The 115,343-nt window shown below is 58.8% G+C and carries 79 protein-coding genes, 2 tRNA genes and 1 pseudogene (2 of these 82 running past the window's edge); 33 read left to right on the forward strand and 49 right to left on the reverse strand.

Annotated features, from left to right (window positions below; all coding sequences use genetic code 11):
* The 4 genes from atpE to E4021_RS03425 form a co-directional block, all read right to left on the reverse strand.
* Nucleotides 1–122, reverse strand: partial view of an ATP synthase F0 subunit C gene (atpE, locus tag E4021_RS03410; protein ID WP_099104686.1) — the 5' portion only. Its footprint begins 79 nt before the window's first position; only the first 122 of its 201 coding nucleotides appear in the window; it begins with the start codon at nt 120–122; its stop codon lies beyond the left edge, outside the window.
* A 42-nt stretch (nt 123–164) separates the two neighbouring features.
* On the reverse strand, nt 165–1,514 hold the full coding sequence (gene atpB / locus E4021_RS03415; RefSeq protein WP_136456500.1) for a F0F1 ATP synthase subunit A: 1,350 nt from the start codon (nt 1,512–1,514) through the stop codon (nt 165–167).
* Nucleotides 1,515–1,663: 149 nt separating this feature from the next.
* Nucleotides 1,664–2,869 (reverse strand): saccharopine dehydrogenase family protein, encoded by a 1,206-nt coding sequence (locus E4021_RS03420; protein WP_136456501.1) that lies wholly within the window; start codon nt 2,867–2,869, stop codon nt 1,664–1,666.
* A 58-nt stretch (nt 2,870–2,927) separates the two neighbouring features.
* Entirely contained in the window at nt 2,928–4,370 is a 1,443-nt protein-coding gene (locus E4021_RS03425; protein ID WP_168797451.1) for a PQQ-dependent sugar dehydrogenase, read from the reverse strand.
* Nucleotides 4,371–4,778: 408 nt separating this feature from the next.
* Here E4021_RS03425 and E4021_RS03430 point away from each other — a divergent pair, with 408 nt between their 5' ends.
* Nucleotides 4,779–5,366 (forward strand): hypothetical protein, encoded by a 588-nt coding sequence (locus tag E4021_RS03430; RefSeq protein WP_136456503.1) that lies wholly within the window; start codon nt 4,779–4,781, stop codon nt 5,364–5,366.
* 81 nt (nt 5,367–5,447) lie between these two features.
* Here E4021_RS03430 and miaA read toward each other — a convergent pair whose 3' ends face one another.
* From miaA to E4021_RS03455, 5 genes are all read right to left on the reverse strand, one after another.
* Nucleotides 5,448–6,371, reverse strand: coding sequence for a tRNA (adenosine(37)-N6)-dimethylallyltransferase MiaA (gene miaA / locus E4021_RS03435; protein ID WP_136456504.1), 924 nt, complete (start codon nt 6,369–6,371; stop codon nt 5,448–5,450).
* A gap of 17 nt (nt 6,372–6,388) precedes the next feature.
* Nucleotides 6,389–7,177, reverse strand: a complete 789-nt coding sequence (gene trpA / locus E4021_RS03440) for a tryptophan synthase subunit alpha (RefSeq protein WP_136456505.1) — start codon at nt 7,175–7,177, stop codon at nt 6,389–6,391.
* Nucleotides 7,174–8,370, reverse strand: a complete 1,197-nt coding sequence (gene trpB, locus E4021_RS03445; RefSeq protein WP_136456506.1) for a tryptophan synthase subunit beta — start codon at nt 8,368–8,370, stop codon at nt 7,174–7,176. Before trpB ends, trpA begins: the two co-directional genes overlap by 4 nt.
* Nucleotides 8,371–8,461: 91 nt before the next feature.
* A complete protein-coding gene (locus E4021_RS03450; protein WP_136456507.1) occupies nt 8,462–9,070 on the reverse strand; it encodes an anthranilate synthase component II in 609 nt (202 codons plus the stop codon).
* 35 nt (nt 9,071–9,105) lie between these two features.
* Nucleotides 9,106–10,545 (reverse strand): anthranilate synthase component I family protein, encoded by a 1,440-nt coding sequence (locus E4021_RS03455; RefSeq protein ID WP_136456508.1) that lies wholly within the window; start codon nt 10,543–10,545, stop codon nt 9,106–9,108.
* A 342-nt stretch (nt 10,546–10,887) separates the two neighbouring features.
* Here E4021_RS03455 and E4021_RS03460 point away from each other — a divergent pair, with 342 nt between their 5' ends.
* The 7 genes from E4021_RS03460 (at nt 10,888) to E4021_RS03490 (ending at nt 19,011) form a co-directional block, all read left to right on the forward strand.
* A complete protein-coding gene (locus E4021_RS03460) occupies nt 10,888–11,943 on the forward strand; it encodes a saccharopine dehydrogenase family protein (RefSeq protein WP_136456509.1) in 1,056 nt (351 codons plus the stop codon).
* 102 nt (nt 11,944–12,045) lie between these two features.
* Complete coding sequence (locus E4021_RS03465; protein WP_136456510.1) at nt 12,046–12,780, forward strand: DUF4197 domain-containing protein; 735 nt, start codon at nt 12,046–12,048, stop codon at nt 12,778–12,780.
* Between the two features lie 134 nt (nt 12,781–12,914).
* On the forward strand, nt 12,915–16,187 hold the full coding sequence (locus E4021_RS03470; RefSeq protein ID WP_136456511.1) for a TonB-dependent receptor: 3,273 nt from the start codon (nt 12,915–12,917) through the stop codon (nt 16,185–16,187).
* Nucleotides 16,188–16,326: 139 nt separating this feature from the next.
* Complete coding sequence (locus E4021_RS03475; protein ID WP_136456512.1) at nt 16,327–16,761, forward strand: DUF2382 domain-containing protein; 435 nt, start codon at nt 16,327–16,329, stop codon at nt 16,759–16,761.
* Between the two features lie 96 nt (nt 16,762–16,857).
* Nucleotides 16,858–17,634: a YsnF/AvaK domain-containing protein gene (locus tag E4021_RS03480; RefSeq protein ID WP_168797452.1), complete on the forward strand. Its 777-nt coding sequence runs from the start codon at nt 16,858–16,860 to the stop codon at nt 17,632–17,634.
* A 90-nt stretch (nt 17,635–17,724) separates the two neighbouring features.
* Nucleotides 17,725–18,387, forward strand: coding sequence for a hypothetical protein (locus tag E4021_RS03485; RefSeq protein WP_136456514.1), 663 nt, complete (start codon nt 17,725–17,727; stop codon nt 18,385–18,387).
* Nucleotides 18,388–18,435: 48 nt separating this feature from the next.
* Nucleotides 18,436–19,011: a YlmC/YmxH family sporulation protein gene (locus E4021_RS03490; RefSeq protein ID WP_136456515.1), complete on the forward strand. Its 576-nt coding sequence runs from the start codon at nt 18,436–18,438 to the stop codon at nt 19,009–19,011.
* 62 nt (nt 19,012–19,073) lie between these two features.
* Here E4021_RS03490 and E4021_RS03495 read toward each other — a convergent pair whose 3' ends face one another.
* On the reverse strand, nt 19,074–21,812 hold the full coding sequence (locus E4021_RS03495; RefSeq protein ID WP_136456516.1) for a putative LPS assembly protein LptD: 2,739 nt from the start codon (nt 21,810–21,812) through the stop codon (nt 19,074–19,076).
* Nucleotides 21,813–21,998: 186 nt separating this feature from the next.
* Between E4021_RS03495 and E4021_RS03500 the strand changes: the two genes are divergently transcribed.
* On the forward strand, nt 21,999–23,402 hold the full coding sequence (locus E4021_RS03500; RefSeq protein WP_136456517.1) for a HEPN domain-containing protein: 1,404 nt from the start codon (nt 21,999–22,001) through the stop codon (nt 23,400–23,402).
* A 420-nt stretch (nt 23,403–23,822) separates the two neighbouring features.
* On the opposite strand, the gene E4021_RS03505 is transcribed toward E4021_RS03500, so the two are convergent.
* Nucleotides 23,823–25,805 (reverse strand): OmpA family protein, encoded by a 1,983-nt coding sequence (locus E4021_RS03505; RefSeq protein ID WP_136456518.1) that lies wholly within the window; start codon nt 25,803–25,805, stop codon nt 23,823–23,825.
* A 157-nt stretch (nt 25,806–25,962) separates the two neighbouring features.
* On the opposite strand from E4021_RS03505, the gene miaB reads away from it, so the two are divergent.
* The 4 genes from miaB to E4021_RS03525 all read left to right on the forward strand — a co-directional run bounded on the left by miaB (nt 25,963) and on the right by E4021_RS03525 (nt 31,438).
* Complete coding sequence (gene miaB / locus E4021_RS03510; protein WP_136456519.1) at nt 25,963–27,420, forward strand: tRNA (N6-isopentenyl adenosine(37)-C2)-methylthiotransferase MiaB; 1,458 nt, start codon at nt 25,963–25,965, stop codon at nt 27,418–27,420.
* 82 nt (nt 27,421–27,502) lie between these two features.
* Entirely contained in the window at nt 27,503–28,765 is a 1,263-nt protein-coding gene (locus tag E4021_RS03515; RefSeq protein WP_136456520.1) for a sigma-54 interaction domain-containing protein, read from the forward strand.
* A gap of 102 nt (nt 28,766–28,867) precedes the next feature.
* The gene (locus E4021_RS03520) at nt 28,868–29,905 is read left to right on the forward strand and encodes an MlaD family protein (RefSeq protein WP_136456521.1); all 1,038 of its coding nucleotides are present in this window, start codon (nt 28,868–28,870) and stop codon (nt 29,903–29,905) included.
* 12 nt (nt 29,906–29,917) lie between these two features.
* Nucleotides 29,918–31,438: an NAD(P)H-hydrate dehydratase gene (locus E4021_RS03525; RefSeq protein ID WP_136456522.1), complete on the forward strand. Its 1,521-nt coding sequence runs from the start codon at nt 29,918–29,920 to the stop codon at nt 31,436–31,438.
* Here E4021_RS03525 and E4021_RS03530 read toward each other — a convergent pair.
* Nucleotides 31,435–32,205 (reverse strand): SDR family oxidoreductase, encoded by a 771-nt coding sequence (locus E4021_RS03530; RefSeq protein ID WP_168797453.1) that lies wholly within the window; start codon nt 32,203–32,205, stop codon nt 31,435–31,437. The genes E4021_RS03525 and E4021_RS03530 overlap by 4 nt on opposite strands.
* A 76-nt stretch (nt 32,206–32,281) precedes the next feature.
* Between E4021_RS03530 and lon the strand changes: the two genes are divergently transcribed.
* Nucleotides 32,282–34,699 (forward strand): endopeptidase La, encoded by a 2,418-nt coding sequence (gene lon, locus E4021_RS03535; RefSeq protein ID WP_211096951.1) that lies wholly within the window; start codon nt 32,282–32,284, stop codon nt 34,697–34,699.
* On the opposite strand, the gene E4021_RS03540 is transcribed toward lon, so the two are convergent.
* Nucleotides 34,662–36,065, reverse strand: coding sequence for a hypothetical protein (locus E4021_RS03540; protein ID WP_136456525.1), 1,404 nt, complete (start codon nt 36,063–36,065; stop codon nt 34,662–34,664). The two genes, lon and E4021_RS03540, sit on opposite strands and share 38 nt — an antisense overlap.
* A 377-nt stretch (nt 36,066–36,442) precedes the next feature.
* Between E4021_RS03540 and E4021_RS03545 the strand changes: the two genes are divergently transcribed.
* Together E4021_RS03545 and E4021_RS03550 are read left to right on the forward strand one after the other, a co-directional pair.
* The gene (locus E4021_RS03545) at nt 36,443–37,399 is read left to right on the forward strand and encodes an SPFH domain-containing protein (protein ID WP_136456526.1); all 957 of its coding nucleotides are present in this window, start codon (nt 36,443–36,445) and stop codon (nt 37,397–37,399) included.
* Entirely contained in the window at nt 37,400–37,900 is a 501-nt protein-coding gene (locus E4021_RS03550) for an AAA family ATPase (protein ID WP_136456527.1), read from the forward strand.
* A gap of 4 nt (nt 37,901–37,904) precedes the next feature.
* On the opposite strand, the gene E4021_RS03555 is transcribed toward E4021_RS03550, so the two are convergent.
* On the reverse strand, nt 37,905–39,431 hold the full coding sequence (locus E4021_RS03555) for a GH3 auxin-responsive promoter family protein (protein WP_136456528.1): 1,527 nt from the start codon (nt 39,429–39,431) through the stop codon (nt 37,905–37,907).
* A 49-nt stretch (nt 39,432–39,480) separates the two neighbouring features.
* A complete protein-coding gene (locus tag E4021_RS03560; protein WP_136456529.1) occupies nt 39,481–40,281 on the reverse strand; it encodes a patatin-like phospholipase family protein in 801 nt (266 codons plus the stop codon).
* 74 nt (nt 40,282–40,355) lie between these two features.
* Here E4021_RS03560 and E4021_RS03565 point away from each other — a divergent pair, with 74 nt between their 5' ends.
* On the forward strand, nt 40,356–41,072 hold the full coding sequence (locus E4021_RS03565) for an SDR family oxidoreductase (RefSeq protein WP_136456530.1): 717 nt from the start codon (nt 40,356–40,358) through the stop codon (nt 41,070–41,072).
* A 468-nt stretch (nt 41,073–41,540) separates the two neighbouring features.
* Here E4021_RS03565 and E4021_RS03570 read toward each other — a convergent pair whose 3' ends face one another.
* Complete coding sequence (locus E4021_RS03570; RefSeq protein ID WP_211096952.1) at nt 41,541–42,860, reverse strand: serine hydrolase; 1,320 nt, start codon at nt 42,858–42,860, stop codon at nt 41,541–41,543.
* A 301-nt stretch (nt 42,861–43,161) separates the two neighbouring features.
* Here E4021_RS03570 and ahcY point away from each other — a divergent pair, with 301 nt between their 5' ends.
* Nucleotides 43,162–44,475, forward strand: coding sequence for an adenosylhomocysteinase (gene ahcY, locus E4021_RS03575; RefSeq protein ID WP_136456531.1), 1,314 nt, complete (start codon nt 43,162–43,164; stop codon nt 44,473–44,475).
* 374 nt (nt 44,476–44,849) lie between these two features.
* On the opposite strand, the gene E4021_RS03580 is transcribed toward ahcY, so the two are convergent.
* From E4021_RS03580 to E4021_RS03595, 4 genes are all read right to left on the reverse strand, one after another.
* Nucleotides 44,850–45,179 carry a hypothetical protein gene (locus E4021_RS03580; RefSeq protein ID WP_136456532.1) on the reverse strand — a complete coding sequence of 110 codons (330 nt, stop codon included), beginning with the start codon at nt 45,177–45,179 and terminating at the stop codon, nt 44,850–44,852.
* 140 nt (nt 45,180–45,319) lie between these two features.
* Nucleotides 45,320–47,233 carry a DUF3857 domain-containing protein gene (locus E4021_RS03585; protein WP_136456533.1) on the reverse strand — a complete coding sequence of 638 codons (1,914 nt, stop codon included), beginning with the start codon at nt 47,231–47,233 and terminating at the stop codon, nt 45,320–45,322.
* The gene (locus E4021_RS03590) at nt 47,230–49,224 is read right to left on the reverse strand and encodes a DUF3857 domain-containing protein (RefSeq protein WP_136456534.1); all 1,995 of its coding nucleotides are present in this window, start codon (nt 49,222–49,224) and stop codon (nt 47,230–47,232) included. The genes E4021_RS03585 and E4021_RS03590 overlap by 4 nt, the downstream gene beginning before the upstream one ends.
* A gap of 71 nt (nt 49,225–49,295) precedes the next feature.
* Nucleotides 49,296–51,287, reverse strand: a complete 1,992-nt coding sequence (locus tag E4021_RS03595) for a DUF3857 domain-containing protein (protein ID WP_168797454.1) — start codon at nt 51,285–51,287, stop codon at nt 49,296–49,298.
* Between the two features lie 131 nt (nt 51,288–51,418).
* Here E4021_RS03595 and E4021_RS03600 point away from each other — a divergent pair, with 131 nt between their 5' ends.
* Together E4021_RS03600 and ppk1 are read left to right on the forward strand one after the other, a co-directional pair.
* Nucleotides 51,419–52,327, forward strand: coding sequence for a DUF72 domain-containing protein (locus tag E4021_RS03600; protein WP_136456536.1), 909 nt, complete (start codon nt 51,419–51,421; stop codon nt 52,325–52,327).
* Nucleotides 52,328–52,345: 18 nt separating this feature from the next.
* Nucleotides 52,346–54,421, forward strand: coding sequence for a polyphosphate kinase 1 (gene ppk1, locus E4021_RS03605; protein ID WP_136456537.1), 2,076 nt, complete (start codon nt 52,346–52,348; stop codon nt 54,419–54,421).
* A 9-nt stretch (nt 54,422–54,430) separates the two neighbouring features.
* On the opposite strand, the gene E4021_RS03610 is transcribed toward ppk1, so the two are convergent.
* Genes E4021_RS03610 through E4021_RS03620 form a run of 3 tightly spaced genes read right to left on the reverse strand, consistent with a single transcriptional unit; the run spans nt 54,431 to nt 56,619 of the window.
* Complete coding sequence (locus E4021_RS03610; protein ID WP_136456538.1) at nt 54,431–55,483, reverse strand: XdhC family protein; 1,053 nt, start codon at nt 55,481–55,483, stop codon at nt 54,431–54,433.
* Nucleotides 55,467–56,057, reverse strand: a complete 591-nt coding sequence (locus E4021_RS03615) for a nucleotidyltransferase family protein (protein ID WP_136456539.1) — start codon at nt 56,055–56,057, stop codon at nt 55,467–55,469. Before E4021_RS03615 ends, E4021_RS03610 begins: the two co-directional genes overlap by 17 nt.
* Before the next feature lies 1 nt (nt 56,058).
* Entirely contained in the window at nt 56,059–56,619 is a 561-nt protein-coding gene (locus E4021_RS03620) for a hypothetical protein (RefSeq protein WP_136456540.1), read from the reverse strand.
* Between the two features lie 80 nt (nt 56,620–56,699).
* Here E4021_RS03620 and E4021_RS03625 point away from each other — a divergent pair, with 80 nt between their 5' ends.
* Nucleotides 56,700–57,557, forward strand: coding sequence for a YitT family protein (locus E4021_RS03625; protein WP_136456541.1), 858 nt, complete (start codon nt 56,700–56,702; stop codon nt 57,555–57,557).
* Nucleotides 57,558–57,576: 19 nt separating this feature from the next.
* Here E4021_RS03625 and E4021_RS03630 read toward each other — a convergent pair whose 3' ends face one another.
* The 3 genes from E4021_RS03630 to pgi all read right to left on the reverse strand — a co-directional run bounded on the left by E4021_RS03630 (nt 57,577) and on the right by pgi (nt 62,439).
* Nucleotides 57,577–59,685, reverse strand: a complete 2,109-nt coding sequence (locus tag E4021_RS03630) for an alpha-glucuronidase family glycosyl hydrolase (protein WP_136456542.1) — start codon at nt 59,683–59,685, stop codon at nt 57,577–57,579.
* A gap of 105 nt (nt 59,686–59,790) precedes the next feature.
* Nucleotides 59,791–60,657, reverse strand: coding sequence for a mechanosensitive ion channel family protein (locus E4021_RS03635; RefSeq protein WP_136456543.1), 867 nt, complete (start codon nt 60,655–60,657; stop codon nt 59,791–59,793).
* Nucleotides 60,658–60,786: 129 nt separating this feature from the next.
* Complete coding sequence (pgi, locus tag E4021_RS03640) at nt 60,787–62,439, reverse strand: glucose-6-phosphate isomerase (protein WP_136456544.1); 1,653 nt, start codon at nt 62,437–62,439, stop codon at nt 60,787–60,789.
* Nucleotides 62,440–62,628: 189 nt separating this feature from the next.
* Between pgi and E4021_RS18010 the strand changes: the two genes are divergently transcribed.
* Nucleotides 62,629–63,966 (forward strand): fasciclin domain-containing protein, encoded by a 1,338-nt coding sequence (locus E4021_RS18010; RefSeq protein WP_168797455.1) that lies wholly within the window; start codon nt 62,629–62,631, stop codon nt 63,964–63,966.
* A 357-nt stretch (nt 63,967–64,323) separates the two neighbouring features.
* The gene (locus E4021_RS03650; RefSeq protein WP_136456545.1) at nt 64,324–67,200 is read left to right on the forward strand and encodes a WD40/YVTN/BNR-like repeat-containing protein; all 2,877 of its coding nucleotides are present in this window, start codon (nt 64,324–64,326) and stop codon (nt 67,198–67,200) included.
* 16 nt (nt 67,201–67,216) lie between these two features.
* On the opposite strand, the gene E4021_RS03655 is transcribed toward E4021_RS03650, so the two are convergent.
* The 4 genes from E4021_RS03655 to E4021_RS03670 all read right to left on the reverse strand — a co-directional run bounded on the left by E4021_RS03655 (nt 67,217) and on the right by E4021_RS03670 (nt 77,519).
* Entirely contained in the window at nt 67,217–68,389 is a 1,173-nt protein-coding gene (locus tag E4021_RS03655; protein ID WP_136456546.1) for a zinc-dependent alcohol dehydrogenase, read from the reverse strand.
* A gap of 118 nt (nt 68,390–68,507) precedes the next feature.
* A complete protein-coding gene (locus E4021_RS03660; RefSeq protein ID WP_136456547.1) occupies nt 68,508–70,889 on the reverse strand; it encodes a BamA/TamA family outer membrane protein in 2,382 nt (793 codons plus the stop codon).
* Nucleotides 70,889–76,183, reverse strand: a complete 5,295-nt coding sequence (locus tag E4021_RS03665) for a translocation/assembly module TamB domain-containing protein (protein WP_136456548.1) — start codon at nt 76,181–76,183, stop codon at nt 70,889–70,891. The genes E4021_RS03660 and E4021_RS03665 overlap by 1 nt, the downstream gene beginning before the upstream one ends.
* Before the next feature lie 157 nt (nt 76,184–76,340).
* Nucleotides 76,341–77,519 carry a class I SAM-dependent rRNA methyltransferase gene (locus tag E4021_RS03670; protein ID WP_136456549.1) on the reverse strand — a complete coding sequence of 393 codons (1,179 nt, stop codon included), beginning with the start codon at nt 77,517–77,519 and terminating at the stop codon, nt 76,341–76,343.
* Nucleotides 77,520–77,825: 306 nt separating this feature from the next.
* Here E4021_RS03670 and E4021_RS03675 point away from each other — a divergent pair, with 306 nt between their 5' ends.
* Together E4021_RS03675 and E4021_RS03680 are read left to right on the forward strand one after the other, a co-directional pair.
* Nucleotides 77,826–78,779 (forward strand): DUF4382 domain-containing protein, encoded by a 954-nt coding sequence (locus tag E4021_RS03675; protein ID WP_136456550.1) that lies wholly within the window; start codon nt 77,826–77,828, stop codon nt 78,777–78,779.
* A gap of 95 nt (nt 78,780–78,874) precedes the next feature.
* Entirely contained in the window at nt 78,875–79,906 is a 1,032-nt protein-coding gene (locus tag E4021_RS03680; RefSeq protein WP_262712768.1) for an NAD(P)/FAD-dependent oxidoreductase, read from the forward strand.
* 6 nt (nt 79,907–79,912) lie between these two features.
* On the opposite strand, the gene E4021_RS03685 is transcribed toward E4021_RS03680, so the two are convergent.
* The 12 genes from E4021_RS03685 to E4021_RS18450 form a co-directional block, all read right to left on the reverse strand.
* The gene (locus E4021_RS03685) at nt 79,913–81,322 is read right to left on the reverse strand and encodes a sodium:solute symporter family protein (RefSeq protein ID WP_136456552.1); all 1,410 of its coding nucleotides are present in this window, start codon (nt 81,320–81,322) and stop codon (nt 79,913–79,915) included.
* A 2-nt stretch (nt 81,323–81,324) separates the two neighbouring features.
* Complete coding sequence (locus tag E4021_RS03690; RefSeq protein WP_136456553.1) at nt 81,325–81,600, reverse strand: hypothetical protein; 276 nt, start codon at nt 81,598–81,600, stop codon at nt 81,325–81,327.
* Nucleotides 81,597–82,385, reverse strand: a complete 789-nt coding sequence (locus E4021_RS03695) for a 3-ketoacyl-ACP reductase (protein WP_136456554.1) — start codon at nt 82,383–82,385, stop codon at nt 81,597–81,599. The genes E4021_RS03690 and E4021_RS03695 overlap by 4 nt, the downstream gene beginning before the upstream one ends.
* Entirely contained in the window at nt 82,382–83,506 is a 1,125-nt protein-coding gene (locus E4021_RS03700; RefSeq protein WP_136457253.1) for a Gfo/Idh/MocA family protein, read from the reverse strand. The genes E4021_RS03695 and E4021_RS03700 overlap by 4 nt, the downstream gene beginning before the upstream one ends.
* 97 nt (nt 83,507–83,603) lie before the next feature.
* The gene (locus tag E4021_RS03705) at nt 83,604–84,425 is read right to left on the reverse strand and encodes a sugar phosphate isomerase/epimerase family protein (protein ID WP_136456555.1); all 822 of its coding nucleotides are present in this window, start codon (nt 84,423–84,425) and stop codon (nt 83,604–83,606) included.
* Nucleotides 84,426–84,434: 9 nt separating this feature from the next.
* On the reverse strand, nt 84,435–85,811 hold the full coding sequence (locus tag E4021_RS03710; RefSeq protein WP_136456556.1) for a glycosyl hydrolase: 1,377 nt from the start codon (nt 85,809–85,811) through the stop codon (nt 84,435–84,437).
* A 173-nt stretch (nt 85,812–85,984) separates the two neighbouring features.
* Nucleotides 85,985–87,916, reverse strand: a complete 1,932-nt coding sequence (gene dnaK, locus E4021_RS03715) for a molecular chaperone DnaK (protein WP_136456557.1) — start codon at nt 87,914–87,916, stop codon at nt 85,985–85,987.
* Nucleotides 87,917–88,174: 258 nt separating this feature from the next.
* The gene (locus E4021_RS03720) at nt 88,175–89,986 is read right to left on the reverse strand and encodes an alpha-amylase family glycosyl hydrolase (RefSeq protein WP_136456558.1); all 1,812 of its coding nucleotides are present in this window, start codon (nt 89,984–89,986) and stop codon (nt 88,175–88,177) included.
* A gap of 162 nt (nt 89,987–90,148) precedes the next feature.
* Entirely contained in the window at nt 90,149–93,220 is a 3,072-nt protein-coding gene (locus tag E4021_RS03725; RefSeq protein ID WP_136456559.1) for a CHRD domain-containing protein, read from the reverse strand.
* Between the two features lie 148 nt (nt 93,221–93,368).
* Nucleotides 93,369–94,367: a DUF4249 family protein gene (locus E4021_RS03730; protein WP_136456560.1), complete on the reverse strand. Its 999-nt coding sequence runs from the start codon at nt 94,365–94,367 to the stop codon at nt 93,369–93,371.
* 14 nt (nt 94,368–94,381) lie between these two features.
* Nucleotides 94,382–96,220 (reverse strand): excinuclease ABC subunit UvrC, encoded by a 1,839-nt coding sequence (gene uvrC / locus E4021_RS03735; RefSeq protein ID WP_136456561.1) that lies wholly within the window; start codon nt 96,218–96,220, stop codon nt 94,382–94,384.
* Nucleotides 96,221–96,348: 128 nt separating this feature from the next.
* Nucleotides 96,349–96,477, reverse strand: coding sequence for a hypothetical protein (locus tag E4021_RS18450; RefSeq protein WP_262712767.1), 129 nt, complete (start codon nt 96,475–96,477; stop codon nt 96,349–96,351).
* 382 nt (nt 96,478–96,859) lie between these two features.
* Here E4021_RS18450 and E4021_RS18540 point away from each other — a divergent pair.
* A pseudogene (locus E4021_RS18540) lies at nt 96,860–97,057 on the forward strand (VOC family protein); the annotation flags it as partial.
* Here E4021_RS18540 and E4021_RS03745 read toward each other — a convergent pair.
* Nucleotides 97,020–97,499, reverse strand: a complete 480-nt coding sequence (locus E4021_RS03745; RefSeq protein WP_136456562.1) for an ankyrin repeat domain-containing protein — start codon at nt 97,497–97,499, stop codon at nt 97,020–97,022. The pseudogene E4021_RS18540 and the gene E4021_RS03745 overlap by 38 nt on opposite strands.
* Before the next feature lie 423 nt (nt 97,500–97,922).
* On the opposite strand from E4021_RS03745, the gene E4021_RS03750 reads away from it, so the two are divergent.
* A complete protein-coding gene (locus tag E4021_RS03750) occupies nt 97,923–98,414 on the forward strand; it encodes a hypothetical protein (RefSeq protein WP_136456563.1) in 492 nt (163 codons plus the stop codon).
* A 132-nt stretch (nt 98,415–98,546) separates the two neighbouring features.
* Nucleotides 98,547–99,008 carry a hypothetical protein gene (locus tag E4021_RS03755; RefSeq protein ID WP_136456564.1) on the forward strand — a complete coding sequence of 154 codons (462 nt, stop codon included), beginning with the start codon at nt 98,547–98,549 and terminating at the stop codon, nt 99,006–99,008.
* On the opposite strand, the gene E4021_RS03760 is transcribed toward E4021_RS03755, so the two are convergent.
* From E4021_RS03760 to E4021_RS03775, 4 genes are read right to left on the reverse strand one after another with little or no spacing between them, the layout of a single operon-like run.
* Complete coding sequence (locus E4021_RS03760) at nt 99,005–100,129, reverse strand: class I SAM-dependent methyltransferase (protein ID WP_136456565.1); 1,125 nt, start codon at nt 100,127–100,129, stop codon at nt 99,005–99,007. The genes E4021_RS03755 and E4021_RS03760 overlap by 4 nt on opposite strands.
* Complete coding sequence (locus E4021_RS03765) at nt 100,083–101,159, reverse strand: ion channel (RefSeq protein WP_136456566.1); 1,077 nt, start codon at nt 101,157–101,159, stop codon at nt 100,083–100,085. The genes E4021_RS03760 and E4021_RS03765 overlap by 47 nt, the downstream gene beginning before the upstream one ends.
* Nucleotides 101,160–101,214: 55 nt before the next feature.
* Nucleotides 101,215–101,928, reverse strand: a complete 714-nt coding sequence (locus tag E4021_RS03770) for a LytR/AlgR family response regulator transcription factor (protein ID WP_136456567.1) — start codon at nt 101,926–101,928, stop codon at nt 101,215–101,217.
* Between the two features lie 47 nt (nt 101,929–101,975).
* On the reverse strand, nt 101,976–103,859 hold the full coding sequence (locus E4021_RS03775) for a sensor histidine kinase (RefSeq protein ID WP_136456568.1): 1,884 nt from the start codon (nt 103,857–103,859) through the stop codon (nt 101,976–101,978).
* A 528-nt stretch (nt 103,860–104,387) separates the two neighbouring features.
* Here E4021_RS03775 and E4021_RS03780 point away from each other — a divergent pair.
* The 3 genes from E4021_RS03780 to E4021_RS03790 all read left to right on the forward strand — a co-directional run bounded on the left by E4021_RS03780 (nt 104,388) and on the right by E4021_RS03790 (nt 112,710).
* Nucleotides 104,388–107,333: an aminotransferase class III-fold pyridoxal phosphate-dependent enzyme gene (locus E4021_RS03780; RefSeq protein WP_168797456.1), complete on the forward strand. Its 2,946-nt coding sequence runs from the start codon at nt 104,388–104,390 to the stop codon at nt 107,331–107,333.
* A gap of 276 nt (nt 107,334–107,609) precedes the next feature.
* Nucleotides 107,610–108,923, forward strand: coding sequence for a glycoside hydrolase family 2 TIM barrel-domain containing protein (locus E4021_RS03785; RefSeq protein WP_136456570.1), 1,314 nt, complete (start codon nt 107,610–107,612; stop codon nt 108,921–108,923).
* The gene (locus tag E4021_RS03790) at nt 108,913–112,710 is read left to right on the forward strand and encodes a glycosyltransferase (RefSeq protein WP_136456571.1); all 3,798 of its coding nucleotides are present in this window, start codon (nt 108,913–108,915) and stop codon (nt 112,708–112,710) included. The genes E4021_RS03785 and E4021_RS03790 overlap by 11 nt, the downstream gene beginning before the upstream one ends.
* Nucleotides 112,711–112,760: 50 nt before the next feature.
* On the opposite strand, the gene E4021_RS03795 is transcribed toward E4021_RS03790, so the two are convergent.
* Together E4021_RS03795 and E4021_RS03800 are read right to left on the reverse strand one after the other, a co-directional pair.
* Nucleotides 112,761–112,835: transfer RNA gene (locus tag E4021_RS03795), tRNA-Pro, on the reverse strand.
* Nucleotides 112,836–112,926 (reverse strand) — tRNA-Ser (locus E4021_RS03800). It lies immediately after the preceding tRNA gene.
* 262 nt (nt 112,927–113,188) lie between these two features.
* Here E4021_RS03800 and amaB point away from each other — a divergent pair.
* Nucleotides 113,189–114,712, forward strand: coding sequence for an L-piperidine-6-carboxylate dehydrogenase (gene amaB / locus E4021_RS03805; RefSeq protein WP_136456572.1), 1,524 nt, complete (start codon nt 113,189–113,191; stop codon nt 114,710–114,712).
* A gap of 98 nt (nt 114,713–114,810) precedes the next feature.
* Nucleotides 114,811–115,343 carry the 5' portion of an NAD-dependent epimerase/dehydratase family protein gene (locus tag E4021_RS03810; RefSeq protein WP_136456573.1) on the forward strand. Its footprint extends 496 nt past the window's final position, so 533 of the gene's 1,029 nt are visible here — the first part of the coding sequence; it begins with the start codon at nt 114,811–114,813; its stop codon lies beyond the right edge, outside the window.

Raw genomic sequence — 115,343 nt, forward strand, 5'->3', positions numbered from 1 at the left:
GCACTACGGATATCCGCGGCGGCTTCGGGCTGGCGGGCGATGCTTTCGGTCGACTTGCTGCCGATGAGTCCGATTCCGAGTCCAGCGCCGAGGGCGGCGATACCTGCTCCAAGAGCTCCCATGTTGAATAATTTAAATGGGTAAATAAAATTCTTGATTATCTGTTAGTTCGCCGGGGTGTGCATGCCGGTGACCGCGCCACCCATTACACCGCCTTCCGCGATTTTCTCTTCTCCGTGGTGACCTGCCTCGTCGTGGTGGTGGGCATCTTCTACGGCCGCACCGATGTAGCTGGCCGACAGGATCGCAAAAATGAAGGCCTGCACAAAGGCAACCAGCAGTTCAATGCAGTTCATGAAAAGGGTGAAGGCAGCCCCGACTACGGCACCCGCGCCCGCGCCAATCACATTTTCACCGTTGTTGCCGAAGATGAAGATGAGGCTGATGAGACTCAGGATAATGATGTGGCCCGCCGTAATGTTGGCGAACAAACGCACCATGAGCGAGAATGGCTTGATGACCAATCCGAGGATCTCAACGGGCGTCAGGATGAATATCTTGATGGCGGCCGGTACGCCGGGCATCCACAGGGTGTGCTCCCAGTAGTGGCGGTTGCCGTGGATGTAGGCCACTATGGCCGAGATGACGGCCAGGGCCATGGTCACCGCGATGTTGCCGGTTACGTTGGAGCTGCCGGGGAAAATCGGAATGAGGCCCAGCAGGTTGCAGAACAGAACGAAGAAAAAGATCGTCATGATGAAGGGCTGGAAGCGCTCGTAATGCTTCTCGCCGATCATGGGAATCGAAATTTCATCGCGCAGAAAGACAAAGAAGGGTTCCATCAGGCTCTGGATGCCGGTGGGCGCCTTTCCTTCGTTCTTCTTGTATCCCCGGGCCACGGCCGACCAGAGCAGAATCAGCAACAGCGCCGCCAGCAACATCGTAAAGACGTTCTTGGTGATGCTGAAGTCGTAGAAGCTGGTAATGCCGCCACCCAGAAGTCCGCCGTCGCCCACGCTGGGGGCGTCGAGCAGGTATGACTCGCCGTTGATGCGGGCGGCGTAGATGTCGCGCGTCTTGCCATCCACCATTTCAGTGGTGTGGGCGATACACTCCACCGCGTGCTCACCTTCCATGAGTTCGGCGGGGGCGCCGGACAGGCGATTGATCCGGCCGTGGTTCATCACGTAGCCGTCGACGGCCGTTTCACCGTGGTGGAACATGCTGCTGAGCCCGGTGGTCAGTCCCTCACCCGGAGCATACAGGAAAACCGGCAGTGGAATGGTAAGGTCACCTACGACATGGAATTCATTGGCGTCGGCAATGTGGTGCAGGATCACGCCGGCGGGATCGTAGTCATCACCGTGAGCGTCGCAGCTCTGGTGGACGTCCGTTTCGTCGCCCGCCGTGCCATGGTCGCCGGCAGTCCCGTGATCATTTACCGCCTGGGCCGAAACGAGGGTGAATGCGAGGCTGAAAAGGCAGAAAAATAACGGGCGTGCAATGGACGTCATACGTTGGGGGGTTTAACTGTCCCTCAAATGAGCCGCAAAGGTAACACAACCCGTGGTATTATACTAGGCGCTGCTTCGGTTTTTTGGCATAGGGGATTATGGGGCGCTGACCCGGGTACGCGACCCCGGCCGGCACCCCCTCCCCCGGCCTACAGTTCCAGGTCGGCGCCGATCTCCTCGTGCCACTCCAGGCCGTGCTTTCCCAATACGTCGAGGAAGGGGTCGGGATTGAATTGCTCGACGTTATACACGCCGGCACCCTCCCACTTGCCCTGGATCAGCATCATGGCGCCGGTCATGGCCGGTACGCCGGTGGTGTAGCTCACGCCCTGCGCCCGCGTTTCCCGGTACGCCCGTTCGTGGCTGCAGTTGTTCCAGATGTAATAGGTCTCTTCCTTGCCGTTCTTCAGGCCCCGAATCCGGCATCCGATGCTCGTCTGTCCGCTGTACCCCTCGCCCAGGCCGCCCGGATCGGGAAGCACCGTCTTTAGGAACTCCAGCGGGACGATCTCCACGCCCTGGTGCACCACGGGCTCGATGCTCGCCATGCCGATGTTCTGAATCACGCGCAGGTGGGTCAGGTATTCCTCGCCGAATGTCATCCAGAAGCGCGCGCGCTTGAGGGTCGGGAAGTGTTTTACTAGACTTTCCAGTTCCTCGTGGTAGAGGACGTAGCTGGGTTTCGGACCGATGTCCGGGTAGTTGAGGTCCTTGCGGATGCTGAAGGGCGGAATTTCCACCCACTCGCCATTCTCGTAATATTTGCCCGGCTGAGTGATCTCGCGAATGTTGATTTCCGGGTTGAAGTTGGTGGCGAAGGCTTTGCCGTGATCCCCGGCGTTGGCGTCAACGATGTCGAGGTAATGGATCTCGTCGAAAATGTGCGACGCCGCCCGCGCGGTGAAAATGCTGGTCACGCCCGGGTCGAAGCCGCACCCCAGCACGGCCATCAGCCCGGCAGCCTTGAACTTGTCGTGGTAGGCCCACTGGTGGCTGTACTCGAATTTGGCTTCCTCCTTCGGCTCGTAATTGGCGGTATCGAGATAATGCACCCCGGCGGCCAGACAGGCGTCCATGATCGTCAGGTCCTGGTAGGGCAGCGCCACGTGGATCACCATGAAGGGATTGTAATCCTTGATGAGCTGCGTCAGCGCGGGTACGTCTTCGGCGTCGATGGCCGCGGTGGTAATTTTGTCGTACCCAAGGTCCGCCTTTATGTCGGCGGCAATCTCGTCGCACTTGCGCCTGGTGCGGCTGGCGATCATGAATTCGGTGAACACTTCGGGGTATTCGGCGCACTTGTAGGCCACTACGCGGCCGACTCCGCCCGCGCCAATGATGAGAACTTTAGACATTTGTTGGATTTTCTGACGCTAACGTGAGGCGCGTCCGCAGGTGCAATGGTAAGGCAAATTAATGCAATACCAACCGGCTGCGGTATCGGCGCTGCTCCGTTTCGGCGGTGAGCAGGTACGTTCCGGCCGGCAAATCCTTGACCCCTAACTCCAGCCTACCGCCCGAAACCCGCTGCTCCGACCACTTCCTGATGGTTTGCCCGCTCCCGTTGACCAGCCGGATTATTACCGTGCCAAGTACGGCGTGCGGGAACTCCACGGTCACCCGCTCCCGGGCGGGATTAGGGTAAATGGTCACCATCTCGGCAGCCTCGGGTCCGCCACGCACCGCCGTTCCGGAGTCGGAAGTCACCTCGTACAGTGTTCCATCAAAGTCCGCCAGGTAAAGCGATCCGTCGCTTCCCTCTCCGAAGGTGGAGATATTTGTGGCCGGCAGGTCGGTGTACACGACTTGCAGTTCAGTCTCCCTTACGGGATCGAAGACGAAGAGCCGCTGCAACACGAAATCGCCGAAGACGTACAGGCCCTTGAGGCCCCCATCAGGCCCCCGGTACACGAAGCCACCGGTAATTGAGCGACCGTCGATGCCGTTGTTGCCTTCATGGGGATAATCAAAGAGCGGATCGGTAAACGGCAGCGCGCTCTCCGCGCAGCGGTCCTCGGCGCCCGCGAATGGAATCAGCCCTTCCCGGCAATTCCACCCGAAATTCAGACCGCCGGGGTGGCCCGCGGGCACCATGTTTACTTCTTCGCGCGCTCCCTGACCGACATCCGCGATCCAAAGATCCCCCGTCTCGCGGTCAAAGGAGATACGCCACGGATTGCGCAAACCCAGCGCCCATATCTCATCCAGGGTATCGGCTGCTCCCACAAACGGATTGTCCGCCGGAATCAAATAGTTCTTGCCATCGGACGTGCCGTCCACGTCGATGCGCAGCATCTTGCCGAGCAAACTTTCGGGGTTTTGACCGTTTCTGAACCGGTCGCCCGCCGCGCCGCCGTCACCGGTGGGCACGTAGAGGTAGCCGTCGGGCCCAAAAGCAAGGTCACCTGCATTGTGGTTCACGGCCGGCTGGTCGATGGTAAGCAGTATGCGCTCGCTGAGGTCATCGAAGAGGCCGGTATTGTCGAGGGTGAACCGACTGACGTGCGTTACCATTTCCACATCTTCCTCATCTCCCGGCACGGTGTAGTTCACATAGACGTAGTTGCTGTCCGGATAATCGGGGTGAAAGGCCATACCCAGGGCGCCGCCTTCGCTGCGCGTATCCACGCGGTCGGTGAGGTCCAGCACGACCCCCACGGCCTCTTCCACCAGGTCGTAACGATTGATGAGCCCGCCCTTTTCCACTACGTACAGCAGACTGTCGTGCACCCCGTCGCTGACGATATCCGTTGGCTGGTTGAATCGGTCCTTTAGCGGTTCAAGCACCACCATGCCCTGTCCGTAAAGTAGAGTAAGGGGTAATCCGGCGAAGAGAAAGAGCAACAGTCGGAGCATAGTGGTATAAATTAAGGCTTTACAGAATGGCCGCCCGCAGGTTACCGGCTTTATGTCAGTTAGACTGTTCTTTCGGCTTGTCGGTTCAAACTTTGCGGGGCCTTTAAAGACGGAGCTGAGTCGCCACCGCGGCATACCTTGATAGTAAGTGAGGCAGGCACCCCCTAGTGCTCCCAAACGGATACTGGCATAACCGGGGGCGCGGCCGCAGGTGCAGTGAAAAGTGAATAAAAGCCATACGCCGTGGTTCCGTAGAATGGAACTTAACCGTAAGAAGAGCGCCCTTCAATTCCTCCTCATACCAGGGCATTGCCTTGCCCGCCATCGAACATCACCCCGCCAACACCCTGTTAAATAATGGAACCAGCTATTTATACCAGCAATTACGTACTTAAACCACCAAAGAATATGAGCATTCGATTTTTACCTTTCCTTCTCTTTTTCACCTTTGCGCTCAGCAGTTGCGACGTAGACCAAACCCAGGAGGGCGAGCTGCCCGAAGTAGACGTTGACGTCGATACCGAGCCCGGACAAGCCCCCGCCTACGACGTCGATTGGGTAGACGTGGAAGTCAATACCACCACCCGGATGGTCGAAGTCCCCAACGTGACCGTAGAGATGGTCGAGGAGCCCGTTGAAGTACCCGTCCTTGACGTGGAATGGCCCGACGAATACGGCGACGCTGAGGAAACCACCTTTATGGTCGAAGCCGACGTAGACCAGGAAGCCAGTCTCGAGATCGAAGAAATCTATACCACCGGCAACCGGATGATCGTCCTCGCACGCCTCGACAAGGACGGCCAAAAGCTTAACGATGGACAAATGATGCGCGTCTCCGACCAGGTTGTTGTTAACGCCCCGGATATGGACGTGCGCTACTACATCGTAGGCGACCGCCCCGCAGGAATCACCAATAGCCGCTACCGCTACATCTCCGACCGCAGCGAGATTGCGGACATGATGGCCAACGGCCAATCCATTTACAGCCGCGACTAACATTCAGGCCAGTAAAAAAACCGAAGCCGCTTCCGACGAATGTCGGAAGCGGCTTTTTTCGTTACCCCCACCGTCTAAATATTAGGTCCCGCGTCCTGACCTGGGCCCGTCAACCCCCCCGACCACCTCGTCAACCAGCCTTATCGCCGCCTGTACATTGGCCACGGGGGTATATTCCCGGAACCAGGTGGTCTGCCGCTTCGCGTAGCGCCGGCTGTTTCGCTTGATCAATTCAATGGCGCGCGCCTTCGAATACTCCCCGTCGAAGTAAGGCCACCATTCCTGGTAGCCCACGGTCTGCAAAACGGGCAGGTGACGAAAGGCTTCCAGGCTGCGCACCTCCGCCTCCAGCCCCTCTTTCAGCATACGGTCTACCCGGCTGTCGATCCGGGAATAAAGTACCGGACGCTCTACGGCAGGTTGCAGGTACACGCAGTCAAACGGCCGCGGAGCAGCCCTGCCCAGAAAACTCGAATAAGCCCGCCCGGATGCATAGCACACCCGCAGCGCGCGCTCCAGACGACGGCCGTTTTGCAGGTCGACGGTACGGTAATAGTCTGGGTCCAGGCGGAGTAGTTCTTCCTGCAGACCCACCAGTCCTTGCTCCTCGGACAACCCCTGCACCCGCGCTGCGGCGCCCTCGGTGACTTCGGGGAATTCGTCCAATCCCCGGCACAGCGACCGGATATACAGCCCGCTGCCGCCAACCACCACCGCTACGTGGTGGGTCTGAAACAACGCTTTTAACAGTACCAGGGCCTCTTCTGCATATGTACCCGCGGTGAGCGGCCGGCGCAGCGACCGGTCGGCAATGAAGTGGTGGGGCACGGCTTCCAGTTCCTCCGAAGTAGGTCGGGCATTGCCAATGCGCATCTCGCGGTAAAACTGCCGACTGTCCGCGCTCAGGACCTCAGTGCCGTAGTGCCGCGCCAGTTCAATACCCATGTGGGTCTTGCCCGAAGCGGTAGGGCCTCCGACGACGATCAGGAGCGGCTTGGCCGGCATAAATTGGGTGTAATAGGTCAGGAATAACTGGGCTGTAAAATGCTTTTCACGAAATCCTCGGTGGCCTCCCCTACCCGGTCTTCCTGGTCTTTCAGCGCACGGATGAACGCACTGCCGATGATGGCCCCACTGAAGTACTCGCAGGCGGTGCGAAAAGTGGCGGCGTCGCTGATGCCGAATCCGATCAATTTGGGGTTCGGCAGATCCAGCGCTGCAATGCGGTCGAAATACGCCCGCTGGCGGTCCGTGATCTCGGAGCTGCCCCCGGTGATACTGCTGCTGCTTACGATGTACAGGAAACCGCTACTACTGGCCGCGATTTCCCGGATGCGCTCGTCGGGGGTCTGTGGCGTGATCAGGAAGCTGACCTGCAGGTCGGCCGCCTCGGCCAGCGCGCGAAAATCGCGCTGAAACTCGTAGGCGGGCAGGTCGGGTAATATGAGCCCGTCCACCCCGGCGGCGGCTGCCGCTTGCACGAAGCGCTCCGGTCCGTACTGCATCACCTGGTTATAATAGCCCATCAGCACCAGGGGGATATCGGTGTGGCGGCGAGCCTCGCTCAGTTGCTCGAACAGTACTTTCAGGGTCATGCCGTTCTGCAGGGCGGTCATACTGCTCTGTTGGATGGTCTCCCCGTCGGCCATCGGGTCCGAATAGGGCATTCCTACCTCAATCAGGTCAGCGCCCGCCGCGGCGAGATGGCGAATGACCGGCACCGTGCTGTCCAGGGCCGGATAGCCGGCCGTGAAGTAGACGTTGAGGATGTCGCGGGACTTTTCGGAAAAGAGTCGGCTGAGTCGGTTCATGCTAGCGGTTCGGATTCGAGATAAGCGGAGAATGCGGCGAGGTCCTTGTCGCCACGGCCGCTGAGACAAATGACGATTACATCTTCCGGACCGTATTCCATCTGGTCCAGGGCAGCGAAGGCGTGGGCGGTTTCCAGGGCTGGGATGATGCCTTCCTGCCGGGCCACGAAGAGTGAGGCGGCGAGGGCTTCGTCGTCGGTCACGCTGATGGCCTCGGCGCGCTTGCCGTCAATGAGGAAGGCGTGCAGTGGGCCAATGCCCGGGTAGTCGAGTCCGGCGGAAATGCTGTACGGTTCCACGATCTGTCCGTCCTCGGTCTGCATGAGCAGGGTACGGCTGCCGTGGATGATGCCTTCGGTGCCCAGCTGACTGGTCGCCGCGCTCTCCCCGCTGTTGACGCCCAGTCCGGCGGCCTCGACGGCGATCAGGCGTACGCGCTCGTCGTTGAGATAGTGGTAGTAAGCGCCCGCGGCGTTGCTGCCGCCGCCCACGCAGGCCACGATCGCGTCGGGATAGTCGCGGCCCAGCTTTTCCTGGAGCTGCCATTTGGTTTCCTCGGAAATGACCGACTGGAAGCGGGCCACCATGTCGGGGTACGGATGGGGACCCACGACCGACCCGATGATGTAGTGGGTATCCTCCGGGTTGTTGATCCAGTCGCGGATGGCCTCGTTGGTGGCATCCTTGAGGGTCCGTGAACCGCTACGGGCCGGGCGCACTTCGGCACCCAGCATTCGCATGCGCGCCACGTTCGGGGCCTGGCGCTCGATGTCGACCTCGCCCATGTATACGATGCACTTCAGGCCTTTGAGCGCGCAAACCGTAGCCGTAGCCACGCCGTGCTGCCCCGCTCCGGTTTCGGCGATGATTCGCTTTTTCCCAAGCCGCTCAGCCAGGAGGATCTGCCCGATGGTGTTATTGATCTTGTGGGCACCGGTGTGATTGAGGTCCTCGCGCTTTAGGTAGATGCGCGCCCCGTAGTGCTTGCTCAGCCGGTCAGCGTAGTAGAGCGGACTGGGACGACCCACGTAGTCCTTGAGCAACAGGTCGAACTCCTGCTTGAAGGCGGGATCCTGGAGCATTTGCAGGTAATTCACCCGCAGCTCTTCCACATTCGCCTGCAACATCTCCGGGATGTAGGCACCTCCGAAGCGGCCGTAGTAACCTCGCTCGTCTATTTGAGTATGTATCATATTAATAAGGGCTAAGGGGTAAAGGGGGTCAGTCCTAGGGTAAAATGTCGGACCATGAATCCATTTGCTGACGGGGTGGTCAGCGGATCAGTTAAGGGGCTTGGGGGTCCGCGACCAGGCGGCTGTGTACGAAGTTCAGTAAATTCTTGATCATCAGTCGTCCGTGTTCGGTCATAATGCTCTCGGGGTGGAATTGAACGCCGAAGATGGGATGTTCCCGGTGGCGCATGGCCATGATACCGCCGGCGTCGTCGGTGGCGGTCACTTCCAGTTCCGGGGGCAGGGTCTGGGGGTCGATGACCCAGCTGTGGTACCGGCCGGCCCGGAAGCGTGGGGGTACGTCTTGGAAAAGAACGTCGCCTTCTGGCAGCGTGCGCTGCATATCGGTTTCCACACCGTGGTGTACTTCGGCGAGGTTGTGCAGCGAGGCACCGAATGCCTCACCGATGGCCTGGTGGCCCAGGCAGACGCCAAAGATGACTTTCTCCCCCGCGTACCGCCGGATCAGGTCGGGCATGATGCCGGCGTCGGCGGGCAGACCCGGTCCCGGACTCAGCACCACCAGGTCGTAATTAGCCACGTCATCCAGGGAGACCTGGTCGTTGCGAAACACATCCACGGAATGGTCCAGCTCATCCTCGATGTAGTGTACGAGGTTGTAGGTGAAGGAGTCGTAGTTGTCTAGAATGAGCACTTTCATGATCCTGGTTTTTGGCGTCGGACCGCCGGGGGTAACTAGAAACTGGCGGGCAGGGTTTCGGCCTTCGTCAGGGCTTTGGTGAGGGCGCCGAGCTTGTTATAGACTTCCTGCGTTTCACTTTCCTCGTCGCTTGCGGCTACTACTCCGGCACCGGCCTGGTAGTAGAGCGTGTTGTCCTGACTGAAAAAGGAGCGGATGAGGATGGCCTGGTTCATGCCGCCGTCGAAGTCGATGAAGCCGATGGCCCCGCCGTAAAATCCCCGCTGCCGGTTTTCGTAGCGGTCGATCAACTCAATCGCGCGGTACTTTGGTGCACCGCTCAGCGTGCCGGCCGGGAAGGTATCGCCGAAGACCCGCACGGCCACGTCGTCCCGTTCCAGTCTACCATCCACGGTGCTCACCAGGTGGATGACGTGGCTGTAGTAGTGCACCTGCCGCAGGCTGCGTACCGTCACGTCGCGCGTGTGGCGGCTCAGATCGTTGCGGGCCAGGTCCACCAGCATCACGTGTTCCGCATTTTCTTTCGGATCGGCCAGCAGGCGTTCGGTAGCCTCACGGTCGCGCTCGGAATCGCCCGTCCGCTTGTAGGTGCCGGCAATTGGGTTAAGGCGGGCCACGCCGTCGCGGATGACCATCTGACTTTCCGGGCTCGAACCCATAATGCGGTAGTCTCCGTAATCGAAGTAGAACAGGTAAGGCGATGGATTAATGCTGCGCAGGGCGCGGTATACCTGAAATTCATCGCCCTGGAAGCCCTGCTGAAACTGCCGGCTAAGCACGATCTGAAAAACGTCGCCGATACGGCAGTGATGCTTACCCTTGGCTACCAGCTCCCGAAACTCGTCGTCCGTAAGGTTGCTACTTTCCTCACCCGAGGTCTGAAACGGATGCACCGTTCCCCCCGAACGGATGGCCCGCTCCACTTCATCCAGTCGGCTTTCTTCTCCTTCCGGCAGATTTTCCAGCAGCAACAACTCATCGCGGTAGTGGTGGAACACGAGTAGAAAACGGTACAGGTGATACCGCAGGGCGGGCGCGCGCAGGTGCTGGGGATTGTGGAAGGAAAGCGTATCAAAGTAGGCTACCCCCTCGAAGTTGGTGTGGCCAATCAATCCGTTGAATTGGCGGATGAGCGGCGTGGTATCGCCATAATCGATGGCGAAGGAGCCGAGAAAGGAGTGGAGATCTTCGCTTACGGTTTGGCTGTCGTTACACGGCACTTCAGTAGGTGCCTCCCCTACCCTGCCCCTGCGGATCACGCCCTGATCCACCCGGTAGGCGGCCAGGGTTTCCAGGCCGAGGATACTGAAGTAGTGCTCGTTGTTCCGCGTTTCGTTCGACTCCAGCAAGACCGGATCGGTGAAGCGGTCGCGGACCGCCAGGTAAACGGACACTGGCGTGAGCTGATCGGCGGTAAGGCGCCGCGTCAGCACCTTCAGTCGGGTCGTGGGTTGCGCCGTAGTGGATGTGGTCAAAGCGTTTAACGTTTAGGTCGGCCTCCGAGGAACCAAAAAACAAAGGCCCGCCGGAGCATCCGACGGGCCTGTAGATTTTTGCAAAGGGCTACCGCGTGCTCAGGGAAGAGTACAGGAGAGCCACCACCAATTACGGGTATTGTTTTGCATGGCGCTAAGGTAAATAGTTTTTCTGGTAATCCAGGCGCACAAAAAGGACCACTCTTCATTTTGCGGCTCTGCACCTCCGGCAGCGTGGGACCCGGAGAGCGATGAATCTCACGTATAGCTTACATTGTAAGGATCGCCGGGCCGGGTAAACACCCCGTTACCGCGGCAGTTACCTTAGCAAATTGCAGACCCATGACCGACTTCATTCTATACGGCGCATACGGCTATACCGGTCGATTGATCACGCGAATGGCAGCGGAATATGGACTGCGCCCGATGCTGAGCGGCCGGGATGCGGGCAAACTGAAAGCCATGTCGGATGAATTCGGTTACCCCTACCGGGCGGTCGAACTGGCCGACCGTACCGGGCTGCACGACTTGTTGGATCACGCCGCCGTGGTACTTCACGCCGCCGGCCCCTTTTCCGAGACGGCCCGCCCCATGATGGAAGCCTGTATTAAAACCGGTACGCACTACCTGGACATAACCGGTGAGATCCCCGTATTCGCGTTGGCGGCGCAACGGGGGGCCGAAGCCGCGCGGGCCGGGGTAATGCTGATGTCGGGGGTGGGCTTTGACGTAGTACCTACCGACTGCCTGGCAGCCTATCTCAAGGGAAAGATGCCGGAAGCGACCGAGTTGGTGCTGGCCTTCGCCTGGAAAGGCGGCATGCTCAGCCACGGCACGGCAAAGACCATGATAGGTGGTCTTGGCCTGGGCGGAACCATCCGGGAGCACGGCGAGCTGAAGTCCGTACCGGCAGCTCACGAAATACGGAGTTTCCCCTTTACGCCTGAAGTGCCCCTGCAGGCCGTCACCATCCCGTGGGGGGATGTTTTCACGGCTTACTTTACCACCGGCATCCCGAATATCAAGACCTTCTTCGCACTGCCGCCGGCGCATATCAAAGCCATGCGGCGCAGCAACTGGCTTGGTCCCGTACTGCGCCTACGATTCGTAAAAAACTTCCTGCGCAAGAAAGTAGAGGCAAAGCCGGTGGGCCCGGATGATGCCCAGCGGGCGGCGGCCGAGTCCTATATATACGGTGAGGTAAAGAACGTTGGCGGCAAAACCGTTGCCGCCCGCCTGCGGACGCCCGAGGGCTATACGCTCACGGCCCACAGTGCGCTGCTGATTGTCAATAAGGTGTTGGACGGTGAACTGAAAGTTGGCTACCAGACTCCGGCAGGACTATACGGAGCGGATCTGGTGCTTGAGCTCGAAGGCGTGACACGTGAGGACCTGTGAGCCAACCGGAGTGGAACCGACCTCCGGTTTAGTAAGACGACCTTAACGTACCCCTGGCAATCCGTTGGGCCGCCTGAGGCGTTCTACGTTAAATTCCCTGCTATGTTTCGCGTCCTACTTCTCTTGCTATCCGTGTGTTTCTTTACGGCTCCCGCCACCGCTCAGATCGGCAAACTGGGCAAACTGGCCGACCGGGCGCAAGGCGTGCTCAGTGGAGGTGCCCCCCTCAGCGACGAGGAGGTGGGCTCCGCGCTTAAGCAGGCGCTGGACCAGGGCGTAGGGCAGGCCGTCACCTACCTGTCGGCCGAGAACGGATATTTCGAGAGTCCCTATAAAATCCTCCTCCCCGAAGAAGCACAAGCCATCGTAAGCAAGGTGAGCGCACTCCCGGGTTTTGGCAATGTTGAACAGGACCTTACCCTACGCATCAACCGCGCCGCGGAATTGGCCGCAAAACAGGCCACCCCGATCTTCGTCGGAGCGATCAAGGGGCTTTCGTTCAAGGATGCCATGAATCTGCTGCTAGGAGACAACGATGCGGCTACCCGCTATTTGGAATCGAACACTTCCGGTGCGCTGACCGGCGAATTCCGTCCCGTGATCCGCACGGCCCTGGATGAAGTCAACGCTAACGAGATCTGGACGAAGGTGGTCACGGCCTACAACCAGATCCCCTTCGTCAAAAAAACCGAGCCTGAACTGGACCTGTACGTCACTCAGCGCGCACTGGCAGGAATGTTTGGTCTGATCGAAGTGAAGGAAACGGAATTGCGACAGAACCCCGCGCTACGCAATACTGACCTGTTGCGCAAGGTGTTTGCCCGGCAGGATAAGTAGTTTTGCCACCTCCTCTTTTGAGGAAAGTAAGAAAGGTTAACATTAGGTTAACGTGAACGTCGCAAAAGGATTAGACCTTTGCGGCAAATTACGCCGGTACAGGCCGGAACCTAATCAACCAAATCTTTCTTAGCATGAGGTTTTTTACCGCATTATTCACCTTACTCACGGTGACGCTGCTATCGTTTAGCGCGGCCGCCCAGGGGGTGACCACTTCTTCGATTTACGGCCAGTTGACGGACGCCGGCACGGGCGAACCGCTCATTGGTGCCACCGTTCAGGCCCTTCACACCCCTTCGGGTACGACCTACGGCAACGTTACCGACGAGAAAGGTTTCTTCCGCCTCCCCGGTCTGCGCGTCGGTGGTCCCTACACCATCTCCGCTACCTACATCGGCTACGACCCCGTGGTGCAGGATCAGGTTTTCCTCCAGCTGGGTCAGGCCTTCCAGTTCAGTGTTGAACTCGGAGCGGGCAGCGTCAATCTTGGTGAAGTAACCGTAGTATCCAGCCGTTCCGACGTATTCGACGGAAACCGTACCGGTCAGGAGACTACCATCAGCGAAGAACAGATCGACGCCCTTCCGACCGTTAACCGTAACATCGCCGACTACGCGCGCCTTAACCCGCTCGCGAAGATCGAAGAAGGTGACGGTTTCGCCATTCAGATCGCCGGCCAGAACAACCGCTTCAACAGCATCTACATCGACGGTGCCGTCAACAACGACGCTTTCGGTCTTTCCGGATCGGGCACCAACGGCGGTCAGACCGGCGTGTCGCCGATCTCCATTGACGCCGTCGAGCAGTTCACCGTAGCGGTTGCCCCCTTCGACGTCCGCCAGAGTGGCTTCGCCGGTGGCTCCATCAGTGCCGTTACCCGGTCGGGAACCAACAACCTCGAGGGCTCGGCCTACTACTTCTTCCGTAATGATGGACTTACCCGCGACGCCGGCTTCACCAATGAGGAAGGGTTCGAATTTGACCCCATCGCCGAGTTTTCGGCCAAGACCTACGGTGCCCGCCTCGGTGGACCCATCGTGAAAGACAAGGTATTCTTCTTCGTCAACGCCGAACTGCAGCGCGACGAAACGCCCCAGCCCTTCTCCATCGCCAACTACCAGGGCCGGAGCAGCGCCAGCGACATTGAGGACCTCTCCAGCTTTATCCAGAACACTTACGGCTACGACCCCGGCAGCTACGATGATAACACCGCCTACCTGAACAGCGACAAGCTGCTCGGCAAGCTCGACTTCAACATCAGCGACGTACACAAATTGTCCGTCCGTCACTCCTACGTGTTCGCCGAAAACCTGGAAGCCCGCAACTCTGGCAGCCGGAGCATCAACTTCATCAACGGCTCGGAGTTCTTCCTTTCCAAGACCAACAGCTCGGCCGTGGAACTGAACAGCTTGTTCAGCAACTCCGCCAACAACCTGACCATCGGTTACACCACCGTACGCGACGACCGCGACCCGCTGGGTCCCGACTTCCCCACCCTGCGCCTGCAGGACGGTGACAACGGTCGCATTGAGCTGGGTGCCGAGCGCTTCTCAACGGCCAACCTGCTCAACCAGGACATCTTTACCATCAAGAACGACTACAGCATCTACGCCGGTCGCCACAACATCCTGGTTGGTGCCAACCTGGAATACTTCAAGGCCGGTAACCTCTTCATCCGGGAGAACTTCGGTTCTTACCAGTACTTCGACAACGATTCCCTGACCGGCGTGCAGCAGTTTCTCGCCGGCGCCCCCGCCAGCCAGTTTGATCGCAGCTACAGCCAGGTTGACAACGTGACCGGCGACGAAAGCGCCGCCATTGCAACCATCAAGCAAACGCTGATCGGATTTTACGTACAGGATGAGTTTCAGGTCAACGAGCAGCTTCGCCTCACGGGTGGTCTGCGGGTAGACGTCCCCGTATGGCCCAACGACGTTCCGGAGAACCGCCAGTTCAACGAAGAGACCATCCCCCTGCTCGAAGGTGCCGGCTACGACCTGGAAGGTGCACGCACCGGACAGTTCATTAAGTCGAGCATTCTGTTCAGCCCGCGTATCGGCTTCAACTACGACGTGCTCGGTAACAAGACGCTTCAACTGCGAGGCGGTATCGGCATCTTCACCAGCCGCGTTCCCCTCGTGTGGCCCGGCGGTGCCTACAACAACTACGGCTTCAACGTCGGCGGCGTACGCCTCCGCAACGAAGTGACGTTCAACCCCGACGTTAACAGCCAGCCTCCGGGCGACATCAACCTGTCGAACCCCGACCCCTCCGGCCAGATCGACCTTTTTGCCGAGAACTTCAAGCTGCCCCAGACCACCAAGGTGAACCTGGCCGTCGACTACAAACTCCCCCACAACTTCATCCTGACGGTGGAGGGTCTGTACACCAAGTTCAACAACTACGTCCGCTACCAGAGCCTGAACCTCAATCCGGCCAACATTGCCCGCCTGACCGGTTCGCCCGACAACCGGGTATACTACACCAGCTCCAGCGCCCTGGACCGCACCTACACCGGCATCTACCTCGGCACCAACACCGACAAGGGATATAGCTGGAACTTCAGCGCCGTACTGCAGAAGCCCTTCCTGAACGGCTTCGTGGGTACCCTGGGCTACTCCTACGGCGACAGCTACACGCTTTTCGACGGTACCTCCAGCCAGAACTCTTCGCAGTGGCGGAGCTACTACAACCCGGAAGGACGTAACAACGAAGGCCCCGTACAGCGCTCCGCCTTCGCCGCCGGCCACCGCCTCTTCGGTTCGGCTACCTACAGCTTCGAAGGAACCGAAAACACCAAGCAGACCTTCTCGGTATTCATGAACGGCGACGTTCGGGGTGCCTACACCTACGTGGTAGGATCCTCCAACCGTGATTTCGTGAACGACTTCGGTTTCGACTTCAACGAAGTGGCCTACATTCCCGCCGACGCCAGCGAGATCAACCTCGTGGAAGACCGCAACGGCAACTCCCCCGCCGCCCAATACGCCGCCCTCGATGCCTTCATCGAATCCGACCCCTACCTGAGCGAGAACCGCGGACAGTTTGCCGAGCGCAACAGCAACTGGTCGCCTTTCAAGACGATTTTTGATGCCCGCTTCCTGCAAGACTTCTACATCGAAACCGGCAAGGGCCACCGCAATACCCTGCAGTTCTCGCTTGACGTCTTCAACCTCAACAACCTCCTGAATAAGGAGTGGGGTCAGCTCAACAGCCTGGGCTTTGGTACCTACTCGCTGGTTAACCTCGACGACATCTCCGACGAAGGAGTACCTACCTACACCGTCAACCGCGAGATCCTCAACGGCGTCCAGCCCGACGAGATCTTCGCCGATAACCTCGACGACTCCGGCCTCCGCAGCAGCCGCTGGACCATGCAGCTGGGCGTCCGCTACATCTTCAAGTAAGCAGTTCCGGATTGCCGGCTGCAATACCATCAGACCCCCGATCAGCAAGCTGATCGGGGGTTTTTTATGTCTTATTGGGTGGTAAATGGGAAAAAATCCAACATTTCAGAACAAATACCCCCCTTTTGCACATGTATAAATGATGGCAGACGACAAACAACGGAATAGAAATGAGGTGATTAACCGCGAAGTACCTGCGGACGAAGCCATTATTCCGGTAGTCAAGGAACAACTGGTTTTCACTAGTCAACCCACAGTCACCGGTGAAGTAAAGGTGGAAAAGCGGGTACGCACGGAAACCGTTGATGTGCCACTTACTACCATCGACACCTCTTACCGTGAACGGCGCCACACCGTCAATCGGGTGATCGACAGCATTCCCGAGGTGAGGTATGAAGGCGACAGGATTGTCATTCCTGTAGTACGGGAAGAAGAGGTAGTCACCAAGCGCCTGGTGCTTGTAGAGGAAATACACCTCACCAAAGAGCAGCGCGTCACCGAACGCACCACTTCCGTTTCGCTGCGATCAGAACAAGTAAACATCGCTCATGAAGAGCGCGGCTCCGATACCTAGTATCAGGACCCGGAACCTATATATTTTCTAACCAAACCAATATCATAAATTATGGACAACCACAATAATCAAACAGTAATAGGAATATTCGATACCATGACCCAGGCCCGCAGTGCCAAGAAAGCACTGGCCGATGCCGGATTCAGCGGCGATGCCGTTGACGTCAGCAAGTACGGCGAGCACGGTACCGTAGGAGACAACTACAAGCGCGACTCGCATAAAGTGGAAGGATTCTTTGACCGTCTTTTCGGCGATCACAAGGACGACAACCGCAACTACCATCGTAAAGATGCGGCGCGTGAAGTAGCCAGCCGGGGTACGGTAGTCACCGTACACACCGCCAATATGGAAAAAGCCAAACGGGCGGCCGCCATTTTGGACCAGTACGGTGCCATCGATCTTGATGATCGGTACAACAAGTACAACAACAACAGCTTTAACGCCGATGAAAACCGCAAGTCCCTTAACCAACGCTACGGCAACGTAGACAAGGAAGGCACCATCGAAGTGCTTAAAGAGGACGTAGCCATTGGCAAGAGGGACGTAAATACCGGAAGCATTTCGGTACGCAGCCACATCGTAGAGCGCCCGGTTGAGGAAACCCTCCGCCTGCGCACCGAAGAGGCCTATATTGAACGCAACAAGGTGGATCGGCCCGCCACTGGTGCCGAATTCAAGGACCAGAACATCACCGTAAAAGAAACCTCCGAAGAAGCGGTCGTGCAGAAAAAAGCACGCGTAGTGGAGGAGATCAAAGTCGGCAAAAATGTGGATACCCGTACCGAGAAGGTCCGGGAGACGGCACGGGAGACCGAGGTGGACATCGTCAAGAACGGCGAGAAAAACCGCAAGCACGAAACCGCCAAGCGGTAAACTAAACCCTCCTTCTCACCCAACAAAGGCCGCTTACTCCACATAATAGAGGAGTAAGCAGCCTATTTTATCACCCAAAACACATTTATCATGACACAGATTAGAATAGAAGAAAAACCGAATGGCGGCACCTCAATATGGCCGTGGATCATCGGATTACTGATCCTTGGACTCGCCGTCTGGGGAATCGCCGAAGCTTTTGAAGAGTCGGACGAAACCTACACCGAAGAAGTGCTGGAAGACGACGATAACGTCGCAGGCGTAGCCACCGGCATCGACGAGAATAACAATTACAAGGAGTACGAGACCGGCGCTGATTACACCAGCGCAGTAAGTGCCTACATGAGCACTACCGCCGATATGGAGGGCGAAATGGGGCTGGACCACGAATTCAGCCATCAAGCCCTTACCGAACTGGCCCAGGCCACCGTAGCCATTGCTGAGAATAAAGGCTTATTGACCGACGTATCCGCCCGCGAAAAGGCTGATCGGGTAAAGCGCCTTTCCGATGACATCATGAAGGACCCACTGGCCGGCGACCACGCCGATAAGATCAAGATGGCCGCCATGTTGATCACGGAAATGCTCGAAGACATCGACACCAAAGCCTACAACAGCCAGAGTGCTGACGACCTGAGTAAACTGCGCCAGGAAGCCCAGGCCATTTCCCCGGAAACACTGACCCTCAATCAGAAAGAGGACGTTCGTACCTTCCTCGGACAGGCCCGCATGGTTCTGGAACGGATGAGCTGATTCAGCAATTCCATTCCTGTATTTTTTTCAACCATAAAAAGTAAAACCATGAGTACCATAGTAAACGATCCAAACACCCGAAACGACGACAACGTCCGCACCACCAATAGTCGCCTCAAGTTTCTTGACGACATTTCCGGGTACAAGGTCCACCACGACGATATTGACCCCAGGGGCTATACCGTCAAGTTGACCTCCGGAGAAACCATAGGTGAGGTAGAAGGCCTGCTGGCCGACATGGACGCCAAGTTGGTTCGGTACATCGAAGTCGAAATTGACGACGACATTATCGATCGCCACGAACGCGGACTGTATGACGACGAAGACCGCCACGCCCTCATTCCCGTAGGGCTGGTACACATCGACAAGTCGACCAACAGTGTTGTGGTTTCGGGCCTCGGCTACGACCACTTGGTAGATTATCCCCGTTCCCACCGGGATCGCGGATACACCACGGGCTACGAGATCGACACCAACGATTACCTGGCCGGATTCCACGATTACGGCAACAGCTACAAGCGCGACCGGTACGCATCCGATGATTACCGTAATGCCGATCGGCTCGACGACGATTTCTACACCAGCGATTTCTACGCTACCCGTCCCTCCCGGAACAAAATGTAGTACCAGCCTCGCTGAGTAACAATTGACGCAACCCGTTTCGCCCCCGTGGCGAAACGGGTTTTTTAATTCCCGAACAGTCGTTGGCCATCGTATCGGTTCTGATTGATGGGTACTTCCAGGAAGTCAAAGGTACCGGGCTTGACAGCGATACTGAACTGGTAAGTATTGCGCTGCGGTGCCCAACTGAAGCGCATCTCCCAGCAGTGCAGGTCGCGCGCAAAACTCAGGTATGGATAGGTAATGCGCTTGCTGGTAAAGTCATAACCGATCTGGCCGACGTTTACGCTCCAGTTCTCGGTTAACTGCAGCGCGCCCCGCAGTTCCAGGCTGTTCGCCGTCGTGTTGAAGCGGAGGGTATCGCGGGCGCCAACCACGTCGGAAACCTCCCGGTCCAGGCTATAATTTAGGGTGTGCCGGATACTGAATTTTTCGAAGAGGCTCAAAATGTCCGTCTCCTCGAACAGGGTGTTCTCTTCCTCCCGCCGCTGGCGGCGCTCTTCGGCGATATCCGTCACGTACTCTTCTTCTTCCCCCTGAAACAACTGCCGGATCTTCGCTACCGTAACGTTGGTGGAAACGGTGCCGTTAAAGCGGTTCAGTTGAAAGGGCACGCCCCGGTCGCTGAGCGTAGTGCGGTTGATGCGCTCAATGGTCTCCGATTCGGGATCGAAAACGGTCAGGTAAGGATCAAGGGTTGCGCGCAGGTTCACCTGGGTGAGGCCTTTGAACAGACGGGTACTTCCTCCAATGTTGATGGTGCTCCACTGCAGGCTGTCGGCACCCAGGTCGTAGCTGCCGTTCACGCCGATGTTCTGGAAAAGCTTGATGATGTTGTCGGTGCTGTCCTTCCGACTGTACACCTTCGCCTCGAAGAGGTTGGAAATGCTGTAGTTGGCACGGAAACTCAAGTCCGACATACTTGGCGCGGAAAAGATTTGACCGGCAAAGGGGGTAACGAAACGGTTGGGATTACCCCGGGCCGGGTCGATTATATTTTCCTGAATGAAGTACGGCAGTCCACTGATGTAGTCCCGTGCATTAGAATAATCCGGGCTGTAGGAAATGGACACTGTGGGTTTCATCACGTGCCTTAACCCTTTCAACCCGAACAGGCCCCTACCCCGCAGTTGTACGGTTCCGAATAGCTGGGTGCTCACGCTCACGCCCGTATTGAAGGTGCGGTAACTGGCCAGCCCCGGATTCAATCGACTCGCGATGGTGGCAAAGGAGGTCGTATCAATGCGCACGTTGCCTTCCTCGTCAATCACCTCCTCGGTCTCGATCGTGGACGGATCCAGAAAATACTCCAGGGTTTTTCCGTAGTACACCTCGGCGTAGCTGGCGTTGGGGCTCACGTTAAAATACTTCAGCACGTTGAGGCTCAGGGCGGTGTTCACGCTGTGCTGGAAGCCGTAGCGCGCCTCGTCAAAAGTCTGCTGCGTGAAAAAAGTCGTATCCGTGCCGGTGAATTCCGTTTTGAGCTGACTGTTGTACCGGAAGCTCAGTTTCTTGTACCAGGCGTTCAGGTTGCCCGGCAGGTTGCGCAGGGGGTAGATCGTCTGGGTCTGGAAGCGGGCATCGGGAAAGCTGACCGAGATCTCTCGCGTCTGGTTGTTCTGGCTGTGGTTCAGGCCGGCCGTGAGGGTCGACTTTAGTGCGGGGAAGGTCTTGGTGATGTTCATCGACGACCGGATCACGTTCGTGCTCACCGCCTCGTAACTGTTCAAGAATCGCTGGTCGGCGAGGTTGGTCTGGAAGTTGATCGAGCCGCCGAAATTGAAGGTGGGGTGCGCCCGCTGGTCCTGCCGGTGCCGCCAGCCCAGGCTGATGCCGCGCTCGACAAACTGCTGCAGCTCACGGTCCTCCTGCCGCAGGTGCCGGTAACTAAAGTCGAAGTTACCCGAGTACTTGTAGCGCCGCCGGTAGCTAGTGGCCGTGTTGAGGGTGAAGGTGCCGTTGAGGTAGATATCAGCCGTAGCCTGCAAGTTGACGTGCTCCCCGATGGGGAAGAACCAGCCAATACCTTGAAAACCGAATCCCCACTGCTGGCTGTACTGGTAGTCGCTGGGAAACAACAGGCCGGTGCTCCGCCCGCTCTTCAGGGGAAAGAACCCGAACGGCAACCAGAAGGGGGTAGGCACACCCATGATTTCCAGATTGGACGGACCGATGATCGCCAGTTTGTGCGGCACCACCTTGGCCTTGGAGGTGCGGACCCCGAAGTGGGGATGGTCCAGCGAGCAACTGGTGAAGATGGCCCCCTCGGTGTAGATCACGTCGGAGCGGGTACTGTCGTTGGTCTGGACGGCCCCGCTCACGAACTGCGACTTGCCACCCCGCACGAAAACGTCATCCTGCGTGGTTACGGTTTCCGTGACAATGCCCTTCCGGCTCTTGAAGTTGTACTTTATACTCTTGGCGCTAAACTCCTGACCTCCATCGCTGAACTGTGGATCACCTCTTAACGTTCCAGAACTATCCGGCCATGGCTCGGCGACCACTAGATTGGTACCGTAATCGAGTACGATGTGGTCGGCCCGCAGGTTAATTTGCTGGTACTTCACCTGTGCTTCCCCGTAGAGGTGGATCTGCTGATTCTCCAGATCGACTTCCATGCTGTCGCGGCTGCTGTAGTCCACGGGTGCGTCCAGGCTGTCCTCACTGATCCGGTATTGGGCGGTGGAACCGACGAACCCGGCATCGATGGCAGAACTGTCTACCTGCGCGCCCGCCCAAGAAGAGAGCAGGAGAAGTCCGAAGATCAGGGCGCCGGTGCGCAGGTGCAAGGGGGGGTGGGTCAAGCTGGTCAAGTAGGCTGCCAGGGCAACGATGCCCGTACCGCATCCGCGGTTGGTTACTCCGGGCTTTAACGGTTCATTAATGAGGGGCGGCAAAAGTACGACAGCCACTGTTGTCGCCCTCCGGGGCGAAATGGCTATATTTCCGAGAATCCAATATTTATCAACTACTAGTCAATTATCTATGATATGCCCTCCAACTTCATCTTCGAGCTACTGTGCATCGACCCCGACGACATCAGCGATCAGCGCGGCTTTATTCACGCCATCAGCTACAGTAATGACGTGTGGAATGGGCGTTCCCCCATCATCACGAAAGACAAGAACGGCAATGACTATATCAAGGGGGAAAGTGGACTAACCGTTACCGTTATCAATGTTGACACGAGCAAAATCCTCACTGATCTGGTTGAAGCAGCCTTCGTCCTGCGCGTGGAGAGCCCCATGTTTGAACCCTTGGAGCCCTTCCGCCAGCGCCTGCTGCGCCACCTGAGCGAGAAATTGCGGTTCGCCCACCTGCGCGTGCTGCAGGACGACATCAGCAGCGAAATCGCCAACCAGCTCTATCCCAAGATCAATGCCGTAGAGAACCTGCTGCGGCGCTACCTGATCAAATTCTTCTTCCAGCGCGTGGGGATGTCCTGGTGGGAAGTGACGGCTACTCCGAAAATGATCGAGAAGGTCAAGGCGCGGCAGCGCAACCGGTCGAACCAGTTCAGCTACTTCATCAATAGCGACATCGAGTTTGCCGACTTCGACGACCTGGGACTGCTGATCTATAAGCAGTCGACCGGCTTTAACGAACCGGAGAAAGTGCTGGAAAAGCTCACCAGCATCGAAACCCTGGAAGAGCTGCAGGACCTCAAAAGCAACCTGGAAGGCAACTACACCAAGTACTTCAAGACCTTCTTCCGCGACAAGAATTTCGAACGCTTGTGGAAGGAAATGTCCAAGATCCGGAACAAGGTGGCCCACCAGGCAACCTTCTTCCACAGCGAGTTGCGCAAGGGTATCGAACTATCGGCTGAATTGACTTCCATCATCAAGGAGGCCGAAAACCACATTGACGAGATCGTCCTCTCCCTCAAGGAGAAACAGGCCATCCACCAGGCCGCCGCCGAAGTGGTGCGCGAAGAACAGGAAGAAGCCGAAGCCGCCGTTCAGCAGGCGCAGGAAATTACCAACCGTACCTCCCACGCCTCGCCCGAAGAGTCGGCCGCGGCCCAGTTGGCCAGTCACGCCGAACACGTCCAGGAAAGAGGCGACCACCGCGTAAAACTCACCGGCCCGAAGATCATCGGTAAGATCAAGCTGGAACACAAGACCAACACCTACCGCGATACCGCGCCTCCGGGCTACCGGGTTATCACCGCCGAGGAGATACTGGAAGAACTGCACGAAGCCCTCCACCTGAACTTCACCACCTACGTAGGGCTGAAGTGGTTCGTCACCCAGTACCTCGCCAACAAAGGTTACGCCATCGGCACTACCTACTCCCTGGTCAACATCCTCATCGAGCAAACCCAGATCGAACTTTACGACTACGAAAGCTCCGAAGGGTACATGATCAAGGCTGTGCGGCTGCCTAAATAAGGGGCTAAGGGGCTAAGGATTCAATCTGTCCTGCTCTTTTGTATTCGCTAATTTCAATGGGTCAATGGGTCAATGGGTCAATGGGTCAATGGGTCAATGCTCCCTGCTTTTCTGTGTTTATCTAGGGCAGGTTGCGTGGGTGGTAATAAGGAACGTAATGAATGGCGTAATGGAGCTTGCGGGGTTCAAAACACCTCGTGGCTCCTGCCTTGAGTGATTACTCCCTGGCTCACGATTTGGTCACACGTGAAGGTCTTGCACATAAGCTCACCTGACTTCACGCATAGCGCCGAGTTCAGCCAACGCCCCCAGTATTCAATTATGATTTAGGTCCGCCCCCCTTTACTACGTGGATGCCCAAAAGTCTCAGGATTATACATGGGCCCCCTTGACCCCCTGACCCCCTGACCCCCTGACCCCCTACTCCAAAATCCGAAAAGTAGTACGCCGGTTAAGCTGGTGCTGGTCTTCGGTACAGCGTTCGCAGATGCACTCGGCGATGGGTTGACTTTCCCCGTAGCCGCGGGCGGCTAGGCGGTCGGCGCTGATGCCTTTGCTGATGAGGTAGTCTACGGCGGCTTGGGCGCGGGCCTGGCTCAGGGTTTCGTTGTAGGCATCGCGACCGCGGCAATCGGTGTGGCTGCCCAATTCGATGCGGATGTCGGGATTGCGGGTGAGGACTTGCGATAGCTCATTAAGGGTGGGCTGGGCGTCCTGGCGGATGAAGCTTTCGTCGAAGTCGTAGTAGATATTCTCCAGGACGATCTCCTGGTTGCGGAAGATCTTCTCGATCTCCAATTCCAGTTCGTAACGCTGCTCGGGTGCTTCGGGATCCCGGGGCAGATTGCGGCTGCTGAATCGGCCTTCGTCGGAAAGGTAGTCGGGGCGTTCGGCACGAAACTGATACTCCTGATTGTCAACGAGGACAAGGCTGAGTTGCCCTTCCTCATTGGTGGTAACGGTGCGGCTCTGGTCGCCGATACTGGCTATGACCGTGGCGTTCGGTACCGGCCGGAGGCCCAGTACCCGGCTACGGGGATTGCCGGGCTCCTCGAAAATTTTTTCTACCACCGTTACGTCCAGGACGTTGCGGAAGACCACGGGATCGGGACTGGGCGGTGGCGGCGGAAGTACGGTCTTGGTATAGGCGTAGATGTCGTCGCTGCCTGCGCCCCCCGGCCGGGAACTGCTGAAGTAGCCGGTGGTGGTGGATCCAATACCGGTACCGTTTCGTTCGACAATGGTGTAGGCAAAGTCGTCGGCACCACTATTGATGGGCATCTTGAGGTTTCGGGGGGCGTTGTAGCGACCGTCTTCCAGGGGCCAGGTGCGGAAAATATCCAGTCCGCCGAGGCCCTCCAGCCCATCGCTGGAAAAGTACAGGGTATCGCCGTCGAGAGTAGGAAACTGCTCGTTGCCATCGGTATTAATGGCGCGGCTCATTAGATCCGGCGTGCCCCATTTGCCGTCGGGGAGCCGGTCTACGGCATAGAGGTCGTAGCCCCCCCACCCTTCGTTCAGATTGGCGGAGAAGATCAGCCGGTTGCCATCGGCCGTAACTGCCGGGTGCATGTAATTGGCATCGGGGGTTACGAAGGGTAGTTTCTCCGCGGAACTCCAGCCGCCGCCCACCCGCTCACTCCGGTAGATGCCGCAATAGGCGTCGCTCCGCTTGGCCGGCGGACTGCAACGGGTAAAGTACATGGTGTTGCCGTCGGGGCTGAACGACGGGGTTCCCTCGTTAAATTCGGTATTGACGGAAGGATTGAAGGGGGTCACAGCCGAGGATGTGGGATCCGGAGCGGCAAACAGATCGCTGAAACTACGGCCCGTCCATTTGTAGGTATCGTCGCCGGTGGCGGCACTGCGGTCGCTGGTGAACACCAACCCATCGTCGAGGGATACGGCTGCGTAATCCGCGCCGGGACTATTGAATGCAACGGGGCTTACCTCGTATTCCGGCACCTCTTGCGCTTCCCGTTCCGCCTTGAGCCGCATGGCGAGTTCGGCGCCGGCGATGTCCTTCCGAAATTCGTAACGGGAACCGATCTCAAATCCCAGGTCGGTATAGGTCTGAATGGCCTCCTCATACCTTTCCAGCCGCTTGAGCGCGGAAGCTTTCTCCCGCAGCGCATCCGGCCCGACGCCATTGTCGTACGCCATCTGGAACCATTCCACGGCTTGCGCGTCCCGTCCAGTTTCCCGGTAACTGATGGCCAGGTTCATCGCGATTCTGCCTTGCTCGCCACGGCTCTTGGCCCGCTTGAATTCCCTTTCCAGCATGGGCACGGCTACGTCGTACTGCTTCCGTTCCACCGCCGTGGTCCCGTCGGTGATCTTCGCGGTGTAGGTGCAGCCGCCGGCCAGAAGGAGAACGAAAGCAATCAACAGAATACGGTACATCGCAGGTAGGCTTTGCTCGAAAACGGTTGGACCCGACCATTGTTGCCGGGCGGGCGTCAGCGGGATGGCGCAGGGTCTTTTACCCCACAGTTATAGTCCTGAATACTGACAATCTGTCAGCTAAAAATACTACCTTTGCGCGCTAAAGCGGCATCAGATGTACAACGACAATCCGACCATCAACGAACTAAAGCCCGACAAGACCGTCGACGAAACGGCCCAGGGCCAGGTGTACGGTGAGGTTGTGCTAGAGGATCCCGCGGTCGCCAAACGGTTCTACATCGAGAGCTACGGTTGTCAGATGAACTTCAGCGATTCGGAGATCGTAGCCAGCATCCTCGGAGAAGCGGGCTACGGCCCGACGCGCAACGTCGAGGCGGCCGACCTGATCCTGATCAATACCTGCTCCATCCGGGAAAAAGCCGAGGACACGGTGCGCAAACGCCTACGCGTGTTTGACAAGGTAAAGCGTAAGCGCCCCGGCACGATGGTGGGTGTACTGGGCTGCATGGCCGAGCGTCTGAAAGCTAAATTCCTCGAAGAAGAGAAGCTTGTTGACCTGGTGGTCGGACCAGATGCCTACCGCGACCTGCCCGGTCTGGTGGCCGGCGCGGAGGAAGGTGAAAAAGGGGTGAACGTGTTCCTGAGCCGCGAGGAAACCTACGCCGACATCAATCCCCTGCGCCTGCAGAGCAACGGGGTCACAGCCTTCATCTCTATTATGCGGGGCTGCGACAATATGTGTTCCTTCTGCGTGGTGCCCTACACCCGGGGCCGGGAACGCAGTCGGAATGCCTTCAGCATAGTTGCGGAAGCTACCGACCTGTTTAATCGGGGCTTCCGGGAGGTCACCCTGCTCGGCCAGAATGTTGACAGCTACAAATGGACCAATCCGGAAACCCAGGAGACGGTCAATTTTGCCGGCCTCCTCAAGCTTACCGCACAGGTTGATACCGACCTGCGTATTCGCTTCAGTACCAGTCACCCAAAGGACATCACCGACGAAGTACTTTACACCATGCGGGACCACGATAACATCTGTAAGTACATCCACCTGCCGGTCCAGTCGGGCAACAGTCGCATACTGGACCTGATGAACCGTACCTACGACCGGGAGTGGTACAAGGCCAAGATCGACCGCATCTATGACGTCATGCCGGACTGCGCCATCAGTTCCGACATCATCACCGGATTTTGTACGGAAACCGAGGAAGAGCACCAGGACACACTGAGCATGATTGATTACGCCCGCTACAGCATGTCGTACATGTTCTACTACTCCGAGCGCCCTGGTACACCAGCGGCCCGCAAGCTGAATGATGACGTGCCTCTGGAGGTAAAGAAGCGCCGCCTGCAAGAAATCATCGATCGCCAAACCGCGCTGAGTGACGCCCTTAACCGGCAGGACATCGGGAAAACATACCGCGTACTGATCGAAGGGGCCAGCAAGCGGTCGGATCAGGATTGGAAAGGCAGGAACAGCCAGAACAAGATGGTCATCTTCCCGAAACTTGATGGGTCCGCACCCGGCGATTACGTTCACGTTACCATTCACGACGCAACCAGTGCCACTCTCCTGGGCACCCAGCAAACAACTGTCACCGCATTCCGGTAAGGCAGAGGGTCCTTTGAGGACAAGCGAATCTGATTAACCCACGCCAGTAAGCACCAGCGCGAAAGCAGCCAGAGTTCATCAAATGTCTAACTACACGAGTATCAAGCGCCGCTACGGCATCGTCGGTCGCTCCCCCGTCCTGGAAAATGCCCTGCACACCGCAGTACGGGTCGCGCCTACGGAACTGTCGATCCTCATCACCGGCGAGTCCGGCGTCGGCAAAGAAGTTTTCAGCCGGATCATTCATGACAATAGTCCGCGCAAGCACGAGAAATTCATCGCCATCAACTGCGGCGCAATTCCGGAGGGCACTATCAACAGTGAACTGTTCGGTCACGTCAAGGGAGCCTTCACCAACGCAACCGGCGATCGCAAGGGCTACTTCGAGACCTACGACGGGGGAACCATCTTTCTGGATGAGATCGGGGAGATGCCGCTTGACACCCAGACCTATCTGCTGCGAGTACTGGAAAGTGGGGAATTCATTCGCGTGGGTTCCAGCACGGTGCAGCGTACGGATGTCAGGATCGTGGCGGCCACCAACCGCAAGCTGACGGACCGCATCAAGAGTGGAAAGTTTCGGGAGGACCTATACTACCGCCTGGCTACCGTCAATATTGAGTTGCCTAGTTTACGTGAGCGGCCGGAGGACATTTACCTGCTCTTTCGCTATTTCGCCAACAACTTCGCCGAGCGGCAGGGCTTCGACCCCGTACAGATCGACGATGAGGCCCGGTGGCTGCTGGAGAATTACCGCTGGCCGGGTAACATCCGCGAACTGAAAAACGTGGCCGAGCAACTCAGCATTCTGGCCGAGAAGCGCGACCTCACCGCCGTCGACCTCCTCTCCATGATGCCGAAACTGCGCGAACGCAACCTGCCGGCAGTAACCGCGAACGCCTCGAGTGACGGGATGCAGGAACGGGAGATCCTATATAAAGTACTATTCGACATGAAGTCGGATCTCAACGACCTTAAGGGTCTCATCTTCGAACTGATCCGCAACAATGACCTGCGGGTACCCGATATGGGCAAGATTCGGTCGCTCCAGTTGCCCGGTGCCTATCCCGATGCCGCCGATGAGATCGACCGCCGGGCCGGTGTGGAAATGGAGGAATTCCGATCGAACACGGAAGACCCCATTATCGTGGATACTGGCCTGCAGCGGGCCTACGACCGCAGTGAGATCGTGGAGGAAGACCTCAGCCTGGCCAATGCCGAGCGTGAGCTCATCAGCAAGGCCCTCAAAAAGCACAACGGCCGCCGCAAGGAGGCCTCCAATGAACTGGGCATCAGCGAACGGACGCTGTACCGTAAAATAAAGGAATACGAGATCGAGGAATGATCTGCCCCGCGGCCGCCGGGCAAACCTAACTTGCGGCCGTTGTGTTACAGTCCCGTGTTTCATCCAGGGCATGTTATGTGCCCCCCATTATGACCCCTCCCTATGCGTTACGAAGTAAAGATTGGAATCCTGGCCGTAGTGGCTATTCTACTTGCCTTTTGGGGTTTCAAATTTATTCAGGGGAGCAATCTCTTCACTTCGTCCCAGACCTATTACGTAGAATATAAAGACGTCGCCGGCCTCACGGTAGGCACTCCCGTTCAGATCAGCGGCGTATCGGTGGGTTCGGTAAAGGCCATTCAACTTGACCAGCAGAAAAAGCTCGTCGTAGTAACCCTGGAGGTCCGCAAGAACGTCAACATTCCCGAAGGTACCCGCGCGTACATTACTACCGTTAGCCTCCTGGGCGAAAAGGCCGTTGAACTGCAATACGAACGGCCCTGCTTTGGTGACGGAGACTGCGCCGAGAGCGGCTCCTTCCTGACTGGATCATCCAAGGGGATCCTTGCTTCTTTTTTGGGCACCGATCCGGACGGAGATCCCGCGTCGGCCATCAAGGATCAGGTCACCGAAGCGGTGGACAGTCTGCAGTGGACGCTATTCAGCGAAGAAAGCAACAATCCGATCGCCCGCTCTTCCCGTGACCTGGCCGTCACCATGGAAAACCTTAAGGCCACCACCGCCCAGTTGCAGGCGATTATGAACGCCAACTCGCGGCAGATCAATTCTACCTTCCGCAACCTCGAAAGTCTTACCGGTGCCCTCAGTGATAAGGAAGAAAGTATCAGTAGCATCATTGATAACGCGGACACCCTAACCAGTAACCTGAGCAACCTCGAGCTGCAGCAGACCGTGGAGGAAGTGAACGCCAGCATAGTTCGGCTGCGCGGTACACTCGACGAAGCCGACCGCGCCCTGGGCGGCGTGACCGCCGTCATGCAGGAAGTTCAGAACGGTGAGGGTACCCTCGGTAAATTGCTCACCGACGACGAAATCTACCAGCGCCTTAACCGGGCAAGTCTCGCGGCGGATACCCTGCTCTCCGATTTCCAGGAGCGTCCTTACCGCTACGTCCCCTTCAAGAGCCGTAAGCGGGTGTTGAAGTTCGATCGCAAGGACGACGAATTGGAAATAGAATAGCCAATCACCACCATGCTCATCCTTACGGCACAGCAGCACCGGGCGCTCGATCAGGCCACCCTGCAACGGGACGGTATCAGCAGCTTGGAACTCATGGAGCGTGCCGCCACCGCCTGGGCTACGCACTTCGTTGAGCGGTACCCCGACAAGAGCCGAGAAATCGTGGTGCTGTGTGGCCCAGGGAATAATGGTGGAGACGGCCTGGCCATAGCTCGGCTGTTGCGTTTCGAAGCCTACACGATCAGCGTCATCGTGGCTGATATTGCACCCGCGTCGCCCGACAACCAAATCAACCGCAAGCGCGCCAAGGACGTAGGCGTCCACATCCGCACCCTGCGGGAGAATGACCCCCTACCCTCCTTCCGTAAGCGCAGTATTGTCATCGACGCCCTTTTCGGCACGGGTCTCAGCCGGCCGATTGAAGGATACTGGGCCACCCTCATCGAGCACCTGAATGAACAGCCCGTTGTCCGGGTAGCGGTTGATCTGCCCAGCGGGCTGCGCACGGATGAACCCTCCGACGGGGCGGTGGTGCAGGCGCATACCACCCTGAGCCTGGGGTATCCAAAACTTGCCCTGTTCTCCCCGGCCAGCACTACTTTTCTGGGTGACTGGGATCTGGTTTCCTTCAGGCTGGCCGACCCCTTGCAACTCGAAGAAGTTGACGAATCTACGCCCCGGATGCTCACGACTGGCCCGGTGGCACAGTTGCTTAAAAAGCGACACGCCAACGATCATAAGGGAACATTCGGGCACGCCCTCTTGGTGGCCGGCGGCTTCGGCAAAATGGGTGCTGCCGTGATTAGCGCGCGTGCCGTACTTCGCGCCGGTGCCGGACTCGTGACCGTGCACATTCCCCGCGTGGGATACGAGATCCTCCAGATCAGTCTGCCGGAAGCCATGTGCAGCGTCGACGAGCACCGCTACATCATCACTGCAGTAGGTGATCCGGGGGCTTATAAGACCATCGGGGTCGGTCCGGGCCTAGGCACCCGATCCGCTACCCAAAACGCCTTCTTTGAGCTGCTGGACAATTTCTCCCGGCCCATGGTTATCGACGCCGATGCCCTGAATATGCTGGCCCAGTCGCCGGAACGGCTCGGAGACCTACCGGCCGGGAGCCTCCTCACCCCCCACCCCAAGGAATTTGAACGGTTGTTCGGGGCTACCGAAAACGACTTCGCTCGTTGGGAGCTACAGCGCAACAAAGCACGGGAACTGAACTGCGTGGTGATTCTGAAGACGGGCTACACCTCCATTGCCACCCCGGACGGGCGCCAGTATTTTAATACCACCGGCAACCCCGGAATGGGCACCGGCGGAACCGGCGACGCGCTCACGGGTATCCTTACCGGCTTACTGGCCCAGGGTTACGCTCCGGCGAACGCGGCTCGGTTGGGCGTTTATCTGCACGGACTCGCCGGAGACCTGGCGGCCCGCGACCTGGAACAGGAAAGCCTGTTGGCCGAAGACCTGGTGAGTCACCTCGGCAAAGCCTTCAAGAAATTGCACCGGGCGGCCGAGGATCACTAATAGCCGATCACCTTTTTCAGCAAAAACCGCCGCAAACCGAAAGGAAGAAACCGACCAGCCACCGAGAAGACCTTGGTGTCCGCCCCAACGTAGTGGTGCACCTTGCTGGAGGACAAACTGCCGAATACCGCCTCTGCGATGTCCTCGGCCGTCAGGCGGATCCCGCTTTCCGGTAGTTTGCGAAGTAGGTGGCGGTTCTCGGTGATGAGGGGGGTACGTGCGTACATGGGGTTAATGTCGCATACCCGGATGTCGTCCCTCTCCCAGGCGATGTCCAGACTTTCCGTGAAACTGTTCACCGCCCGCTTGCTGAGGCTGTAGGCGACGAGCTCCGGATTCCCGTGCAGGGCGGAAGCGCTGCCCAGATTAATTAACCGTGCACCCGGCGTGGCCTTAAGCAAGGGGTAGCCGTAGTATGCCATGTTCATCACCCCTTTTACGTTCACGTCGATGACCCGGTGCTCGGCCGCAAGCGGCAGCGTGTCAAAACTGCCTACGCTGATGATGCCGGCGTTGTTGAGCAACACGTCCAGCCGTCCGCCGGTCCGCTCCCCGAAGGCCGCCATGGCGTCCCGGCAATCCTCCGGGTCGGTGACGTCCAGCCGGCGCACGAAGCAGTGCTCGGCCCCGTATTGATCCCGCATTTCCTGCAGTCCTGGCTCGTCCAGATCGAACAGCCCGAGGAAATAGCCGGCGGAGGCAAAACGCCGTGCGCAGGCCCTTCCGAATCCCCCCGCGGCACCCGTTATAACAATCGTTTTTTGCATAGCGTGTAAGGTAATTCCACCGTTGAACAAAAACGGACGGTCGTCAGTATTGTAGCGAAAGCCAAAGCCGCAGCCCTTGCAAGACGAAACCCAACAGAACGATATTAACGGAATGATGCACGACGGAGCCATGCAGCTTGTTGATCCGTCCCTGCCCCAGCTACTGACCATTTTACCCCTGTCCCAGCGCCCCATTTTCCCCGGCACCGCCCTGCCCATGACCTTCAGCGGCCAGGACAAAATGACCGCGATCAAGATCGCCATTGATCAGCACGATGGCTACATCGGCGCGGTACTTGAGAAGGAAACCAACGACGACGACTACCGGGAGTCGGAATACTACGAAGTAGGCACGGTCTACCAGATCATCAAGGCGATGCCGATGGGGCCGAACGGCATCCAGGTCCTCGGCCGCACCATCAAGCGGTTTCGCCGGCAGCGGGTAGTACAGACCGAGCCAAGCCTGCGGTGGCGGGTGGAATACGACAACCAGCCCGTGGTTAAGCCGGATCCCGAACTGAAAGCCTACATGCTGGCCATCAGTTCCGACATCAAAAGCCTGCTGGCCCTCAACCCCCTATTCCAGGAACAGGTCAATATGGTGGTCACGCAGCTGAACTACGACAAGCCCGGACAGACCATCGACGTGATTTCCAACCTCGTAAGTTCGGAGCGGGACAAACTGCAGGAACTGCTGGAAACCTGGAACATCGTCGACCGCGCCAAGCTGCTGCTGAACATCATCAAGGATGAGCTGCAGGTTGCCAGGATCCAGTCGCGCATCAACCAGCAGATCGAAGAGGGGGTCAACGCCAAGCAAAAGGAGTACTTCCTGCGCGAGCAACTCTCGGCTATCCGCCGTGAACTGGGCGAGGAACAGGACGAAGGAGAAAGCATCACCGAACGTATTCTGGCAATGCTGGAAGGCAAAGAAATGCCCGAGGCGGTGCGGGAAGTCTTCGACCGGGAGATGAGTAAGCTTCGATCCCTTAATACCCAGAGCCCGGAATTCAACGTCACCCGTACTTACCTGGAAACCCTGGCCGGACTGCCATGGGGAGTCTTCAGTCCGGATACCAACGACATCGCCGAAGCCCGACGCATTCTTGACGCCGACCACTACGGACTGGAGGACGTCAAGGACAACATTCTGGAGTTTTTGGCTACCATCATCAAGCGCAGTTCCGTGGCCGGTAGCATCATCTGCCTCGTCGGCCCCCCGGGCGTCGGCAAAACCAGCATCGGCCAGAGCATTGCCCGTGCCCTGGGTCGGGAGTTTTACCGCTTCAGCGTGGGCGGCATGCGCGACGAGGCCGAGATCAAGGGGCACCGCCGCACTTACATCGGTGCCATGCCCGGCAGGCTCATTCAGGCCATCAATCGGGCCAAAAGCAGCAATCCCGTGATCCTCATCGACGAGATCGACAAACTGGGTAGCGGCCACGGCGATCCGGCTTCCGCCCTGCTGGAAGTGCTGGACCCTGAACAGAACGAAACGTTCATGGACCACTACCTGGATGTTCCTTTCGACCTGTCCAACGTCCTTTTCCTGACCACGGCCAACCAGCTGGACACCATCCCCGGACCCCTTCTAGACCGCATGGAAGTTATACGACTCAGCGGTTACATCAAAAATGAGAAGGTCAAGATCGCCCAGCAGTACCTCATCCCCCGGCAACTTAAGGAACACGGCTTCGCCACCGACGAGGTCACCTTCACCGACGAAGCTCTGGACTTCCTGGTCGACCGCTACGCCAGGGAAGCCGGGGTGCGCAACCTCGAAAAGCAAATCCGCAAGATCATTCGCAAGCTGGTCCTGAAACAGGCGGAAACCGAGCAGCACAGTTTCGAAGTTACCGAGGAGGCCGTCAAGGAAATGCTCGGCCGGCCCCGTTTCACGACCGAAAAGTTGTACGACGCCCCGATCCCGGGCGTCGTGCTTGGACTTGCCTACACCGCCCTCGGGGGCGCAACCCTTTATATCGAGGCGCAGGGCATCCCAGCCGAATCTTCCGGCTTCCGACTTACCGGACAACTGGGGGACGTGATGAAGGAGAGTGCCCAGATCGCCCTGAGCTACGTGAAGGCCCTACTGACCAGTCAGGACAACCACTATTACGATAAGCACCAGGTACACCTGCACGTGCCGGCGGGTGCCACGCCGAAGGATGGCCCCAGCGCGGGAATTACCATGGCCCTGGCCCTCTATACCCTCGCCACCGGGCAGCCGCCGCGCGACAGCCTGGCAATGACGGGGGAACTCACCCTCACCGGGCGGGTACTCCCGATCGGAGGGGTGAAGGAAAAGACCATCGGGGCCCGCCGGGTAGGCATCGACACCCTCATCTTCCCGGAGGAAAACCGCCAGGATTATGAGGATCTCGATGACTATTTGAAGGAGGGACTGACGGCCCACTTCGCCAAGACGTTCACCAACGTCCTGGATATCGCGCTGACTAAGACTCCGTCTTCTTCCGCTTCCGTGGTGTCTTGAAGAATTCCTTGAGCTGTTTGTCGGTCATGAAGTTGTAGTCCGTCCACGTAGATACGGTCGTCTTCTTGATGTCCCGGTAATCCTTGCCGCGCTTGTTGGTGTGTACCTTGATCAAACGCTTGGTGTAGCGGATAGCCAGGCGGCGCAGTTCCTGGTTGAACTGCTCGTTGGCGAAGATTTTCATGTAGACCGGGAACTGCTTGCCGGTGACGCTGAACCACTCATTGTAATCGTCGGTACCGAGGCTGGCGGCCAGGCGGTCGAAGTACACCAGTACACTCTTGCGCACGTTTTCGTTGAAGTCGCTCAGACCCTCGTGCTTCAGCACTTCTGCCTGAATGGCTTCCTGTACGTCGGGCTCGGTGAAGCCTTCGTTGTGGAGGCGGTCGGTAAGGTTGAAGTAGGCAGTCAGGTCATCCTCGATGCTGCGGTCGACAATCTGACCCAGGGCCAGTTCCTGGTCGGGACCGAAGGTTACTTTAGGGTCGTTCTTGAGGCGGAGCAGGAAGCTCATCACCTGTGCTTCTACGCGTTCGGGATTCTCTTTACGTTCCCGGTTCAGGACGGCGACAATGTCGTCCCGCGTTTCCCCTTCAGGGGTCAGGAAGGCACCATAGATGATAATCGGTTCGATGAGTTCCTTACGGCCGGCGAAGTCGGAGTTGGTGGCAAACTGGTAGAGGGGTGCCGGCAGGGCGTCGTTGTTCAGTTCGGCGTTGGATACCCGGTACAGGAGGAAGTCCACCATGTGATCGGTGTGCGAGATCAGTTCGGCAGCCTCCAGGGGGAAGGGCGCGTACTGGTAATTGCGGCTCATGAACTGCCGCTTGTAGCGGTCGTAGATCTGCTTGCGACCGGCGGCCGTGCGGGCGTCGTCGGACTTCTGCTGGAGCAGGAACTGACGTACCCGCTTGGTGGGGATGCCATCTACCAGACCCGTTACGTAGATGTCGCTGCTCAGGGCGAATCCTACCTGTACGGCCTGGCCGATCCGGCTGCGCAGCTGGTCGAAGTTCATGTTCCCGGCAATGTAGGTCAGCACTTCCCCGAAGTGGTCGTTCTGCCGCGTATAGTGGTAGTGCTCGTTGATCTGGGGGCGCAGTACGCTGTACCCGAGTACCCGGGGCAGGAACAGTCCTTCAAAGCGGTCGTCCAAGAGGTACCGCTCAAAGCTTTCGATCTCGAATGGCGAATAGTGGTTGATCTGCTCGTGTGCGGCCTCGATCTGAGGCTCGAATTCAGCTTTCAGGGCTTCGTAGTATTCGTCCTCTTCCTCTTCCAGGTATTGGGCCAGGGTGGGACTTTCCTGGATCGCGTCGGCGATCGCGTCTAGGTGGGCTTTATAGGTATCGTTCAGTTCGTACATATCGTGCGTAAACTTTAGCGTAGTAAAAGAAAACCCGGTAGTGCCACTTAAGGCATTACCAGGATCTTGCGGCTCCCGTGAGCGCGCTTGTCCGGCGAAGATAGCGATTTTATCCGGTATTGCCCCTGCTCACCGGGCTTACCTGCCACGACCCGTTCGGTGCGTATACCCTTTTGCGGCGGAGCGCGGGTGCCGGGCAAGGAGAAGCGGCCAGGGGCCGCGCCAGTCGGTTTGGCAGGGTAGAATAGGGATCGGCGCCCGGGCTACGCCACCGGGCCGCCCTGATTTCGACCAATGGGCCGTGAGGCGCGCCCAACGTCCGTCCCTTCCGCAACTGCTTATCGTCAATAACGTTATCTTACCATAAATCCCTGATCATGTCAATCGCATTTATAGTAATCCTGGTATTTGCCCTGTTGGTAATTACCGGAAGCTTCTTCACCGTCCGCCAGCAAAGCGCCGCCATCCTGGAGCGCCTGGGCCGTTTTCAATCCATTCGCGGACCGGGCTTCCATTTCAAGGCCCCCTTTATTGACCGTGTCGCCGGCAAGGTGAGCCTTAAGGTGCAACAGCTCGACGTCAACGTCGAAACCAAGACGAAGGACAACGTTTTCGTCAAATTGAAGGTCGGCGTGCAGTTCGCCGTCGGCCCGGAAAGCGTCTACGATGCGTTTTACAAGCTCGACAACCCCTACGAGCAGATCAACAGCTACATCTTCGACGTGGTCCGTGCCGAGGTACCCAAGATGAAACTTGACGACGTCTTCGAACGCAAGGATGATATCGCCAACGCCATCAAGACGGAACTGCAGGAGGCCATGACCAGCTACGGCTACAACATTGTCAAGGCCCTGGTCACCGATATTGACCCCGACGCCACGGTAAAAGTGGCGATGAACCGCATCAACGCCGCTGAGCGCGAAAAGCTGGCCGCCGAATACGAAGGTGAGGCCGACCGCATCCGGATTGTTGCCAAAGCCCGCGCCGAAGCGGAAAGCAAGCGCTTACAGGGACAAGGTATCGCCGACCAGCGTCGCGAGATCGCCAAGGGACTTGAGGAGTCGGTCGACATCCTCAACAGCGTGGGCATCAACAGCCAGGAAGCATCCGCCCTCATCGTGGTCACCCAGCACTATGACACCCTGCAGAGCATGGGCGAAAACGTGAATTCCAACCTCATCATGCTGCCCAACGCCCCCACGGCGGGTTCCGACATGCTGGCCAACATGACCGCCAGCTTTGTAGCCAGCCAGCAAATGGGTGAAGAGATGAAGGAGCAGAGCGAAAAACTCAAGGCCCAGAAGAAACGCGACCGGATCAAGCTGGAGCGGTAATTGAAGATTCTGGTTACCGGCCCCGAGAGCTCGGGGAAGTCTACCCTATCCCGACAGTTGGCCTGGGCGCTCGACGGCATCTTTATAGCCGAACAGGCCCGGGCCTACCTCCACGCCCTGGACCGGCCCTACTCCATGGCCGACCTGCCATTGATCTGGACCCGCCAACGACAGGCCGAGGACGAAGCCATGCGCACGGAAGCGTCCTTTATCGTTTGCGATACTGGTCCGGAAGTGATCCGGGTGTGGTCGGAAGTCAAATACGGCGAATGTGCCCCTGGTGTGATGCGGGCTTTCCATGAGCGCCCTTACGACCTTGTATTGCTGTGTCACCCCGATTTGACCTGGATCCCTGACCCCCTGCGGGAACATCCCGACCCATCCGACCGCCGGGCCATTTATGCCATCTACGAAAAATACCTCCCCGGGGCCATTTCCATTCGTGGATCCAACCGCCTTGCTCAGGCCTTGCGCGCGGTGTGGACTTTTCTGGGCCGGTAGGTGCCTATTCCTGCGCCGGCAAGCGCGAAAGTATGTCCTCCACTACACCCCGGTGGTTCACCAGCCGTGGCACCTTGTGTTGCCCACCCAGTTTACCGCGATCCGCCAGCCACTGCCGAAAAAATCCGTCGGGCAGGACGGTGAGGGCGTGTCGGTTGATCGCGAAATCGTTGCTGCGTTTGGTGCGGTAATTGCCATTGTGCCGCTGCAGCGCCTCGTCGAGGGCCCGGTTGAAACGCTCGAGGTCCGAGGGTTCCCGCTCGAATTCGATCAACCAGTGGTGGCGGCCCTTGCGGTCCACCTCGATGTACTGCGGCGCTACCGTAAACTCCCGCACCGAGGCCCCGGTCGAGGTACAAGCTTCCAGCAGGGCACCCTCCGCTTCTGACCGCAGCAGGTCCTCCCCAAAAGCGTTGATGAACTCCTGGGTGCGACCGACGATGACCAATCGGTAGGGATCAACTTCCGTAAACCGGATAAGGTCGCCCATCGGATACCGGTACAGCCCGGCGGCGGTCGTAATCAGCATGACGTAGATCTCATCCACCCGTACCCCTTGCAGGGAAACCGCCTCTTGACTTCCCTGCTGATAGTCGTCCCAGGGGATGAATTCGTAATAGATTCCGGTAGTCAGAAGCAGGAGCATGGTCCGGAGGTCATCGCGGTCCTGTACGGCAAAGAAGCCTTCGGTCGCATTATAGATCTCCTGAAAAATGAAGCCCGGCTTGGGGAACAGTCGCTCGAACTGGGCGCGGTAGGGGGCGAAATTGACTCCCCCGTGCTTGAAGACGGCCGCATCCGGCCAGACGTCGAGCATGGTGTCTCCACCGTGGATTTCAAGAATGCGCCGGTAGAGGGGCAGGTTCCAGGTGGGTACGCCGCCGAGAATCGTGATGCCGGGTTCGAAGGCAACCTGATGGGCGATCTTCTCGATTTTCTCTTCGTAGTTCGGGGCAGTAGCCAGCTGTACATCGGGGATGTAAAGCGGGCGCATGATGCGCGGAATGCTCAGGATAATGGCGGCGCTGATGTCGGCCTTGGGTAGTCCGGAAGCTTCATGGATACCCTGGTACGCGCCCCCGATGAGCAAATTTTTGTGGCTGAAGACTTCCAGTTCCTCATTCTTCTCGTACAGGGCCGCGAGGCTGAGCCAACTGCCCTTGAGGTGGATGGCCCCTACGGCCGATTGGGGAATGGGCAGGAACTTGACCGCCCCGGTAGTACCGCTGGTAGTGGCGATCCAGGCTGGCGGATCGTGGGTGAGCACCCGCTCCTCTCCCGCCAGAATGCGATCGATATAGGGGCGATGTTGCTCGTAATTTCTTACCGGAACCGTGGTGGCGAATCGCTCGGGTTCGGTAATCAGGCGTTCGAAGTCGTGCTCTTGGCCGAAGGCCGTATACCGGTTGGTGCGCAGAATCTGCCGAAGTACCTCCTCCTGTAATTCAAGCGGGCGTTCGTAGTGGGCCTGCAACTCGCGGCGGTACCTACCCAAATAGGTTTTGAACAGCGTATTGACGATGCTCAGCATGGTGACCGCTTTGTGTAGGGCCTAAGGAAAGCAAAGAAAAGGAGTGAGATCATAAAATTTCGAGCAGCTCGCGCTTACTTTCCAGCAAACGCAAAATATAGGGCAGGCGTTTGCGGGTGTGCTCGTACCCCACGTCGTGCAAGTCCGTCAGGCGGTTCAGGTTGAAGATATGATAATCGTTAAGGTTGCTCGGTTCCAGTACCACGTCGCACAGTTCGGCGGAGGGCAGGGTGTTGGCCATGATCGACAGATCGAAGCACCGCCAGACGATCCCGATGACGGTTTTCACGTCGGCGGGTTTGAGGCTTTCGTAGGGCATCAGGTTGCTGCCGATGATGAAGTCGGTCTGATTGAGCAGTGGTTTGACGGGCATATTCTCGATCACCCCCCCGTCGACGTATTGCGCTCCGTCGATGACCACCGGCCGAAACAGGAAAGGAATACCGCAACTGGCCGCCACTAGCTCGTGCAGCGGACCGCTGTCGTGGCATTCGAGCTGGCCGGTGTTCAGGTTGGTAACGCCCACGTAGAAGTGTCGCTGCAGCTGTTCGAAGCTATTGTCGGGAATCACCGTGGCCAGGCGCTCCTGCAAGTAGACGCTGCTGGTCAGTCCGGTAAGGGGCATACCCAACTTGTAGAAGCGAAAGATGGAGGACTCCAGGGCGAAGGTCATCATGTCGTCCGGACTCACCCCCGCGGCGTAGAGCGCCCCGACCAAGGCACCGGCGCTCACGCCTACGACCTTTTCGGGTTCGATACCGGCTTCGGTAAGCGCGCGTAGCGCCCCGATGTGTGCGGCACCCCGCGCGCCGCCGCCCGAAAGCGTGATGCCAATGGTCAACTTCTCCATCAGACTTACAGACACCCTACGCCGCACCCTGGTTCAGGCCCCAACCTTTAAAGGAGGATTGCGTTGCAAACAGCATGAAAGATCTCAAGCAAAAGACCGCCTACGTCACCGGCGGCAGTAAAGGAATCGGCTACGGAATTGCCGAAAAACTGATGGAAAATGGTGTCAATGTCGTCATTACCAGCCGCAGTCAGGACGCCGCCACCGAGGCCGCGGATCGCCTTAATGCCCTGGGCCATCCCGGCCGCTGCGTGGGTACGGAAGCCGACGTACGTAGCCTGAAAAGCCAGCAGAAAGCCGTAGCCCTGGCCCGCGACACCTTTGGCGGACTGGACATCGTGGTTGCCAACGCCGGCGTGGGGCACTTCGCCCCGGTACAGGAACTGACGGAGGAGCAGTGGAACGAGACGATCGATATCAACCTCACCGGCACCTTCCTGACCGTGAAGGCCAGCATCGACGAACTCATCAAGTCGAAGGGCTACCTGTTTACCATAGCCAGTCTGGCCGGCACCAATTTCTTTGCCAGCGGCTCGGCGTATAACGCCAGTAAATTCGGCGTGGTGGGCTTTACGCAGGCCGTAATGCTAGACGTGCGCAAACAAGAGGTGAAGGTATCGACCATCATGCCCGGTTCGGTAGCCACGCACTTCAACGGCAACGAGCCGGATGAGAGCGACGCCTGGAAAATCCAGATCGAGGATCTTGGGCAGCTGGTAATCGACCTCCTGAAGATGCCCGCCCGGACGCTGCCGAGTAAGGTGGAGGTGCGGCCTGCTGTGCCTCAGTAGGGATTCTATAATTTACAAGGGGTAAAGTACCATTTACAATTTGCGGCTCTGCTCACTCCGTTCGTCTAGCGGCTCTGCTCGCTTAGCTCGTCCTACGGCTCTGCTCGCTTAGCTCGTCTGGCGACTCTGCTCGCTACGTCCGTCTTACAGCTCTGTTCGCTTTGCTCGTCTGACGGCTTTGCTCACTACGTTCGACTGACGGGTCTGCTTGCTTTGCACGGCTGGCGGCTTAGCTCACTACGTTCATCTGACGGTTTTGCTGGCTTTGCTGGTCTGGCAGCTTTGCTTGCAACGGTTGCTTGATGGCCCTACTCAGATCGCCTCTTTGACCGCTTTGTTCGCTTCGCTTATCTGGGGCTCTATTCTCTTTGATTGGTATTACCAACCGGGCACTTTTCCAGAGTGAGAGCGTAGCGAGCAAGGCCGCCATTTTTAACTTGTATGTACTCAATAGTACATTGAGTCGGTTCAATCATTGCCACTCTCGGCAGCATCCTCTCCCGTGCCGATGTTTTCGCTGGGGTCGGGTGTTTGGGTGCGGCGGATCACCTTGTCGATGCGGGTAGCCAGCACCTGGTGGTCGTAGGCGGAGTTGCGGCCCAGCACGTTGGACATGAGGGCTACCAGGTAGCGGGTGCCGTCGGGTTGCTCGACGATGGCTACGGAGTTCATGTAGTTCATGCGGTTGCCCTTGTACTTGGCGCAGCTGGTGCCGGGCCGGCAGCCGTACAGGGATCCTGATTTGAAGTAGACGCCGGCAGAATCGAGGGCGGGTGCGTGGGCGTAGCGGATGCGGCGGTCGGTCATGTACATCAGGCGCTTCAGTTCGAGGCTGGAGGGGGCGTCCACTACCCTGCCCGATTCGAGGGCGGTAAGCCACTTCATTAGTCCGCGGACCGTGCCGATGCTTCCCCCCTTTGGAGGAACGATGCCGCTGGCCCCGCGGGTGAACATCGTTCCCAGCCGCCAGGCGTCGCCGTCAATGCCCATATCGCGGAGCGGACCGTTCACGACGTCCTCACCCAGGTCGCGCAGCGTGGTGCGATCCGTGGTTTTGAAGTAGTCCATCATCTCCTCGTAGGTAAGGTCGGGGTACCGCTCGCCGAATACGCGCATCAGGAGGGCTTCGCGCCACACGATGCTGGCGGCGCCGTTGTTGCTGACCGAGAGCATATGATCGACCCATTGGTAGAGGTTGAACTCGTCGGAGGGGTCGACCCGCTTCCGGGAGTAGCGCTCGGTTTCCGGATCGTAGATGGGGATGGTGTGGTGGTCGTACACGCCGAAGGGGCCGGCCTTAACCACCTTGCGGCGCATCAGGTCCCAGCGTTTGTGGATGCTGTCGGGGTACATATTCTGCAGTTCGCAGAAAAAGGCGGTGGCCACGGCGAGTTTGCCTACACTACCGGGTTGGTAGCCGGCGGTGGGGTTGCGCTCGGCGTAGCGGTGCGGGCGGCCGGGGGTCATATCGAACACGGCTACCGAGTAAGAGGGGTGCATGTTGGGGAAGATCTTGCCGATCTCCTGCTGCAGCGCCGGGTCAACGGCCGGGAGGCTGTCGAGGGGGTCTTCCATGAGGTTCAGCCGAACGTATTCGAGACTGTGGCGGGCGCCGTAGGGCAAGGCGCGGACGATGGCCGCGCTGTCCATACGCGCCAGACGGACCAGCCGTTCGATGCCGGTCTTTTCGTAGCCGTCAATGGGATAGGTGCCGGCGGGGGCGGCGGGGAACAGTACCGCCAAGATAACGGCACAGAACAGGAATATGCGGAAGTGTTGGAGAGTCATCGCCGGTAAAGGTAATGAGGAGATTTGAGGGGGGATTTGGGATTGTGGATTTGGTGTCAGACATCCGACGTGTCAGTCCTGCCAGGCTGGCAGACGTCGGACGTCTGTCATAATGTCATTCCCAGAAATCCTAGGATATACTTAGAGCCCGGCGTCTCATTTTGCTTTACGGAATGAAATATTCAAAAATTTGAGAATCCCTGAGCCTGCCACGTCCGACGTCTGCAAAATTGTCAGCACTGCCACGTCCGACGTCTAACTCACCAAAAAACCCTACCTTTGCGCGCTAAAATCGAAACTTATGCCCGCCACGGACACCCGCCCGAATTATAAAGTAAAAGACATCAACCTGGCCGATTGGGGCCGCAAGGAGATCCGCCTCGCCGAAGCCGAAATGCCCGGCCTGATCGCCCTGCGCGAGCAGTACGGCCAAAGCAAACCCCTTAAGGGCGCCCGCATCGCCGGCTGCCTGCACATGACCATCCAGACCGCAGTGCTGATCGAGACACTGGTCGAACTCGGTGCCGAAGTGACTTGGTCAAGCTGCAACATCTTCTCCACCCAAGATCACGCCGCGGCCGCCATCGCCGCCGCTGGAGTACCCGTCTACGCCTGGAAAGGAATGACGCAGGAGGAATTTGACTGGGCCATCGAGCAGACGCTGTATGCCTTCCCCGACGGACAGCCCCTCAACATGATCCTCGACGACGGCGGTGACCTCACCAATATGGTCTTCGACGATCACCCCGAGCTCGTCGACGGTATCCGCGGCCTTTCTGAGGAGACCACCACCGGCGTCCACCGCCTGTACGAGCGTATGAAGAACGGCACCCTCGTAATGCCCGCCATCAACGTGAATGACTCGGTAACCAAATCGAAGTTCGACAACAAGTACGGTTGCAAGGAATCGGCCGTCGACGCCATCCGCCGCGCCACCGACGTCATGATGGCCGGCAAAGTGGCCGTGGTAGCCGGCTACGGCGACGTGGGCAAGGGTACCGCCGCTAGCCTCCGCGGAGCCGGTTGCCGGGTCATCGTCACCGAAATCGATCCCATCTGCGCCCTGCAGGCCGCCATGGACGGCTTTGAAGTGAAGCGCATGGAGAACGCTGTTCCCCGTGCCGACATCATCGTCACCGCCACGGGCAACTTCAATATCCTCACCGAGCAGCACTTCCGCGCGATGAAGGACAAGACCATCGTCTGCAACATCGGCCACTTCGATAACGAGATCGACATGGCGTGGCTCAACAAGAACTACGGCCACACCAAGGATAACATCAAAGCGCAGGTCGACCTCTACAACATCGAAGGCAACGACGTCATCATCCTGGCGGAAGGTCGCCTGGTGAACCTGGGTTGCGGCACGGGCCACCCGAGTTTCGTAATGTCCAACAGCTTTACCAACCAGGTGCTGGCTCAAATGGAACTATGGAACAACCGCGACAGCTACGAGAACAAGGTTTACATGCTGCCCAAGCACCTTGACGAGCAGGTAGCCCGCCTGCACCTTGAAAAGATCGGCGTGGAACTGGAAGACCTCAGCGAAGCCCAGGCCAAGTACATCGGCGTAGACCAGAACGGTCCCTTCAAGCCCGACCACTACCGGTACTAGACCCGCAAAGGACCACCACGCAAACAGGTGTACCGGCAGTGCCGGTACACCTGTTTTGTTTTGTCGATGGTGGTTTGGTGTGCAAAGATTATCCCATGCATGCGTCCCATGCGCTGCATGGTAATTGGTCTAGCAGATCTTTGGATGTACCTATCGCGCGGGCTTGCTTTGCTCCCCCGCCTGGTTGAAAGCTGTAAAGGGCTGGATACGGGCCACGGTGAAAAGCTTTCAAAAAATCGGGATGGCACACATAGCCGTATGAGTCCTCAAGCAGGAGGCACACTCACTGCGTGGGTTGAGGTTGCTCTGTATTTACCGAGGAATCAGACTACTCCTCCCCCAGCCTTCACAGGAGACAAAATTTTCCATTCCACTCAGATCGACCGAATGAAAATGGCGTGTTCTTCCAGCAGCGTGGAGAGGTCTTCGAACAGTTCGCGCACGGCGTGGAATGCCGATTGATCTTCTGTGCCGGTCGGTACCAGGTTTACCGTCTCCCGCTGATAAAATGGTTCCAGGGGGTATTTCTCGGTCACGGCGGCATCAGGGCTCGCCACCAGGGGGACGGAAGGCGGCAGCAGCAGCTCAAAGGTGGGTCTCGGGTCTGTCGGTGATGGACCGTGCCCGACGCTGCGGGGTTGCTGGGCCGCCAGCGTGGTGGAAAACAATACGAACAGAAAGACAAAGGGTAGTTGTTGGGACATAGCAAGGCATAGGCTGAGGGTTAAACCATACCAAATGGTTAACCCCGGACGGCAATATTGCCGCCGGATAAACTGCCTACATGCACGAGTTATTTCCCCCTTACCGTTCTTTTAGATTTGTTTCTTCGCGCTTCTTCTATTTATTTCGTTCGACGCTCGCGGAAGACCAGTTGTATGGATTCAGCCTTGGCGACGTCGACAAAAAACTGCCGGAATTCAGGGAATTCCTCTGCCGGCACCAAGGCCGGGCGCAGTAAGAGCGTCCGGATCCACAGCAGGCCCTCATCCGTAGCGCGCATCTCGGCGCGGTATTCACCCACCGCGTGCTCGTATACCAGGGCTTCGCTCAGAAGCCCGGACTCAATCTCGAGGCTTTCGTCGTAGTGCACCCGTACAGTATCAACCAGGAATCGGGTTGTACGGTAATCTACCGGTAAGCGCCGCTCTTCCTGGGGATCGGGAATGTTGGTATAGGGGTGAGGGTTCAGCGCAAAAAAGCGACGACTGCCCATTTTGCGTACCCGGCTGTTCAATGTGGTGTTATAGGCCAGTGTAACTTCTGGCGCGTCCTCGGCAACGGTGTATGTAAAGGCACTACCGGAAACGTCGGGCAGAAAATTGTTCCGGTGTAGCCAGTCCAGGCGGTCCTGCGTGCTTCCGAAGTAGGCCGCCAGCTCCCTAAACAGCTCCTGCGCACCACCGAAGTAGGTGGCACTGAGTTCAAATTCCACCGCATTGTCGCCATCCAGCGTTTGGGTAACCGACCGTAAGTGACCGTGTTCCGACGGCACGAGCGAAGGCGTACGCGCCAGTCGCCCGCCCTCCGGGGTAATCCACAATACGCCTCGGTCCAGGGTGGATTCCCCGAGGTAGCCCGTGGGGGCGTGCTTGCTGGTACATTCCAGATACATCTCTTCGGACGGCACGTACAGCACCATATGGTTGAAGGCCGAAGTCGCAAAATCCTCCCGAATGGCATAGTACGGCACATCGGAGCTGTTGATGAGTACGGGATAGGATGCGATACCCACCTCCTTCAGCATGGCCCCCATGTAGTTGCTCAACGCCTTGCAATCGCCGTAGCGATTCTCATCGACGTAGGTGGCGCTGAAGGGTTGCCAGCCTCCGATGCCCAGCTGGACGCTTACGTAGCGGCAGCGGGTCTGCATGAAGCGGTACAGGCGGTCTACCCGCTCGCGGTCGGTAGCGGCGCCCTCCACCACGGCGTGTACCTCCGCGGCAAGTTGATCGGGCAACTGGTCCCGGCCGGTCATGATGCTCCCGATGAAGCTTCCAAACCGGCTCCAGTCGCTGAAACTGCCGCGGTAGTTTTCAATCTGGAAGTCGCCCAGGGCCACCCGTACGTAAGGCAGCGTTTCCGTTGCCACCGGCGCTAGTGGTTCGCTCGGTTGGGCGGGGATATTCTCAAGGGTCCAGCGGTAAATCCGGTCCTTACCCTCCACGGACACCTGCGGGTCGGCCACGAGAGAGGAAGCGTAAAGCAGGTCTATCTCATTCGGCACGTAAGCGGTGAAGGTCGACTTCACCAAGGATTGATCGCGCTGTACAGGACTCCAGTGGGGAAAGGCCATGGCCGCGAAGTCGGTAAGCTTTCGCTCGATTTCCACCGCGATCGTGCAGGGGTATGCGGTACAGGGCACTTTGGTGTACCGTACCCAGCGATCTTCAAGGAAGGATACCTCGGAGGTGACCCGTTCGTCCTGGATGTTTCCCTTCTTGGCGCGGAAGAATTCCCGGCCGAACAGATCGGTGGCCGCTACCTCGAATGTATTGATCTTCGATTCTCCATCGTAGGCGGCGATGATCAGATCCTCGCGATCGTGCCGACTGTTCAGGAGCGTAACGACCCACCGCTCGAGAATGGTAGCCGAACGCAGCGAGGTTACCCGGTACTCCAGGTCGTGAGCCATCACTACGGAGTTGGCGTTTTGCCGCAGACTATCGGGTAGTGCCAAAACGCCCAGCGCTTCGGACTGGCCTTGCACCTGCGCCCCCGCCCAGATGAATAAGAAAAGCAAGCAGGGACGAATCATAGTTGTTTCTTGAAGATAAGGGGTGAGGTCTGCAGTTCCGTAATGCGGCGGAACATTTCCCGCAGGGCCGGATATTCATCGGCGGCGTATAGCGTGCGATCCAGGATGACGGTGTAGACGACCGAAACGTGGCCGGGCGAAACCTCCTGTACCTGATAGGTAGCGGTCATACTTCCGTCGGCGGCGCGCAGGCGCACGGGAGCGGGGGCCTCTTCAAGGGCGTAGCCCGCCGGTAGCCGCAGGTTGGCCACGTAGCGCTGCTGCCACGGGTAGGGGAAATCGATAGGAAAGCTGCGCGTGTCCACGTCGGCCAATTCACCGTCTACCAGTGGCAGCAGGATGGGCTGAATATAAAGGTGGTCGTCGACCGCCTGCGCCACGGGGGCCGTAAGGCGCAGTTCGTAGGTGAACTGGTTGCGGGGTGCGTCGTCCGGTTCCTCGGCGGAGAAGGAGGTGACGCGTGCCTCGGGCATTACCTGCAATATGGCGGGTACCATCGGGGCCTCGGCGTCGCTTTTCCGCTGGTTAAGGGCAGTACGGCCATCAAAGGCGAAGTAGTCCAGCATCCGCGACTTGACGACTACCTCGGCCTCCCCGGACTCCGCAACGTCCACGTCGAGCATCATAACCTGGCGCGACGAGGGTACGTCCAGCGAGATCCAGCGCGGGTCGCTCTTGTCGGCTACCCAGCCCCGGTGGTTGAGCGCGCGCTCGCGGGGCAGACCGGCCGGGCGGTCGGCCGATCCCGTATCCAGAAGCAAGGGCTTCCCGTCCGCCTCGGTGTAAACCATGAGGTGGTTGAACTGATGAAGCAGCGGGTACTGCTCGATGGGGGCGCCGGTGTTGCGCAGGGATACCAACAGGGGGTGGGCCTCCACCCCGGCCTCGTTGAGCAGGCTCAACAGAGCAATATTCAGATCGGCGGAATTGCCGCTTTTCGACTGAAAGACCTGGTCGGGAGTCTTGGAAGCCAGCATGTCGTAATTGCCGTTCCAGCTGATGTTGCGGTTGATGAAGGCGTAGGCCGCCTCTATCTTTTCGCCCTCGGAGGCCTGCTGTGCGATCAGGGGCTCGGCGGCTTTCCACAAAGCATTGTAGTTGATCTTGTTGCGGTAGTACCGCCCGAAATCCTGCCGGTCCTGAAGTTCCTTGACCGTCTCCTTCCAGTTGCTGAAAATGGACCGCTCCGGACTGCCGGGGTACTGCACGGCCTGCAACTGCAGGCGGACGCTGGGCAGGTAATCGCCGGCGTTGTTGCTGTAGGGTTGATTGCGGAAAGCGGGCAGGTCGCGCATCGCCCAGAGGATGTCCGAATGCTCGATCTTTTGCTGACCGCCATTGTAGGCTCCGGTATTGAAGCGGGGACCCCAGGCGCGGGGCGTCAGCTTGACCTCGTTAACGTCAAGACGCGGCGCGGTGAGCGAAACGTAGCGGTAATAAGGCGGAATCATTGCGTCGTACTGGGCCCAACGTACCGGTATATCCTCCTGAAAAGTGTACGATGAGGGTATGAGGATATTCTTCCGCCTTTCCAGGTACCGGTATTCCACGATCGCGCCTTCGCTTACCTGGGGGAAGGTGAACTTGAACGCTTCGCGGGTGCCTTCAAGTTTCTCGCGGTATATCTGTGCGGCCGGTACCGGAAGGGAACCGCCGCCGGGGAGGTGAATGAAGGCTTCCACTTCACTGATCTCGGCGTATTCCCGGTTGAAGGTCAGCGTGATATTGGCCCGGTCGAAGGAGGACGGTTTGAGCAGTTTCACGCGGCGGTGGTGGCGCTCGGTGAGCGACGGCCCGTCCGAATCACTGTATTCGAAATCCAGACTCAGGCGGTCGTAAAGCACATATGCATCGGCCGTGGGGTCACCGGGCACCTCCATTAGCGCACGCTCTTCGTCGGTCACCCGTCCGAAGGATACTTCGGGGGTGGATTGAGCAGCGACCTGGATTGTCATCAGACAAAAAACCAGCGTGCAAAAGTCTCGGATCATATAGGGGTGAGTGGTGTGCGGAACGCTCCGGAAGGTCGAAAATATTCCCCAGTGGGGAGTACAATCGTTAATTATTTGGCGCGACGAAATACAATTGTGGCCTCCTGCAATTCGATGATCCGGCGGTACATATCCCGCAGCATGGGATAGGCATCGGCGGGGTACACCGTTTGGTCCAGGTTTACCCGAAATACAATCGAGATCGTGCCGTTGGCGTCGTCCGAAGCGGAATAAAAAGCCGCCATGCCCCCATCTGCACTGCGCAGGCGCACGGACGCCGGCAGTTCTTCAACGGCATACCCCTCTGGCACCTTGATGTTGGCGATGTAATTGACCTGCCAGGGATAGGGAAAATCAATCGGATAGAGCCGCTGTTCCACATCATCAAGTTCGTCGTCGAGCAGTGGAATGACCACCGGCTGCAAATAGAGGTAATCATCCGCCACCATACCGGCCGGTACGTCCAGTTCGGCGGTGATGCCCAGGGCACCGGAGGGGTCGTCAACCCCGTGGGTTACCTCGTGCGACCGAACTTGCGTTTCCGGGAAGCCGGCGACGATCTCCCGCACCAGCGGTCCGTCGAGGGGTGAATCCATACGCGACAGTTCCTGCCGGCCCCGCAGGGCATAGTAGCTGTTCAATTTGCTCTCTATCTTGATTTGGGACGCACCGGCTTCGTCAAGACCAATGTGTGCCATCACGATCTGTTTGGCCTGGGGCACAAACACGTCCACCCATCGTGGGTGAGCCGGATCGGCTACCCAGCCCCGGTGGTTGAGGGCCTTTTCGCGGGGCAGGCCGGGGGGGCGACCCGCGTTGTTGGCGTCCAGCAGGTACGGTTGCCCCTCCACTTCCGTGTACACGAGCAGGTGATCGAACTGCGTCAGTATGGGATAAATTTCCACGGGCGAGCCCTGGTCCCGCAGGGAGACGAGCAGGGGGTAAGCCGGGATACCGGCTTCGTGCAGCAGGGCCAACAGGGCGAGATTAAGGTCGGCGCTGTTGCCCTCCCCTTTTTCCAGTACCTGGTTTGGGCTGTCGGTCCCGAAAATACTGGTGGATCCGTTCCAGCGGAGGTTCCCACAGACGTAGCGGTAGGCGGCATCAATGCGCGCCTGAACCCCTTCGGCTGCGGAGATGGCCGGCTCAGCCGCTTCCCAGACCTGTTTGTAGTTGGACCGGTTCAAATAGGCGCGGCCAAAATTGCGGTGATCGGTGAGGTTCTCGACCGTCTCTTTCCAGTTGCTGAAGACCGGTTGCGCGATTTCACCGGGGTAGTTGACCGACTGCAGTTGCAGCCGTACGCGGGGCAGATAGTCGGTAGCATTGTTCGTATAGGGCTGGTACTCGAAAGCCGGTACATCCTGCATGGCCCAGCGGATGTCCTGGTGCGCCACACGCTCGTGGGCGGTAGGCACCTTGCGGAATACCGGTCCCCAGGGTTTGCGGGTGGTCTTGACGTCATTGACGACGTAGTTTCCGGAGATTCCGAGACTTACGTACTTGTAGTATTCGGGGACGAAAGCGGTATACTCGGACCAGCGCACGGGCACGTCGCGCTGAAAGGCGAAGCGGGTGGGAATGAGAATATTCTCCGAGCGCTGCGTGTAGGTGTATTCGATGACTGCCCCGGGTGTCACCTGCGGAAAGGTAAACTTGAGGGTATTGTAGTCGCCGTCGCGCTCGCGGATGAAGTCCTTGCCCGACAACTTGATGCGTTCCCCGTCGGGCAGGTGGATGACCGCCTTCAGGCCCGAGATGGCTTCAACATCACGGTTGTAGCGCAGGGAAACGTTAGCGCGGTCGAACGCGGCGGGCGTGATCAGTTTTACCCGGGTGTGAAATTCCTCGATCGTAGTGGGTCCCTTGTCGCGCAGGTAATCGAACTTCAGGTCGAGCCGGTCGTACAGGATGTAAGCCGCGGCGGCGGAGTCCTTTCCCGGGGGCATGGCCGCCAGGTCCTCCGCGGTAATTTTGCCGAATTTAACGTCCCCATATTCCTGGGCCAGTAATAAGGTGGAAAAAAGCAGAGCGGGTAATAACCCCAGCAGGCGAAGTAACATGTAACGGGATATGCAGATGGATACCAAAAAGCACCATCCGGGGTGAAATGCAATAGCACGTATTAGGTAAACCATAATCCCTTGTCGATTATTGGATATTACCCATCATTAATAAACGCGTTTCGGCGAATATGAAATTTGGAAAAGTAACCGACCCCTCCGCCATCGAATACCAACTTCCGGTGGAGCCACTGGCCAACCGTGCGCGTCTCGACCGCTACGAACTGGGCGTGGGGGAAGGGCGCCCACGCATTTACATCGGCGCCACCGGGTGGAGTATGAAGGAATGGGTGGGCAAGTGGTACCCCGACGGTGCCCGCACGTCAGATTATCTGGACCACTACGGCGCTCAATTCAATACCATCGAACTCAACACCACGCACTACCGCATCCCCACGCCGGAAATGGTGGAGAAATGGTACGCACAGGTGCCCGCTGACTTTCGCTTCTGCCCCAAGGTGCCGCAATTTATCAGCCATTCCCGCAACCTGGGAGCGGGCGACGGCGGACTGCAAAAGTTCGTCGCTGCCCTCGACGGGCTCCGGGAGAAAATGGGCTGTGCCTTCATTCAGTTGCCACCTTATTTCGGGGCGGACCGCCTGCCCGTGCTGGATGCTTTCCTGGGGCGGTGGCCGCGGGTGCTGCCTCTCGCCGTGGAAGCCCGCCATGAAAGCTGGTTCAGCGACCCCTTCGCCACCGAGGCCTTGATGGATACCCTGGCACGGCACGGTACCGCGGCGGTAATCACCGACGTAGCCGGCCGACGCGATGTGCTGCACGGCTACGTGACCGCTCCGCGCACCATGATCCGCTTCGTGGGCAACGGACTGATCGAGAGTGATTTCACCCGGCTGGCGGCCTGGGCGCGGAAGCTGCGGGAGTGGAATCTGCCGGAAACGTTTATCTTTCCCCACGAACCCGACAATGTGCTGGCCCCCGATGCCGCCGCCTGGTTGGCCGCTCACCTTGCCGAACTTGACTTTGCCGAGACCCGCGGCCCCCAACCCCACCGTGGCCCGGAGCAGATGAGCCTTTTTTAGCCCTTTTCCGATTTATCCATGAAAAACGATTACCCGGCCATCCCCCGCGACATCAGTTGGCTCTCCTTCAACCACCGGGTGTTGCAGGAGGCCAAGGACGAGAGCCTGCCCCTTTTCGAACGGCTGAAGTTCCTGGCCATCTACAGTTCGAACCTGGACGAATTCTTCCGGGTACGGATGGCCAACCACCGCAACCTCCTGCGCGTGAACAAGAAAACGAAGCGCGAGCTCGATATCAGCCCGAAGCAGACCGTCCGCACCATCCAGCGCATCGTCAACCGCCAGCAGGAAGAGTTCAGCCGCATTTTCGAGAAGAAGATCATCCCGCAACTGGCCAAGCACGGCATCCACCTGAAGCGCCGCCTGGACATGACGGAGGAAGACCAGGAGTTCGTACAGAACTACTTCAAGGAGTACATGCTTCCCTACGTGCAGCCCGTACTGCTGATCAAGGACATGGTACGTCCGTTCCTGAACAACGCGCAGTTGTACCTCTCCATATTGATGAAGGAGAAGGGAAAGGGAAAAACGGCCTACGCCATCGTGAAGATTCCCAGCGACCACCTGCCGCGCTTCATCGAGTTACCGAGCACCGACGGGGAACATAACCTGATTATGCTCGACGACATCGTGCGGCACTCTGTTTCCTGGATGTTCCCGGGTTACGATATCGACGACACCTTCAGCATCAAACTGACGCGCGACGCCGAGCTTTATATCGATGACGAATTTACGGGTGACCTGCTGGCCAAGATCAAGACCAGCCTGAACCGCCGGCATGTCGGACCGGCCAGCCGCTTCGTCTACGACCGCACGATGCCCACCCAACTGCGCACCTATCTGGAGGACACCTTCGAGCTGGACCGCTACGACATCCTCGCCGAGGGGCGCTACCACAACAACTTTGACTTCTTCAGCTTCCCGAATTTCGGGATGACGAAGTTGCTCTACCCGCCGCAGCCGCCGCTGCCCTACCCCGCCCTGGAAGAATCCGAAAACTTCTGGGCTTCGGTGCAGGAGGCGGATCACCTGCTGCATTACCCCTACCACAGCTACGAGTCGGTGGTGCGCTTCTTCGAACGCGCGGCCGAGGATCCGGCCGTGAGTCACATCAAGATCGTCCAGTACCGCGTGGCCCGCAAGTCGCGGATCATGCAGGCCCTCATGCGGGCCGTTACGCTGGGCAAGCAGGTAAGCGTATTCATCGAGGTGAAGGCCCGTTTCGACGAGGAGGCTAACTTGCGGTGGGGCGAAAAACTGGAGCAGGCCGGGGTGCACGTGCACTACAGTTTTCCCGGCGTTAAAGTCCATTCCAAGCTTGCACTGGTCCGCCGGGTCGAGAACGGTAAAGAGCGGATATACAATTACTTGTCCACCGGCAACTTCCACGAAGATACCGCCAAGGTTTACAGCGATTTCGGACTGTTCACGGCCGACGAAAGAATCACCAGCGAGGTATCCAGGATCTTCAGCTTTCTGGAAAACGTGATGATTCCGGAGCAACCGTTCCAGCACCTACTTGTCGGTCAGTTCAACCTGCGCAGCGCCCTGGAGAACCTGATAGAATTTGAAATCGCTGAGGCCCAGGCCGGTCGGTCGGCGGCCATGACCCTGAAGATGAACAGCTTGCAGGACAAGGCCATGATCGACCTGCTCTACCGCGCAAGCCAGGCGGGCGTCATGATTAACCTCATCGTGCGGGGCATCTGCTGCCTGGTACCGGGGCGGAAGGGCTACAGCGAGAATATTCACGGCATCAGCATCGTCGATCGCTACCTGGAACACGCCCGGATTTTCCACTTCCACCATGCGGGGGAGGAACTGGTGTACCTCTCATCGGCCGACTTCATGACGCGTAACCTGAGCCACCGGGTGGAGACCACCTTCCCTATCTACGATGAGGAACTGAAAGACAAGATTCTGGAGATACTGGACATTCAGCTGGCCGACAACGTAAAGGCGCGGCTGCTCAGCGATCAGCAGGGCAATACCTACTACCGCGGCGGCAGCGACCTCTCGATTCGCAGCCAGGAAGAAACCTACCACCTGATCAAGCGGACCCTGGTAGCTGAACAGATGGAACTCGAAGAGTAGCAATAGCAATCAATAGCGGGCGTGGATGGTGCCGGGCTTGTGCTTCAGCGAGGTACCCGGCCTTTCCCGGAACACGCGAATAATCTCGGCCACCACGGCTACGGAAATTTCTTCCGGCGTTTCCGCTCCGATGTCCAGACCGATAGGAGAAAAGAGTCGACCGTACCCCATCAGGTCCAGGCCGGTGGCTTCCCGCAGTTCCGCATCCATTTTCACGGTACGCTTCCGCGGCCCCAGCAATCCCAGGTAGCGGGGTGATTTGGGCAGAAATACCTGCAGCATCTCCTGGTCGCGGACATAATCGTGCGACATGCACGCTACCGCGGTGTAGTCGTCGACCGGCAGGTCGCCCGCCTGCCCGTAATCGCAAAGGGCATCGGCCACGGCGGCCAGTTCTGCGGTAAACTTGCGGCGCGTGCCGATCACGCTGCTACGCCAGCCAAGGTGGCGGGCCGTGGTGACGAGCGGAAGAATATCGTAATTGTCGCCCACCACGATCAGATGCAGTTCCGGGTGCAGGCGCTCGTACAAACGCTGCCACCGGCGGCCCTCGGCGTCGGTTTCCTCGCGGATTACGCTTCGCCCCCCCGGCAGGGCAACGGTGTCATCCGGCACTTCACGCAGACGACCGTCCAGGGTTTCCCCGGGGGGCGCGCTGACGGTCTGCACCAATACCTTCGGTTCGCGGATGCCGGTACGGGCGCGGAGTACTTCGATCTGGTTGCTCGGGTCTTCGACGTCGAGGGGGACGAACAGTACGTCAATGCGTCCGTTGCAGCCCAGTCCGATGCCAATTTCCCTATCCTCCCCATCCAGTGTATCGTATACCCGCTTCGAAGGGCGGGCCTGGTGGATGGCCCGCTGGGCGCGGCGCAAGGCGTCGCCCTCCAGGCAACCACCGCTGATGCCACCGGTGTAGCGGCCATCGGCTCCGACCAAAAGGCGGGCCCCGATCCGCCGGTAGGAGGAACCCTCAACACTCACCACCGTAGCCAGGGCACTTGGGGTACCCGCCGCGGTAAGGTCGTCGTAGAGGGCAATGATGTTACGAATCTCCTTCATGGCGGTGGTAGTCTTCCATTGTATCGATGTCGAACACGGTGAACGCCGGTGTCAGCCGCTGAATACCAACGTCCATGGCGTTGAGGAGTTGCCCGGCACCCGCGTCCCCGCCCAAGTGGCGCAGGGTGGCAAAATGAGAGGAGGGAAAGACGGCCGGCACGCCGGCGCGTTGACCGTAGTCCGTGGCGACAATCTCCCCGGTCCGTGCCGCGTGCTCCAGCAACTCCTGTAAGTAGTTCGTATCAACCGCCGGCTGGTCGGCCAGCATAATGAGCAGATGGGTGTAGATCTGGTCGGTGCGGTCGGTGAGACAGACGGCCGCCGCACGAATACTGGAGCCCAAACCCTCGGTGTAAAGGGGATTATCTATCCAGCTGACGTCCAATTCTTTGAGTTGCTGTACTATTTGCGTTTTTTCGGCACCTACTACTACGTAGGTATCTGTATTCGGACAAGCGCGTGCCTGCCGTATGGCGTGTCCCAGCAAGGTGGTATCGCCCCAGGGAAGCAGTTGCTTGGGGCGCCCCATTCGACGGGACTGCCCCGCCGCCAGAATGACCACGGCGGCTTTCATATCACTGGCGGATTAGGATGATCTCCTCAATCGGCGTTTCGGCGGGAACCCCCGCACCGGAGGCGGACGGCGCGTAGGCACCCAGCTGGTAGCTGAGCCAATCCGGTCCCTTGATCACGGGCCGGCCGGCCACGGTGCTCGGGGCTGGCAATTTACCCAGGCGCTCCACGAGTTCGCCATAGGTATTACCGACGCGCAGGCCATCGCGGGTGACCACGTCGGACGAAGTGATGTGGATGGCGGAAATGAAGCGGTCACCGCGGTCGACTAGCAGGTAGGCCAGCGTATCCTGCCGGCGGCCGGTAAGAAAATACCGGTCGAAGGTTTGGTCGCCCACCGTAAGGACCCCGGCCTCCCGCAGCGATTCGGTCTGGGGCAGGGCCATTCCCGGACTCAGGTCGAGGAAGCTGCTGTCGGCGATTTCGTATGGGTCATCGGCATCGACGTCATATATCGCGGTATTGCCGGCATTAGGGTTTTCGACCGGACGGGTCTCAGGGGTAGTCGGCGGGGAGTCCGAACACCCTAGCAGAAAGATGACCGGCAGCGCGTATCGAATCATAGCTTTACTTTAAAGTTACCGCAATCCCAGGCAATGATAGTACTATCGTGCGGATCTTTGTTTTTCAGCCCCTACCGCCTATGACCCTTCTTGCCCGGCTTCGCATCGTCGATATTTCCCTCATCGTCCTGGGCGTTTTCCTGGCCGCCTTCGGTCTGGAGGGTTTTCTGTTGCCCAATCAGTTTATCGACGGCGGGGTGACGGGCATTTGTTTGCTGGTGTCTCAGGTGACCGGCCTGCCGCTGGCCTTGCTGCTGATCGTGATCAACCTGCCCTTTTTGTATTTGGCCGGACAGGTCATCGGCCGCAAGTTTGCCATCAAGACCGCCATGGCGATCTTCCTGCTGGCGCTTGTGGTCTACTTCGTACACTTTCCCCAATTGACCAACGACACCTTGCTGGTATCGGTCTTTGGTGGCTTTTTTCTTGGAACCGGGATCGGCCTGTCGATGCGCGGCGGCAGTGTATTGGACGGCACGGAGGTACTGGCCATTTACCTTAGCCGTCGGATCGGGGCCAAGGTGAGCGACTGGGTCATTCTCATCAACGTTATCATCTTCCTCACCGCTGCCATGCTGTTATCGGTCGAACAGGCATTGTACAGTGTGCTTACCTACTTCGTGGCTTCGAAGGCGCTGGACTTCATCATTGACGGGGTAGAGGAATACACGGGCATTTTCATCATCAGCCCCCTCAACGACGAAATCCGGACGGCATTGATCAGCCAGGTCGGTTGCGGGGTGACGCAGTTGCGTGGCCAGGGTGGTTTCGGGCTACCCGACGATGCCCCGGACCGGCAGATTCTGTACGTGGTGGTGACCCGGCTTGAAATTTACCGCCTGCTCAAGGTGGTGCGCGGCATTGACGAGCACGCTTTCATTACCATGAACAGCATCAACGACGTGCACGGCGGTATGGTGAAGCGGCGCAAGATTTAGGATACCGGATCGGACTGGCCTACCACTGCGGACGGATGCCAGGCGCGTAGGGATAATCCAGCGACCGGTAATGGTCCACATCGTGTGGCGGGGGTGTCACCCCATCCGGAAAAGGCCGCTGTGCGAACGTCTGAAAGTAGGCCAGACAGGCATTTTTCCACCATTCGGCTTCCCGTTGCTGGATGGTGAGATACTGGCTGACCTCAGCGTGCCGCTCCGGATCGATTTCCCCTTCAAGCGCAGCCCATTTGATGGCCAGCCATTCCGTGCCGTCCACTCCGGCCTGGTACCGGTAGCAGAGTTCTTCCCAGAGGGTGTTGCCATTATCCATCTGGAAGTCCCAGGGCAGGTGATGGAACCACAGGAGATATTCCGGCGGGCAGGTCTCGGGGTCGGCGAATTTGGCCCGCACCTCCGGGGCGTACTGGGCCACGGCGTTGCTACCGGTGACGGTTCGGTCAAACCCGATCCCGGCGCTGTCCGCCCGGTGATAATACGCAGGGTTCCATTCCGGGCGGGAAAGGTCAGACACCCAGGGTCCGGGGCCGTAATGGTGACCGGTGGCCATGAGGTGGTGCAAACCGAGCGGCGTCATGTAATTGACGCAGATCTCCCGGGAGGTAATGAGCATCTCAGTGATCGTACTGCGCACCTTGCTCTCTGGTCGGTAGGTCATGGCGGCCCATTCGTCGTAGATGCGCTCCGGGCCAAGGGCGGGGTCCCAGGCCAGCCGTCCGAAAGCGTACCAGTCGGCCTGGCCGAAGGGGTGGCCGGTCCAGTTGCGCGCGGTACCGACGTTGCTCACGCCGGCAAGCCCCGACACGGTGGAAGCCACGGTGGTTCCGGGACCGTTTTGCCGGGTATCCGCCTGCAGCACTTCGGAGAAGAGGGGCGCCAGGCCGACCAGGTGGGTGCCTTGTCCCAGGTATTCTTTCGTGATCTGGAGTTCGAGCAGCAGGGGTGTTTCCGGAGTGGCGCCGAACAGGGGGCTAAAGGGTTCACGTGGCTGAAAGTCGATGGGTCCGTTTTTGACCTGCACCATCACGTTGTCCCGAAATTTGCCATCCAGGGGTACGAATTCCTCGTAGGCCTGGGCGGCGCGGTCGGCTTCGGGATCGCTGTTGTAGACGAAGGCGCGCCACATGACGATCCCGCCGTAGGGGGCCAGGGCGTCGGCGAGGACATTGGCCCCCTCGGCGTGGCTGCGGCCGTATTCCCGGGGGCCGGGCTGTCCTTCACTGTTGGCCTTCACGACGAATCCGCCAAAATCGGGAATATGCTCATAGATTTCTCGCGTCTTCTCCGCCCACCAGGCAATCACCGCAGGGTCCAGTGGATCGGCGGTCTCCAATCCACCCAGTTCGACGGGGGCACTGAAGCGCGCCGTGAGGTAGAGTCTGACACCGTAGGGCCGGAAAACGTCCGCCAGGGCGGCGGCCTTTTCCAGGTAATCTTCGCGGAAGATGAGCGAATTGGCGTTGACGTTGGTCACTACGCTGCCGTTGATACCCACTGAGGCGCACGCCCGGGCATAATCGGTGTACCGGGGGTCAAGGACGTCGGGTAGCGTGTGCCAGTTGAAAATGGAGAAGCCCGCGTAGCCGCGCTCCACGGTACCGTCCAGATTATCCCAGTGGTTCAGGATGCGGAGTTCCTTGGCGGGCGTTTCCAATAGATCCAGGCCCTTTAGGTCCGCTTCCGTTTGTAGCAGACGTAGCAGGTGAAACGTCCCGTACAGAAATCCAACATTGCTGGATGCTGCCAGTTCCAGTTGGCCGTCCCGTTGGCGCAGACGATAACCCTCCCGCGCTACCTCATCCTCCCCTACCCTTTTCCATCTGAGTCCACCGGCAGCGCCAGACGTACCAACGCTAATTCGGGCGGGAGTAAGCTCTACCCCGAGCAGTCCGCGCAATCCATTGCGTAACTCCAATAAAGAAGCGGCCAGCGTGGCCTGGGTGGTATCCACGTCGGGGCCGATGGATAGTTGCCCTAATTGGGCGCGGTAGGCGCTGCCGAGGGCAGTATTCTGGATCGGATCGTAGCGAAGCCACAATCGGTAGCCATCCTCCGCCTGCAGGCTCAGGGTAGACAGACCAAAACAAAAAAGCAGGAGTAGTAGGCGCATAGTAATCGTTCAGTTACGTAACGGTAAGTTACCGTAACCGATGGAAATGCCTAGGTAACTGACCACAGTGATTACCCAGGTGCAAAACACTACCGCGGAGCAGAGCTATTTAGGCTTATGCGAGCTGACGTAGCTGAAAACCTGGCGCACCACGCGCCGCTTGATGTCGCGCTGGCGGGCCCGGTCGAGACTTTTGAGGCGGAACTGAAACTTGAGTTCCATGAAATCCTTTTTCACCTCGACGATCTTGAGCAGGTAGGAATCTTCTTCGATCACTTCAGCGTATTCGGCGATACTCTCGGTGAGTTCCTTTTCCAGCGTATCCACATTATGGATAGCCCGGATGTCCATTTCAAAGTCGATACTGAGCAGCCGTACGTCGCGGCGGGTGTAGTTGATGATTTCGTTAGAGTACACCTTGCCGTTAGGCAGGATCACTACGTCGTCGTTGTCGTTGAGCAACTTCACCTTCAAGAGCCCGATGTCCGCCACCCGCCCCCGGTAGGTATAGAAGCGCACGTAGTCGCCCACTTCAAACACATCGGTAAAGCTGTAGTAAATGCCCACGATCAGGTCGTTCACGAAATCCTTGCTCACGATCGCGATCGCCGCCGCCACAATGCTCAGGGAGGTAAACAACGTCCTGAAATCGATCCCGATCAGACTGAAGATGGTGAAGATGACTACCCCACCGATAAGGAGCTTACGGATGTTTTCGACGCCGTAAATGAAGTTTTTGGCACCCCGGCGCTTGGCGTAATTCTGTTGCTGGTAGAGCCACTTGATGAAGCGGGTGATCACGTTGAGCACCGCCACGGTCATGAGGAAATACAGCAGGATCCGCCAGAACTCTGGGCGCCCTTCCAGCCACCGCAGCCGCTCGTCGAACTGGATGAGGTATATCCCGCCGATGATCACCGAAAGCTCGAAAAAAAGAAACAGGAGGGTACCCGCGAGGCTGCGATCCTTCATGTAGCAATACGTTGTCAGGTCCGGTGCTGCCGTGTTTCCGACGTGCACCCGCCTATGGAGCCGCAAAAGTAGCGGTGCGCCGGGGATAAGCGCACCGCTATCCTGAACTAAATAGCGGCAATTTTCAAATTACCGCCAGCCCTTGTAGGCGTTGATGAGTCCGTTCGTTGAGCTGTCGTGCGTGCTCACGGGTCCGTCGCCCTTGAGTTCCGACAAGATGGCCTTCGCGAGCTGCTTGCCCAGTTCCACGCCCCACTGATCGAAGCTGTAAATATTCCAGATGATGCCCTGCACGAATATCTTGTGTTCGTAGAGTGCGATGAGCTGCCCCAGGGTATAGGGGCTTATCTGCCGCACCAGAATGCTGTTCGTGGGCTGGTTGCCGTCGAATACCTTGAAAGGTACCAGGCGCGTGATATCCTCATCCGATTTGCCATCCGCACGCAGCTCAGCCTCTCCTTCTGCGGCAGTTTTGCCGTTCATCAGGGCTTCGGTCTGGGCGAAGAAGTTGCTCAGCAGGATCGCATGGTGATCGCCCAAAGGGTTTTGCGAGACCGCGGGTGCAATGAAATCGCAGGGAATGAGCCGTGTACCCTGGTGGATGAGTTGGTAAAAGGCGTGCTGCCCGTTGGTGCCCGGTTCGCCCCAGATGATGGGACCGGTGTTGTAATCCTCAATCGGATTGCCGTCGCGATCGACGCTCTTTCCGTTGCTTTCCATGTTGCCCTGCTGGAAATAGGCCGGGAACCGGTGCATGTACTGGTCGTAGGGCAAGATAGCCTCGGTCTCCGCATCCCAGAAGTTGGTGTACCAGATTCCGATCAGGGCCAGCTTGGCGGGCAGGTTGTCGGCCAGGGGGGCATGGCGAAAGTGCTCGTCCATGGCGTGCAGTCCGTCCAGCAGTTCGGCGAAGCGGTCGAAACCTACCGTCAGGGCTATGCTAAGGCCGATGCTGCTCGACAAACTGTAGCGGCCGCCCACCCAGTCCCAAAAGCCAAACATGTTGGCTTCGTCGATGCCGAATTCCTTCACGCCCCCGGCATTGGTACTCAAGGCCACGAAGTGCTTGGCCACCTCTTCGCTGCTTCCGCCCTGCTCGAGGAACCAGTCGCGTGCGCTGCGGGCGTTGGTCATGGTTTCCTGCGTGGTGAAGGTTTTGGAAGCCACCAGGAACAGCGTTGTTTCCGGATCGACTTTTTTCAAGACTTCGCTCAGGTGGGTGCCGTCGATGTTGGACACGAAGTATACCTCCCGTCCCTCAATCCAGTAAGGCTTAAGGGCTTCGGTGACCATAACGGGACCGAGGTCGGAACCACCGATGCCGATATTTACCACCTTCGTGAGGGGCTTACCGCTGTAACCGGTGTGCTCCCCCGAATGTATCCGGCGGGTGAAGGCCCGCATGCGGTCCAGGACCTCGTTTACCTCGGGCATTACGTCCTCACCGTCGACCAGGATGGGTTGGTTTCCGCGGTTACGCAGGGCCACGTGCAGTACGGCCCGACCTTCCGTTCCGTTGATCACCTCACCGTTGAACATCTTCTCGGTGGCTTCCTTGACACCGCATTCCTCCGCCAGGCGCAGCAGCAGGTCCATGGTTTCCTGCGTGATGATGTTCTTGGAGTAGTCCACCAGGATGTCCTCGAGTTGCTGGCTGAACCGGTCGAACCGGTCCGGGTCCTGCGCGAAGAGGTCCTTCATATGGCGCTGCTGCATTTCGTGGGCGTGCATCTCCAGTTCCTTCCAACTGAGGGTGGTGGTGGGATTCAGGTTATTGAGCATGGCGAATTCTGGTTGTGTCGTTTGGCATAGATACGTCTTGCCCTGCGATATGTGCACCACGGCGGATATGACACCACCGCCCCCCTTGGTGCCTTTTCCCGAACAACCCCTTTGTGCACACGTTCTATTAGCAACCAACACAGTGCTTTACCCCAGCACTCCTTTATTTATTTACGAAAAACCTTCAAGATGAAATCATTATTTTCAAGCCTTCTGGCGCTTTTATTGCTGCTGGCCTTTACGCCAGGTAGCGTAAGCGCGCAGACCATGTCCGACGAGTCCGACATGACCGAGTCTACCGAAATGTCTGACAAGACCATCGTAGAGCTCGCTGTTGAAACCCAAGATCTGAGTACCCTGGTAGCCGCTGTTCAAGCCGCCGGCCTCGCCGAAGCGCTGGGCGCCGAAGGAACCCTTACGGTCTTTGCCCCTACTAACGCTGCATTTGAGCAACTCCCCGCCGGTGTTCTCGATGCCCTGCTTAAACCCGAGAACAAAGAGGCTCTGGTCAATATCCTTAAGTACCACGTAGCCAGCACCCAACTTGCTTCGACTGATATCGTAGCCGGAATCGAAGAAGCCGGTGACACCGGTCTTTCCGCCACCACCATGAACGGCGACTTCACTGTCCGCAGTGAGGATGGCAATGTGATGATCGAAGATGCCATGGGTAACATGGCCACCGTTCAGCAGGCCGATATTATGGCTTCTAACGGTGTAGTCCACCTCATCGACCGTGTGCTCGTACCCTCTAACGTTGACGTAATGGCCCTCGTCGGAAACGGCGCCATGGGAATGGTCCGCGACGAACAGGAAGCCATGCGCTCCGACATGAACGACATGAAGGAGGATATGACCGCCAAGAAGGACGAAATGGCCGCTGAAATGGGCGAGATGAAAGAGGAAATGCACGCCAAGAAGGACGAGATGTCTGCCGACATGAAAGAGATGAAGGAAGACATGAAGGCCACCAAAAAGGAAATGGCCGCCGGCATGCAGGAGGACCGTACGCAGGATTACAACAGTGGCACCACCACCGCCAGTAACCGCAATATGGCCAACACTGCCAGCAATCCTAACTCCACCATCGTCGACGTTGCCAAGAACAACAGCAACTTCAGCACCCTGGTGAGCGCCCTGAAATCCGCCGAACTGGTGGACATCCTGAGCAGCAACGGTGAGTTTACCGTTTTTGCCCCCACCAACGACGCCTTTAGTGCCGTGCCCGATAGCATCACCTCCAACCTTATGCAACCTGCCAACCAGCAGAACCTGCAACAGGTACTGACCTACCACGTGCTAGCGTCGAAGGTGACCGCCGCCGACCTGATGAAAGCCATCGAGAAGTCCAAAGGGTACTTCCGCATCCAGACCATGGGTGGAGGAAGCCTGATTGCTTCCCTGAAAGATGGTAAAGTCGTCCTGACCGACGGCAACGGCGAGTTCGCCACCATCACCGACACGGATATTGAGGCCAGCAACGGCGTCATCCACGTGATCGACGGAGTACTGACCCCGCGTCAGTAACCATCCGAGCCTAACCAACAGGTATAGGGAGTGGCTACCATCTTGCGATGGTAGCCACTTTTTTCGTTTTAACCCCCATTAAATGAACATTATAGTGTTCCCACAGGCTTATACTACTGAGTAGGGGACAAGTCAACGATCGCCCCACCCCGCCATCCAAGAAAACAAGCGGAACGGTCGGGTTGCACCGCGCATGGAATATTAAGGACTTCCACATTCCTTTTGAGAGAGGCACTGTAAGCATTGAATATCACGCAGGAAGTTCTTCCACCGCAGTTTTTGACCGTCAGTACCGTTCCGCTTTTTTGACCGATGCATCACTGGCACTTACCTTGGGGGATTCCTAAAATCGCCCCGATGCCCCGTCTCCTTTTTCTTTGCTCCCTCTTCCTGCTATACGGCACCTGCGTCCGCGCCCAACAGCCGACATCAGCCGCTGACCGTTTGGCTGGCTACGAACGCCGCCTGTCCCTGCAAGAAGGTTCCCCGCTGACCGGCCTGCCCTTTACCAACATCGGACCCTCCATCATGAGCGGCCGGGTTACGGACGTGGCGGTGGACCCCGCCGACCCCACCCACTTCTACGTAGCCTACGCCAGTGGAGGCCTATGGGAAACGACCGACAACGGTAGTACCTTCTCTCCCCTCTTCCAGCAGGAGGCTGTCATGACCATCGGCGATATTGACGTACACTGGCCCAGCGGCACCATCTACATCGGTACCGGAGAGGTGAACAGCAGCCGCAGTTCCTACGCAGGCAATGGCGTGTACCGGTCCACCGACAAGGGCAAAAGCTGGTCGCATCTCGGCCTCGACGAAAGCCACCACATCGGCCGCGTGATCGTCGACCAGTCGAACCAGAATCGCCTGTGGGTAGCGGCACTGGGCCACCTGTACGGTCCCAACCCGGAGCGGGGGGTCTACCTCACCACCGACGGCGGAAAATCCTGGCAGAAGACCCTCTTTATCAACGATTCCACCGGCGTAGTAGACCTGGTACGCGACCCACGAAAGCCCAACCAACTCTTTGCGGCAGCCTGGCAACGCGAACGTAAGGCCTGGGACTTTACGGAAAGCGGGCCGGGATCCGGAATTTACGCCAGTCCGGACGCCGGTAAAACCTGGTCGTTGATCACCCGCGAAGGACAGGGATTCCCTACCGGTCAGGGCGTGGGGCGGATCGGGCTCGCCGTGAGCTACGATTCCCGGGGGCGCCGCCACCTCTATGCAAGTCTCGACAACTACTTCCTGCGCGAGGCGGAGGCACCCGACTCTACCGAACTGACCAAAAATCAACTGCGCAACATGCCCCGGGAGGATTTGCTGCGCCTGGAAACCTACCTGCTTGAGGACTTCCTGCGCTCCAACGGCTTCCCGCGCGATCTCGACGCCAAGACCGTACGCGAACGGGTGGAGAAGGGCGACCTGTCGCCGCTGCAGCTCGTGCAGTACCTTGAGGATGCCAACAGCACCCTCTTCGACACCCCCGTGAAGGGATTTGAGCTCTACCACACCACCAACGACGGCAAGAAGTGGGAGCGGACGCACGAGGATTACCTCGATGACGTCTACTACAGCTACGGATACTACTTCGGCGCACTGGCCGTCCATCCCGAGGATCCGCAAACCATTTACGCTATGGGGGTCCCGATCATCAAATCGACCGACGGCGGTAAAACCTGGGCGGGAGCCAACGGCGACAACGTCCACGCCGACCACCACTTCATGTGGATCAATCCGGCGCAGCCCAATCACCTCATCAATGGCAACGACGGCGGAGTGAATATCAGCTACAACGGGGGCAAGAGCTGGTTCAAGGCCAACGTACCGCCCGTAGGGCAGTATTACGCCGTGGCGGTCGACAACCACCCCGACGGCTACCGCGTGTATGGTGGATTGCAGGACAACGGCACGTGGCGGGGACCGCATGACTACGAGGCGAGCACCGACTGGCAACAGGACGGCAAATACCCCTACGAAGCCCTCTTCGGCGGCGACGGAATGCAGGTCGAGGTCGATCCGCGGGACAATGAGACCGCTTACGTAGGCTTCCAGTTTGGTAATTACTACCGCATCAATCCCAAGGAAGGCACCCGCACCTTCATCACGCCGAAGCACGAACTCGGGCAGCGCCCCTTCCGGTGGAACTGGCAGACGCCCATCCTGATCAGCCCTCACCAGCCCGATATTTTTTATATGGGATCGAATCACTTTCACCGCAGTTTCGACCGGGGCGATAACTTCCAGACCCTTGGCCCCGACCTGACCCGCGGCGGCCGGGCCGGTGACGTAGCCTTCGGAACGCTGACCACCATCGACGAGTCACCCCTGCGCTTTGGGCTGCTCTACGTCGGAAGCGACGACGGACTGGTTCACCGCAGCATGGACGGCGGCCAGACCTGGCAACCCCTGCAGGGCTTCGCCGACAGCCTGTGGGTAGCGCGACTCGATGCATCGCACGCCGACGAGAAAGTGGTGTATCTGGGCCTCAACGGGTACCGCGACGACAATTTCGAAAGCTACGTTTACCGCAGCACCGATTACGGAGATACCTGGACACGCATCGGTACCGACCTGCCGGCCGAACCGGTGAACGTCATCAAGGAAGACCCCCTCAATCCGGCACTCCTTTACGTAGGAACAGATCACGGACTCTACGTCAGCCTGGATACCGGGCGCACCTTTACCGCCGCCCCCAACCTGCCCGCCGTCGCCGTCCACGATGTGGTAGTGCAAGAGCAGGCGAAGGACCTCATCGTCGGCACCCACGGCCGCAGCCTTTACCGGGGTAACGTTTCGCTCCTGCAGCAGGTGGCCGGAAAGTCCACTCCGGCACTTTCCATTGCCGCGGTGGAAGACCAACGCTACTCTTCCCGTTACGGCTCAGCCAGTTGGTTTACGGACGATACTACGCCTGAGGTGACGCTTCAGGTCTACAGCCCGAGCGCGGACGCGGGTGCCACGCTCACCGTCAAAAGCGAGGATGGCGTGGTACTGACGCGGAAGCCAATCCGGCTCACGCAAGGCTTCAACACGGTGCCTTATGACCTCAGCTTTGACGCCGACAAGGCCGCGGATCTGGAAGCCCTGCTGAACAAGGATCGAAAGGACAACGAGAAGCCGGCCCGCGTGGAAGCCGCCGATAACGGGACCTTCTATCTGCGCCCCGGCAAATACACCCTGGTGGTCGAGGCGGATGGAAATTCGACCGAGGCTACCCTGACCGTCAAATAGTCGGCGGAATTCCGGATCAGGGCTTCAGCACCACCTTGATGCATCCGTCCTCCTTATCGCGGAACTTCTGGTACATCGCCGGGGCGTTCTCCAGTGGCTCGGTATGGGTGATCAGGAAGCTGGGGTCGATCTCCCCCTTCTGGATCTTGTTGAGCAGAGGTTGCATGTAGCGCTGTACGTGGGTTTGCCCCATCTTGAAAGTCAGTCCCTTGTTCATAGCCGGTCCCATGGGTATGGTGGCCATTGATCCGTACACGCCGGGTATGGACAGCGTACCCCCCTTGCGGCAGGCCATGATGGCTTGCTGCAGGACGTAAGGACGATCCGATTGCAGATGGGCGGTCTGCTTCAGGCTGTCGGCGGCGGCACTCACCATATTCGAGGCGTGGGATTCGGCACCGACGGCATCGATACAACGATCCGGGCCGCGGCCGCCCGTCATTTCGTTGAGAAGTCCGACCACGTCATCCACTTCCGAGAAGTCGATCGTCTCTACCTGGCAGTGTTCGCGGGCCATTTGCAGTCGCTCCGGCACCTGATCGATGGCGATCACCCGGCCGGCACCCATCATCCAGGCACTTTTCATGGTGAACAGACCTACTGGACCGCAGCCCCAGATGGCTACGGTATCACCCTTGTCGATCTGGGCGTGCTCCGCGGCCATGTAGCCCGTGGGGAAGATGTCCGACAGAAACAACACCTTTTCATCCGGCAGATCGCTTTCGATCTTGATCGTTCCGAGGTCGGCATAGGGTACGCGGAGGTATTCGGCCTGCCCGCCGGGTATGCCCCCCAGTAGGTGAGAATATCCATAGACCCCGGCCGGGGAGTGACCCATGGCCTTGATAGCATTCTCGGGCTTCGGATTGGAATTGTCGCACATCGAATAGAGCTCCTTTTCGCAGAACCAGCAGTGGCCGCAGGAGATCGTGAACGACACGACTACCCGATCACCTTTCTTGATGTTTTTCACCGCTGCACCAACCTCTTCGACAATGCCCATGGGCTCGTGGCCGATGATGTCACCGGCCTTCATCATGGCGATGAATCCGTCGTAAAGGTGCAGGTCGGATCCGCAAATGGCGGTTGAGGTTACGCGAATGATCGCGTCGGTAGGTTGCTCAATGCGGGGGTCGGGGTGGGTATCGACGCGGACGTCGCCCTGCCCGTGATAGGTTAATGCTCTCATGTGCCTCGTTTGCTAATATAGCACAAGGGACTAGCAATGGTTCGGTTGTAAGTCTTGTTAGGCGATGGTTATTTTACTATATAGTCCATCGCGAACTTATCTGTTGTCGCCAGGGAAATCAGAATGGATATCCAAAGGCCACCACCAGGCGCAGACTCCGGTCCACCGGATCGCCTACGAACTCCTGGGGAATCTGAAAATTAGCGACCGTTTCCTCATATGGGATCTGGAACGGTTTGGCCAGATCCAGGCGGAAGATTAAAAACGTGAGGTCGAAGCGGAAACCGATACCGTAGTTCATGGCCAGTTCGTTGAGGAATGCTTCCCGGCGGAAATCCGTATCCAAGGGCTCGGCTTCCGTCTTGTAGGTCCAAATATTGCCCGCGTCAACGAAGGCGGCCAGTTCGATGAGGGGGGTAACCTTTTGTCGGAATTCCACGCTTGTCTCCAGCAACAGGTTTCCGTAACCGCCCAGGGTGAGCAGGTTGTTGTTTTTCGGGGCGGTTCGACCCGGTCCGAGCTGCCGCGGCGCAAATCCCCGCAAGCTGTTCGGTCCGCCAATGGTGTACAGATCGAAGTAAGGGACGATGGCCCGATCGGAGATGGGATAAGCGACGCCTCCGTGCAGCCGCATCGCCAGCGTGGAGTTGCGGTTGAGGTTGTGGTAATACCGAAGATCGCTTTCCAGCTGAGGGTAAAGGCTTTGAATACGTTCACTGCGCATCAGGTCCTCGCCGAGGGGAAAGATATTGTTGAGGTTCATCGAGAGGTACTGCCGCCAGAAGAAGTTGTGCCGGTCTTCCCCGTCCAGTCGGGTATCGTAGGTGAGCGTGTAGTTCGGGGAGTAAACGATCATCCGGTCAAACCGGCTGGCGGCCGTAGCACTATTGGAGGCGTCGTTAAGCCCCAGGTTATTGGCCAGGCGCAGCACCCCTTCGTTGCTGACAACGGGGTCCTGCAGGCGGACGCTGAGGGGGTTGAAAGCGTGGGTCTTTTTGATCCTGCGCTGCCAGGTATAGCCATATTGAGCTTTGATCTGCAGCAGACTCACCGTTTCCGAGGCGCTGGGGTCACCCTCCACGATTTGCTCGAGATCATCCAGGTTGAGGTCCGCGATTTCCTGCGAGAACTTGGCCAGGGTGAGCTGCAGCCGCTCCATCTTGGCCCCCAATGAGATGACGGTCCCGCTAGTCAGGACACGGGGAATGATCTTGCGCCGTTTCGGCAACCAGAGCCGCGGCACGTTCAGGGTGGCCGTAAGACCGTAGATACCCGAACGGGGCACGCGGATGTCTTCGGTATTACCGAGGAATACTACGTAGCTGAAGTCCCCTTCCAGCTTGAAGAGCTCCGCGCCCCGCAGGAGGTTGCGGTTCGTATAGGCAAGGCGAACGTTGGGGCCGACGTAACGGGCACTGTTATAGGTCAGGCCCACTTCCCCTTCGATGCGGCGGCGAGGCAAGGGCTCCATGTAAGCGTTCAGGACTAGCGTGGAATCGGATCCGGGCACTTCCTCGTAGTCGAGGCTGATGTAGCGAAAGGTGTTGTAGCTGGCCAGTCTCCGCAGCGTTTTCCGGTGCCGGTCGGGGTCATAGAGCAGTCCGCTTTCCACCGCGAAGCCCTCGTCCAGGATCTTCGGGCGCAGGGGACATTCGGCGCAGTGGATGGTCAGGCCTCCTACTTCGTAAACTGGCATGGCGGCCCGGCTGAGGGTATCGGTCACGTTCACGTTGGGGTAGACGTGAATATCCACTATCCGCTGAGGTTTGAGGTGTTCGACGGGTACATCCGTCTTTATTTTGGCCAGCATCTTTACCTCCCGGTCGCCCTGCACGGTATCCGCCAGAAACAGAAAATCGTTGGCATTGGCGTAGAAGTAGCCCTGCTGCTTGAGAATCTGCTGCCACCTTTGCCGCTCCGCCTTAATAGCGTCAAGATCGTATTGGTCGCCGGGGGAAAGCAGGCTTTCCTGCTGCACGCTGTCCAGGATGCGCGCCACGCTGGAATCGCTCCAGAAGTGCCGCACGGTGTCGAGAGAATAGGGGCTGTTGACCGTGATGGTGTAGTCCACGCTTACTTCCCGGTCCTGCTCACTGGTGTCGACCGTGTAGCTCGCCTCGTGCTCAAAGTAGCCGTTGTTGGCCGCTCGGTTTTCCAGCAGGTTGGTCAAGCCTTCCGCCACCGTCTCCCGGAAAAAAATGGGTTCTTCCCCTTTCGTTTCGTCGGGGTCGTCGGCATACTTCTCCGGCTTCTTCGCTTTCTTCTCCTCGAATTTGTAGTAGCGCCAGATGTTGCGGTAGCCGATCAGGGGTATCTTCTGGTTGGTATTCTGGTCGAGTACGGCCGTCAGTTCGGTTTCAAGTTGGGCCACGTCCACGCTGTCGGGGGCCTCGACGGAGACCGAAGCTCCGCGGTACAGGTATTCACCGGGCGGCAGGAAGCGGGTGACATTACACCCCATGGTAGTGATGGCGGTCAGAATCAGTAGTAGTCGCCCCATTATGGATTCGTTTTTTTCGGGCTCCAGAACAGCCGGTCAAATTCCTTGCTGAAGGTCAGCCGGCCTCCGTAGCGCAACACGTTGCCCCCGATGAGCACGTCGCGGTCGCGGTCGTTGAAAAACTTGAGTCGGAAGGTACCATCGGCATCGATGAGGTATTCCGCGGTGATATTGTCGAGGTAGGTCTGGGAAGTACCGGCGAGCTCGTCGGAATCGTTGCCCGCCACGCCGTCCACGCTGATGACCACGCGATCGTCGAAGAGCGTCTTGCGCAGACTCACCCGCAGGTTGGTATTGGTGGTACCGTCCGTATCCTGGTAGCTGTCCAGCCCGAAATCGAGGTCAACAAATCCGACGTACTGGTCGGCCAGGTTATTGAGGTAGCCACCCAGGGCACTATTCAGGGTAGTGTTGGCCAGACTGGTGCCGTCTCCCCCACCCTGGTCGATCAACGGAATGTTAAACCCGCCGAATGCCAGCAGTTGGAATGCCGTAGTGGTCAACCGACTATCGTCCTGCCGCAGCGTCGACAGGGCGTCGTTCACGGAGCTCAAACCGAGGTTGCCGTAGGCGTCTTCGGGGTATACGACGTTGGTGGTCAGGTTGCTGGACTGCAGGTCGCCGTTCAGGCCGATGATTACGTAAAAGGTCTGCTTACGGCGCAGGCTGGCCGCATCGCCGGTTGACCCGCTCATTGCCTCCACCAGCGGTAGCGGTGATGTCGAGACCTGGTGGCGGATCGTGAGGTCCAGTATCGGGTTTTCGATTTCCCCGTTGAATACGACGTTACTGCCCGGTACGATGGTAAATTCCTTATTGATGACTTGGTACACGAAGTCGTAGGTGCCCTGCACCAGTTCCACCCGGCCGGTCGCCTCTTGGCTGCCGTCGGGATTGATTTTGAGGGTGAGGTTGCCCTCGGCCCGACCGGTGAACGTTTGCCCGGTTACCGGGTCGACTACTACCGTCACGCGAAGATTGGGTTGCACCTCCAGGTTCAGCGTTAGATCCAGTCCGGTGCGGGAACTGGTCAGGCTGTCGGACTGAATCATCGTATCGCGCCGCAGGATATCCGCCCACTGGTATTCTTCCTCGAATTCAACGATGCCTTCCACGTCTACCAGTCCCTGACTGGCAACGGTGTAGATGTAGGTGATGTCCGATCCCTCGTTCGTGGTGGCGTCTACCTCAATGACCGGCAGCGTGGCCGTACCGCTGATGTCCACCCGCGCGTCGACCGACATGAATCCGTAGTAGTCGGGGTTATCGTCCTCGGTGGAGTTGATGGCCGTGAAATCCTCGGCCGTAACCAGCATATTAAGCCGGATGTCGTCAAGGGCGTTAATCGTAATGTTCCCGCTCAACTCCGCCTCGTTGCCCTGGGTATCGTAGATGCTCAGACCATTGGAGAAAGTGATGCGCTGATCCTCGAAGACAATGGGGTTCTCGCCCAGGCGAAAGCGTTCGCCCAGCAAGCTGATGATGAGGCTGGCCTCGTTGAACGACAGCCGGCCGTCCATGCGGGGATCCAGGATGGTACCGGCAAGGGCAATTTGCCCTTCCAGAAAACCCTCCGTGTCCTGCAGGTAGCCCAGGCTGAATGGCTCGGCACTCTTGAGTTGGAGGGCGTTCACGTCCACCATCAGGTCCATGGGTCCATTGAGCGCGTACGTTCCCGTCACCTCTACGTCGTTGCCCGCGTCGGTCAGTCCGATATCCATCGAGTACACCTGTTCGTTGTCAGTGGTCACCTGGGCCGTTACGTCGCCAAGCAGGGTTCCGCTCCAGGCCAGGCTGTCGATCGTCAGGTCGGTACGGATGCCCAGGTTGGTGAGGGCATTGTCCAGCCCCACGGTTCCATTCAGGGTACCGGCGGCCGTCTCTTCTTCGGAAAAGATCAACCGGCTGGGCGTGCGCAGGTTGAAGTCGTTAAAGGTGATCACCACGTCGTTCGGCTCTACGGTTTCGGCCCGCATCGACTGGTTCCCGCGACGCAGGGCGACGTCCCGGACTATCAGACTCGTGTCGTACAGCAGAATCTGATTATCCGCCGGGACCGTCCATGTATCGAAGTTCAGGATCTGTTCCTCTTCTAGACTCACCATCAGCGTATCCCCGGCCTGGTCGATGTAGGTGCCCAGGTAATGCCGCAGGCTGTCCTCCTCGGTGTAAAGCTTGAGCTCGACCAGCAGGCGGTTGTCCACCGTTTCCCCGCTGATCACGGTCCGCCCCAGCTCCAGATTACCGTTCACGTTGATGTCTTCCCAGTCGGCGTTGAAATTCAGGGCGGCGGTATCCCCCACCGTCTTGAAGGTCAGGCTGCGGGCTTCGAGTCCGGCGTATACGATCTCGGGCACGTCCAGGTTGATGAGCAACTCCGGGGCCGCGTCGCGGTACAGGAGCGAAAAGTTGAGCGGTGAAAGCTGGGTTAGGCCCGGTACCAGACCACTGGTGAGTACCTGGGGCCGTTTGAGATTGAAGGCCACGTCTACCCGGTTACCGTGCTCCACCGGGTTTGGTTGGCGCAGACTTTCATCCCAGTAGGCCACGATAAACTGCACCATTTCCTGGGGGGTCTTGAGCGGGTCGAAGTAGCCGAGCACTTCTCCGTCCATCACGTCGGAACGGATATAGATCTGGTTGTCCCAGTCGTGCATCGCGGCGGTGAGCAGCAGACTGTCCACGTAGCTGCTACCGTCTTCTCCGCGCAGGACGACATCGTCCAGGCGGACGATGGCATCCAGGTCGTAGGGGTCGATGCCCTCGGTACGGGCCACGATGTTTCCGGAGACCGCCAGCGGAACCTGGGTCAGTTGCCACTGCTGCAATTCGATTCGGTCTACGCTAACCAGGGCTTCGGCAAACACCGTGCTATCGGCATTGATAATGTAACGTGCGCTTCCATCTGCCTTAAAGTCGGGGTGCATAAGGTCAAATTCCGCCGAATACCGATTATCGGTCACCAGCGCGGTAAGGTCGAGCAGGCTGTCGCCATCCGTTTCCGCCACGAATGCGTCGATGGCCAGGTCCATGGCCGGTTCCAGCTGTCCGGTCACTTCCGCCCGGATGTCGAGGGGGCCCAGGCCAAGGTTGAGCAGTGTATCGCGTAGGGGCCCCGTAAATAGATCGGGTACGCTCACGTTGGTCAAATCGGCCCTGACGTTGAGGTCCTCCGGACTGTAGCGCCCCTCCAGGTTCCAGTTGCCGTTGGAGGTCTGCAGCGGCACGTTGAAGGTCAGATCGGTAAGTGAACCGGATATGCGGGCGTTCTGAACCCGCAGACTCGGCAGATTCAGGTTAGCCGGTATCATACTGTCGGGCAGGATGGAGCGTATATCGGCGATGTTGATGCCCAAATCACTTACTTCCAGATCAAGCGAAAGGTTGTCGGGGTCGGTGGCGTTGCGGATGTTTCCGTTGATGCGGGCGTAGGTACTGTCGCCCGGCAGGTTGAGCCGGAGGTTGACGTCCAGGTTTTCGATCGGTCCGCGTACCGACCCGCTCCCCCGCACGTAGTTGGGCAGCGTGTAATCTTCGGGAAGGGTTCCCGGAGGAACGTAGGCCAGGATGGTAGCACGGGTCGCCAGCAGGGTGTCGAGTCGCACATCGAGGCGGGTGCGGGGATAGGTCGTCACGCCGTTGATCACACCGCTGGTCCGAACGCGGCTGTTCAGTCCATTGCCGAATACCCGATTCTCCAGGGCGTAAAGGTCCAGCTCAAGGCGTTCGTTAGCGTAGCTGGCCCGACCTTCGGCGACGATCCGTTGGGGCCAGTCGATATCGGGGGGCAGGGTGCCGCGGGGCAACAAGGGCAGCAGGGGCCCCGGCACGAGACTGAATTCCCGGAGTACGAGCGTGCCACCAGCTTGTTGAGGGTCGAGGATATTAGTGGCCCGTCCGCTGGCGCGCACTTTCACGCCGGGTCCGTCGAGTTCAATGCGCCCGATTTCCATATTTGCGGCGGTGCCCGTAGCCTGGACGCTAAAGGTGATGTTTTGCGCCATATTGCCGGCGATTACCCGCTCGTTGGCTAGTTCCGGTACCAGCAGCGCAATGTCGCGCATGCCCAGGTAGCCTTCCAGCCGGGCGCGTGCCACCAGTTCCTCGAGGTTCGCGGCGGCGAAGTCGTAATTGATAGCGGTATTCCCGCTGCGTAATTCACTGTGGTTGGTCCGCAGCAGGAAGTCCGTTAGGCCGAGGTAGGTCGGCGAGTATTCGATCGTTCCCTCGGTGCGTTGTACCTCCAGTCCGCTCCTTTCCTTGGCTTGCAGTTGGCGCAGACGCAGGTGCAGGGAATCCACCAAATAGCTGATATCGGTGGCTTCGGCCTCGACGTCCGTAAGGGCCAAATGGTTGTAGTCCAGGCCCGGGCCCTCCAGGGCCGGAAGCGGCGTGTCCATGGTAAATCCGAAATTCCGGACCTGAAATAATTCCCCCTGAAAGGCAATGGAGTCGCCTACGGTCATGTCGGCTCCTTCAAGGTTGACGTACGGCAGCGCGGTGGTGATCTCGAGACTGTCCATAGACAGGTCGAAGTTGCTCTCAGATAGGGTGACGCGGCCGGCCCGTAAGCCGAACGGCGCCGTCTCGGTGGCGGTAGTATCTACCGGCACGCTGCTTTCTCCGATAGCCACGGCGGCATCGGCACCCTCCAGTTCCAGGTAATCCAGACCAAAATCCATCGTATTCAAATCCGCCGCGTCGATCTCCCCGGCCAGGCGGCGGGCGGTGACGTCGGCCCGGATTCCCATCGGGTCATCTTGGTAGTAAATGTCTGCGTTGGTGAGCAGCAGACTGGCCCCATCGAGGTCGATCAGCCAGCCGCCGGAAGTATTGGCTACTGAATCGGCTTGCGGACTGTTCTCCATCGCCAGGGTATCCACCTGGGGCAGAAAGGCATCGAGCAGGAACTGAATGTTGCTGGTTGAGTCCGTGGTCACGACGTTGGCGTACACATCGTTGATGGTGATTTCGTTGATGTCGACGGTGGACCGGATAAGCCCCCACATATCCATCCCGACTCCCAGGTAGCCGAGGCGGGCAATGGTATCACCGTCCGGGTTATTGACGTAGACGTCTTCCACCTCGAGGCGATTGGGAAACTGCAGGGAGAGGTCGCCGATACCCACGTCGGAGCCGAGGGTGGATCGGGCTATTTTTTCTACCTCCTGGGTGATGCGGCTCTGGACGAAAGGGAGCTGGATCAGGAGAAAAATGAGTACCAGGAGTCCGAGGATCGAAACTACCAGCCAGAAAATGAAACGTCCTAGTTGTTTACCGATGCTTGCAGCCAATTGGGGTAGTATTAATCCAGTCGTATAGATTAGCGTAACGGCTGGGCAAAATTGGTGTTCGCTTTAGGCTCACTTCCAAACACAGCTTGCCGATGGCGCGACACAACTCGCGGCGATGCTCCACCACCGACCCCCAATGACCTCGGGATTAAGCCGCTTAATCCACCTGCACCACCAATCCCTTAAGGTACTCGCCCTCGGGATGATACAGGCTGACCGGGTGGTCGGCGCCCTGAGCCAAGCGGTGCAGCACGCGGGCACCCCGACCGGTCTCCAGGCCGGCGGCCACGATGGTGTCCTGGAAGAGCTGGCGGTCCACCACCCGGCTGCAGCTGAAGGTGAAGAGCAGACCGCCGGGGCGGAGGGCGTTCATGGCTTTGGCGTTGAGCCGCTTGTAGGCCTGGACGGCCTTGTGGCGGCGGTGCTTGTTCTTGGCGTAAGCCGGTGGGTCCACCACCACGATGTCGAAAGATCCGGGCTCCACGTCCTTCAGGAAATCGAGTACATCGGCCGTATGCACGGCGTGTCGGTCGGTAAAGTCGCCGTTCTGGACCACGTTTTCGGTGGTCAAACCAGTGGCTTTGGCACTCAGGTCCACGCTTTCCACCCGCGCGGCGCCGCCCAAGAGGGCATAGACGGAGAAGCCCCCCGTGTAGCAGAAAGTATTGAGCACCCGCTGGTCCTGGGCGTAGCTTCCGAGCAGCCAGCGGTTGTCGCGTTGGTCGAGGAAGAAACCCGTTTTCTGACCTTCGGCAATGTCGACCACGAAGCGGCGGCCGTTTTCAACCACTACCAGGCGTTCGACGGCTTCGCCGGCCAGGGTGCCGTCCTTTACCTCACGGCCGTATCGCTCGGGCAGTACCGCGGCGCTCTTGTCGTATACGGAAGTGATGCCTTCGGTAGCCAGCAGTGCGGCGGCAATCCGATCGCGCTGCCGGTGCATGCCGATGCTGTGGCACTGCACCACCGCCACCGAGCCGTATCGATCCACGACCAGTCCGGGAAGCCCGTCGCCGGCCGCGTGGATCAGGCGATAAGCATTCGTGAGCGGATCGGCGGCCAGGCCCAGGCGGGTGCGGAGGGTCACGGCGGAGGCCAATTTGCGGTCGATAAGGTCTTCAGGGTATTCGGTGGCTCCAAAGTGCAGCATACGAACCCGGATACTGCCGGCCTGGTAATGGCCCACGCCCAATGGATTTTCCGCGGCATCCCTTACGACGACCAGGTCGCCCTCCGCTAACCCTTCGTCCTGCCGGGCAATGGCACCGGAAAACACCCAGGGGCTGTAACGGTGCAGGGCGCCTTCGCGACCTTTCTGAAGGGTTATGGTATGCATGGTGGCTGTATTTAGGCCGGCGAAGGTAGGGCACAGTCGGCGGCCCAAACGCGATTTACAAAGTTCGGGCCGATATACTACGGGACGGACCGGTCCGTTAGTAGGGGGACAAACCAACCCGCCGCTCCCCGATTTTGCACGACTCGTGGGCCCGGCACAACCGTAGATGAATCCGCCCCGCGGAGCCAAAACGTATATCTACCGCCAACTTCTATTTTATATAGCAGATTGACCTAACCCATTACCCCGTTTCATTTCACCGCCCGTGGCCTCTCTGGCCGGTGCGGTTGACTAAAACATTACCTTATGAAATTCTCTCTTATTTCCACCCGCTTGCTGGTGGCCCTTACCGTTTTCTTTTTTGCCTTCAGTTGTACCGAAGATGAGACCCCTGCCATGTCCGGTAGTGGCAACGGTGATTTCTCCGTGGAAATGACCGACGCGCCCATCGATGACGCCGAAGTAAAGGCCGTATTCGTGACGGTCTCCGACGTGCGCGTCGACGGACAGTCGGTGGAAGGCTTCAACACTACCACAGTTGAGATCTCTGCCCTTACCAACGGCAATACGGAAACCCTGTACGACGGTCAACTGGCCGCCGATTCCTACTCCAAACTCGAGATCGTACTGGAAGACGGTGCCAATGCCGTCAACGGTGGTCCCGGCTGCTACGTCCTGAACCAGAACAACGAGAAGATCGCCCTGGAAGTCGCCAACGACGGCGTACTCACGGTGCAGAACTCCGACTTCACCCTGACCGAGAGCGGTTCGGTTGCCGCCGTGGTCGACTTTGACCTGCGCAAGGCCCTCGTTCGCACCGACGACGAATCCAAGCCCTACCGCTTCGCCGCCGAAAACCGGCTGGAAAATTCCCTGCGTTTCGTAACCAAGGACCGCAGCGGCACCATCACCGGTACCGTTAAGGACGAAAGCAACCAGGAAGGTGAGATCATCGTCTACGCCTACACCAAGGGCAGCTACTCCAGCAGCGAGGCCCAGGGCGACAACGACGACGAGCTCTTCCTGAACGCCGTCAGCAGCACCAGCGTCAACAGCAACATGGAGTACACCCTGGCCTTCCTGAACGAAGGACAGTACGAGCTGGTCGCCGCTTCCTACGAGGACACCGACAACGACGGTGAAGTCGAGATGAAAGGCACCTTTGAACTTTCCACCCTCACCAACCTCGACCTGACGGGTATTTCCGTGAACGGCAACAGCACTACCACGGCCGACTTTACCATCAAGTTGGGCTTCTAATATCCCTGCCCTGGGATACCTTTACCAGAACCCCCCGCCGGCTTTGCCGGCGGGGGGTTCTTCGTTTACCCAAACGCATTGCCATCGACTACCTCATCGTCGGTCAGGGACTGGCCGGCACCCTCATCGGTTATCGCCTGGAACGCGCCGGGCACGCCGTCACCTACGTGGATGCGCCGGAACAGACGGCCGCCAGCGCGGTGGCGGCCGGCATCGTGAATCCCATTACGGGCCGAAGATTCGTAAAGAGCTGGCGGATCGATGACCTGCTGCCGGAAGCGCGCCAATTCTACCGCGAACTGGAATCGTACCTCGACCGGCCCCTCTGGTACGATCTGCCCCTAGTGCGTACGCTCTTCAACCGCGGCGACGAAAACGACTGGCTTGCCCGGGGTGGGGACCCCGCCTATGCCGGTTACCTCATCGACCGTCCCCAATTGGGCCGGATTCCCCAACTGACGCGCCCGGCGCACGCCTATGGCGGAGTGGGTCACAGCGCCCGCGTAGACATCTGTACCCTGGTGGAAGCTTTTCGGTCGCGGAAGCGATCAGAAGGGGCTTACTTCGATGCGGCTTTCGATTACGATGAACTCCTGTTTGATGGGCGAAGCCGGCCCGAATGGGGCGGCAGGAGTTACGATCAGGTAATTTTCTGCGAAGGCTGGCGGGCCCGCTACAACCCCTGGTTCGGCGACCTGCCCCACGGCGGCACCAAAGGGGAAGTCCTGATCGTCCGGACTGAGGAGCCCCCACTCGATCGGCTGTTCAAGCACCGTGTGTTTCTGGTACCCCAGCCAGACGGAACCTACTGGGTAGGTGCCACCAGCAGCAACCGCTTCCCGGACGATCGCCCTACGGCAGCCAACCGCAGCTACCTGGAGGAGCGCTTGCGCGAAGTACTGACCGTGCCCTTTGCGGTGGTCGACCACCAGGCCGCGGTGCGCCCCACCGTGCGGGATCGCCGCCCGATGCTGGGCGCCCACCCCGATCAACCTGCCCTCATTATTTTCAACGGATTGGGAACCAAGGGTGCGTCGCTGGCCCCCCTCATGAGCAAATGGCTTCTCGGCCACCTGGAAAACGGGGAGGAGCTGCCGGCGGAAGTGAGCATTCGTCGTTTTACCTGACGCGGTTTACTCCTTCAGGTTCCCAGGTGCCACCAGGGCCAACAGTAGGGCACAGAGCGCCAGCGCGATGAGCAGCAGCAGATCCAGGCGCAGCGGTCCTATATTTTCCGGAACCAATCCCAGCAGGGAACCCACGAACAGCAGGATGGCGACCAGGGTGATCAGCGGCAGGAACCGCCCGCCGGTGCCCCGACGGGTGAAAATGGCAGTAAAAATGAGCGGCGCGAGCAGGGAGGTGCCGGCAAAGCTGGTCCGCGCCAGCAAAGCAAGCTGGTCGCTGCTCACGATACTGAAGGCCAGGGCCAGGAGGGCGAAAACACCGATGCCAATCTTCGTGATGCGCAGCAGGCGCGCGTCGTCGTCGATGGTCAGGATGGACCGCAGCTCGGTACCCAGGGCGAAAATTTGCGAGTCGGCCGTTGAAATGGCCGCCGCCAGCAATCCAATCAGCACGAAAGCCGCCAGGGTGGCCGGTTGATCACGGATCAGCGCTTGCCCCAGGAATTCAAAGGCACTGAGATCGGGATAGCGCAGCGCCCCGTAGAGTCCGATAAAGACCGTCGGTAAAATGACGAGGATCGCAAAGGTGCCGACGCCTACCGCCATGCGATACATCGACCGGTCGTCTTTCATGATCGCCAGGCGAATACTCACCTGCGGCTGGGTAAAGGGGATCATCAGGATGGCCACGGCGGATCCAATCAGGAATTGCGGAGTGAACAGGCCCCGGGGTCCCGGAACGGTGAGCAGTTCCGGTTGGCTTGCGCGCAGTTCGGCGTAGCCGGCTTCCAGACCACCGACCTCCTGCAGACAACTGAGTCCTACGATCCAGATCACCACCAGCAGTACCAGTCCCTGAATGGCATCGTTGTATACAATTGCTTTCAGGCCACCCAATTCACTGTACAGCACCATTACTGCTACCAGGATCACGGACCACCCCCAAATGGGCATCAGATCGGGAAAGGCCTGCGCCACAAAGTCGGATACCCCCTTGATCTGGATGGCCACGTAGGGAATGAGAAAAACGAATACGCCAAAAAAAGCCACGCCCCCGGCCAAGCGGTTGCCGTAGCGGCGGTTGAGAAAACCCGCCATTCCCCAGTAGCCTTCCCGCAAGGCCACCCGGCGAAAGTAGTAGCCGATCCAGATCACTCCGAAGATCAGCGCCATGTCGCTTACAGCCAGAAAGGTCCAGGCCCCTACCCCGTGGATCCGGAAAAAGTCGGGCATCCCCAGCAAAGTAAAGGTGCTGAAGAGGGTGGCGGCAAAGGTGAAGAGCCCCAGGATGCTGCCCAGACTACCGCCCGCCAAAAGGTAGCCCTTACTGTCGACCGGGCCCCGCCGCTGCCACAGGGACACGCCGATGAGCAACACCACGTATACCGTTCCGACGATGAGGAGGGCCTGGAGCATGACTACCGCTGTTGAGACTGTCGGTCGATGAGATCTTCGTCGCGGCCGGGATGCACCAGCGTAGCCACGTAGGTCAAGCCCACCATAACGACACAGAGCAGAATTCCGGCCCAAAGGGTGTAGGGCATTCCGAATAAAGTAGGATCGATGGTGCGGGGCGGTAGGAATACCGGGGTGAACGACAGTACCATGAGCAGCGTGGCCAGGCCGCAGCAGAGACGCCAATACAGCGTGCGTTTTCGGGGGCTCAGGGGGTGGTTTGCTTCGTTTTCGTTCATAGTCTGGATACCGTGAGACCGCCGTCGATCATGATCACCTGTCCGGTTGAATACGGAAAATCGCCACGTACCAGGGCACCTACGGCACGCCCGACGTCTTCCGGGCTGCCCCAGCGCGGCTGGACGGTCAGGCCCTCCGCGATCATCTTGTCGTACTTCTCGGTCACCCCTTGCGTCATGTCCGTCCGGATGATGCCCGGTCGCAGTTCGTAAACCGGGATACCCTCCCGGCCCAATCGCGTGGCAAACAACTGTGTCATCATCCCTATTCCCGCCTTCGAAATGCAATACTGCCCCCGGTTCTCACTTGCCACCGTCGCCGACACGGAGCCGACGTTGATGATGCACGGTTCGGCGGTTGATTCGGTACCTTGCCGTTCGACCATCCGCCGGGCGATAGCCTGAGTGAGAAAAAATGGGCCTTTCAAGTTGATGTCGAGCACCCGGTCGTAACTTTCTTCGCTCATTTCCAGCAAATCACTGCGCTCGCGCGGGGCTACGCCGGCGTTGTTTACCAGGACATCCAGGGCACCGAAGTGACCGTACACCTCCTCCACGATTCTTTCCCGATCGCCGACGGCACCGATATTGCCCTGCACGTAGTGGACATCGGCGGTTGAGTGTTCGCGGAGACCGGCGAGGACGTCAATTACGTCCGCGGCGGGCCGCACCCCGTTGATGGCCACGGCGTAGCCCAGCTTCACCAATTCCCGCGCGATGCCGAGTCCGATACCGCGGCTGCCCCCGGTCACGAATGCGGTGCGTTTACTTTCCCCGCCCGTCATGCCTTGAGTGGTTCTACTTTCAGCATGCAGCGTTCTTCCCAGCTTTTCAGTCCCAGTTCGGCGAGCTGAACGCCCTTGGCGCCTTCGAGCAGGTCATTGGGGAATGGAAGGTCTTCGACCACGTGGCGCAGGAAAAGTTCCCACTGCACCTTGAATGCGTTTTGGTAGGTTTCCTGTTCCGGTACTCGCGACCAATCCGCGTAGAAATCTATTGGCTGGGGAACGTCCGGATTCCACACCGGCTTGGGCGTGTTACCGTAGTGCTGTACGTGACATTCACGGAGGCCGGCCACGGCCGAACCGCGCGATCCGTCAACCTGGATGGTCAGCAGGTCATCGCGGCGTACGCGCGTCACCCAGCTGGAATTGAACTGGGCCACTACCCCACCCTCCAGTTCAAAGATGGCGTAGGCGGCATCATCGGCGGTGGCGCGGTAGGGTTTTCCCTTTTCGTCTACTCGCTCACCGATGTGGGTAGCACCGAGGCAGAAGACGCTTTGCACTTTGCCGAAGAGATTGTCCAGCACGTATCGCCAGTGACACAGCATATCGACCATTATCCCACCGTCGTCTTCCTTGCGGTAGTTCCAGCTGGGCCGTTGGGCGGGGATGGAGGTGCCCTCGAAAACCCAGTACCCGAAATCACCCCGTACGCTGAGGATTTCCCCAAAGAAGTCGGCCTCCATCAGGCGCTTCAGTTTCAGCAGTCCCGGAAGCCAGAGTTTGTCCTGTACCACGCCGTGCTTTACACCCGCGGCACGGGCCAGCCGGTACAGGTCCAAGGCTTCCTCGGTGGTAGTGCCGGTGGGTTTTTCGCAGTAAACGTGTTTGCCGGCGGCAATGGCCTTTTTCACCGCCGCGTGCCGCCGGCCCGTGATCTGCGCATCGAAGTAGATCTCGTAGAAGTCGTCCTGCAAGACTTCGTCAAGATCGGTCGACATCCGCTCGATCCCGGTGCGTGCGCAGAGTGCACGCAGTTTCTCGGCATTGCGGCCGACCAGCACGGGTTCGGGAAAAATTACGCCCCCCTCGGCGAGTGGCACGCCCCCCTGTTCCCGGATCGCGACGATGGACCGTAGCAGGTGCTGGTTAGTGCCCATCCGTCCGGTGACGCCGTTCATAATGATGCCGATGGTGCGTCGGTTACTGTCGACGGGACTTTTGGGAAGAACGGGTGAGGATTGATTCACGGTTGCTCGTTTTAAAAGGTTGTTACGTTCAGCTGAAATTGCGGTAGGCAGTGATGATCCGTTTCAGGAATTCATCCTGGTCCATGGACCAGTAAGTATTGGAAAAGATTTCCACCTCATGGAACCCGCGGAAACCGCCCGCCTCTACCCACGACCGGATCAGGGGAACGTCAATGCATCCCTCGCCCATGAGACCGCGGTCGAGGAGCATGTCCTGCGTGGGGACCTTCCAATCGCAGATGTGAAAGGCGTAAAGGTTATCGTTGGCGCCGCAGCGCTGGATCTCGTGTTCCAGTCGGTCGTCCCACCACAAGTGATAGACATCTACGGCAATACCTACCTGCACGTGATCGATGGCTTCGGCCATCTGGTTCGCCTGCCCGAGGGTATTGATCGCCGATCGGGTGTCGGCGTACATGGGGTGGAGGGGTTCAATGGCGAGTTTTACGCCGCAGCCCGCCGAGTGGTCGATCAGCGCCTCGATGCCCGCCTGGATCTGCCGGCGGCTTTCTTCCAGCGATTGTCGGGGCTCGGCACCACAGACGAGCACGAGCAGGGGCGCACCAATTTCGGCGGCGTCGTCGATGAGGCGGCGGTTGTTGTCCAGGGAGTGTTGTCGGGCTTCGCGGTTGTGGTTGGGGAAGAACCCCCCGCGTACGTAGCTCACCACCTGCAACGGCGAGCCATCGAGGATTTGCCGGGTCCGCGGGATGCCGATGTCCGTGGCGGCGTCGTCCCAAATGCTAATCCCTCCCACCCCCGCGGCTGCGTACTTGTCTACGGCGACCTCCAGCGGCCACGGCTTGGTCGTGATGGTGTGGATACAGAGTCGGGACAGGTCTTCGGGCATCGGGTCGGCTTAGCTTACACAATCGTAAAAATGGTAGTCTTCTCCGGCGCGTAATTTTCCGGCGTAGAGCACGGCTTCGCGCAGGTGATAGTCTCCCCACATGCTTGATTCTCCGTAGGGGATGCTCGCGCCCTGCGGCACGTAGTCCCAGCCGTTAGGACGGTGATAAATGGAATGGAGCAGTAAGCCCTGATGGTTAGGATCGGTGCTCAGGTAGGGCTCATCCAGCAAGGTATTGAGCACTGTAAGTCCTGCCTGGAAATACCGCTCCCCGGCGGCCGGGTCGCGCTCCCGGAGATAGCGACCCAACCGGAGGAGCCCCTGACAGCCTATGGCCGCCGCGGAACTGTCCACCGGCTCGTAGGCGTTATAGGGATCTGCCCGCCGCTGGGTATAATCGCCGAGGCGGTGGAGTTCCGGCGCACCAGTGTCCCAGTAAGGGATTCCGTCCTGTGCCGTATGTTGGATGTAGAAGTCGCAGGTAGCTCGGGCGGCTTGCAGGTAGATCGCCTCAACTTCCGCGAATCCGCCAAAGGCTTCCAGCCTATTATCATCCACGCTCGCCAGGTACTCCAGTTCCTCGGAGAACCCAAGCATGGCCCACGCCAGACCGCGCGTCCAGGTCGTAAAACCGGAAAAGCCCTGCTGGGCGTTCGGACAGCGGTAGCGGCCGTCGTTCGTATTGAAGATGCTTTCGTGGGCGGTTCTGCCCCATACGTCATAGCTGTCGCGTCCCTCACCGTAGTAGACGGCGTATTGGGCCGTAGCCAGACCGTGATGGACGGCCCGGTCGAGCAGGCTGACCTCCACGTCGTTATCACCTAGCAGGGAGTGCCCCAGTTCGTGACCCACCACAAGCGCGCGCACCGTGCGTATAGTATCGACGAACAGGGAGTGCGGGCCATTAAAGGAATAGAGGAAACCCCCACCCTCCTGAATGGGTGTCCACCTCCGCGCTTGCACGGCCCCGCTCAGTTTGAGGGCCATTTCATAAAAGTGTTTTTCCCAATCGCCGGCCGGCAGTATTCCCTGCCGCATCAGCCGGAGGAGGTTACCGTACGTACTCACGTTATTGAACCCATGGTCGTGCACGCCGAAGTGGCTAACGTGGCTGGCCATGCGTTCTACGGTGCCCCTGCGACCGTAATCCAAAAACTGCTCATCGCCCGTCGCGTCAAACTGCAGAATGGCCGAACCGTACTGGAAGCCCTGCGTCCACTCGGTCCAGCCCCGGGTGGTGTATTTGCCGGCCGCGGTGAAGACCGGCGTGCCCTGCCGCTCGTCGTAGTTTTCCTTGATGGCGAGAATCTTTTGGCCCGAATGGTCCCAGAAGTTTTCCATCCGCTCACCCATTCCTTCCAGGCTCAGGTCGTGGTCAATATCCATGCAATCGATTGAGTTGTAGGGCTAATGTAACGGACACCGGGCAAATGGTCGGCTTATAGATGGTATAGCCTTCATTTATTTTGCCCCAATAGGTCAGAGCACAACCGAATGGGCCAAAAAAAAGCCCGCCGGTCAGTTGACCGGCGGGCTTGGTTTCGGATTGAGAAGCAGGGTTACTTGCCTTCCACTTCTTCGAATTCTACGTCTTGGACGTCGTCGGCACCTCCTTTCCCGGCATTGCCGGCACCTCCTGCGGTACCGTCCGCGGTACCGTTTCCGGTGTCGGCGGTAGCGCCGGCTCCCTGTTGGGCCTGGTACATATCCTGGCTGGCGGCGTTCCACGCGGCGGTGAGTGCTTCGGTGGCGGAGTCGATCTTGGCGATGTCCTCAGCCTTGTGGGCCTCGCGCAGGTCGTTCAGGCTTTTTTCGATGGCCGTCTTCTTTTCTGCGGGAATCTTTTCTCCGAATTCCTTGAGCTGCTTTTCGGTCTGGAAGACGAGTTGGTCGGCGCCGTTCAGCTTCTCCACGCGCTCACGAGCGGCCATGTCGGCTTCCTCGTTGGCGGCGGCTTCGGCCTTCATACGCTCGATATCTTCCTTGTTGAGTCCGGTACCGGCTTCGATCTTGATCGACTGCTCTTTCCCGGTGCCCTTGTCCTTGGCCGTTACGCTCAGGATACCGTTGGCGTCCATGTCGAAGGTCACTTCGATCTGGGGAACGCCGCGGGGGGCGGGGGGAATATCGCCGAGTACGAACCGGCCGATGGGGCGGTTGTCCTTGGCCATCTGGCGGGCACCCTGCAGTACGTGAATCTCTACCGAAGGCTGGTTGTCGCTGGCGGTGGAGTATACCTTGGACTTCTTGACGGGGATCGTGCTGTTGGATTCGATCACGGTGTCGAATACACCGCCCATGGTCTCGATACCAAGGCTCAGCGGCGTAACGTCGAGCAGGAGTACGTCCTGAACGTCGCCGCTCAGTACACCACCCTGGATGGCGGCACCGATGGCTACCACTTCGTCGGGGTTCACGCTCTTGTTGGCCTTCTTGCCGAAGAACTTCTCCACGGCTTCCTGGATGGCGGGGATCCGGGTGGAACCACCGACCAGAATGACCTCGTCGATCTCGCTCTTGCTGATGCCGGCGTCATTCATGGCCTTCTCACAGGGCTTCAGGGTGCGCTGCACCAGCTCGTCGGCCAGTTGCTCGAACTTGGCGCGGCTGATTTTCACCACCAGGTGCTTGGGCACGCCGTCCACGGCGGTGATGTAGGGCAGGTTGACTTCCGTCTCCATGGAGCTCGAAAGCTCAATCTTGGCCTTCTCGGCGGCTTCCTTCAGGCGCTGCAGGGCCATGGGGTCCTTCTTCAGGTCCATGTTCTCCTGCTTCTTGAACTCATCGGCCAGGAAGTCGATCAGTACGCGGTCGAAGTCGTCACCACCCAGGTGGGTGTCGCCGTTCGTGGATTTTACTTCAAATACGCCTTCACCCAGGTCCAGGATGGAGATGTCGAAAGTACCGCCACCGAGGTCATAGACGGCGATGGTCATATCCTTGCTCCGCTTGTCCAGGCCGTAAGCCAAGGCAGCCGCAGTAGGCTCGTTGATGATCCGGCGCACGTTCAGACCGGCAATCTCACCGGCCTCCTTGGTGGCCTGCCGCTGGGAATCGTTGAAGTAGGCCGGCACCGTCACAACGGCTTCGGTCACTTCCTGTCCGAGGAAATCCTCAGCGATCTTTTTCATTTTTTGAAGGACCATGGCGCTGATCTCCTGGGGCGTATACTTACGTCCGTCGATCTCTACCTGGGCCAGGCCGTTGTCGCCCTTCACTACCTTGTAGGCACTGCGGTCTACTTCGTTTTTCACTTCGTCGAAGCGCTGGCCCATGTACCGCTTGATGGATGCGACCGTCCGCGTGGGGTTCGTAATGGCCTGGCGCTTGGCCGGCTCACCGATCTTACGCTCTCCGGCATCCAGGAACGCCACGATCGAGGGGGTGGTATTGCGTCCCTCGTCGTTGTAGATCACGGTGGGCTCGTTGCCCTCCATTACTGCCACGCATGAGTTGGTCGTACCTAAGTCAATTCCAATAATCTTGCTCATACGATTGCTTTTGTAAATTTTCCGTCGACAAAACTGTCGACCCTAACTATGCAACCACCGTGCCAGGGCTCACTACCGCCATTTTCTGCCGCTTTTTCGGGCGCGGGCGCCGGTGCAACACGTTTTGGCACACCGCCGTGTCGGGTGGTTGCCATTTTGTCAGCCCGGATACTGGATTTGGCGGTTGGCTATGGAATCACAGTTCCCTCGGTCTAAAAAGGAAGCGGGGCCCCGGAATTTTCCCGGGGCCCCGCCTGCTTACAGTTCGAGCGCGAAGATGTGCACCCCGTACGGTGCGGTGGAAACCAGCACCCGGTGCGGTCGGCCGTCTTGCTCCACGGCTTCCGACTCCAGTAAAGGATAGGTAGGCACGTCAACGTTATGGTTGCTGTATCCTTTCCAGTCGCTGTTAAAGACCAGCTTCCACCGCGAAGGAAAGTCCACGCCGATGGCGTAGCCGTCGAAGGTGTCGTTACTGAAGTTCAGGACCACCAGGACACCGTCCTCCGTGGGGTTATCGTACCAACGCAAGTAGGCCAGTATTTTGTCGTTGTCGTCCGCGGCCAGCACGTGGGTGTGCTGCCCCTGCAAGCCACGGGTGTTGCCTTCCAGGTTCCGGCGCTTGTGGATAAGGTCACGGTACAGGTTCCGCACTCCGCTGAATTTTTTGAGGCGTTTCCAGTCCAGGGGGTCCTGGTCGCTGAACCACTTGTCCTCCAGCAGGGCCTGCCCCTGGAACAACATGGGAATGCCGGGAGCGGTCAGCGTCATGGCGGCCCCGAGGGCGGCCCGTTTGAAGGAATAGTAGTTGTCTACCTTTCCCGATTCGGCGGCGATCTCCTCCACTACCCGGGCGCGCCCGTTTGATACCTCGTCGTGGCTTTCCGTGTAAACAGTGCGGTTGAAGGCGTCGTGGGAATAACGACGCAGCAGCGCCGTGGTAAGCGAGGGGATGCTGCGGTCGCGGTCCTCCGGTGTAATGATGGCCTCACGTACGGGGTGCACAAAATCACCGTCCCACTGGGTACTGAAACCGCACCCGCCATCTTCCGGTGAATCGGTGACGAAGGCATTGCCGTGCAGGTCTTCGGCGATGGTAATCTTGTGGGGGTAGCGCTCGGCGATCGAGGAGTTGATCCAGCGCAGGAGGCTGTAGCCTTCTTCCAGCCGGTCGTCGTCGCCCTCTCCACCGCTTACGTGGCGCATGTAGGGGATCATGTCCATGCGCAACCCGTCGCAGCGGAACTCGTCGAGCCACATCATGGCGTTGTCGTGGATGTAGGTCCTGACCTCACTGCGCCCGTAGTCCGGCCGGGTATCACCCCAGGGCGTGCTGCTGCGCCAGTCGTTGTAGAAATAGATACCGCCCTTGTCGTTTTCGCTCCATCCGTCAAATTGCCAGAGCGATAGGTCGCTCGGACCGAAGTGGTTGTAGACCACGTCCAGCACCACGGCAATGCCTTCACGGTGGGCGGCGCGTACCAGTCGCTTCAGGCCGTCGGGGCCACCGTAGGCTTCTTCCACTGCGAAGGGGTGGGCCGGATTATATCCCCAGCTGAAATCACCGGCAAATTCACACACCGGCATAACGTGCAGGCAGTTGATGCCGAGATCCACCAGGTAGTCGAGCCGCTCGATCACCGAGTCGAAGGTGCCGGGCTGACCCTTCTTCTTGACGTTAAAGGTGCCCACGTGCAGTTCGTAGATGACCAGCTCGTTCCAGGCGGGCATCGTGAAGTCGTCATCCTCCCAGTCAAAATCGTCGGCGTAGAGTACGCCATTGCCTACTGAGTTGGTTACGCGCCGGGCGCGGGGATCGATACGCTGCCGGCGTTCGCCGTCGGCGCCTTCAATCACGAACTGATATTCCATACCGTCTTTGGCCTTCTTGATCGTGCCGGACCATTCTCCGGAACCGTCCTCGGCCGGAGCGAGGGCGATCCCATCTTCTTTCCATTTGTTAAAATCACCGGTGACGGCGACGGATTTTGCATTTGGTGCCCAGACACTAAAGTGTACGGCACCGTCGGTTAGGGTGGCACCGAGCGGCGCCTTGATGGTACTTATCATGCGTACAATAACCCTCCCCGAAAACCAGGTGTTCCGGATCGGAAAACTATATGTATCGTCGGCAAGCCAGCCTGCTTACCCGGCTTTTGCCGCAAGGGCCGGCACCCGCGTCTGCGCCCGAGAAAATGCCGTCAGCGCGCGACGCGGGTACCCTGCCATGGGCTACTGTGCGATGAACCGAGCGGTGTGGATCAGACTGCCATTGGCGTGCCGCAGGGTGAGGAAATACTGCCCCGGGGCAAGCGTGGAAGTCTCGAGTAAAAAGCGCTCCTGGCCCTGAGCAACGCGGATGTTGCGCTCCGCTTGCAACTGACCGAGCTGCGAGTAGATGAAAAGCCGGCCGGAGAAAGCCTCACGGGTAGCGAGCTCGTAGTACAACTGCTGTCCGATCCGGACCGGATTGGGGAAGGTACGGGCGGCAAAGCCATCGGGAACGTAGAGGCGCGTGCCCACGAGATCACCCCGCGTCAACGTTACCACAGTCCCGGCACTGGGCCGGTAGTTGCTGCCGTCGCTGGCCAGTACCCGGTGAAACAGGGTTACGGAATCTCCGACGGCTACGCTGCTGCTGTCCAGCAACACGTCTACTGTTCCAAAGTCGGTTACGAAAAAGGTATCGCGACCGGTATTGGCTCCGAAAATAACGTCGGTGAACTCGGCGTCGGTGGCCAGTTGCCAGACGTAGATTACGGTGTCGGCATCGGGGTCGGTGGTCGAGGCGTAGGTGACCCGGAATTCCTGATTGGCCGGTCCGGAAAGTTCCAGACTGGCGCTGTCGGCGGGTTGAAGAATTTCCGAGGCGAGGGGCGGGCGGTTCAGTTCGGCCAGGATTTGTCCGCGGGCCTCACCGCTGGCCACTTCCGTGGTGTGGATATTGGCGTAGAGCCATCCGCGGCGCAGGTCGTTGAGCTGGGTTTCGGTCAGCCGGAAAGTGTTGTCGCTCACCGAGAAGGTAGCACTCTTGAGATCGTCTGCGGGATCGGCGTTGAGGGGGATGGCTATGCCGCCATTCTGTCCGGCCGGCCCAACGTGCAGGTGGGCCCCTCCGGCGACGGAAGCATCAAAGTCGCCGTCCAGCATGGTCACGCTACCGGACACCATCAGGGTAGAATCGATCAATTCGAGTTTCAGGCCGCCCTGTGCCGTAGTGGCGACGTAACCGGGCTCGTTGACCCCGGAGAAAGTGGTGTGAAAGTAGTTCAGCGCCAGGGGCAGGAGTTGGCCGCGGATGGCCCCGCTGGGGTAATCGGTGCTGTGTACGTTGGCGTAGAGTTCGCGGTCGCGCAAGGCCCCGTACTGTTCGGCGGAAAGCTGCACGCGGTTGCTGTCGGCCACAATTTCTCCTCCGCGGTTGTCGTCGTCAATCTCCGTGTTAACGGGCGTGACGATGCCGCCGTTGCTACCCGCGATGGCGCGGTGCAGGTGCATTCCGCCCGCTATCGAAGAGGCAAAATCGCTGTCCAGCCCCTCGAACGACCCGATGAGTACCAGCGAGCTGTCGCGCACTTCGGCTACTACCATTCCCGTGGCATCGGTCGGGACGCCCTGCGGCTCACTGGCCCCGGAAAGCGGAGCCAGGAAGTAGGATTCGGCTTCCGCCAATACACTGCCCCGAATCTCTCCGCCCGGATGGTCGAGGGTGTGGACGTTGACGTAGAAGAAGCGATCGATGAGGGTATCGGTGCGCCCACCCGTCAACTGGAAACGGTTGTCGTTCGGCAGGTAGCGACCACTGGTATTGCCATCGTCCTGGGTGGCGGTGAGGGAATAGACTACCGGTCCGCTCTGACCGGGGTAGCCGGCGTGCAGGTGCGAACCGCCGGCGATGGCGGTATTGAGGTCGCTCTCCAGATCGCGGAAGCTACCGGTGGCGATCAGGCGGCTACCGTTCATTTCTACCTTGACCATCCCGCGACCCGGGGAAAGTATCGCAGGGATCTGCTGGTTCCCGTTGAGGAAAGCGGTGAAAACAGCCTGACTCTCGGGCAGCATCTGTCCACGAATCTCTCCGGAACGGTGGTCCGCGCTGTGGATGTTGAGGTAGATTCCCCGATCGATCAGCTGGGTCCGTTGCTCATCGGTGAGGGTATACACGTTGGAACTGAGTGGAAAACTGCCGCCGAGTGAATCGGCCGTCAGGGATAAACCAAGCGGAATGATGACCGAACCGTTTTCCCCGGCCCACCCGGTATGCAGGTGCGCGCCCCCGGCAATGTCAGTCGCAACCGGGGATTCAAGATCCTTAAAGGAACCAACGACCCTCAACGTGTTACCGCTCAGGTGACCCAACACTTGTCCGGACCCGTCGCTCGTGACGACCGGCCATTCGTTGGCGCCCGCCAGGTGAGCGCGCAGCAGCACGTCGGCCTGGGGGAGCACCTGGCCGCGGATCTCTCCGGAGCGGAATGCGCCACTGTGGATGTTGGCGTAAAACCGGCCTTCCCGCAGTGCGACCAGTTGCTCGGTCGTGAGGGTGAAGGTATTGTCTTCACTGGCGAAAATGCCGCCGCGGCGGTTTTCATCCTCGGTGGCCGTTAGTGGGATATTGACCGGGCCATTGGCACCCGGCAGCCCCAGGTGAAGGTGGGCACCGCCCGCGATGGCCGTGGCCAGGGTATCCATGAGTCCGTCGTAAGAACCCGTTACCGTAAGGCTATTCTCGGAAGCATCATAGAGCAGCAAGACTGCGCCGTGCGCCGTGGATATCACGGAGGGTACTTCATTGCTTCCCAGCAGATTGGCGTAGTACGCCTCCACTCCATCTTGTATCACGATGCCCCTTAGCTCTCCAGCTGGGTAATTGCGCGTATGAATGTTGATGTACGCCCCGCCAAAGTCGACATCTTCTATGTCCTCAACGGAAAAAACGAAGGTGTTGGCTTCCGCTTTAAAGGTACCCGAGAGGGAATCAGCCGAAAGGGAAATGGCCAGGGGCTGCAATACACCGCCGTTCCGGCCGGGGTAGGCCAGGTGAATGTGCGCCCCGCCGCCGATTTCGGTGGCCACGGGCGAACTGAGGTTTTCGAACGAGCCGCTGACGGTTACGCGCAAATCCTCGTTGTCCATTTCTTCGAAGGTCAGGGTGGCTGTACCACTGGCTGCGGTGGCGACCGGCAATACCTCCTGCTGCCCGCTCAGGCGAGCGGTAGCGGTGAGGATATCCTGCGCCGGCAGGACTGTCGCGAAGAGAAAGGATAGAAGTAGGGAGAGGAAGTAGGGTAAAAGTGTTCTCATGGCGTGTGTTGTGTGGGTTGTGTTGCGTCTTTAAAGTTAACGCCCGAGCGCCAAACGGCGGAGGAGAATAATTGTTCCTAAGATCCACACCCGCAGCGCCTTATACCCGCCACCTCTTTTTAGGCCGTGGGACTGCCCACCACCATTGCTACCGAAACCCTAACTGACCCGTGTACCTTCCGTCCCGTAGGCTGTCGAGGCTACCCTCATCAAGCCGGATCCCCGTGCGACGGTCGGTACTCCGGCTGGTCACCAGCCCTTCTCCCCCGCTTACGTTGGAGTACCGCGGTCGGGGCTGGGCACCGGTAAGCCCGGTATTAGCGTCGGCCAGTTTGAGCAGCGTGCCCACCTCCGGTCCCGCGGCGGCCACCCGGACGGCAAACTCCGTCAACCGGCGCGTAACGCTTTCGGCGGGTGCCAGCGACTGTCCCAGGAAGCGGAAGATCGCCTCGTTATCGACGGCGAAGGAAACCTGGTCGCCATTGCGCTCTGCTCCGTCCGGACGGTACGCCGCATTAGCGGTATACGTCAGGCTCACGGTACGGTCCCGGGCCGGGTCGGCGGAGTAAATCTCCTGCACGTCAAATATTAGCTGCACCGCATACACGGCCGCTCCGGCCGGGGCATTCCACGTCACGAGCAAGGGACGACGGTAATCGTCGATGCGGGCCATAGTGGATGGGCGTAGTATTTCTACCGGCTCCAGCATCCGCGTGGAGGCAACCGCATCGGTGGCCTCCGCCCTCTGCACCCGTACTTCCACCTCGTCCCCGGGCCGCAGTCGCACCGCCGCATCGTCTACCCGGTACAGGATATTGGGCAAGGCGGCAAATGGTCCCTCCTCCCGCAGGATACCGATTGTGGCACCGTCAATACGTTCCAGCTCTACGGTCACCTGGCTGTTGAGGTTGGTAAGCAATACCGTGGCTTCGCCGGCACCGTAGTAGAGCTGCTCAGGGTCACCGGGCTGCGCCCCAGTGTCCTGCTGGCCAGCGATGGCCCTTTCCACCCGCAGGTAGTGTACCGGCTCCGCCGCGTCTAGATAACCGTATATGACGGGGATATCCCTGAATTCGCCCTGCAAATTGAAGTCGTCGCGACAGGAGAGCAGGAACAGCAAGGGCAAAAGTGACAGTATCCAGGGCATATCCAAAGGTACGATCAGCCGCGGTCGCGGGGCACTTCGCCGGCCGCCACTTCCTGGCGGCGGAAGTAATCGAGTACTTTCTTGGCCGTGCTCAGGTTGGTGACCTCGGCAATTTCGCTGGCCAGCGCGTTCTTGACCTTTTTGGTGCTGCCGAAGTGGGAGATCAGTTTCTGGACGGTCTTCTCCCCCACCCCCGGAATGTTCAGCAGTTCGGTCTGGATCATGCCCTTGCTGCGCTTGTTGCGGTGGTGGCGCAGGGAGAAGCGATGGGCTTCGTCGCGGGCCTGCTGGATCAGGCGCAGGGACTCTGATTTCTTGTTGATGTGCAGCGGTACGGGGTCGTCCGGAAAGTAGATTTCCTCCAATCGTTTGGCGATGCCTACTACCGTCATCTTGCCGCGCAGGCCGAGCAGGTCGATGCTCTCCATGGCGTGACTTAGCTGCCCCTTGCCGCCGTCGATAATGACCAGTTGCGGCAGCGGCTCCCCCTCGTCCATCAGCCGGCGATAGCGGCGGTGTACTACTTCCTGCATGCTGGCGAAGTCGTCCGGCCCCGTCACCGTCTTGATGTTGTAGTGGCGGTAGTCCTTCTTGCTGGGTTTGGCGTTTTTGAAAACCACGCAGGCGCTGGCGGGATTGCTGCCCTGGATGTTGGAGTTGTCGAAGCATTCCAGGTGCATCGGCAGTTCGTCCATTTGGAGGTCGGCCTGCAGTTGTCGAAGGATGCGCTCGGCGGGCGTCTGCCGGTTGGCGTGGCTGATGCGCTGTTTCTTGCGCTGCAGCAGCATGTATTTGGCATTCTTCTCGCTCAGCTCCAGCAGCTTTTTCTTATCGCCGATCTTGGGCACCGTCACGGTGGCCTCCACTCCCGCCAGTTCCAGCTCTTCGGCCAGAATGATCTCGGGCGCGATACTGTTGAAGCGCTCGCGCAGTTCGGGGATCGCGTAGCTGAGTAAGCTTTCGCGGTCGTCGTCCAGGTTCATCTCGATCTCTTGCGTGTGGGTGTGGATCACGGCGCCGTTGACGATCTTGATGTAGTTCAGGTAGGCCTCCTTTTCGTCGGTGGCGAGTCCGAAGACGTCGATGTCGCGCAGGCTTGTGCTCACGATGGTCGACTTGCTCTGGTACTTTTCAAAGGCCTTCAGCTTGTCGGCGATCTGCTGGGCCCGCTCGAATTCCAGGTTCTCCGCCAGTTCCTCCATTTCGGCCTGGAAGTGCCGCTTGACTTCGGTGAAATTTCCTTTCAGGATATTCTTGACCTGTTCTATTTTCTCGTTGTAGGACTCCTCCGATTCCTCACCCACGCAGGGGCCTTCGCAGTTCTTGATGTGGTATTCCAGGCAAACCTTGAACTTGCCGGCGGCAATATTTTCGGGGCTAAGGTTCAGGTTGCAGGTGCGCAGGGGGAAGAGCGTCTTCACCAAATCCAGGATGATCTTCAGCCGCCCCTTGCTGGTGTAAGGCCCGAAGTAATAGCTGCCGTCACGCCACACCTGCCGCGTGATGAATACCCGCGGAAAACGCTCATTCTTGATGCAGATGTAGCTGTAATTCTTGTCATCCTTGAGGTTGACGTTGTAACGGGGCTGGTGAGTCTTGATGAGGGCATTCTCGAGCAACAGGGCGTCGGCCTCCGTTTCCACGATCGTAAATTCCAGGCGGGCGGCGTTCTTCACCATCACCCGGGTGCGGTTCAGCCGGTCCTTGCGGTCCCCGAAGTAGCTGGCGACGCGATTGCGCAGCATCTTGGCTTTGCCCACGTACAAAATGGTTTCGTCTGGTCCGATGAAACGGTATACGCCGGGCTGCCGGGGCACGGTGTCGGAAATACGTTTGAAATCTTCCGTCGTCATGGCATCAATAACGGTAAGGGCCCAGATTCGTTGGCTAGCGGAAACGAGAAGTTGGCTGCAGTGCACCATCCGTCGGGGCGGCGGCGCGCGGGTGCCGGGTCAGGTGGCAGAATGCCGTGCTGCGGTGGTTATTCCTCCCGCAACAGGGTGTAAAAATACCGGATGATCAGCAGCACCACCAGAACGATGGCGGCGAAGACCACCCAGGCGATCGGGGTATAACCACCAAGAATTTGGGGTATGGCGAGGAAGGGCATGCAGCGGGAATTTGACCAATTAACACGGCAAGCAAAATAAAGGTCACAAGTTTCCCCACTACCCCACCTTCTACGGTATACGTCGACTGCCAGGAAATGTACCGCCGGGAGGGCGCCTACCGACAACCGGTGCAAGGCCGATCTTGGATACCCCAACGCGCCCCCTATGCTTTTTGAACACCTCGAACTCAACGCACACTACCCGGTCGCGGTGGGCGACTGGTAGGTAACGCACTTACACGCCGGCGTGCATTACCGGGGGGAGGGGCCGGTCTTCACCACTTTTCTGGCGTATGTTACAGGCCGGGTATCTTGAGTTGTACCACAATCCTCTGGGTGCCGTCGACGACTTCGCGGAACGCCACCTCTCACCTTTCACTTCGCCCTGCAGACCTCCGATGCTGCCGCCCTACGCGATACCCTGACGCTGGCCGGTGGGAAGGTGGTCGAGGAAATCAGCCCCGAGCCAGGCACGCATTTGGTCATGCTGCGCGATCCTTTCGGTATTCCCCTCCAATTGTGTCAGCGAAAGCGCCCCTACCCTACGCGGGTCGGCGCAGGCGATCGGCCAGTTGGGTGAGGCCCTGGTTTCGGGCGTGATCGGCCGCGGTCAGGCCATTACCGTCTTTCGTGGCAGGGTCGGCACCCGACTCCAGGAGCAGGTCCACCATTTCCGGTCGGTTGAAAGTAGCGGCAAAGATGAGCGCGGTGCCGCCGCTGGGATTGGTAGCCGAGGGATCGGCCCCTTGCTCGATCAGGTATCGGGCAATCTTGGCGTTGCCCTTGAAGCAAACCCCCATCAGCGGCGTATTGCCCGCTCCGTCGCGACCGTTGGGATCGGCCCCCGCCTCCATCAGCACGCGGGCCACTTCCAACTGCTCCAGGTAGGTTGCCAACAACAGCGGCGTCGATCCCCGGGCATCCCGGGCTTCGACCAATCCCGGATCAACCTGCAGCATTTCCCTGACCGCGGCGGCCTCACCGGCGCGAATGTGCTGAAACAGTTTATCGGTTGCGTTCATTTGGAGGGTAGTTAATGGTAGCGGGGGCGGTACGGCGCTCCGGTAATAATGCCGAATGGGGTCAGGTTTATAGATTTATACAGTCCCTATAACAATAGTACGGCGGATACCAGAATTAGGTCCTTATTTCTTGAAGCACGGAGTTACCGGGAGAAGCGGACCCCGCCAAATGAGCACTCCGGACCGCAATTCAAAGCAACACCCTCCCCCACTTATGTTAAAAATCCTCCCGGTACATCTGTGGCGTCGTTGTGGGTAGGTGTGATGGTATGCAGAACCATTACAAGGACCAATCACCCCCTAAATCACGGTGAAAGCGGTTGGAACCGCCGACTGAAAATTTATGGGATATATTAGAGAAGTTCTTCTATCTTTAAGGCGCATTTGATTTTTAGCGTTTCTCTCATGAATACACCTACACTTGTGGCAACTACCCTGCCACCCGTTCCCGCAACCGGGAACCGCTTCGTTCACTACGGGGTTTCTCTACTCAAAGCCTATGCTTCCTGTGAGCGGCATATCGTTCGCCGCTTGGCGGAGGATTACCTGCGGATCGCGGAACGCTACGCCGACAGTCGCCATTACGGTAATGCCATCCACCAGGCCAATACGGTCCTCGGATTGCTTGAACTCGAGCGTGGCCGCATCGAAGTAGCGGAGCAATACCTCGTCCGGGCGGCCTGCACACCGGGATCCCCGCAGTTGTCGGGTATGGGTCCGAATATGCTGCTCGCCAAGAAATTGCTGGAAGCCGGTCGTACGCAGACCGTCCTGGAATACCTGACGCACTGCGGCAAGATCTGGAAACTGAGCTTCGGAAGGATCTGGATGTGGAAGTTGAACATCCGGCGCGGCCGGACGCCCGATTTCGGTGCCAACCTGTCGCATCTCCTCGATTACAAATCGTTCGGTTAACCGGCTAATTCGTGCCCTAGCCGCAATTTTGTTGGCCAAGCTATTGTTTCGCCGACAAATTATTTGAAATTTCATAACCTGGCCATATTCCGGGGTGTTATCAAGGTGCCAGTTCACCTAAATACCCCCCATATGGAAACTGAATTCGTTCAACTCGGGCGGGTTCTGCTACACGCCTACGCCCGGCGTGATTACCACGCCGTCGACCGGCTGGCAAAGAACTATCTGGCCGCTGCGGAAAACTTCCGGGAAAGCCCCAACTACGGAAACGCAATCCACCAGGCCAATACCCTGCTGGGTCTAATGGAACTGCGCCACGGCCGCATCGACCGTGCCACTGAGTACCTTCTTGAATCGGCCCGCACGCCGGGCTCTCCGCAGCTAAAATCACTCGGCCCCAGCATGTTGCTGGCGGAAAGTTTGCTGGCCGCCGGGCAAACTAACGCGGTAGAAGAATACCTGCGGGATTGTCGGAAACTGTGGAGACTCAGCTTCGGCACGCTCAGGAGATGGCGTCGTCAGATATCCCGTGGCCGGATACCCAACTTCGGGGCCAACCGCTCTTACCTTATTGATTATAAATCCTTCGGCTAGTGCCGGCAGCGGTAGACCACGTACTTGTCGTTGACTGCTGGCTCCCCTACTTCTGCGAACCATTTGACCAGGTGGCTGCCGTAGTTCAGGTGCCGATTGGCTACCACTACCAGGTACCCGCCGGGACTCAGTATGCGGTGGGCCTGGCGAAACAGCTCGAGGCTTACCTCTATGTTGTTTTCGTGGCCGAAATGAAAAGGAGGGTTGGTCACCACCAGGTCATGGGAAGAAGAGGGAATATCGACAAGTGAATGGTCGTACAGCACCGTGGCCCGGTCCGTGGGTAGATTCAGTCGGGCACTCTCTACGGCCAACAGTGCATCGTCCGTGGCGGTAAGGTCTGCCCCGGCGTACCGCACCAACAACTCTCCGCCAATGATGCCGTTGCCACAACCTATGTCCAGCACCCTAGCCGGGCTCCACTGCGCCGGCAGGGCCAACGCTTCCCACTGTTCCAGCAGAAATTGCGTGGCGTAGTCGATGTGGTCTCCGCTGAACACCCCATAGTATTGCCGGTAAACCCGGCTGGCGTAGCCGAGTGACTTGCACGGTACCCGCGCGGAAGGCGGCCGCACTGACCCATCCGGTACAATGAAATCACTCAACATCAGCAAGCGCGCCTTTTTGCGTGCCCGGGATTGTCGCACCGTTCCTGCGTACTTTCCAGCTACCTCCAGCAGGCGGGGGGTAAAGTATTTGGTCATGAAACCCGCCGCTACCTGTAGATCCGGCGCCGCCGCATGCGCCAGAGTAGCCAAATATACCTCCCAAAGTTCCAGCGACTTTGGTACCCGCATTACCGCGTGACGCACGTCAACTGAGTGGTCGAAAACCGTCGCAAGCCGTGGCATCGCACTACTGGCATTCCGCCGCAGTGCCTCCTCCTGACTGTGGAAGGAAGACAGGAAAACGGGGTGGCCCGGCAGGCTCAGGGTCACCGCTCCAAAGCGGTCGTGGATCACCAGGGGTTGATCTTCCGCCGTAAGCTGCTGCGCACCCCACTCCAGCAGCAGTTCGTCAGCGGCGCTCATCACCCTGAGTGACCGGTCGGTAGTGGGTGGGTAACGAGCGAAATTACCGGCGGCGGGGGGCCGATCGGGGGACTTTGCGTGTGGCATCATAGGTGTTTTTTATTTCTCGCCACAATTTGGTGAGGGTGATCTGGATAACGGCTTCGTCGAGGGGTTCCCGCAGCGGACTACCCTGGCGCACAGCGAAGGCATACGCTTCAGGCTCGGCGTCGGTCGCTTCAATGGCGGCGGAAATTCCGTCGTACTCGTCGATGACGTAACGTAGCGTGGTAACGTCGGATACGAAAGCATCGAGTTGCTTCTCCTGCATGGCTTCCAGTCCGGCGCGCGGCGAATCGAAAACCTGAAAATCCAGCCCTTCGGAAGCCAGGTAGTTTTCGGCGGGCGATTCATCCACTACCCCAACGGCCCGGGAGCGAAGTCCTTCCGGGAATTTGAGGGGTTGGGTTGCCTGGGTCGCGGCAATGATGGCGGCGGTAAGGCTGGAAGTAACGGCCAGGGCCACCAGCATCCACAGCATGGCTACAGCCCGGCCAGCCAGGCTGCGGGGTGCCTTGTCTCCGTAGCCGATGGTGGTCATCGTAACCCCCGCCCACCAAAAGCCCGACCCGATGCCCTGCCAGGTTGACCTTTCCCCGCCGAACTGATCGTCGTTGCGGTTACGCTCCAACAAGTAGACGACGACGCCGACAATTAGCAACAGGACGGAAAGTCCCACCACAATGTACAGGAACTGTAGGGTGAAAAGTCCGCGCAGGGTGGTCCACAGACCATTTGTTTTCGGAAGCGCCACGCCCAGACTGCTGTGGTGATAAGCCTGCAGAAAATCTACCCGGCGCTCCGCCCCGGGATCGAGGGTGGAGAAAAGCACTACGTCGAGGTCCCCGGCGGTAAGGTGGGGCAGCAGACTGTCCGGATGCGAAAAGTCAACCACTTCATACCTCAATTGCTCCCTCTCGGCGACCAGCTGCCAGAGCTGCACCGCCATGCCGTACCAATTGCCCTCCCCATCGTCGATGCAGTACGGCGGGGCGTCCGCAACGCCGACGCGGAGCACTTCCGGCTGAGCGGAAAGGAAAAGTGGAAAGAACAGGCCGGCAAGCAGATAAGAACGCAACATGGGTCAAAATGGGGTACCCTTGCTTACGCGGCAGCGGCGGCCATTGTTTACGATCTTAAAGGCGGGCCAGCACCTGACCGCGTCGGCTGCGACTGACCGGAAGGGCCGTGTCGCCGACGTAGATGTTTTCCTTATCGAAGCGGGTGACGTGGGCCAGATTCACCGCGTAGCTCCGGTGCGTCTGGATGAACTGGTCTTCGCCGAGCTCATCGATCAGGTCGCTAAGTGTAGTGCGCAGCATGAGCGGGGCCTGTCCGACCTGATTGATCTTTACGTATACGTGGCTGGCCTGCAGGTAGGTGATGGTTTCAACGGAGATGCGGTAGGTCTGCCGTCCGTCGCGCAGGACTACGGTTCCGGCCGGCTTCTCGGACCCGGCACGGTGGTTGTGCATGGCCACTTCGATGGTAGCGAGCAGGCTGCCGGCCTGGATGGGCTTGCTCAGGTACCCCATAGGGAAAGTCTCGCGCACCTGGGCGATATGGCCGGCATCCGTCTGGGAGGTAAGGAAGATAAAGGGGATCGGGTGGCTCTGCCCCCGCAGGAAATGAGCAAAATCCACGCCGCTTTTCTCACCGTCTACCCGAATATCCAACAGGGCCAGGTCGGGCTGGGTATCGTGGTAGAGCTCGACGGCATCATCAAAGGAAATAGCGGTACCCACCACTTCGTGACCGTTCCGGACCAGGTGTCGCGCAATGGTATCGGCAATGATCACCTCATCCTCCAGGATGAGGATTTTGTAGCGTTGGTGGGGGGTTGTTGTCATGGGATCAAGTCGGTGCCGAAAAGCAAAAGCAGACGGAAAATATAAAATCAGGTATTGGCCAATACAGGCTCCACGTTAGCAGAATTAGGTGTGAGTCGGAAATTTTCGCGGCCGGTCGACGGGGCATTCTTGCCGCTGAAAACCACGACGGTGCAGGCACCCTCCCGGTTGAAGGTTTTCACGCTGCCGCGCAGCTGACGGGCCATTCCATTAACCAGGTAGGTGCCCAGACCTCCGTCCCGTTCGACCAGGGTGCCCACCGGATATCCCGGGCCATTGTCGCGATATTCCAACCGGTAATCCTCGCCCTCGCGGTCCAGTTTGATGCTGATTTCCAGGTCTGTGCCCGAGTTGGTCCCGTATTTAAAGCTGTTGGTCAGCAGTTCATTCAAGATGGTACCCAGTGGAATGGCGGTATCCAGGTTGTACTCCCAATCCGGGATGTCTAGGTAAAAGCGGCAGGGCGATTCTATGCTGGTAATGGTGCGGGTGTGCTCGCAGATTTTCTCTACGTAGCGCCGGAAGTTGATCGTCTCCACCCGCCCTTCCCGGTACAGGATCTCATGGATGGCGGCCATACTGTAGACACGCCCCCCCATAGATTCCAGGCTGCTCCGCACTGCCGGGTCATCCACTTCCTCGATCTGGAGGTCGAGCAATCCGATGATGATCTGAAGGTTATTCTTCACGCGGTGGTGGATTTCCCCGCGCAATAACTGTTGCTCGCGCAGGGCCCCCGCCAGTTCATCGTTCTGGGCGTGAATGATGCGACTTTGGCGGGCCAGGGCGGCGTTGGCCCGCCGCAGGCGAATGTAGTTGATGGCGACCACGCCCAGGCTGACCACGGCCAGCAGCACCAACCACATGAGCCATTGCTCCCGTTTCTTTTTGAAGGCCAGTTGCTGGGCCTGTTGTTGGATCTGCTGTTCCTTCTTGGCATTGTTGTAGCGGGCCTCCACCTCCGCTACGCGCTCTGCGCTCACCTGTTCCACCCGGTCCAATTCCTCGGCCCGGCTTTTGTCGAGGTAGTAAAGCGCGGAATCCAATTGTCCGGCCGCGCGAAAAATATGGCTTCGTTGGGCAAGCATCAGGCTTCTATAATCATCGGTATGACTTCCCCGCTCCTCGGCGATCCGACTATAGTACCAGGCGGAGTCGTTGCTTACGAGCGCCTGCTCGTGGTTCTGCTTTTCGAGTTGCAAGTTGCTGAGGTTCAGCATGACGATCATGTGGTTGATCTCGCTGTGCAGCTTCCGGTAGAGCCGGGCACTTTGCCGAAGGTGGTATTCGCTGGCCACATGGTCGGTAGCCCGGTAAATCAGACTGAGCAACAAGTGGGCTGTGGCTTCGTGGTCCATTTGCCCCTTGTCCAGCGCGTGGTTCAGGGCCAGTCGACCGTACCGCTCGGCGGTATCTAGGTTGCGGAACAAGCGGTGGTAGGAGGCCAGGCGGATATAGAGGTAGGGCATGACCTCCCGGAGCCGATTCTCACGCACGATCCGCTCGGCCCGCAGCAGGTACTCCTCACATTTCTCGGGGTGCGACTGCTGCTCGTGAATCAGGGCCATAGCCAAATTCGCTTCCGCTTCCAGGCGCGGCAACCCCACCAACCGGCTATCGTCCATCACGCCCAGCAACTCGGCCACGGCCTCGGTAAAATACTGGTTGCGCTCCAGGGCGTAGGCCAGCTTCAGACGTACGTGCAATCCAAAGGGGGTCAGCAGTTTGTCGCGCTCGTCCAGACAATTGCGCATACTGGACAGGATGACCGCTGCGCTGTCGTTGAGGGAAGCCATGATTAGGTTCTCGGCCCGGTCGTACTGCTGGTACATGCGCGGCGTCCCCCCCTCGGGTACTCCATCATCCGACTGGCTCGCCAACGGAAGGGCAAGCAGCCAGAAGCAGAATAGTAAAGTCTTACCGTAGGGCACTATACGTTTGGGATAGATAAAGGAATCACGGCCTACAAAAGCGGTAACATCCTGTTAAAAGTAGTAAAAAAGCGCATTTATTGGCAAAAATATTATCCTTCCGCCGTGAACATGCTGCTTTGATCTGTTTTATAGTCCATCAATTTTGCCAAAAAAAGTCACCCGATTTCGAGTGACGAAATCGGGTGACGAACTCATTTTGCCAAAAAACCGTGGCGACTGAGTCATGAATTGATGTACAAAGTGTCTCCAAGTAGCTATATGCTTAATTCGCCTAAACTGGTGTTGTCATAGTGCCTCTCTCTGTGTCAAATCGGAATCTCTAATTCTTTAGCTTGAGCCAAATGTAGGGGCTCCTCTACCCTCTCCGCAACGTTGAGCCACCATATGTGCTGAACGGTAATACCTGTGTTACGAATGGTAAAAAAGTGAGGGACTAAGCGGGGCTTCGGACTTTGTCGAAGCAGTATGTGCATACTTTCGCGCCCGGGATTTGCGAAAACCGCTACCCCGCGTAGCTTAGCCGCCATGATCGCCACCGACCTCCTGCCGCGCTTATTTGATTCCATCGGATTACCCTACCCGGTGGGGGAAGATGCCGGAGATGAGGCCTTATCCGTCACCCCCCTGCCCGGTGAGGTGGACCAGAATTTTCACCTTTCCCTCCCGAACGGAGCGGAGTACCTGCTCAAGATCAGCGCCCCCGAGAGTTTCGATCAGGCCCCCATCCTGCGCTTCCTTGCAAACCGCGAGCTGCCCTTCGCCACCCCCCGCATTGTGGCTTCTCTCGACCCCGATCAGGCTGCCGGCCACGGGAGCGTGCGCCTGCATAGCTGGGTACCGGGACGCCCCCTCGACAATGTGACGCCCCGTACAGCAGCCCTGCGCCGGAATTGGGGGGCTACCTGCGGCCATCTGGCCCACGCCCTGCAAGATCTCGATCTGCCGGCCGCGCACCGTGTTTACAAGTGGGATCCCGCCGCGGCGTCCGGCGCCCGCCGCTTGGTCCCGCTGCTGACGGGGGAAGAAGTCGCACTTGCCAACTACTTTTTCGACTTGGTGGACGGTTGTGACTTTGACAGATTGCGGCGGAGCGTCTGCTACAACGATGCCCACGAGCACAACCTGCTGGTGGATCAAACGGGGGAGGCCATCTGCGGGGTGATCGATTTCGGCGACACGGTGTACACCGCGACCATCAGCGAACTGGCAGTAGCCTGCGCCTACGCCGGAATGTCGGAACCCGATCCGCTCGGGGCCATGCGCGATGTGGTCGAGGGTTTCTACTCCGTCTTTCCGGTTACCGATGAAGAGCTAGCCGCCCTATTCCCCCTGATCTGCGGCCGGTTGTTGCTCACCGTTACCGCGGCCGCGGAAAACCGTCGGCTCAAGCCCGACAACGCCTACCTGTCCATCTCCGAAGCTCCCGCCTGGGCGTTGCTGCGTCGCTTACGCGAAGTGCATCCGGTGCTTGCCCTGGCCACCTTCCGGGTCGCCACCGACCGATCGGCCCACCCCCGGCTCCGCACATTCCTGGACTGGGCCGCCACGGCCGCTCCTGCGCCGGTGATGGCCCTAGAAGGACGTCTTGTTCCGATTGACCTCGGTGTGGGCAGTCGGCAGCTCGGTCTCAATCGCAATTTCGAGCAGTTGCCGGCCTTCGTCAAGCACATGCGCCGGGTGCTGGAGGACCTGGACGCCGACATCGGAGTAGGCGGGTACGGGGAGGTCAGGCCCGTCTACACCACCGATGCCTTCGCCGGGGAGGGAAACAGTGGTCCTCGCTGGCGGAGCGTACACCTCGGCCTGGACTTCTGGGCGCGCGATTCCGGCGGGACGGTCTTCGCTCCCATCGACGGCACGGTCCGGCACTGCGGTATCGACCCCACCCCGGGCGGCTACGGCGGCACCCTTATTCTGAGCCACGAACCCATTCCCGGACTTACCTTTCATTCCCTTTTCGGGCATCTCTCTCCGGCCTCCATAGCCCATTTTCCGGCGGGGACGCAGGTGCAGCGCGGTCAGGCTATCGCCCGGTTGGGTGGTTCCGATGAGAACGGCGGTTGGCCGCCCCACCTGCATTTCCAGTTGATGCTCGACTTGCTGGACCGCGGCGCTGAATTCCCGGGCGTCGCCTACCCTGAGGAGCGCGACATCTGGCTCGGCATTTGCCCTGATCCGCGGATCCTTATCCCGCAGCCCGTGCCTGCGGAGAGCCCTTCTCTGCCGCCGACGGAGGAAATGCGCCAACAGCGAGACCACAAGCTGGGGTACAGCCTGAGTGTATCTTACCACCGCCCGCTGACCGTGCTCCGTGGTTCGGGCAGCTACCTGTACGATGACCGGGGACGGCGGTTCCTCGATACGGTCAACAACGTGGCGCACGTCGGGCACGAGCACCCCCGCGTAGTAGAGGCGATTCAGCGCCAGGCCGCCGTCCTCAACACCAACAGCCGCTACCTCCACCCCACCATTCTGGAATTGGCGGATGAACTTACCAACCTGCTGCCCGACGAACTGAGCGTGGTACATTTCGTCAACTCCGGCAGCGAGGCCAACGAACTGGCCCTGCGCATGGCCGAAGCGGTAACCGGCACCCGCAGGGTACTGGCCATGGAAATGGGGTACCACGGCAACACCACCCGTACGATCGACGTCAGCAGCTACAAATTCGGTCGCCGGGGCGGCGCCGGCCGGCCCGCGGAAACCGTACTCCTGCCCCTGCCCGACCAGCTCCGACGCCGCCACCTGCAGCCCGATTGGGATACGAATGACGACGCTCCCCGCACCTTCATTGCCGAGTCCATTCTGAGTTGCGGGGGCCAGTTGATGCTGCCCCCGGGCTACCTCGATTCCGTATTCAAACGGGTCCGAGCGCACGGCGGCATCACTATCGCCGATGAGGTGCAAACGGGCCTGGGTCGCGTAGGCAGCCACTGGTGGGCCTTCGAACTGCAGGGCGTGGTACCCGACATCGTCACCATCGGAAAACCCTTCGGAAACGGGCACCCTTTGGCGGCCGTTGTCTGTACAACCCGAGTGGCGGAGGCTTTCGCCAACGGCATGGAGTACTTCAACACCTTCGGTGGCAATCCGGTCAGCTGCGCCGCCGGACTGGCGGTGCTGACCACGCTACGGGAAGAAGGACTAAAACAACGGGCCGCTGAAGTCGGCGGGTACCTGACCGGACTGCTCAATCAGTTGCGCGCCAACTATCCACTGATTGCTGAAGTACGCGGTGCCGGACTCTTCCTCGGCTTTGAACTCACGGGGAAAGACCTTGCACCCGCGACCGCGCCCGCATCCTACCTGAAGAACCGAATGCGTGAACTGGGTTTCCTGATGAGTACCGACGGTCCGCACGAAAACGTCATCAAGATCAAGCCCCCCCTGTGCTTCACCCGCGCGCAGGCCGAGCGCCTGGTGGACTTTCTGGACCGGGTGTTGCGGGAGGATAAAATGCAGATACGGTAGCCGGTTCCGTCCCCGATCATTTGCACGGCTGACGAACTAGCCGCACCTTGCGACTCCGATTGAGCGCCGCCTGATGCGTAGCCTCAATGATATTTCGGCAATTCACCCGATTCCGTGTAAAATAAAGACCAAAAATCCGGCGGTTGGTAGTAACTATACTCACCCGGGGCAATCAATTATACAACTCAATACCTGCTCGATGCTTTGTTAACGTTATTTTAGAACACCACTGACGCTGTACCCGGCTCACAACCGCTAGTAACACCCACCAATGCTATGGGTCCACTGTACCCACTTCTATCCGCAGCCAGTTGCTTGCTGCTGCTATTTATCCATTCCTCCTGTACACCAACTGCGGAGCGTTCTACCGGAACCGTCCATGTAGATTACGCCGATTCTACGGGCTACCACCTGGTGCGAAACGGACAACCCTTCGTAGTGAAGGGGGGAGCCGGTGCCAATCACTTGCCTTTACTAAAAGAACTGGGGGGGAATACCGTAAGGGTATACGACCCCGCCAAACTGGAAGCGACCCTCGAGCAGGCCGAAACATTGGGACTGGCAGTCGTGGCGGATATTCCCCTGCCCGCATATTACCGGGGGGAGGATTATGTCGGACTTTCCCAGCCGGGACTTACGGATTCCGTACTTGCGGTGGTGGATCGGTTCCGGGACCATCCCGCCCTACTGTTCTGGATGCTGGGCAATGAGGTCTTCACCGAGGGATACGACCGCGCCTACATGAAGCGCTACAATGCCCTGGCGCGGGCCGTACGCGAACACGATCCCAACCACCCCATCAGTACCGGGGTCATCCCCCATCAGCTGCTCAAATTGAAAATAAGCCTGACGGGCCCCGACGTGGATTTTCTGTCGCTGAACATTTTCGGCAACCTGTCGAATTTCGACCAACTGAAAAAGTACCTCACCCCAATCTGGCGTGGACCGTACCTGATCTCGGAATGGAGCTTCAACGGTCCGTGGGAAGCTGAAAATACCCTGTGGGGAGCCCCCATTGAATCTCCCAGTCCTACCAAAGCCACTCATCTGGCGGAACGCTACCGGCGTGATTTGGCCGATCCCGAGTCGGACCGTATGCTGGGCGATCTTGTGTTTTACTGGGGCCAGAAGTACGAGCGCACCCCCACCTGGTTCAGTCTGCTGAGCCCGGAGGGTGCCGTGAGCGAGATGGCCTTTGCGCTGGGCAACATATGGCAAGGGCGTCAGTTACCGTTTCCCGGTCCGCGCGTAGAATACCTGTTGCTGAATGAAATGGGTGCCCGGGACAACATCTTCCTCACCCCCGGCGCGGAGGCGACGGCGACCGTGCGCTACCTTACTGAACCGGTTGGCAACCTCACGGTGAGATGGGAAATCCGGGCCGAAGACTGGCTGGGGCGCGGAGAGGTAGGCGCCGGCCCGGAGGCCTTGCCCGGCCTATTTAAATCGACTAGCTTAACAGAGGCAACTTTCCAGGCTCCGCTCGCTCCCGGTCCTTACCGCATCTTATACCAGGTGATGGACACTGCCGGATACTTTGCTACGGCCAACATTCCCTTTTACGTACTTTCCCCTGCACATGCTAAATGACCCCGTAGTCCGGAACCCTACCGAAGGCGAACAGATCATCATACGGTTGCTGATCGTCACGGGATTGTTGTGCATTCTCAATTTTAGCTACTTCTTCTTTCAGCCCCAGTATTTCGGCCACCCGCTGCTGTTTACCCTGCTTTGTATTGTACTTGCCTACGGATTGATCCGCGACCTTACCCTGTGGTATTACTACGCCTCCATTACGGTTCCGGAGACGCCAGAACTGAAACGGCATTTCACGGTGGATATCCTCACCACCTACTTCCCAGGGGAACCGTACGACATGATCGTCAATACCCTGACGGCGATACAGAACATCACGTACCCGCACACCACTTACCTGTGCGACGAGGCCAATGATCCTTACCTTAAGGAACTGTGCGCCGAGATGGGCATCGTGCACGTGACCCGCACCGTCCGCGTAGACGCCAAAGCCGGCAACATCAACAACGCGCTGCGGCAGGCTACGGGGGAGATTTGTCTGGTGCTGGATCCCGATCACGTCCCGCAACCGGATTTCCTCGATCACATCGTACCCCACTTTCAGGATGAGTCCATCGGCTTCGTACAAACGGTACAGGCCTACTACAATAAGTTTGACACCGTAGTAGCCAAGGGTTCGGCCCAGCAGACCTTCCACTTCTACGGGCCGATGATGATGACCATGAATGCCTACGGGACGGTCAATGCCATCGGTGCCAACTGTACCTTCCGCCGCAAGGCCCTCGACAGCATCGGTGGCCACGCACCGGGCCTGGCGGAAGATATGCACACCGCTATGCTCCTGTACCGGGAGGGCTGGAAGTCGGTATACGTGCCCCGCATCCTGGCCAAGGGGCTCGTACCCGCTACCATTACTGCCTACTTCAAGCAACAGCTGAAGTGGTCCAGGGGCACCTTCGACCTGTTCGTCAAGGTCTACCCCCGCATCTTCTCCAAATTGACGTGGAGGCAACGACTCCACTACGCGCTGTTGCCGGTGCACTACCTGGCCGGGGTGATTTACCTCATCGGTTTCTTCATTCCTATTTTATCACTGGTGCTTTCCGAGGCTCCGTGGACGGGCAACTTTGTCTACTTCCTGATCATCATCGGCCCCGTGCTTTTCACCTCCTTCATTCTGCGTTTCTACATCCAGAAGTGGTTGATTTCGGACGATGAACGCGGGTTCCATATCGTCGGGGGAATCCTGGAGATCATCACCTGGTGGATCTTCACCCTCGGGTTCGTGTATACAATCTTTGATAAGAAGGTACCCTACTTGCCCACCCCCAAAGAAGGAGAGGACGTAACCCATTTCTCGCTGTTGCTGCCGAACCTGGCCATCGGCGTACTTTCGCTTGGCGCGATCGCGTATGGCTTACCGCGGGACTTTACGCCTTTCTCCATCATCATGGCCGGATTTGCGCTGCTGAACGCCGCTTTCATGTTCTTCAGCGTTTATCTTGCCTTTGCCGTCACTAACGAGACCGGGAATCTGAGGGAGCGGTTGCCGGCCCCGGCGCGCACCCTTGGTCGGCACGCCAAACGCCAGCTGCTCTGGGCGCTGGATACCATGACCCTTACCGTGCGAAAACTCGCTCCCCTGCTGCTGGTCGGGGTACTGGTTTCCGCCCTGACCCTGATGTCTATATACGACCGACAGGGATTTGCTATGATTGAGTCCGTTCCCACCACCGTTGAGCTTTCCACTACTCCGCTCCTGGGTATCTTTTATCCGGCGGGACCTACGGGATTAACCTCCCTCGAGCGGGTGACGGAACTGGAAGACCGCTTACTGACGCATACCGACATCATTTCCAGCTACATCCCCTGGAGTGGCAGTGCAGATCCGGAGGCGGAAATGCAACACCTGCAGGATATTGTTGAACGGGGCTCCACCCCCCTGATCACCTGGGAACCCTGGGTCAGCCACTTTCCCGGTAGCGACAGCATGGCAGCTCTTGCCCGGGAAGAGCAAGCCCTCTCCTACATTGCCAACGGACGATTCGACGATTACATCAACGCTTTTGCGGGGCGGGTAGCCAGGCTGGAGAAGCCGGTCTACCTGCGCTTCGCCCATGAGTTTGACAATCCCGACTACCCCTGGTCGCCCCGCGGCAATAACCAACCGGAAGACTTCGTGGCTGCCTGGCGACACGTTCATAACCTGTTCCAGCAAGCGGGCGCCAAGAACGTCCGCTGGGTCTGGAACCCCTGGAAGCCCAAGGCTATGCAGGAGTACTATCCCGGAGAGGCCTACGTGGATTTCGTGGGACTGACAAACCTGAACTATGGCCCTCTGGAGGGCGGTCCGCAGTCAAACTCCTTCACCGACCTCTATGCTCCCTTCGCTGCGGCGATGGAGGATCTGCCCGGGGAAGATGTTATCCTGGCGGAGTTCGGTACGCTTGGGACGCCCGCCGAAAAGCGGGACTGGCTGGTAGCGGCGCGGCGAAGCATTCTGGAAGATCACCCCGAAATCAGGGCCATTGTCGCCTTCAACAGCGCCTTTGACAGGAACATTCCCCAGGGCGCGGACTATCCGGGCGATGTACTGGATTGGACCGCCGATCCGGCCTTGCTCTTCAACCCCGAAACAGCCGCGAACTTCGTGTCCATCCGGGAGGCTGAATGCTGGGCCCCACCTGCCGCCTCCACCTACCTTGCCCTGCCCGACCGACCGGTGCGGGCCGTGGGGTACAAGAAAGGCGAAGGCTGGAGTACGCACCAGTACGTTCCTTCCCGCGCCAATCTGGAACACGATTTCAGTCTGATGCGCGAAGCAGGCATCAACACCATCCGGATCACCAATCCGGGAATCTACGCCCACAACCTTTTTACTATTTCGCAGGAATACGGACTGGACGTTATAATGAATTTCTGGATCCCGGAAACCCACGATTTCGTGTCCGACACGCTCGAGTTGGCCGAGCTTCGGGAGCAAATACTAGAGAAGGTGGCCAACAACCGCGACCGTGGCACCCTGCTGCACTACAGTTTCGGCAACGACCTGCTGGCCCGCCTTGCTGACCTCCACCTACAGCCGAACCTCCACGCCCAGCGCATCGCTTACCTGAATTGGTTGGGCGGCCTTATCCAGGACATCAAGAAACTGGACGATCGGCATCCGGTGATGATCTCCGTACTCGCCGCGCCCGGCGTTGAGCGAGTGATTGAAGACTTCCACCTGCTCAAGGGGCCCGCCGACGCGGTAGGCCTGATCGTGGGCAGTCTGACTTCCCTGGAACGGGTAAGGCATCTTACGGAGCAATACAAAGGTCGGCTGGTAGTCAGCGATATCGGGATCGAACCGCTCCGCAATTTGAGGAAGAGCGAGGAGTCCCAATACACGGTGATCAACAACTGGCAGAACGAGTGGCGCCGCACCAAACTGACCTTTGACGGACTGCTGGATTTCCGGGCCCGGCGTACCCCCACCTTTACGGCGGTGGCGAATTACTGGAACGACGATAAAGCCCAGGACGTAGAAATTCCCGAAATCGCCGTCCTTCCCCCCGCGCTGCAGCCCTATGTGGGTGGCATCTACCACTACCGCGCCATGGTGCTTGACGAGAAGGGCTGGGTACCGGCCGACAGCCTGGCCCTCGAGAAATATACTTTTGAATGGAGCCTGGTGAAACTGGATACCTTCCAGAATCCCATTGCGCTGAAGATGCTTAAGGAGGAAGGCCCCGTACTGAAACTTGCCATGCCGCCCAACCACCTTCAGTATCGGGTATTGCTTACCGCCACGGACGGCCGTTACAGCCGATCGGCTCAGTCTCCACTGCTACCGCGCTGACGCACGAAGGGCCCACCGCCGTTCGGCGATGGGCCCTTGTTGTTTCCCAGTCGGGGCACCAGGATTCGAACCTGGGGCCTCCTGCTCCCAAAGCAGGCACGCTAACCGGACTGCGCTATGCCCCGTGGCGGAGACGGCGGGATTCGAACCCGCGGTACCCTGTTAGGGTACGTCGATTTAGCAAACCGGTGGTTTCAGCCACTCACCCACGTCTCCGGGTATTGTGCTGACGGCCCTTCTCCCTTATCAGGTTCGATAGCCGTCATTGCTAAAGCGACGCAAATGTAAGGTGCCCTTGTCGCTTTGAAAAGCAACCGGGGAAAAAAAGTGTGAGACCGGCATTTTACTTGTTCCCTTTTCACCCGCCAGCTGTTCGACTAAGTTGCCCCGCCCCCTGCCACCGGGCGATCTAAGGTGGCTATTCCCAGATACTCCCGTCCAGCCTTACTACCTTTGCTGGCCCTAACCATAAGCGATCATGAATACAGATTTTATCCAGGAACTCGGCCTTGAAGCCGACAACGACGGAACCAGCACCGGCCGGCAAGGCCACCACAACACCGAGGCCCACATCAGCAGCCATTCGCCAGTAGATGGAGCCCAGATCGGACGGGTCAGCATTACGACGCCCGAGCAATACGAGGCGGTGATTAACCAGGCAACGGAGGCCTTTCGGCACTGGCGTACCGTGCCCGCCCCGCGGCGCGGTGAGATCGTACGGCAGTATGGTGAGGCCCTGCGCGAACACAAGGACGCCCTCGGCCGACTCGTCAGCTACGAAATGGGAAAAAGCCTGCAGGAAGGCTGGGGCGAAGTTCAGGAGATGATCGACATCTGCGACTTTGCGGTCGGGCTTAGCCGTCAGCTGCACGGCCTGACCATGCATTCCGAGCGGCCCCTGCACCGGATGTATGAGCAGTACCACCCCCTGGGCATCGTCGGGGTGATCTCCGCGTTCAACTTCCCCGTGGCCGTGTGGAGCTGGAATGCCATGATCGCCCTAGTGTGTGGTGACGTGGTCGTCTGGAAACCAAGTGAAAAGGCTCCCCTGTGTGGCGTTGCCTGCCAGAATATCTGGGCCAAGGTAGCCGCCGACAACGACCTACCGGAGGGAATCTCCAACCTGGTCAACGGCGACTATACCATCGGTGAACTCATGACGCAGGACAAGCGGATCCCCCTGATCTCCGCTACCGGATCTACCCGCATGGGTAAGGCCGTGGCGCAGACCGTAGCCGCGCGCCTGGGTAAATCGTTGCTTGAACTGGGTGGCAACAACGCCATCATCATCACCCCATCCGCGGACATGGATCTCGTGCTCACCGGTGCCCTGTTCGGCGCCGTGGGTACCTGCGGCCAGCGCTGTACCAGCACCCGCCGCCTGATCATTCACGAGAGCCGCTATGAAGAGGTACGCGACAAACTGGCGAAAGCCTACGGACAACTGAAGATCGGCGACCCCCTGGATGAAAAGAACCACGTCGGCCCGCTCATCGACGAGCAATCCGTTGAAACCTACCTCCAGGCCATCGAGGGTATCAAGAACGAAGGCGGCAAGATGGTGGTCGAGGGTGGCCGCATCGACGGCCTGGGTTCGAACTGCTACGTCAAACCCTGCATCGCGGAGGTAGAGCCCGACAGCGAGATGGCGCAGCAGGAAACCTTCGCACCGATTCTTTACCTGATGAAGTACCGCGACCTCGATGAGGCCATCGAGATCCAGAATAGTGTGCCGCAGGGACTTTCCTCGGCCATCATGACCACCAACCTGCGCGAAAGCGAACGCTTCCTCAGTCCTACCGGCAGCGACTGCGGCATCGCCAACGTCAACATCGGCACCAGCGGAGCCGAGATCGGAGGGGCATTCGGCGGTGAAAAAGAAACCGGCGGCGGGCGCGAATCGGGCTCCGATGCCTGGAAAGTGTACATGCGCCGGCAGACGAACACCATCAACTACTCCACCGAATTGCCGCTGGCCCAGGGCATCTCCTTTAACCTGTAGTTCTTCCGTCGCCGGATCGCGGCAATACCCGCTGCGTCCGGCGACGGTATGTTTCTGGGAACGCCCTACACTACCCTCACCCTTAAATTGCTACCGCTTTGAATTTTCACCTCGTTTCTGGCGGTTGCGGCTTTGTTGGCCGCAATATGGTCAAGCGGTTATACCGGACGACCACCGACAAAATTATCTTCGTCGACAACCTGAGCGTGGGTACCCACCCGAGCACGTGGCTCGACGTCGAGCGCGTCCGTCAGGAAGGAGAACTGGAAATTTTCGGCTCCGACGAGCGGCTGCTGTTCCTGAAGCAGGATTTTCGAAAGTTTTTGCGGGACATCATTGACGATGAGGACTATATCCGCGACCACTACGCTTCCGACTTCAGGCGATTCAGCGACGTGTTCCATTTCGCCGCCATCGTCGGCGGGCGATCCACCATCGAAGGCGACCCCATGAAGGTGGCCCTGGACCTCAGTATTGACGCGGAATTCTTCTACTGGGTCACCCGTCACCGCCCGGACAGGACGCTGTACCCCTCCAGTTCCGCAGCCTACCCCATCGACTTACAGACCGAAGGCGACGCCATCGCCCTGGCGGAGTCGGACATTAATTTCAAGAAAATGGGGGAGCCGGA

Source organism: Neolewinella litorea (genome assembly GCF_004803465.1).
Lineage (GTDB): Bacteria > Bacteroidota > Bacteroidia > Chitinophagales > Saprospiraceae > Neolewinella > Neolewinella litorea.

Excerpts from the sequence above, each read along its gene's own strand:
- E4021_RS03490 (WP_136456515.1), top strand. The coding sequence starts at position 18,436 with ATGAGTACCATAGTAAACGATCCAAACACCCGAAACGACGACAACGTC.
- E4021_RS03475 (WP_136456512.1), top strand. The coding sequence starts at position 16,327 with ATGATGGCAGACGACAAACAACGGAATAGAAATGAGGTGATTAACCGC.
- E4021_RS03615 (WP_136456539.1), bottom strand. The coding sequence starts at position 56,057 with ATGAAAGCCGCCGTGGTCATTCTGGCGGCGGGGCAGTCCCGTCGAATG.
- E4021_RS03580 (WP_136456532.1), bottom strand. The coding sequence starts at position 45,179 with ATGTCCCAACAACTACCCTTTGTCTTTCTGTTCGTATTGTTTTCCACC.
- E4021_RS03555 (WP_136456528.1), bottom strand. The coding sequence starts at position 39,431 with ATGCTGAGCATCGTCAATACGCTGTTCAAAACCTATTTGGGTAGGTAC.
- E4021_RS18450 (WP_262712767.1), bottom strand. The coding sequence starts at position 96,477 with ATGCCCTTCCTCGCCATACCCCAAATTCTTGGTGGTTATACCCCGATC.
- E4021_RS03585 (WP_136456533.1), bottom strand. The coding sequence starts at position 47,233 with ATGATTCGTCCCTGCTTGCTTTTCTTATTCATCTGGGCGGGGGCGCAG.
- E4021_RS03765 (WP_136456566.1), bottom strand. The coding sequence starts at position 101,159 with ATGTTGCGTTCTTATCTGCTTGCCGGCCTGTTCTTTCCACTTTTCCTT.
- E4021_RS03595 (WP_168797454.1), bottom strand. The coding sequence starts at position 51,287 with ATGTTACTTCGCCTGCTGGGGTTATTACCCGCTCTGCTTTTTTCCACC.
- E4021_RS03560 (WP_136456529.1), bottom strand. The coding sequence starts at position 40,281 with ATGGAGAAGTTGACCATTGGCATCACGCTTTCGGGCGGCGGCGCGCGG.
- E4021_RS03515 (WP_136456520.1), top strand. The coding sequence starts at position 27,503 with ATGTCTAACTACACGAGTATCAAGCGCCGCTACGGCATCGTCGGTCGC.
- E4021_RS03545 (WP_136456526.1), top strand. The coding sequence starts at position 36,443 with ATGTCAATCGCATTTATAGTAATCCTGGTATTTGCCCTGTTGGTAATT.
- E4021_RS03460 (WP_136456509.1), top strand. The coding sequence starts at position 10,888 with ATGACCGACTTCATTCTATACGGCGCATACGGCTATACCGGTCGATTG.
- E4021_RS03730 (WP_136456560.1), bottom strand. The coding sequence starts at position 94,367 with ATGCCCTGGATACTGTCACTTTTGCCCTTGCTGTTCCTGCTCTCCTGT.
- E4021_RS03470 (WP_136456511.1), top strand. The coding sequence starts at position 12,915 with ATGAGGTTTTTTACCGCATTATTCACCTTACTCACGGTGACGCTGCTA.
- E4021_RS03485 (WP_136456514.1), top strand. The coding sequence starts at position 17,725 with ATGACACAGATTAGAATAGAAGAAAAACCGAATGGCGGCACCTCAATA.
- E4021_RS03590 (WP_136456534.1), bottom strand. The coding sequence starts at position 49,224 with ATGATCCGAGACTTTTGCACGCTGGTTTTTTGTCTGATGACAATCCAG.
- dnaK (WP_136456557.1), bottom strand. The coding sequence starts at position 87,916 with ATGAGCAAGATTATTGGAATTGACTTAGGTACGACCAACTCATGCGTG.
- atpB (WP_136456500.1), bottom strand. The coding sequence starts at position 1,514 with ATGACGTCCATTGCACGCCCGTTATTTTTCTGCCTTTTCAGCCTCGCA.
- E4021_RS03720 (WP_136456558.1), bottom strand. The coding sequence starts at position 89,986 with ATGATAAGTACCATCAAGGCGCCGCTCGGTGCCACCCTAACCGACGGT.
- E4021_RS03525 (WP_136456522.1), top strand. The coding sequence starts at position 29,918 with ATGCTCATCCTTACGGCACAGCAGCACCGGGCGCTCGATCAGGCCACC.
- miaA (WP_136456504.1), bottom strand. The coding sequence starts at position 6,371 with ATGCCGGCCAAGCCGCTCCTGATCGTCGTCGGAGGCCCTACCGCTTCG.
- E4021_RS03505 (WP_136456518.1), bottom strand. The coding sequence starts at position 25,805 with ATGTACCGTATTCTGTTGATTGCTTTCGTTCTCCTTCTGGCCGGCGGC.
- E4021_RS03685 (WP_136456552.1), bottom strand. The coding sequence starts at position 81,322 with ATGCTCCAGGCCCTCCTCATCGTCGGAACGGTATACGTGGTGTTGCTC.
- E4021_RS03785 (WP_136456570.1), top strand. The coding sequence starts at position 107,610 with ATGGGTCCACTGTACCCACTTCTATCCGCAGCCAGTTGCTTGCTGCTG.
- E4021_RS03620 (WP_136456540.1), bottom strand. The coding sequence starts at position 56,619 with ATGATTCGATACGCGCTGCCGGTCATCTTTCTGCTAGGGTGTTCGGAC.
- E4021_RS03630 (WP_136456542.1), bottom strand. The coding sequence starts at position 59,685 with ATGCGCCTACTACTCCTGCTTTTTTGTTTTGGTCTGTCTACCCTGAGC.
- E4021_RS03695 (WP_136456554.1), bottom strand. The coding sequence starts at position 82,385 with ATGACGGGCGGGGAAAGTAAACGCACCGCATTCGTGACCGGGGGCAGC.
- E4021_RS03530 (WP_168797453.1), bottom strand. The coding sequence starts at position 32,205 with ATGCAAAAAACGATTGTTATAACGGGTGCCGCGGGGGGATTCGGAAGG.
- E4021_RS03565 (WP_136456530.1), top strand. The coding sequence starts at position 40,356 with ATGAAAGATCTCAAGCAAAAGACCGCCTACGTCACCGGCGGCAGTAAA.
- E4021_RS03690 (WP_136456553.1), bottom strand. The coding sequence starts at position 81,600 with ATGAACGAAAACGAAGCAAACCACCCCCTGAGCCCCCGAAAACGCACG.
- E4021_RS03790 (WP_136456571.1), top strand. The coding sequence starts at position 108,913 with ATGCTAAATGACCCCGTAGTCCGGAACCCTACCGAAGGCGAACAGATC.
- E4021_RS03625 (WP_136456541.1), top strand. The coding sequence starts at position 56,700 with ATGACCCTTCTTGCCCGGCTTCGCATCGTCGATATTTCCCTCATCGTC.
- E4021_RS18010 (WP_168797455.1), top strand. The coding sequence starts at position 62,629 with ATGAAATCATTATTTTCAAGCCTTCTGGCGCTTTTATTGCTGCTGGCC.
- E4021_RS03465 (WP_136456510.1), top strand. The coding sequence starts at position 12,046 with ATGTTTCGCGTCCTACTTCTCTTGCTATCCGTGTGTTTCTTTACGGCT.
- E4021_RS03520 (WP_136456521.1), top strand. The coding sequence starts at position 28,868 with ATGCGTTACGAAGTAAAGATTGGAATCCTGGCCGTAGTGGCTATTCTA.
- E4021_RS03655 (WP_136456546.1), bottom strand. The coding sequence starts at position 68,389 with ATGAGAGCATTAACCTATCACGGGCAGGGCGACGTCCGCGTCGATACC.
- E4021_RS03610 (WP_136456538.1), bottom strand. The coding sequence starts at position 55,483 with ATGAAGGAGATTCGTAACATCATTGCCCTCTACGACGACCTTACCGCG.
- E4021_RS03600 (WP_136456536.1), top strand. The coding sequence starts at position 51,419 with ATGAAATTTGGAAAAGTAACCGACCCCTCCGCCATCGAATACCAACTT.
- uvrC (WP_136456561.1), bottom strand. The coding sequence starts at position 96,220 with ATGACGACGGAAGATTTCAAACGTATTTCCGACACCGTGCCCCGGCAG.
- amaB (WP_136456572.1), top strand. The coding sequence starts at position 113,189 with ATGAATACAGATTTTATCCAGGAACTCGGCCTTGAAGCCGACAACGAC.
- E4021_RS03570 (WP_211096952.1), bottom strand. The coding sequence starts at position 42,860 with ATGACTCTCCAACACTTCCGCATATTCCTGTTCTGTGCCGTTATCTTG.
- E4021_RS03420 (WP_136456501.1), bottom strand. The coding sequence starts at position 2,869 with ATGTCTAAAGTTCTCATCATTGGCGCGGGCGGAGTCGGCCGCGTAGTG.
- E4021_RS03480 (WP_168797452.1), top strand. The coding sequence starts at position 16,858 with ATGACCCAGGCCCGCAGTGCCAAGAAAGCACTGGCCGATGCCGGATTC.
- E4021_RS03700 (WP_136457253.1), bottom strand. The coding sequence starts at position 83,506 with ATGAACGGCGTCACCGGACGGATGGGCACTAACCAGCACCTGCTACGG.
- E4021_RS03430 (WP_136456503.1), top strand. The coding sequence starts at position 4,779 with ATGAGCATTCGATTTTTACCTTTCCTTCTCTTTTTCACCTTTGCGCTC.
- E4021_RS03675 (WP_136456550.1), top strand. The coding sequence starts at position 77,826 with ATGAAATTCTCTCTTATTTCCACCCGCTTGCTGGTGGCCCTTACCGTT.
- E4021_RS03755 (WP_136456564.1), top strand. The coding sequence starts at position 98,547 with ATGGAAACTGAATTCGTTCAACTCGGGCGGGTTCTGCTACACGCCTAC.
- E4021_RS03540 (WP_136456525.1), bottom strand. The coding sequence starts at position 36,065 with ATGTACGAACTGAACGATACCTATAAAGCCCACCTAGACGCGATCGCC.
- E4021_RS03725 (WP_136456559.1), bottom strand. The coding sequence starts at position 93,220 with ATGAGAACACTTTTACCCTACTTCCTCTCCCTACTTCTATCCTTTCTC.
- ahcY (WP_136456531.1), top strand. The coding sequence starts at position 43,162 with ATGCCCGCCACGGACACCCGCCCGAATTATAAAGTAAAAGACATCAAC.
- E4021_RS03770 (WP_136456567.1), bottom strand. The coding sequence starts at position 101,928 with ATGACAACAACCCCCCACCAACGCTACAAAATCCTCATCCTGGAGGAT.
- E4021_RS03660 (WP_136456547.1), bottom strand. The coding sequence starts at position 70,889 with ATGGGGCGACTACTACTGATTCTGACCGCCATCACTACCATGGGGTGT.
- E4021_RS03745 (WP_136456562.1), bottom strand. The coding sequence starts at position 97,499 with ATGAACGCAACCGATAAACTGTTTCAGCACATTCGCGCCGGTGAGGCC.
- E4021_RS03650 (WP_136456545.1), top strand. The coding sequence starts at position 64,324 with ATGCCCCGTCTCCTTTTTCTTTGCTCCCTCTTCCTGCTATACGGCACC.
- E4021_RS03780 (WP_168797456.1), top strand. The coding sequence starts at position 104,388 with ATGATCGCCACCGACCTCCTGCCGCGCTTATTTGATTCCATCGGATTA.
- E4021_RS03670 (WP_136456549.1), bottom strand. The coding sequence starts at position 77,519 with ATGCATACCATAACCCTTCAGAAAGGTCGCGAAGGCGCCCTGCACCGT.
- E4021_RS03705 (WP_136456555.1), bottom strand. The coding sequence starts at position 84,425 with ATGCCCGAAGACCTGTCCCGACTCTGTATCCACACCATCACGACCAAG.
- E4021_RS03425 (WP_168797451.1), bottom strand. The coding sequence starts at position 4,370 with ATGCTCCGACTGTTGCTCTTTCTCTTCGCCGGATTACCCCTTACTCTA.
- trpB (WP_136456506.1), bottom strand. The coding sequence starts at position 8,370 with ATGATACATACTCAAATAGACGAGCGAGGTTACTACGGCCGCTTCGGA.
- E4021_RS03635 (WP_136456543.1), bottom strand. The coding sequence starts at position 60,657 with ATGAAGGATCGCAGCCTCGCGGGTACCCTCCTGTTTCTTTTTTTCGAG.
- E4021_RS03710 (WP_136456556.1), bottom strand. The coding sequence starts at position 85,811 with ATGGATATTGACCACGACCTGAGCCTGGAAGGAATGGGTGAGCGGATG.
- trpA (WP_136456505.1), bottom strand. The coding sequence starts at position 7,177 with ATGAACCGACTCAGCCGACTCTTTTCCGAAAAGTCCCGCGACATCCTC.
- pgi (WP_136456544.1), bottom strand. The coding sequence starts at position 62,439 with ATGCTCAATAACCTGAATCCCACCACCACCCTCAGTTGGAAGGAACTG.
- miaB (WP_136456519.1), top strand. The coding sequence starts at position 25,963 with ATGTACAACGACAATCCGACCATCAACGAACTAAAGCCCGACAAGACC.
- E4021_RS03500 (WP_136456517.1), top strand. The coding sequence starts at position 21,999 with ATGCCCTCCAACTTCATCTTCGAGCTACTGTGCATCGACCCCGACGAC.
- E4021_RS03450 (WP_136456507.1), bottom strand. The coding sequence starts at position 9,070 with ATGAAAGTGCTCATTCTAGACAACTACGACTCCTTCACCTACAACCTC.
- E4021_RS03760 (WP_136456565.1), bottom strand. The coding sequence starts at position 100,129 with ATGATGCCACACGCAAAGTCCCCCGATCGGCCCCCCGCCGCCGGTAAT.
- ppk1 (WP_136456537.1), top strand. The coding sequence starts at position 52,346 with ATGAAAAACGATTACCCGGCCATCCCCCGCGACATCAGTTGGCTCTCC.